This is a genomic window from Trinickia acidisoli, from assembly GCF_017315725.1.
In the GTDB taxonomy this organism is placed as follows: Bacteria; Pseudomonadota; Gammaproteobacteria; order Burkholderiales; family Burkholderiaceae; genus Trinickia; species Trinickia acidisoli.
Genome location: NZ_JAFLRG010000001.1, coordinates 801,031 through 916,373, shown reverse-complemented (window position 1 = coordinate 916,373; position 115,343 = coordinate 801,031). Strand labels below are relative to the sequence as shown.

Sequence of the window (115,343 nt, the reverse complement as noted above, 5' to 3'; positions counted from 1 at the left end):
ACTTCGTATTGCATGTGCCGTGGCGCTCGTGGGCGCGTTGGCAGCGTGCCATTCGGGCACGAAGCTGAACGAAAACCCGACGCAAGGCGCGGTCAGCACGCAGCCGAACCCGAATGCGGTCGCACCGGTGTCGGTCGACGAGCTGAACAACCCGAACAGCCCGCTCGCGAAGCGCAGCGTCTACTTCGACTTCGACCAATACACGGTGAAGGACGACTACCAGTCGCTGCTGCAAGCACACGCCAACTACCTGCGCTCGCATCCGAATCAGCATATTCTGATCCAAGGCAACACCGACGAACGCGGTACGGCCGAGTACAACCTCGCGCTGGGCCAAAAGCGCGCGCAAGCGGTGCTCGACGTGCTGAAGAACGACGGCGTGAACAGCTCGCAAATGGAAGCCGTGAGCCTCGGCAAGGAAAAGCCGGTGGCACTCGGTCATGATGAAGCCTCGTGGGCGCAAAACCGCCGCTCGGACATCCTCTATCAGCCGGCGCAGTAATTCGTAACGGGTGACAACGCGTATGACGCACCGTTTCTCCTGGCTGCGCGCAACCGCAGCCGCATGCGTGGCCGCCTCGGCGCTCGTCGCCGTGCCGGCTCACGCCGGCCTGTTCGACGACGATCAGGCCCGCCAAGCCATCCTCGACTTACGTGCGAAGACGGATAACCTCACGAGTCAATTGTCGGCGGCACAGCGCGCGCTGAACGATCAGCAGTCGCGCATGGATCAGCTCAACCAGCAGATCGCGACGCTGCGCGGACAAAACGAGGATCTGGCGAACCAGGTCGCCACCTTGCAGAAGCAGCAGAAGGACTACTACACCGATCTCGACGGTCGGCTCAAGAAGCTCGAGCCGCAGACCGAAACGGTCGATGGAGTCCAAGGCACGGTGCAGCCTGGCGAGACGGATGCGTTCAACGCGGCGTCGCAGCAGTTTCGCAGCGGCGATTTCAAAGGCGCCGCGGCGTCGTTCCGCAGCTTCATCGCCAAGTACCCGCAGAGCCCCTATCAGCCGACGGCGCAATACTGGCTCGGCAACGCGCTGTATGCGCTGCACGACTACAAGGGTTCGACGGCCACCTGGCAAGGCATCGTGAAGAACTATCCGCAGCACCCGCGTGCACCCGAGGCGCTGCTGGCGATCGCGAACAACCAACTGGAGCAAGGCCAAAAAGCCGCCGCTCGCAGGACGTTGCAAGAGATCATCTCGCAGTACGGCGGGTCGGACGTGGCGCAGACGGCGCAGCAAAAGCTCGCGCAAACGAAGTAGCGAGAGGCGACGCCCGCGGGCCCAAAGTTGACGGGCCCTGGTGCGGCCGCTATAATCGCGCCTCTTTGGGTCGTTAGCTCAGTTGGTAGAGCAGCGGACTTTTAATCCGTTGGTCACGTGTTCGAGTCACGTACGGCCTACCAAAGAAATCAAGGGGTTGCGTGTGAGCGCAACCCCTTTTTCTTTTCCGACTGTCAACGAAGTGTCAACGGATCTGTTGCGTTGCGCCGCTGTTTGTCGTCGCCTCAATTTCGGCGGTATCCCACTTCCCACGACGCATGGCTTCAGCCAGCATGCCCAACGTTAAAGGCACGAGCTCCGGCCGGCGAAAACGCTTCGCAAACAGCCCCAGGAACGACGAGAGCAGTTGCTGACCTTCCGGGCCGAAGTAACGCCTGTACGGAAAGCCCTTCGCCTGCACGTTGAACGTCTCCGCCCATCTATCGATGAATTCGACAGCGTCGAGCCCTGTAAGGCCGAGGTCCTCCTCAAGGCGTGACGTAGGCTGCAAGTTCAGTTGGCCTCCAAATAGAGGCCGGCCGAGTTCTTCTCGTGCGAACGCCTCTAGGCGCTCCCAAGTTGTATCGCTCATAGGGACAGCCGATCATCCGGTTTCGCGAGGCGGTTGTAGGTCACCACTGTATTGCGCATGATCATGAACGCGTCTCGTGCCAAGAACAGTTCGCCGACGACCGGTACTGCTCTGCCGACGAACGCGCCGAGATTGCGCGTAAACGCGATTCGGACGCCGCTAAGTCCGACCTTAGTGATCATCGGCAATCGTACGCGCACCTTAAAAGGCAACAGCTTACGAGCAGTTAGCGAAGCGACCGATGTGCCCGCGGTCGCACCTGCAACTTTGCCTGGTACGGGCACGTCGGCCTGACCGAGCAACACAGCGGATGCCGCAGCTAAGTCATCTAGGCCGAGCTGCTTTCGAGTCTCATCGATTGCCACATAGACAAACAGGTCAGCGGGCGTGAGATTTTGGTGGATGCCGTATGTGTACCGGTTATCGCTCATTCTTTTCTCCGTTCAGCTCGCGTGGGACGCTGCTCTCTCAGCGTTTGGAACCCCGCGCGAAGCCGGTACTTTACACGAGCGAGACATGCGCCCGCCTGGACGCGGACGCTAGTCGGACGAATCTTCTTCGTCGTCCTGTTCCTCTTTCCATGTGGTGATCTCTCTGTCGGTGAGAATTGTCTCGAGCGTGGCCTGGTTGTATTTGATATCGGTCTTCCGATGCACCTCTTCGAAAGCAAGCTCAATCCGGTATCGATTGACGTGCGCGTGAAACTCTTCCAATGGCACCTCGATCATCGCGGCCCGCTCGGGCAACTTCGCGTCGAGTATGTGAACGATAGGGGTGGCGAAATGAGCCGGCTTGCAGTTGTGCTTTGGTTCATTGCCGGCGTGAGCTGCGCTGCCGAGTCGACGGTGCCGACTCTGCCGCCGCTGCCTTCGGTGGCTGGCCTACCGACCGGGGTGGGGCCGGGTCTGCTGGCTGCGCCGTCGCTAGTGCCATTGAAGATGGGCAACGCGAAGTCGGTCGATCTGCGCTTCGTCAACGTCGCCCAGGTGATCGACTTGGTGTACGCGGACATGTTGCAGTCGCAGTATGTGCTTTCTCCCGACGTGCTTACCGACACGCGCTTGGTGTCGTTCCGTTTTGATCGCACCAAGGGAGACATCCGCGACGTGCTGGGCGATTTTCTGGCGTCGCTCGGCTTCGGCGTGACAACGAAGAACGGCGTCGATTATGTGTTTAAGCGCAAGGACGATGATCAGAAGGAAGCGGACAAACAGGTGTTCGTGTACTCGCCCAAGTACCGCACGGCGGACTATCTTTCGCGCTTAGTGCAGCCACTGTTCAGCGGACAGTTCACGATGAATCGCGCGGTGCCTGCTGCTGCGGAGTCGCGGGCCAAGGCCGATGCGCCGCCAACGTCAGCCGCGGCGATGGTTGACCAGTCATCGGATACGATGGTGTTTCTCGGTTCGGCGAAGGAAATCGCACTGCTGAAGTCGGTGCTGCCGCAGGTGGACACCAAGACGGGCCAGGTGGCTATCCGGGCGTGGGTGTATGAGGTATCGACGGAAAATGATCGCACCACGGGCTTCCAGCTCGCCGCGAGTATCTTGGGCGGAAAGCTGGGCGTGTCGCTGGGCGTAGGGACGGTTGATGACAGCGCAAACGCGTTGCGATTGCATGCCGGGTTTCTGGATGCGGCAATCGCGGCTCTCGATTCTGATAGCCGGTTTCATGTCATCACATCGCCGAATCTGCGCGTGGAGTCGGGCAAGCACGGTCGGCTGAACGTGGGGCAATCGGTACCTGTGATTAGCTCGGTCTCGTATCCGACTTCCAGTGGTGCGCAGGTGCAGTCGGTCACTTACGAGGACGCTGGCGTGATTTTCGACGTGATGCCGACGGTGAAAGAGGCCGTAATCGATACCGACGTGACGATTGAGATTTCTGACTTCCAAAAAACCAGTACTGGTGTCAATAACTCGCCGACAAAAAACACGCGTAAGTCCGAAACCACCATGACGCTTCACGACGGCGAAGTAGTCGTGATGGGTGGGCTGAGCCAGGACAAGGATACGAACGTAACGAGCGGGATTCGTTGGCTACCGTCGTTCATGGATGGCCGCAGCGTCTCCGGGTCAAGGTCTGATATTGTGTTGGTCTTGCAGGTGACAAAAATTTAGGGCGACTGCATCTATAAAGTTTTCGTGCATGCGGTCGTTACTGCGGCTTTCGACAAGGAGGACTAGCATGCACCCGATTATCACCCGCTCGTTTGGTGGGCTAACCCGAGCCTACTACATCCGCAATTTCCTTTTCGGCCTGATCTTCCCCGCGATGCTGCTCTTCGTGTTCAGTCACGGCAAAGCACACATGGCGATGAGTGTTGAGGCGTTTCTCACCGTCTTTGTCGCGGCAAACTGTTTTCTCTATCCGTACTCTCGGTTCGTTTATGAGAGCGTTGTTGACTATATCGTCGGACGCAACCTCTTCTTCGTCAACGCGATCCTGATGCTGTTTGTCAAGCTTATGACCATGCTTTTTTGCTGGTATCTGGCTATCGTCATCGCGCCCATCGGCTTGGCGTATCTCTATTTTCGCAATCGCTCGCTGAACGTCGCCTGAAGACGGGGGCCGTAATGCGCGACGAAGATTCGTGGGACTCCCTGGCTTCCGAGCCGCTCGAGCAGGTTTCTGATCTCGTCGACGTGCTGTTGTGGGGATTCGCCGATCCACGTTTTTGGCTTTCCGAGAGTGAAGTACGGCACCTCGCAGAAGTCTTGCGAGGACGGCCGGACGCCGATGCTGAGCCGGTTCGAGAAGCGATTGCCAACTGCGCTGCATACCTTCGGGTCGCTTGCCACGATGCTCATCTGCGTTTGGCTGGCGGCACTTGAAGGTGCCCGCACCACAAGACGTTTCGGGTTTCGCGGATACTTTCTCGGGTTTCGCGGATGTTTGACCGGCCTTGGCCCATCCTCTGCCAGTTGCTCCGTCAAGGCTGGCCGTTAGGCCACGGCGTAGCCGCATGGCCTTGACGGCCACCGTAGAGATAAGCTGGCGAACGGGGTTGCGGTGCAGCCAAGCTGTGCCGCAACCCCGTGGAAGCAGCGTCAACCGGGTGTCAACAGCAATGCGGTTCAATGCGGCTTCAAAGCCCGAGCGTGCGGCCTCAAGTCTTTGATTTGATGGATAAAGCGGGCGCAAAGCGAGCGCATTAAAAGGACTTTTAATCCGTTGGTCACGTGTTCGAGTCACGTACGGCCTACCAAAGAATTCAAAGGGTTACAGCGCTTCTTGCCTGTAACCCTTTGTCGTTTCTGGCGTCGTGTAGGCACCGTGTAGGCATTTCGGGTCTGCTTCAATCAATGTCGATCCATGTCGATGAGCAATGGGCGCCGAATCTCCGAGTGTGTGCTTGGTGGACATCCACTCGGTGCCCCCATCAGCGATTTCGCAACCTTGCCAAGATTCGTTGATCGGGCACACACTCGAGACGGTCGATCCCTGGCGGGCATGGGGGCAACGGAGCAGCCGGGGTCGGTTGAGCCAAGCGCGCCGCCAGGGCCTGGTCATTGGCCTGCTGCGCGGCAATGAGCGCAGAGGACTCGCCGCTCTCTTCCTTGGCTCGCTCAATTCGTGCCCTGCGAGTCGCTTCGGTCACGGCATGGCGACGGAACGGCTCATGCGCACGGCGAGCCACTGACGCGACTTTTGGCGATGCGTTGTTCATGTGGTGTAACGAGGTCCAGGCACCAGCCAAGACCGGCAGCGCAATAACCGACAGAATCACAGCCCGCAATCTCGTTCGTCTTCGCGAATGTCGGCCGAGCACTGGCCGGACCGCCGGGGCAACGTGCAGATCCATCGCCCGCGGTATGGGGCCCTGCAACCCGCGGGGATTTGCCGTTTTGGACGGAACGTCCACATCCAGCATCCAACGGTACCGTTCATGCTGGCTAATGTAGATCGGGAAGTCGTCGGCAACCGCGATGTGCAACTGCTCGAATGCAAGACGGCGGGCGAGTTCGGTGCACGGCTGTGGCGCGACGGTGTGCCCGAGTACGCGCAGTTGCAGGTTCAGCACCAGCTCGCGGTCACGGGCAAGTCGTCTGCCGACGTGGCCGTGCTGATCTGCGGCCAGAAGCTCGAGGTGCATCGAATCGAGCGTGACGACGGACTCATTGCCCGCTTGATCGAACTCGAAGCCGCGTTCTGGCGGCACGTCGAGACCGATACGCCGCCGGCCGCCGACGGCTCGGAATCGGTCGATCGCGCGTTGCGCTGCCTGTATCCGGGCGGAGGTGGCACGGTCGATTTCACGGGCGACCGCCACCTGTCGTCCGTGTTCTCCGATCTGGTCGCCGTGCGCGCCGAAATTGAGGGCCGCCAAACCATCGAGGCGAAGCTGAAGCAGACGATCCAGCAGGCGATGGGCGAAGCCGGTCAGGCGCAGTTCGATACGGGTTCCGTTTCGTACAAGCGCAGCAAGGACGGCATCGGCATCGATCTGAAACGACTGCTGGCTGATCACCCCGAGCTTGCCGTGCGATACGCCATTACGAAACTCGGCTCGCGCCGGTTTCTGGTGAACACCTGAGCCCCCGCTGTTCCTGCTGCCCCCTCCCCCGCTTCACTTCCCCTCTGTTTACGTATACAGGAGAACTCTATGTTGAAAGGCTTGAGCATCACTCCGCCCGTTATAGGGCGCATCAGTATTGGGAGAGTTGTCGAGAAGAACGGCAAACGACTGCCCGAGAAGGACGACCAGTTCACTCTCACGACCCAGATCCAGAACCGCGACGGCTGGCTGCTGCATCCGCTCAACGAGTCGCTGCGCAAGGCCACTACCGGCAAGCTGCGCTCGATCCCTGTCCGGTTCTTGTTCAATGACCCCGACCTGAACCTGCGCGCCGAGTATTCGTGCTTCGACCGCGAGACCGGGCGGCCTATCTGCGTCGGTAACGGGGAGACCTGTCGCCGCGCGGGCGATGCCGGCATCGAGGAACTAGCATGCCCGTCGCCGAACCGCTGCGCGTTCGGCCAGAGCGGCGCCTGTAAGCCCTACGGCCGGCTGAACGTGCTCATCGGCGACGAGGACGGGGACGAGATGGGCTCGTTCATCTTCCGCACCACGTCGTACAACTCGATCCGCGCGCTCGCCGCACGACTGCACTACTTCGCTGCGGTATCGGGCAATCTGCTCGCCTGTCTGCCGCAGGAACTGAAGCTGCGCGGAAAGTCCACCACGCAAAGCTATCGCTCGGCGATCTACTACGTCGATCTCGGTATTCGCTCGGGCAGCACGCTCGAAGCGGCGATCACCCAGGCGCGCGAACTGGATGCGCGGCGCCGGGCGGCCGGGTTCGATCAGGCTGCGCTCGACGCCGCCGCGCGAGCCGGGTTCGCCAACGGCGCGTTTGAGGACAGTATCGAGGAGGGGGCGGCAGTCACGGACGAGTTCTATCTATCCGGCTCGGTCCGGTGACGGCGAGGGTCAAGGTGACGGTCACAAGGAATGGAAGCGGTGAGCGGTCAGGCACTAGGCCGTCGACGTGATCGGCGCAGATCCTTCGGAGCCACGGTAGTTGAGAATAAGCGGACATTGCAGCCGCCAGCAACACTGTCCTACGGGCCGCGAGCGTAATGGTATGCAGCGCCTGACACTTGCATTCGATGGATTCGGCTTTGCGCATGCCCGGGAAGCGCGAGCGCTTCCCGGGTCTCTCCGCGAGGCGCCGAGGTAAACGAGCGGCGGAGGTCAGAGCGCCAGCGTCAATGTCTCGCAGACTGGCTTGCTACAACAAGCCAAGAGGAAACCCCGCTGTCGCTCCGCGCCGGACAAGCCAATGTCCGATGTGGACACGACCTCGCCCTCCAGCAACTGGACGCTGCAGCGCCCGCAAATGCCCATCCGGCATTGACTCGGCACGTTTACACCGTTGCTTTCCAGCGTTTCCAGCAACGTCTTGTCATGAGACGCGCTAATAGATCGTCCGCTGTTTGCGAGTCGTAGCGTAGCGCGGTTCCCCCCTGCATCGCCGGCGTCAGGTCGAGCGCTATCCGCGGCCGCCAAATCGACGCTCGATCGGTGCTGGTCGAGAATGAACGCATCGGGAAAACTGGCGCGGATCTTCACTTCCCAGTCCGATACGAACTTCTCACTGCCACACAGCACGACCGCATCGGGCGCAGCAATGCTGTTTGCCAGTTCACGAGGATCCGGACGGCCCGAATGGAGATATGAAATGCCGGCACGTACGTGCTCGCGCGTAACGAATGTCGCGACCGATAGCCACGAATATTTCGCCTGCAGCGCGAGTAGCTCGGCGAAGTAAATCAGCGCGTCGAAATGCGGCACGCATACGATCAAATGAACGTTCGGCACCTCTGTGCCTCGCTCCGAGAGCGCTGCTAAGCCTCTAACCAAACCCAACGGCAGGGTGATCCCGACTCCCCCGCAGACCATCAAGAGCTGACGGTACCGCAATAGCGATCTGCTCGTCAGCGCCCCGGAGACTTCATCCACAATCAATATCGAATTTTTCGCGAGCGACTGGTGAATGGATGCGGAAACACCGTGGCCCGCCTGGCGCTTGACGGCGATTTCGATTAGGTCGTATTCGGGTCTGCCCGCTATCGAATAGTTTCTCGCCTGAATCTTGTTCGACGCATCCGGGTACTTTAACAGCAAGTGCTTTCCATAGTCGCACTCGTCGTAACGCTCGGAATTCAGCAAGCGCAGCCAGTATGCGTTGACCGAGTTCGACATCCGCACAACATGTTCACATTTGAAATGAAGTGGCCCTTTCATCTGCTTCTCTCAGGTTACCAAGACTATTTTTATCAATGCTTCCCATCATGCTGGCGAGTGAATGGAATCGAATCGAAGCCCCAACTTGTCCAACAACATCATGACGGAATCCTTGTAGACCGTGACCTTGCCCACCTGCTCCGAATCACGAATGATTTCCTTTCCGTGAGGAAATTGCAGCAGTTCGAAGGCGCTTGCCCACGCGCCCAACTCGTTGTCCGCGAACATCTCAACCGTTTGCTGCACGATATCGGCGAAGAAGGAACGCTCGCTTGCCCTGAGCGATCCCACGACATGTTCGGCAACGGTGCTGAATACGCCAGAATGCCCCCATTCATCAATCGCGTGGGATCTCGTCACTTCCCGGCACAATGGTTGGATGTCAGCATCGTCCGAGAGCGTTCTCAAATAGTCTGTGATCAACGTCTCGCTTGCCGCGGCGATCGCGAAGCGCGTAAGCCGGCGCTTGCCATCCGAACCGCACTGCGAAAGCAATCGGTCACGCCACGTCACGAGATTGAAAGCGGTGTAGTCCAGCGGAACCAAGTTGCGGTGTCGATAGACGTAGTTGCTGGCGTCGATCGACATCTTGGTGTGCAAAGCCTCGTCCAGCAACGCCTCGCTCATCGCCTGCTGCAATTCGTATCTCGCCGTCGCGTCCCCGATGGGGCACTTGATCAGGTCCTCGCATGCGGGCGTAACGACGTCACATTCGATATAGACCGTCTTCAGATTGTATATCGCCCACCCATACGACAACACCGCCGATCTCAGTTCGTGCGGCGCATCCTGCCATCTCGGATGCTCGCGGAACGGCACGAGAGTCTCCGCGAAATCCGCCTTCTCCGGCGCAAAGACGATTGACGTCTGATCCATCAGCCCTTGATTGACCATAGCTCGCTCGCGCCACAGTCCCGAGAGCTTTTTCAGCGTTTCTTTGACATGACTAGATTCAACGGAGTCTTCTGTAAGCATGCGGCCACTCTGCGAAAGGTAAAGATTCCGGCCGTGCACCGTAGCGCCGGCCGGTGTTATTGATTTGAACGATGCAGACTGCTGTGTTCGAAACGCTGTATCAGATCTTGGACGCGCTGACGGGAACTGTCCGCGAGATGACCGCGGCGCTCCCCCGGCCGAAAATCCCGATCGCGAGGCCCACGATGATCACCACGATTGACGCCATTTCCACCGGGTGAACACGTTCACCGATGAGGACGATCGAGGTCACGATCCCGAAGACCGGAATCATCAACGAGAGCGGAGCGACCGTCGACACGGGATACAGCTTCATCAGCGAGTTCCATCCCCAATACGAAAAGTGCGTTGCGAGATAAACTTGGAACACGAGCGAAAACACGGCAACGCTGCCGACGTTGTGCCAGGTCGTCACGAACGGCTGCCCGCCCTGGATCAGCCAAGTACCAGCTAACATCGGGATGGGAGGGAAGAGACTGGCCCAGACCATGAACGAGAAAATCTCCTTCACGCCGGACTTCTTGATGATGACGTTGCCGATGCTCCATGCCACCGCACTGAGTACGATCAGCGCAATACCGAATACCTGGTGCGCGCCTTTCTGCGCCAGGAAGATGCCAGCCAAGCCGATCAGCACAACAGTGGCACCGATCCATTGCGCCGGACGCAACCGTTCGCGAAACAACAGAGCACCCCAGAACATCGTGAAAAAGGCGCTCAATTGAATAATCAGGGAGGCGATTCCCGGCGCGACACCCACGGCAATACCATAGTTAATCGCACCCCACATGCCGACGCCGAATATCAATCCATAGGCTGCGACGTAGCCGAAATTAACGGAAGGCCGACGTATGAAAAAGACCAGCGGTATAGCCGCGAGCGCGAATCTGATTCCCGTGAGGACGAACGGATCCATCGAATCGAGACCTAGCTTGGTGATAGGGAAGTTGATGCCCCATACGAAAGTGACCAGCAACGCCAGGGCAAGGTGCTTTTTTTCCATGATGGCTCCAGTGCAAGAAATGCGGTTGGCGGGGCGCGATGGAGTCACTCCCACCGCGCAGTGGTGCGCCGTCAGGCACACCACTGCGGGTGCAGCAAAGCGCCCGCGTCTCGCTAGCGAAGTGCGAAGCGCTTTTGCAGCAAGCAAAGACCGGTGATTTCCATCAACACATGATCTGCCGCGGCGCGCTGTGCCTCGGGAAGCGTGCGCGCAAAGCCGAGGAAATCGCGTACGCTCGATGGCTCGAAGAACGGCAATTCGGCGAGTAATGGGCTAGACAACGTGTCGGCAACAAGTTGGAACATCTTAGACGCCGGATCGAGCGTCGAAGGTGGCGCGCGGAAGTACTGCTTCTTCCGATCGTAGATTTCCGTAGGCAGGTAGGGCCGCATGGCTTCACGCAACGCGTACTTCTCCACGCTGCCGCGAATCTTCATCCATACCGGCAAGCTCGCCGCCTCGTCCACCACACGATGATCGAGCAACGGCGGCCGGCCTTCCAGACTACCTGCCATTTCCAACCGATCTCCAAGGGTTGTCAGCACCAGGTTCGGCAGGCTCGATTTCGCAACAGCGTATAAGGACTTGTTGACCGGATCCCATTGATCGAATGCGGGACCGCCGAGCCTGTCGAAGAACTGCCGATACGGTGCAGCGTGCGCGTGCCGCTCACGGTATTCCTCGCGGAAGAGCTTGGTCAGCGGCCTGAACAACGCTGACTGCGTCTCGATCCAGGAGATGCTGTGCTCAAGATTGCGATTGACCCACTGGACGTCTTCTGTCTGTGCCTCTAGGTAACGGTCGCCCTGGGTTGCCATCCGCTCCGCAAGGCGACGAATCTCCTCGGGGTCCTGGCGATCATGGTTGAAACGAACCATATCGCGCCGGTAATGCGGATATCCCGCGAACACCTCGTCAGCGCCTTCACCAGTCAACACGGCGCGCATTCCCTTGCTTTGGATGAACTTGCAAAGCATATATTTGGCGATACTGTGTGCATTGGAAAACGGGGTTTCCGTGTGCCACAGTGCGTCTTCGAAGTGATCGGCAAGATCGTCCTGGCTCACAGACAACACATGCAATTGCGCATTATTATGCTTCGCGGCGATCTCCGCGTAGCGGCGTTCGTCGTATCCTTGCGCACCTTCGAACGACAAGTGAAACGCATTTAACGATTCGCCGGAGAGTGCGGTTGCAAGCCCCAGCATCGCCGACGAATCGAGACCACCACTCAACGAGACGCCAATGGGTACATCGGCATGGAGCCGCAGACGCACCGCGTCTTCGATTGCGCTGCGTACGCCTTCGATCATCGACGATTCCGTGCGCCCGTGATCGACCGCCGTTTGGGCCGGGAATTGCCAATCCCAATAGGTCTTTTCCTGAATGCCGGCACTGTCCACGAGCAGGAGCGTTCCCGGCTTCACGCTGCGAACGCCCTTGAACAACGTGCGATCGCGCAGGATGAAGCCGCGGCTCGCATACCCGTCGTGGTCCCATTGAGCAGGCACGCCCGCCGCCACGAGCGCCTTGATCTCGGAACCGAAGTACAGTGCGCCATCGTGCTCGGCGTAATACAACGGCTTGACACCGATGCGGTCGCGGACAGCGAGAAGCGTTTCGCGCAGGCGATCGTATATCAGAATCGCGAATTCGCCCCGCAGCTGCTGGAGACCGCGAACCCCGTCTCGCCGGTACAAATGCAGCGCGATTTCGCTGTCAGACGAGGTTTTGAACCGGCATCCTTGCGCCTCCAACTCCGAACGAATTCGAGCGTAGTCGTAAAATTCGCCGTTGACCATCATGACGAAATCGCCTTCGTCCGCGACGATCGGCTGAGTGCCGTTACTGAGTCCGACCAATCCGAGGCGGACATAACCCATTGCTACTTTTCCGTTGGGATCGAACCACGTGGAACAGCTGTCCGGCCCGCGATGATGGATGGCCGCCATCGACGCATCGAGCTGGTTGGCCTTGAATTCAATAGACTGCTTCGAGAGGATTGCGATGTATCCGCACATATGAGCTACCCGGATTTATGGGGTGGTTTTCAGAATTTGAGTTGTCTTCTTGCGATTGAAGAATGCGTCCATGCGCTGCGCCGTCTCGGCGCCGGACTGGGCAACAGCCGCAATCAATGCCTCTGTGAACAGCCCTTCATCGTGACCCTGCTCGACAATGCGCGGCAGTGCATGAATGATTGCGTGATTGGTAATGGGCAGATTCCGTGCTGCCGCAGCGGCGAGCTCGACGGCCTTGTCCACGGCAGTTCCTGGTGGCACGACATACTGAGCGACACCTCGCGCGAGGCACTCTTGCGCAGGAAGGAGACGCCCCGTGAGCATCATGTCCATCATCAACGCGGTGCCTGCCAGCCGAGGGAATCGCACCGACGCACCAAGCCCGACATAAAGACCTCGTGCGGCCTCCGGGAGCTGAAAATAGGCGCTTTCGTCCATTACCCGAATATGACAGGCGCTGGCCATTTCCAGCCCCGCACCGATAGCTGCGCCCGAAAGCGCCGCGACAACCGGTATATGACCAAATTGGATAAGTCGGAATGTTTCCTGCCACTGCCGAAAGAATTGAAAGCAATCGATAACGGTTTTATCTTTCACCTGCGTAAGATCGAGCCCGGAGCAGAAATGCTCCCCTGTGCTGTAAAGTACTGCTGCGCCAACATCTTTGGGGATATTTGAAAATACTTCGCGCAGCTCGAACATCATCGACTTCGGCATCGCGTTCCGCTTCTCGGGGCGGTTTAGCCCAACCATTAGAACGTCGTTTTGTCGAGACACCTTAACAAAGGATTGCTCTGTCAATTAAACCCTCGGATTTTTTTTGGAAAAACGATACTAACGTGTAATCGAGCATATCCGGTTGCAAAATCAGGTTTTCTTATTATAAAATTGGGCCAGCAGCACCGCATCGCGAAACTCACTAACGGCCGGGCGCGAAGCACCGACTGATCCAATGAAAATAGAGAGATTCGATTCGAACGATGGTCCCCATGCGACTGATGTCGCAGTGACGACTCGAACCTTCAAAGCAGGTGAGGTGTTTGCTCGCCACAGTCATGAGGAAGGACAATTCGCCTACGCAGCGACGGGCGGCATTTCGATGTTTACCGATGAGGGGAACTGGATCGTACCCACACAGCGTGCGATCTGGGTGCCCGCGAGCGTCGGTCACGAAATGCATATGCATGGCCCCGTGACGATGTTTAATACATTCATTGGACCGAGGGCGGCTCAACTTGCAGCTTTGCCATCTCATTGCCAGGTTTTCGGGGTTTCTGCATTTGTGCGGCATCTGTTCGACGCGATGTTGGAGCTGCCGGCAGATGCCTGTGCAAGACGCGCGCGGCTAGAAGCGGTGCTGCTCGACGAGATGAGCGAGATGCCGCGTCTTCCATTCAGCGTGCCGTTACCCCAGGATCCGCGGTTGTCACGTGCGTGTCGGCGCATGCTCGACGCGCCGACACAGACGATATCGATCGACGAAATGGCAAGGCTGGCGAATGTCAGCCGGCGAACGTTCACGCGGCGATTCCGCGAAGCGACGGGTCTCAGCCTTGTAGTGTGGAGGCAGCACGTATGCTTGCTCGAAGCCCTGTCTCGATTGAGTCAGGGAGCGAGCGTGAAAGATGTGGCGGTCGATCTGGGATATAGCAGTACCAGTGCTTTTTCTGCCGCGTTCAAGCAGCTTCTCGGGGAGCCACCCGTTCGGTACTGTTCTCGATATCGGACACTTGCGGTGGCGGCTCGTTGAGCGCAATCGATGGGTTGGCTAGAGAACGACAATTATCTTGGCCGGTAGCTCGTCGTCTTCGGCGGCTACGCCGCCTTCGACTCCTCACCACCGGCCAAGGTAACTGTCAACGGACCGACCAAGGTAATTGTCGCTCTCTAGCGACGCATACAGCGTCCCGATGTGGCGCCTCAGGGTCAAACCGCACGGGCGATTTTGCTCGCACCGACAACCGCTCTCTGGCAACGCGCGTCGGACAACGCTCTCCTTTTAGTCGAGGCGGACCATCAAGAGTCGACTGACATCGATTGTTGTGAAGCAACAAGTTTCGGCGGCGGATCGCACTTGCAGATGCAAAGATCGTCGCTCAAGGCCGCATGCCGGCCATCGGGCGCGGTCATCACTTGACGAGGACCGTCGCATTTGATTTTGCCAGTCGTATTACATGCCGGACATTGCACATCGTCGCCCTCGTGGGCGACGTCACGGCGTTCGAATCGGATCGTGGTTGGCTTGGCGACTACCGTTCCGTTCACAGTGGTCTTGTCGTCGTTAAGGATCAGGTAACGCCTCATGATTCGTCGCTCACCACAATGACGGGTTTGCCCTGTGTACGTTCCAGCATTCTTGGCAAACGCACCATCGCGATGTATTGACGCGTTGCGATGCCTGCAATCCATTGCGAAACTGGGAACAAAATCAAGGCACTCAGCAGAACCGGGCCGTGCACGCCAAACACCGGGCTCAGAATCCGCCCAATCACGAGTGACAGCGGCGCAATCAACAACACCAGGTACATGTGCAGCTTTCCAGAGGGACTGCGTGAACTCAGGACCGCCTCCAGCTTCGCGATGTTTTGCAGCCGATACAGCAAAGCACTGCCCGTATCCTCAAATGCATCCTGCACGAAGCGTGAAGTTGCTAACGCTTTGTTGACATCCCGGGCTGTGAATATCATCCAGTGACCGGTCATCACGATACCAAGCGCCAACCCACCCGCATGCATGTATGGAGGCATCGGTGCGAACAGAAAGTAGAAGAAGAAGGGGACGACACCGCAAAAGAAATAAAACGCCGTTACCATGAACAGGTTGGCAAGCCCGAGCGCGACAAGGCGCGACTGCCCGCCGTCCACTAGAACGATGATACCCGGCCCCAGAACAGCAAGTATCGACATGGCCGTAGTTAGCCAAAAAGGCAGCAGCGAAACATGAAACGTCATTTCATAAAAGCCATAGGCAATAGCCACCGAAACAGCGTTAACGAATAGAGTCAACGGAATTGACTTCTTCACCACATCCAATAGACAATTCCTTGAGCGCTTGATGATTGGGGTCATGATGACGTAAACATTAAGGAGTACCCGCTATAGTCCTTCGAGTGGCGTTTCTCTAAAGCCTGCGCTGCTTCACGCAAACTATCCGCCACCCGCTTGGTAATGTGAAATTCATTGTCCGCCACATTAATCAGATATCCGACGGCCACGGCCGCACCGAACACTAGGGCACCAACTGCCCATATGGGTGCCCCGGCAATCAACCCCGCCGCCAACAACCCTGTAGTCAACGCTCCCACCACCGCTGTCGAAACGACGGCGGCAATTCCCGCACCCACGAGATCGACGCCAACTTTTGCAAATAGATCGAACAGATCCTTCGAGTGCTCTCCGTTCTTGTCGACCTTCGAGTAGTCTCGATACCACTCTGCGGTGTCGAGTGCGATGGTAAAGACCAGCGCAACGCCCGTAGCACGCTTGAACGCGCCTTTACCGGCCTCCCACGCCGCCGCGGTCACTGATTCGAAGGTGCCTGCTCCAGCCGTAATCGCGAGAATTTTTGAATTCTTCGCAGCGTACCGTGTGCCGGTAATTACCTTTCGCAACGCCGCATTGCCGCGGAATACGACATAGGTCTTCGCACCAGCCTTCGGGTGAACGATCTGCATCAACCGAAAGCTGCGGTTCCAGAGATCCCGTAACTCCTCAACGTTGTCCTTGACAAATGATGTCCCGCCGGCAAGTTGCCCAATCAACCAATTGCGGGTGACAATTTTGTTTGTGTCGAGCGCCGTATCCTCGCCCCCATTCTCGACAAATGCAACAACCTCGGCCGGCGCATTGGTAAGGCTCACTTCGAAGACATGACCAACCGACTCTTCTTCCGCATGCGCATGCAAGGAAGCCGGCATCGTCGCAGCCGTGCTGGCACTCGTTTTCACCCCGAAGTCCAGCGGAATCATTCCTCCCCACCATGCATCACCGGGTAATTCACCGTTGGTATTGCGACAAACTAGGGGCGATGGTTTCGCAAAGAGACTAACGCTCTGTTGTGGCGCAGCCGTCGACTGAGCTTGCGCCCGTGAACCTGGCTGACTACCGAGCGTTAGAATCAGCGGCGCTGGCTTGACCTTGGGATCGCTACTTTCGCCTTGCAAATTTAAAGCCACAAGCGAATAGCGATGGAGCACCGAACCATTCATGCTCAGTACCAACTCACCCTTGAAATCTCGTCCCACCCACAGGTGGTACCGCTCACCGTCCTGGAACTGGCCCTTCTGGACGCGCTTCTTCTTTTTGACGTCATACATCCAGTCCTGCGTCGCTTCGACAGAATACGTTGCGCCCTTTTTCAACTCGATATCGAAAATCACGTCACGATGCTTGCGCAACAGCACAGTCAAGTCCGTTTCGGCCCAACAGTCGACAGGTTCCCCGGGAAGGTCGATACAGGCCGTATGCTGCACCAGTGGGCGATCACCACTCATATTTAATCTCCGACACGTTTCGGCTGCACTGCCGTTAAAGACCCAAAATTGATATTCTTCAACTCTGCCTTTCCTTCGCCATCAAGCGAGACGCCATGTGTTGTGCCGTCTTCCGCAGCCAGATGGAGTGATTCGCCAGTTGGCACGTTACCGTCGGCATCGACATAGCGGATGCGCATATCGGCCTTTTTCCCTTCGAGGTTGTACGTTTCGGCAAGGCTTGTCGGGCCGCCGAACGAATGCTGCGCGCCCTTGATATCAATCTTTCCCGGTGCATGAATCTCAATGTTGCCGTCCTTTATCCTGATGTACGCACCGCCCGCTGTAAGCAGTATCTCTTTCGCGGCCGCAGCCTCAATGTTCTCTGTCGCCGACAGGACCTTCACCGTCTTCTGTGCCGTCAGTTCGATATTGTCCGAATGCGCCTGAATCTCGACCTTGCCCTTCGCCGCAAAGAGCTTCATCCCTGCATTCTGGACGAACAAGCTGATCTTCTCTGCCGCGCTTGCTAAGAACGATTTGCCGGCAGTAACCGACACGTTGCGGCCCGCGGTGAGCGCCACATGCTCGCCACCACTAACGTGGACGGTCGCCGGCGTCGTTGCTTGCAGCCCGCCTGCTCCGGCAAGCAGCAGATGCGGTTCGTTCAGCTCGGGAAACGAACCATCGCCGCCACCAGCCGCGCCGCCCTTGATGCCGTCGACCTGCGTCTGCAACGCATCGGCCACGCTGCTTTGGTCGCCCCCGCTATCCTGCGCCCGATGCTGTTGGGCCAGTTTGCCCAGTTCGTCGTGCAGTTCCTGCGCATTTGCTAGACGCGATGCCGGCTCACTTACATCCGCGATGTGCGACTTACCTGACGCCCGAGCCTCGGTACTGACCAACATACCCTTGCCCGAGCGAATCGCCCCGACTGCATCAGTACGCAACTCAAAGCCCTCGCCGCGTGCGTCCTGCCGACCCTGCCAAGCCTCGATGCGCGTGATGCTCCCCAGCGATAACTGACTGACCGCATGATCACTTTTTAGCTGGGCCTGAATGGCGTTCGCCGTATCGTCCAGCACCAAGTGATTGCTGCGACCGGCTGCTCGGTTGCCTGCATCGCCCACGAGCTCGCGGCTGCGAATGCCCGTCAACGCGCGTTGATGCGGCAACCGCCACGCCGACAGGTTCGACGCGTTCTGCATGCGGCCCGTCACAATCGGATGGTCCGGATTGCCGTCGAGCCATTGCACAATGACCTCGGAGCCGATCCGAGGCAGCGCGCTCATGCCTTGATCTCCCCCCGCCCAGCCGCTCGATACACGCACCCACGTCGTGTATTTGTCCTCGCGGTCCCAGTGGAATTGCAAGAGCACTCGGCCGTACTCATCCGTGTACAGGCTCTCGTTCTCCGGTCCCACGACAGTCGCCGTCTGCGGCGCCAGGATGCGCGTGTCGACGCTGTTATACCCACGCGCCGGCCGCCACGGCGTGCGTTTGCTCACGCACGTAAAGCGGTTGCTGTATGTCGCCTTCGCACCGGCACCCTGAAGGTAGTTGTTCGTCGCGACGTGATGCGCGAAGGTAATCAGGTATTGGTCGTCGTAGTGGTTGCGGCTCAGCGCATCTCCGAAGTGGTCCGTCAGTTGAAACCACCGTCCCGGCATGACGAAGCGGTTGTTGCCGCTCGCCTCCCACTGCCGCGCAATCGCTTCGATCGCCTCGATCTGCCGGCTCGTTTTCTGCGACCCATCGTCCGTGTTGCGGTGTCCATATGCGCCGGCGTACCGATACCACTCCAGCTTCTGTCCGCCACGGGCCTTCCACGCATCGGTCCGCGCATCGACCAAGCCACCGGAGCGCGCGTTCAGCTCGGGCTCCTTGAAGTCGGTGCGCGACTCCGCAATGTGCGTAGACGTGACGTGCTCGATCGGCGACCATGACGCGATACCGTCCGCTTCCTGCGAGCCCGCCTCGCTCTGGTAGGCAATCTCGGGGCTCTCGCCGTCGATTGCCGGCTCCTGGCGCACCGGATCGGAGATGATCAGCTTATGCTCCGTCGCCGTATGCTCGTACCAGTAGCACCAACCCAAATGCTCCCAGCGGCGGTGCACGTAATTGTGGTCGTGCTCGTCGAACTGGCACGCCATCGACATCAAAGGGTCCTTCTCGCGGACCTTCCACTCCCATACCGGCAGCACGCCGTAATCTTGGAAAATGATGGCGGTTTGACCACGGATACCCTGATCCAAGAACAGCCGGTTGTTTTTGCGCAGTGACAGATAGCGCATCCACGGCCCCATCTCCGCTTCGTAAAATACGACGCCGCCATCGGTTCGCACGAGCCGAAACGAGAAGATGTAGCCGTTGAAATACCGAAAGCTGCCGTCGTTGCGCAGCAATTGCACCGAGATCAGCTTACCGACGAAATCTTTGGGATCGAGCTTGGCGTTATCGGACAATATCTCAATAACGAATCGGAAATCGCGCGATAGGGATTCTTCGCCTTCGAGGCGGTTCGCCAATAGGATCTCGTGCGGCGCATCGCCTTGCGGGAACGACAGCGTCAATAGCCGATTGTTCTGCATTCCGGTGGCAAGTTTCCGGAGATCTTGGACAGACAGGTTGGTATTCATTGGCAAGCCTGGCGGATAAGCCGGCATTCAGAGTCGGGCGATTTTACACAGGTTCGTCTTCAGCGCAAAACAAGCTAAAGCGCCGGTAGGATTGGCCAACGATCAGGAAGTAAATATTCCCAATTCATTTTTGAATTTACGGAAATTATTGCCAATTAATGGTTGCAGTCCTCACAGTAGCGCAGCGCCGCCCCGCACCGGCTCGCCTCGCCATAACACTGAGCCGCTAACGGATACAACGACCAATTGGACGAAACTGTTGGCACTCGCGTAGGGCGCAAAGAAACGCTCCATGACACCAGCGAACACAGCGACGCTATTCGAGACGAAGCGTTGCTCGTCGATTTCCAAGGTGACCTCGATCCCGCGCACCATCGCCGGCTGCGGCGCTCTCGCGACCAGCGTCATGACCGATCGATGGCGAAGGCCCGTAATCCCGTCAATGTGTCGCGCCTGTGGCGGCGAAAGTAGAGCGAATTGCAGGAGCATTTGCTTGAGGGCGGGCAAGCCGGCCTGATTCAGCAAGATGGCGTGCGTGCTCTGCTGAGCAATGAGCCGCCACAGCGCCCCGCTTGTACGAGAAAGCTGCGCGACGGCTGTCGGCGCATGCAGTAGCGCAATCTTGCTCGTCGCTCGCGCCTTGCCTTCCATGCGCATGTCGCCTTCCGGGACTCCGAAGGGTAACGAACGAGGTAGGTCACCATTGGAACACGTCACGTCGGCCAGCAGCGATTCAATGGCGGCGCTCGCTCCTATCGGGCCGTCAGCACCGTCAAGGCGAAGCGCATCAACTCGCTCGGTACCGGACGACGCGGGGCCCCTGCGTGGTATGAATGTCCACTTGGGGTGCGCGTTGCTCGCATGACTGACCATAAGCGCAGCCGATGAACGCAGCGCGGTCCCCTGCTCCGTGCAAACTCGATCGACCGACCAGACCTCGGTGAGCGCCTCGTTCTTGCCCTGCGCCTGAATCGGCCACGCGCCGCTTTGCAGATCGCACTTGAGCGACACCCCCTCCTTTCCGAACAAATTCACCACCGGCGTGCAGAACAGCTTCAGGTGATCCGCAGAAAGATGGGCGAGCTGCTGAGCGGTCCGCGAGTTCGGCGGCACGCCGGCCACCACCCAATGCAGCGTGAGTTGCTCGCCCGGGGCTGCAGCACACAGCGAGGCGAAATCGATATCGACGAAATGGAAACGTTGCCCAAACGCGAAGTACTCGCCGAGTAGCCCGAACGGCTGGCCGGCCTCCTTCGCGTCTGTAAAAAGCCAATCCTTTCGTTTATAGAAGGGCTTCTATAACCGCCGCTATCCACAGGTCTTGGTTATGGAAGGTCATGGCGACGTGGCTTCAAACGTCCCGCTTTTTCAGGGCCCATCTCTTCCGGGAGCCGTCGTTACCTTCCATAATTTGCGGTACTTTCCTCATGCTGTTCTGTGTTTTTTCGAGGAGAGCTACCATGCCCAAATACACACGCATCAGACCCGGCCATCTGCTCTGCGAGCATTGGTTCGAAGGCGCTGCGTTGCGAACGCATGCAGACGCTTACGTTCAATACCTGATCGATCGTGGTTATGCCCGGGAGACAGTGGAATGCTACTTCAGGTGTGTCGCCCACTTCATTCATTGGATGACGCAGCGCGACATCAATCTTTGCGATGTTAGCAAGCCGACGATCGTCCAGTTTCTCGAGCGGCACCTGCCGCATTGCCAATGCGCGTCTCGCTGTCGGCACACAAGCGCCGATGTTCGCGCCGGTTTGAAGCACTTCTTCGCGATGCTCGACGGCGCGCAACCGGAGCATTTGACTCTCAACGTGTTGACGCCTATCGGCACAGAGCTCGCAGAATTCAAGCGCCATCTGGCAGAGGTTCGCGGTCTGTCCGACAGCACATGCACAGTTCGAGTACGGCAGGCCCACGAGTTTCTTGTCGATCGTTTCGGTGCGGGGCCCGTACAGATTTCGAGGTTGACCCCGGGCGATATTGTACGTTTTGTTATGCGCCGAACGAACGGACTTGCTCCAGCGACGATCAAGGGTATCGGTATCTCGCTACGGAGCTACTTGTTATTCAAGAGCAGCCGGGGAACGCCAACCGAAACGCTCATCGCAGCGCTGCCGAGGGTTGCGCAATGGCGTCTCTCCGGATTGCCCGAGGTCCTCTCGTCTGTCGAAGTCAGGCAACTGCTCAAGGCGTTCGATCGTAGCAGTGCTACCGGCATGCGCGATTACGCCATGACGCGCTGTCTTCTAGATCTTGGCTTGCGGCGCGCGGAAGTGGCACGTCTGAGTCTCGATGATATCGACTGGCGAGATGGAACATTGACGATACACGGCAAGGGCAAACGGATCGACATCGTCCCGCTTCCAAGACTGACCGGCAACGCGATCTCCGAGTACCTGCAGCGTGGGCGTCCAAACACTGCACGGCGCGAGGTATTTGTTCGCCATCGACCACCGCTTGATGCCGCAGCCAATCTGGATATTGTCCGTAACGCAGTTCGTTATGCCGCTGCGCGTTGCGGTTTGCAGCAACGTGTGCGCGGCACCCATATTTTCCGGCACACCATGGCTTGCCGGATGGTGCAAGGCGGCGTTCCATTCAAGGAGATCGGCGATCTGTTGCGCCATCGTTCTCTCGATACCACGACGATTTATGCGAAGGTCAACCTTCCAGCCCTTCGTCGCGTGGCGCTTCCATGGCCAGGGAAGCGATCATGAGCGCGCACACATCTTTTTCCAACTGGATCGACGCTTACCTCAACGTCCGTCGTCGAGCCGGATTTGATCTCCGGATCGTGGGCAATCAACTCAGGGAATTCGCGCGCTTTGCCGAACGGATCGGCCACAACGGTGGGCTGACGATACAACTCGCCGCTCAGTGGGCCGGCAACTCCGGCACCGGACGGCGGTCAACGGCGGCCCGCAGAATCGAGGTGCTTCGCCCCTTTGCCGCGTACTGCCGGCAATTCGATCCGGCAACAGAGATCCCGCCGCGATATCTGTTCGGGCGTGCCCATCATCGACTGGCACCGCATATTTTCACCGATGATGAAGTCGTGGATCTGCTGGCAGCCTGCGACGGTCTCTATCCACCCGGTGGTCTGCGCAGTGCGAGCTGCAGGACGATTTTCGGACTGATCGCTGCGACCGGACTGCGTATCTCGGAAGCGACGGGGTTAACCCGTTCGGATGTAGATTTCGAGAAGCGGCTTCTGCATATCCGGAGTGCTAAGTTTGGCAAATCACGGTGGGTGCCGATACACCCTACGACTGCATCAGCGATGCGACGATATGCCTGCAAACGCGACCGCGATTCTTCAACTGCCAACACGAATGCTTTCTTTGTGTTCGACTACGGTCGACCAGCTTCAACAAGAAGCGTCGAGTACGCGTTCAAGATCCTGCGCACCGCATTGAAGTGGCGCGCTCGCGGCGACCATCCCGCACCGCGGATACATGATCTGCGACATTCGTTCGTCTGCCATCGATTGCAGGATTGGTACGCGCAAGGGGTGGACGTCGATCGCAACATTCTTGCGCTGTCGACTTACCTCGGGCATGCCAAAGTCACCGACACGTACTGGTACGAAACAGCCTCGCCCGAGCTCCTGGCAATCGCAGCCCAACGCTTTGTGCGCCATCGCGGAGGTTCATCATGAACATATCAGCAGCGCAGTCCTTTCCAGTCCTGTTGCAGAAATTCTTCACGGAACGTTTGCTTCAGCAACGACACGCAAGCCCATGCACTGTGGCGGCCTACCGTGACAGTTTCCGACTGCTGCTGGCTTTCGCGCATCAACGCTTACACAAGCGGCCCAGCGATATCACCGTCGAGGAACTGAATGCGCCATTCATCCTCGAGTTCCTTAAATACCTCGAACAGGACCGACACAATTCAATTCGTAGCCGGAATGCCAGGTTCGCCGCCATTCGATCGTTCATGGAGTACGTTTCGTTCGCAGAGCCGTCGGCCCTGTCCTTGGCACAATCCGTACTTGCGATTCCCATGAAGCGATTCGAGCAACCGCTCGTCGGATTTCTGTCTCGCGAGCACATTGAGGCTATCCTTGCCGCTCCCGATGTTAGCACCTGGACGGGGCAACGCGACCACGTCATGCTGGCTATGCTTTACAACACCGGAGCCCGCGTTTCTGAGCTGATCGGTATGCGTGTGTCCGACCTCATGCTTGGGCCCACTACATGGGTGCTCATTCACGGCAAAGGTCGCAAGGAGCGTTCTGTCCCGCTATGGCCCGACACCGCGAGAGAACTCAAGCGTTGGCTTCGGCAATATCCCCGAACATCCGAGGAGCCGTTATTTCCCGGGCGGGCCGGCGCTTCGCTTACGCGCATCGGCTTCACCGAGCGGCTTAAGCTTGCAGTTCAGGGCGCCTCGCGACAGTTTCCCGAACTTGCGCGGCACCGCGTCTTTCCACACCTGTTTCGACATTCCGTCGCGATGCATATGCTGCAATCTGGCGTTGATATTACGGTCATCGCGTTGTGGCTCGGTCACGAGAGCCCTGTCACTACGCATCGCTATGTCGAAGCCGATCTGCAAATGAAGGACCGGGCACTGAAGGCACTCCAATCACCGTCGAGCAAGCCACTTCGATATCGACCCAAGGATGATCTTCTTCGCTTTCTGCAAGCGCTGTAGTTATGGATAGTTCGCTATCGGTCACGTCGCCGAGAACACATTCGGCATTGATGCCGTCTCCCCGCAAATGCGAGGGCGCGACATCATTGCCACCCATGCAGCATGCCTAATTCATCCAAGCCTTCCATAACTAAGACCTGTGGATAGTGCGGCCCGAAGCCCACCGGGGTGACAGCAATCGTCGGCAGACGGGTCCAGCGCCCCTCGCGGTCTTCGACATAAGCTCTCGCCGTGCGTAGCAGCATCACATCGATCAGCGCGGCGACCACGTGCGGTTGGCCGGCAAGATGGACGCGTAGCGTGGCGGGTGCGGCAACATCGAGGCCGGCGCCGATCTTGTCCGAGCGGAAGGTCACGGACAGCATGCCGCTAGTATCCGGCGGCAGCTTCGCGCTGGGCGGGGCGGTTGGTGTGGATGCGTACTGCGCGCGCGTGATCCGCAACGGCGCAAGCACGACGTCATACGTGGTTCGAAAAGAGCACCGGCCGACCGCCGTCTCCAGCGGCGTACCGCGCGCAATCCGGACGGATTCGGTGCGGCTGTCGAACATACCTGCACTATCGAACTGCGCGACCGAACAGGACGGGAAGGGCCGAAGGTACTGCGGATACGACCGCTCTATCACCGCCTCGGACAACTCCGGATAGTCGTCGTCGATCTTCGCGCTATGGCGAGCGTGGAGCAATGCTGTCGACTGCGCCAGGCGTTCTACGCCCGCATCATCCGAGCGTCCATCGCTGTTGATCGATAGGCGCGCGGCTGCTTCGGGGTTCCGCTGGGCAAAGGCTCGCATGTCGCGGCGCAAGATCTCGAGTTCCCGCTCGTAGTAGTGCCGCAGCAGGTCGTCGTCGAACTCATCGTGGTTGGTCGTCATCGGCAAACGTCTCCTTCTTCGATTACCCGAGAATCAAGTCGCTGCTACGCGGCTTGCATCGCACGATCTGTTCGCCCGTATGCATCGAGACGACGATCAATTGCACAAAGCTATTGAGCTGAACGTAGTAACCGAGAAACGTATTGATCGCGCCCACGAACGTCGCGACGCTGGCCCCGACAAAATGCTTCTCGTCGAGGGTCATGCGCAATTCAATGCCCTGCACCGTCGTCATGAATGGATTGCCGGGCAACTCGAGCACGGCATCGCGTGCCTCGACGCCGACGATTGCTTCGATATGACGCGATGTCACGGCGGAGCGCCGCAGGTCGTACAACACCAGCACCGCCTTGAGCGCCGCGACCTGCATATCCGCAAGCGAGAGGTGATCGAGCGCCAGGTGCGAGGCGAACCGCACGAGCAACTCGTCGCTGCGCTCGAAGCGCAGCATCTGCGTCGGCCGGCGCAGCATTGCGATACTGACCGATGGGCCATTGTCGTCAGCGCCGTCCTGCACGAAGAGATCGCCGCCCTCGAGCCCGATCGCGAGTCTCGACGGCAAATCCCGGTTCGTGCATGTTAGCTTCAGACTCAACGTATCGGTCTGCGGAGCCATCGGATCGAAATCGGCGTCGATCACCGAAATCTCCGTTTCGTAGCCGGGGCTTATCGATGCCACCGCTTCGTCTCGGCGGGCAAACCAGTAATGCCCGGCCTGCTGTTCGTCGCCGTAGCGCTGCGAGAAAAATGGCCGCAACTCGATGACCTGGTCACGCTCTTGCGTTTGACGCACCAAGCGAACCGAATCGATCGAATAGACATCGTAAGAAGCCGCGTGGCTTGCGTCCGCAACGACCGGATACGATACCGCTCGGTGCGTCACGCGAACCGGTTCGCCGGGCTGCCGAAACAGGTTGACGACGGGCGTCGAGAAAAGGCGGAAGTGCGGGGTCGACAACGATTCCAGCAGTCGCGCAGCATGCGGGTTGCCATGGCCCTCCTTCAGAATCACATGGAGCGTCACGCGTCGGCACGACCCTGCCGTATCGAGCATCGCCCCGAGATCGACGTCGGCGAAATCGAATTTCTCTTGGAACCCGAAATATTCAGTCAGCGGCCGGTATGCTGGGTGCGACCGCATCGGATAGTCGAGCAACGCATCGTCCTCGCCGAAACCGGCCTGTGCGACGGGCACTGTCCGCAACGGTTTCCAGCGGCCATTGCCTTCGGCCTCCACATAGCTTGCCAAAGCATGAATAAAGAGCCCATCGGCGAGCGCGGCAATGAACGAGGACTCGCCATTCAAATGCATGCGGACCGTACGCATGCCGAGTTTGAGCAAATCGAACTGTGGCGCTGTCGATTCGAACGTAATAGACGCGATGCCCGCTGCGTTCACAGGCAGAACGACAGGAGCCGCAGCCGCCGGCAAATAGCGCGCTTCAACGATCGCCAGCGGTGCAAGCGTCACGTCGTACGCGGTCTTGAATCGGCATTGGACACCGTTGATCGAACGACTGACCAATTGCGTGCCCCGTGCAAGCGTATAGGAGTGCGGCTTACCGTCTGTGGCCGTAACCGAGAACTGGGCGATCGAGCATGCCGGGAACGGTCGCAGATAGTGCGGATGCAGCACGTCGAATAACGCCTCGATACCGTGCGGAGAATCATCCTTGAGCTTCTTGCCGATCCGCGCATCGAGCATCGCGATCGCCTGAATCATCTGCTCGATATGCGGATCGTCACCGTGCTCGCCCACCGGCAAAAGGTGTCCCGCAATCTTAGGGTAGCGCTGTGCGAAGTCCCCGGAATATTGGCGCAAATACGATAGTTCGCGCTCGTAGTACGGCAGCAGTTCTTCCATCAATCTCTCAGCCTGCGTGTCTTATAGTGTTCAAGCCGCTACCGTGTGTGCGGCCTTCTCTCAGAGTCTTTTTGCGCGTGCGCGCGTCACCGAATATTGCAGCGTGGACGGTTGCAGCATGGCGTCGAAGTCGATCGGCTCCGCAGCCGGGTGCACCCCCAGCAACGCTTTGATGGCGAAGCACAGTACATTCGTAGATTGCGCATTCACTTCGAGTTTCACATCGACCTGCTTGAGCCTGCGCTCATGGCGTTCGATCGCGCGTCGAATGGACTTGCAGATGGTCGTTCGGTCGTCGTGACTCGCGAGACTGAGCCCAGCGAAATCGTTCAGCCCGTAGGTCAGCACCGACCGCTGGCATTCGGTTAGCCCGGCCAGGCGTTCGTCAGTGAATGTGATTCGGGCGTTCAGGAGCGACTCGATATGGCGGGCGACCGTGCCTTTCAGTTCGTCCAGCGATAACTGTCGCACGACAGCAGACATCGGCTGGTTCGGGCCATCGCCGAACAATTTATCGAGCAAACCGGGTTCGAAACGGTTCATCAAGCGGCCAGTATTATCTATTTTGGGGAGAAACTGGAGTAACGCACCCTCTCAAGTGCGCGGCGTATGATACAGGGCTATCATCCTCGACTCAATTTCCACCCGAAACGCTACCGCTGAAGCAACGCGGAAATCCGGAGGATTTTTCCGAACATCGTCACCGCGCTTTGTCGTTTCCGGCGATGCGTAGGCTCAGCGGTTGCGCTCCGCGCTACTATCGCGATCGTTCGGCGCCGACGGCGATGTCGGAGAATCTCGCTGCAATGCACGCTCGATTTCTTCGAGAAAGGTCCCTACGCTGATCGGCTTGGTGATGTATCCATCGAAGCCGCTCGCTAAGATCTTCTCTCGGTCGCCTTTCATCGCTAAGCCGGTGAAGGCATAAATCTGAATGTCGGACGTTCTCGCACCGGATTTCAGGCGGCCGGCAGCCGCCAGCCCGTCCATCCCGGGCAACTGGATATCGAGGAGGATCAAATCGGGGCGCGCGTCATAGGCCAGCGCAATTCCCGCCTCGGCACGGTCCGCTTCCAGAACGGCATGTCCAGCGTTGACCAACAGGAAGCGCGCGAGCTTCATGTTGGCCGGGTTGTCCTCGATGACCAGTATCGTCGCCATCCTTACGTTGCCCGGATCGGCAGCCACACGGTGAATTCAGACCCTTGGCCGACGCAACTGTCGACCGCCAACGCGCCGCCATGCAGTTCCACCAATTGCTTGACGAGCGCGAGCCCGAGACCCGTGCCGTCATAGCGACGCGCCAAGCTGCTGTCGAGTTGAACGAAAGATTGGAACAGCCGCGGTAGTTCTTTCGCATCGATGCCGATGCCCGTGTCGATCACGGAGATTTCCACGAAGCGTAGCGCATCGGATGCCAAAGCCGCGTCGCTGCCAACGAGTCGCGCCTGCCCCAGTCGAGAACGATCCACTTGTTTTGCACGCAACGTGACCGTCCCCGCGTCGGGGGTGAACTTCACCGCGTTCGACAGCAGGTTGTAGACGATTTGCTTCGTCTTGCGTCGATCGACGCGGATGGTGCCGATATCGTCGATCTCGGTCTTGAGCATGAGTCGATTTGCCATCGCTCTTTCCTTGATGACGACCAAGCTGCCCTGCAACAGCGAACCCATATCGGTCGGCTCGAGTTCGAGCGTCATCCTGCCGGCCTCGATCTTCGATAAGTCGAGAATATCGTTGATCATCGAAAGCAGGTGTTTGCCGCTCTCGCAGATGTCGCCGGCGAACTCCACTTGTTGAGCGGTCATCGGCCCAGCCATGCCGATCCGCATGACCTCGGAAAAACCAATGATGGCATTGAGCGGCGTACGCAACTCATGCGACATGTTGGCGAGAAATTCCGACTTGAGACGGCTGGCGGCTTCCAACTGCCGGTTCTTTTCAGCAATGTGGCGCTGGCTCTCTTGCAACGTCTCGTTGGCCGCCGCAAGGTCGCGGTTCTTCTGCTCCAGGATCGACAGCAGTTCGGCGCGGCTTTCCGCCAGTGCGCGCGCAGCACGCGCTTCGGCCGCTTCCAGCTCCTTGCTCATCAACTCGGACCGAATCGCACGATTCTGATCTTCCAACTGTTTGCGCCGCAATTGAACCCGGACGCGCGCCTTTAGCACTTCGATCTCGCTCGATTTGAGCACGTAGTCGTCAGCGCCGCTGCTCAAGCCCTCGATCATGGCGGCTTGGTCTTCGGATGCCGTCAGCATGATGACCGGAACGTCTCGCAATTGCGCCGATGCCTTGATGCGGCGACAAGTTTCGACGCCGCCCAAACCCGGCATCACGCGGTCGAGCAGGATGCAGTCGATCGCCTGCGCGCAAGCCATCTCCAACGCCTCTTCGCCGGAGCGGGTCAAGATCGTGTCGTAGCCTTCGGCGCGCAGCGTTTCACCGAGCGCTTCGAGGTAAGTCGAGCTGTCGTCGGCTGCTAGCACTCTCTTCGGACTCAGCAGACTTGCCGTGCGCCTTTCGATGTCTTCGCCCGAAACGTTGCGCAGCACCGCGCTCACGCGGGCGAGCACCATGTCGAATGCTTCCGACTTGAGCATGTATGCGTCGGCGCCGGCTTCAAGCGCCACCAATTCGCTGCGACGGTCGCTCGATCCGGTTAGCAGGATGCAGGGCATGTTGCGCAAAGCGGCGTCCAGACGCAGCTTACGGATGAGCGTCGGTCCGTCGATGTCGGGCAGCACGCCATCGACGATCGCGACACTGGGGCGATGCAGCGCGACGCTGCGCAAACCTTCTTCACCGGTCGCGGCGTGGAGCACGTCGAAGTTCTGGGCGCGCAGCAACTCGCCCAGGTGCTCGCGAAAGGTGACGCTGTCGTCGACGATCAAGACGCTCGGCTTGCGTGGCGTACTCTCGCGCCCAGGCCGCAGCAGATCGCGCACCCGCGCTGCGAGGTAGTCGCGGTTATAAGGCTTGCCGACGTAATCGTTCGAGCCCATCGTCAAGCCGCGAATGCGATCGCTGACCTCGGTTTCGGTGGAGAGGATCAGCACCGGGACGTCGGCGCCAACCGGCGTGGCTCGGATTTCGTGCAGCCATTCGATGCCGTCGCCGTCGGGCAGCAAGACATCGAGCACGATCAGATCGACCGGCTGGTGCGCAAGGACCGCGCGGGCGCGCGCCAGATCGGAGCATGCGTGCAACGTATAGCCGTCGCTCGCCAGCGCCTCGCACAAGTCGGAGCGCACGGTCAGGCTGTCGTCGACGATCAGGATCGAATCGCTCATGGCTGATTCCGGGAACCGCACCGGCTCGCTAAGCGAGCCAGCGCCGGGCCGATTTCGGAGAGCGGCAGCACATGTTGCGCGGCGCCGAGCAAGGCGGCCTCGCGCGGCATGCCGTATACGGCCGAAGTGGCTTCGTCCTGGGCAATCGTCACGCACCCGGCTCGGCGCATCGCGAGCAGCCCACTGCCGCCGTCCTGTCCCATTCCGGTGAGCAGGCAACCGGCCGCCGCATTGCCACACTCCTCGGCAACCGACTCGAACAGCACATCGACCGACGGCCGGCATGAATGGCGTTCGGGGGCGTCGGACAATGCCAGCCGGCCCTTGCGCACCAGCAGGTGACGCCCCGACGGGGCAAGGACGACGCCGCGCGCCGGAACCGGATCGCCATCCCGGGCGACGCGCACTCGATGTGCGCTTTGTCCGTCCAGCCACTGCGCGAAAGTATCGCCGAACGGGTCTCCGATATGCACGACCACCAGCAGGGGGAGCGAGAAATCCGCCGGCAGGCTGCGCAAAATGTCGACCAGCGCGCGCGGCCCTCCCGTGGAGGCACCGATTGCGGCAATCCGAACGTTGCGCAAATCTACCGGCACCTCCGAAGTGGCGAGGGGTACGGGCTGTGCGGCCAACGTGTATCTCTTGCGCAACCGGCCGCGCAGGTGCGTGATCGGCTTGATGCGCGCCACCAACTTGACCATTGCGACGAAGCGCGACTCCCACTCGTCAGCCATGCGGTCGGCCGATGGCTTTTCCATGACCTCGACCACGCCCGCTACCAATGCGTCGTAGGTCTTATACAGCTCCCCCCGATTGAACGACGAGGACACTACGAGAATAGGCGTCGGGCAATACGCCATGATGTACTCGGCGGCGGCAAGCCCGCTCATCACCGGCATCATCATGTCGAGCGTCATGACGTCGGGCCGCAAAGCCTGGCAGAGCTCGATGGCTTGGCTGCCGTCCTCGGCCTCGCCCACCACTTCGACATCGGGATCGGCGCTCAAGATTTCGCAGAGGCGCTTGCGCACCGTCAGCGAATCCTCGGCGATCAGGACGCGCAGTTTCATTTGTCCGTCAGCCCATCGACGCGTTGTAGGAATTCAGTCTGATCGAATTTGCTCTTGACGATGTAAGCGGCCGCGCCGGCGACCTCGGCGCGCCGCTTGTCTTCGGCCGAATCGCGCGAGCTGACGAGAATGCAGGGCACTTCGCGCAAGGCCACGTCGCCACGGCTCAATTCGACGAATTCAAAACCGTCCATGCCGGGCATTTCGATGTCGACCAGAAACAGCGCGTAATCCTTGAATCTCGCCATCTCCAACCCCTCCTCGGCGGACGCCGCCGATTCCACGGTGAAGCCGGCCGATTCGAGAATGCTGGTCTCCAGCATCCGGGTCGTCAGCGAATCGTCGATGATCAGGATCGGCCGCGGCGCGTCCGATGCCGGCAGATCGTCCGTGGGGCGTACGGCCGGCGCCGCGATCAGCGCTTCGGGTGCGAGCACGGCGCGCGGTACGCCGTCTCGATCGAGGAACGTCCCCGCGACCGTGGCATCGGCCGCGGCCAGTGCCGGCAGCGGTCGCAGCAAGATACTTTCCGCGCCGTATAAGCGGTCCACCTTCACGGCGGCCGTGACACCGGCGCTGGTCAAGATGGCGGCGGTCTTGGCACGCGCCTGCGCGCCCTCGCCCGCGTCGCGTGCCGGCGTAGCCGTTCTCCCGAGCACCGGCGATATCAGCCTGATCAACACGCCTTCATCGAGAATGCCGTCGCCCTCGGGCGCATGGACGATCTCCGCGGGGCTGACTCGTCGCACGCCACGTACGGCGTCGAGCGGAATCGCGACTGTCTGGTTGCAGATCTCGACGACCAGCACCTCGATCGAGGCCAACGAAACAGGCACGCGCAGTTCGATGGCGGTTCCCTCGCCCCGTGCGGTCCGGCCGCTGATCTTGCCGTTCAGGCGCTGCATGGCCTCGCGCACCACATCGAGCCCTACGCCGCGGCCGGCGAGCGCAGTGACGGTACGGGTCGTGGAAATGCCGCCTTTGAGTAGCACGGAGAGCCATTCGCCGGCGTCGAAGTCGCCGGCGTGCGTGGCGGTCGCCCCCTTGCTGCGCGCGGCGTGCTCGACGGCGTCCAGGTCAACGCCGGCGCCGTCGTCGATACAGCGGAACAAGACATGACAGCCTTGCTGCTCCATCTGCAGCGTGATGCGTCCGGCCGCCGGTTTTCCGGCAATCAACCGTTCGGCGGCCGTTTCTATGCCGTGCGCAACCGCATTGCGCACGAGTTGAACCAAGGCGTCTTGAACGATGTCGAGGACCTGGCCGTCGAGCCTGACCTCGCCGCCGCCGGCCACGAACTGGACTTGCTTTCCGACGCTATGAGCGGCGTCGCGGGCCACACGCTCCAACGTGGTGAACACGTTGGAAACCGGCGTCAAGCGAAGCCGATCGGCGGTGTCGCGCAACTGATGCAACTCGCGCCCCATCCGCTCGACGCCGGACGTCAGGTTGCGCTCGGCGCTGGCCGGAAGCATCCATTCGCGGCCGACCTTGGCCATGACGCGCCGCATGTTGGCCAACTCGCTGCTCAACTCGTTCAGGCCTTCGAGCAAGGCATCGACCATCGCGACGTCCGTGCGCGCGGCGCGCGCCGGCGGCTCCGGCGCCTCGCTCTTCGCTGGGACGGCCGGCGTGGGGGTATCGGACGAGGGTAGGTCGCTTAGGTGGCCCTCGATCGCATCGAGCCGCTTGAGCATGCCGTCGATCGCGTTCCGCTCGGGCGCTTCGCCATCGCCTCGGTAGGGTGCGAGATCTTCCTCGAGCGTATGCGTGAGTTCGGCAATTTCGCCGAGCTTGACGACGTGCGCTGCCCCCTTGAGGGTGTGGGCGAGTCGCAGCAGACGCGCAACGAGATCGGCATCGTGGTGGCCTTTTTCCAGTTCCAGGACACCGGCGCAGATCTGGTCGAGCAGCTCGCGTGCCTCGACCCGGAAATAGCGGTACGGATCCTTACCCATCTAGTTCGCCTGCGACAAAATCAGGCGCCGCAATTCCGCCGACAACCCGGCAAGCTGCGAAGCCGTTTGCAACGTTTGACTGGTACTCGTCTCGGTTTCCTTCGAGGCTTGCGAGACATCCGTCACGGCGATTCGGACCTGTTCTGCGGCCGTCACCTGTTGTTTGGTGGATAGCTCGATTTCGCGTGCCGCGTCGGTCGTCGTGCTGACGAGTTCGGAGATTCGCTTCAAGGCGACGGTGACGTCCGTGAACTGACGTGCGCCCGCGTCGACGGCTTTGGCGCTGCTCTCGGTCGCCATCACGGTCGTGTTGACCGCTCCGCGTATATCGTCGATTTGCGTGCGGATTTCCTTGGTGGAGTTGGCGACGCGGTCCGCCAATTTGCGGATCTCGTCCGCCACGACCGCGAAGCGCTTGCCGCTCTCGCCCGCGCCCGTAGCTTCGATGGTGGCGTTGATCGACAGGATGTTGGTTTGTTCCGCCAGTTCGGCCACGATATCGAGCACCGCCCCGATTTCCTGCGATTTGCGCCCGAGATCCAGCATGTGACCGACGACGACGTCGACTTGCTTGCGCATGACGACCATCGATTCCTGACCTGTTTCCACTTTGGTGTCGCCGGTTCGCGCCGCTGCCGCGGTTTGCTCCGCGACCTGGGCGACGCGTTGCGCGCTTTCGGCGATTTGCCGAGAGGTGGCGACGAGTTCGCTGATGGTGGTCGTGATCTCGGTCATGGCCGTGGCCTGCTCTTTGGCGCCGGATGCCTGTTGCGTGGCGGCAGCTTGCAGTTCCGCCGACGAGCTTTGGACATGGCCGACGGCCGCGCCGATCTGCCGGCTCAGCGTGCGGGTCAACAGATAGGCCACCGCAATCGCGAAGGCCAGCGCGGCCGCCGCGAGCGTGAGGACCAGGTTGACGGCACTGGATGCGGTGTTCGCCGCCATACGATTGGCGTCGGTCAAGTTGCGCTCCTCCAGTGCGACCAAGCCGCGCAACTGCTCGTCGAGTTGTTGCCTCGACGGCAGGATCTTCTCGTCGAATTCGCGCACGATCTCGTCGGTTTTCACGTGATTGCGTACCTGCACGGCCAGCGCGTCCGTGTCCTGATGATACTCAGCGGATGCGCGTTCGATCGCGTCGATCTGGCGGCGCGATTCGTCGGTATCGGCGATCTCCTTCAAGTGTGCGAGGATGCCCACGAACGCTTCGCGCGAGGCGTTCAGTTGCGTCGCAAAGCGATCGTCCTGCGTCAGCATATAGCCGCGCAATGCCGAGACGCGCTGCTCCGAGGCGGTGTTCAGCTTTTCCACCTCGATCAAAATCCGCGCATTGACGTTGATCACATGATCCTTGCTCGCGATCGTGCCTAGCAGCGCGTAGATCGCGACGGCGGAAATTGCCGCGGCAAGGACGACTAGGACGGCATAGCCGGCCGCCAGCTTCTGTGCGAATGTCCAATTCTTGTTCATTGTTCGTCGCTCCTTTCGTTGAAGGATGGACCGCAAAATCCTTGAATGACGGACAGCGTGGATTGCAACTGGATGATCGGGCGTATCGCGGTGCCGTCGTGCGCGACGTCGCGCAGATGGGGGCGGTCAGGTTGTCCCGCTCGTTCAGCGTCCGCGGAGCGGGCAACGTGTTGCGCCTCGACCGTGAACAGGTGGTCGAACGCATCGAAGGCGAAGGCGATGGGCTCGCCGTGGCGCAGCGACACCATCCACCGCGGCATCGCAGGTCGGGCGCGCGTGTAACCCAGCATCGCCGCGAGGTCATACACGGGCGCAATCTGCCCTCGAAAGCCGGCAACGCCCAAGAATTCACGACGTGCGGAAGGCAGCGCCACGACGTGGCGATCGACATGCAAACCCAAGATGTCCGCGATGCGAATGGCGTAAGGATCCCCGCCGACGCGTACGGCGAGCAAGCTCTCTCGCGGCGGATCTTCCACGAGCCGTCGAGCAAAGGACTGGTCGAAGTCTTCGCGCATCGCGAGCGCTGTGCCACGTGTGCCCGGTTTCGCGTGGGTCATACTTGAACTCCCATCGCATCGCAATGCGCGCGACACATGGCGACCAGCGCCTCACGCTTGAATCCGCCGCCAAAGAGCAGCACGCGTGAAGGGTCCTCCCGTTGCAACAGATGGGCGGCCTGCGACAGCTCGCGCACGGCCGCCACGCTGTCGCCCTGGCGTCGCGCGAGCAAGCCCAAGTGCAAGCGCGGCATGGCGAAACCGGGGTCCAGATAACAGGCCGCCTGATCGTGCTCGACGGCACCGCTCACGTCGCCCACCGCTTCCCGGCACACCGCGAGGACATACTGAGCGCCGGTATTGAGGCCGTCGCGCGCCAGCAATTCGCGACAGACGGATTCAGCTTGCTCGAGTGCGCCGCTGTGACTCAACGAGACGGCCTTCAGCAGCAACACATCGGCGTCGTTTGCATGCTCCCTCGGCAAATCCGCGATGTGCCGCAGCGCTTCCCCATAGCGCTCGCCACGCACGCATTCGAGCGCCGAGGTGAGATCGAGCGGTACTGCTTCCGTCCGCTCGGGCAAGCCCGGTACGCGGGAATCTCTCGTCAGCGTGGAAATGCGCTCCGACGCGCGTCGGATGACGTCGACCCAGCTCGTGTCGTTCGACATCGCCGAAGCGTCTCGGCGAAGGACCTCGGATCGCTCGTCCGCGATCGTCGCGTCGGACCGTTCGGCCTTGCGGCGATAGTAGAAGGTGCCGTGCGTATGGCATAGCTGATAGTCATTGGACAGGCCGCGCAACGTCTCGGCATGGCCGAGAAAGAGATAGCCGCCGGGCGTGAGCACGCGCGTGATTCTGTCGATTGCCTCGCGCGCTTGCTCGGGGCAAAAATACATCAGGACGTTGCGGCAGAACACCACGTCGAAGCGGCTGGGCTGCCAGAACGTCCGGTCCTCGCGCGCCAGATTGCCGGCGGTGAAACGTACCGCGCGGCGCACGCCGGCGTCGAGCACGTAGTCGCTGCCGTCGGTGGTGAACCATTTGTCCTTGATCGACTTCGGCGTGTCGCGCAGCGACCAGTTCGAGTATCGGCCTTGCGCCGCCTTGCCGAGCGCGATCGGATTGATGTCGACCGCCGTGATTTCAACGAGATCCGAGTCCTCGGGAAAACCTTCGCGCGCCGCGATCGCCAAAGAATAGGGTTCCTCGCCCGAAGCGCAGCCAGCGGACAGGATACGGCACCCGGTGCCTCTTGCAGCCAGCACGCGTGGCAGGACGAGCGCCGAGAAGGCCGCGAATTGGTCCGTGTTGCGAAAGAAATAGGTTTCGGTGACCGTGAGTTCGCGAGCCAAAAGAGGCAATTCGGATTGCAACCAAGCCTCGTCGGCGAAACGGTCGAAATACCGTGTCACGCTACCGCATAAAGCGGAACGAGTGCGCAGCAGGCGCGCGAGCAGATCCTGATACGCATCGTCGATTTGCAACCCGAGGTGGATTGCAATCAGTGCACGGAAATGCGCGATGTCCTGCGCATCAGGAGGGATCGTCATCACCTGCCGCCTCCGCGGAGTGGTTGATAGCGCGCCAGAGTTCATCGGAAATCAAGTGAGCGCTCTGTAGGACGACCAAGAGCTCCGCATCGAGCGTTCCGATCGCGGCCAAGATTTCCGAATTGGATTGATGCAGCAAGCGCGGGACATCGACGCGTAGCGCGGGGGGAACGTGCCGAATGCCGATCACCTCGTCTACCGCCAGACAGGCCGTGCGCGCGTTGATCTTGATCGTGACGTAGCGTGCGGGCCGGGTGCCGGCCGAGGCGCTGACCAATAAGGCCGTATCGAGAACCGGGACGCCTTCCCCCCGGACGATCGAGATACCCAGCACAAATGCCGGCATATCCGCGACTTGCTTGACCGGCAAGGGCCGCATGGTCTCGATCACCTGAGCGAGCGGGATGGCATACAGCAGCGAATCGCTGCGGCAAATCAGGAAATAATCGATGCCGACGCTCAGGCTCATCATCCATGCTCCGCTCTGGCTTCGACCGCCGCGAGCGGCAAGATGGCGGTTAGCGCGAAACCCGAGCCGGGGGCCGTGCGGATGTCGATTTCGCCGCCCAGAAGCACCGCGCGCTCGCTGATCCCGAGCAGACCGAACGAATGCCGATCCGAGCGAGCATCTCGCTGCGCGCCGCGACCGTTGTCGATGATACGCACGATGCAATGCGGATCGTCGCGTACGATGTCGAGCACGACTTCGGTCGCACCGGAGTGGCGTGCGACGTTCGTCAGCGCCTCCTGCACCATGCGAAATACTTCGATTCTGCTTTGCTCGTTGAAGGTGATCGCATCCGCGTCGACGTGGCTGATCACGCGAATTCGATAGCGCGACGAAAACTCCCTCGTCATCCACTCGATCGCGTCGGTAAGGCCCAGATCGTCGAGCATGACGGGCCGCAGATCCCCCGCGATTCGCCGCACCGAGTCGACCAATTGATCGATCGATTCGTACATGCCGTACAGATCGTCCCGCGATACCGAGGGTTTTGCAGCCGCGTCGTTTTTACGTTCGATGAGCGTGACCGCCATCTTTAGGGCCGTCAACTGCTGACCGAGGTCGTCGTGCAACTCGCGCGCGATGCGCGTCTTTTCCTCTTCCCGCATTTTTTGATTGTGCGCGGACAAACGCCGCAGCTCTTCGCGCGAAATCCGCAACGCCTCCTCGCTTGAGGCCAGGCTTGCGAACGCGTGCGAAAGACCGAGTGCTTGGCCGATCTGAGCGCCTAGCACGCGAGCGAAGGCGAGCGCGTCTTCGTGGGAAATGTCGTCGGCGGGACGCGTGCCAAGGATGACAGCGCCGTAAATCGTGTCCGCCCACACGACCGGTACGACCAGGAGCGGGCTTGCCTGCGTTCCGGCGCTAAGCGTCTGCGCGCAATCCGCAGCGACGGCAGGGGACGGGACCGGCGTCACGTTTCCGCGCCTTGCGATGTCACGAATGACGTCCTCGCAGTCGAATACGCGGCGTACGGTTGGCATTTCGGTTTCGGAGAATCCGGTCTGATGCTTGAATGCAAGACGCCCGTCGTTTTCCGTCAGGTACAGGACGCCTTTCGAAATTCCCGCCATGTCCAGGCACGATGCGAGAACCTCGCCGAGCACGCCGTCGAGCGTGCGGTTGCTCGCCAACGCCTCGGATACGCTGGCGAGCACCGCGAGTCGCGCGGCCTGCAAGTTGGAGCGGTGTACGAGGTGAGCGTTCTGCCGAACCTGGCGCTCGAGTTGCCAAACGGTGCGCTTTGCGTGCTCATCGTTGATCGTGTCGAGCGAGTCGCGCGGCGACGGAGGCGGCAGCACGCGCAGCGCGGTACTGATGGCTTGCACCAACGCGTCTAGCCCCTCTGTCTTCGCCACGAGCACGCTTGCGCCAACACGCTCGGCAAGTGCACGGTCCGACTCTTCGATATACGACGAGGAGGTGAGCACGACCGGAATGCTTTCAGTTTCCTTGGTATGACGCACGGCGAGACATAAGGCGAACCCGTCGGTACCCGGCATGAGTATGTCGCTGACGATGGCATCCGGCCGATGTCGACGCGCCTCTTCCTGCGCAGAGGCGCCGTCGGTCGCGGTCAGCACGTCGAATCCGGAGTTCGCGAGCCAGACGTGGGTTAGCTTGAGTTGCAGCGGGTCGTCGTCGACTAGGAGAATGCGTTGACCGCGAATCGACGCGTCGGGGGCCGCCGACATTGCGACTAGGTGACCTCTTACGAGCTCGATGAGATGGATCGGGTCGACAGGCTTGAAGAGGACGACGGTGAAACCTTCATCTTCCGCGCGCGCTTCGTTGCGTTTGGACAAGAAGCCCGACACGCAGAAGATAGGTATCGATGCGCCGCCAGGTTGCTTACGAAATGCGTGCAATAAGTCCAGACCATCCATGTCCGGGAGTGCGAGATCCTGAACGATGAGATCAGGCCGCCGGTGCGATGCAATGTCGAGTGCGGTCCTGGCGTCACCTGCTTCGACAACCTCATATCCCGCGCTCGTCAGCGCCACGCAGAACATCTTCCGTGTGGTTGAGTTGTCCTCCACGATCAGAATCGTTCCGGCGACTTTCGTAGGAGCAAGACCAAGAAAGTGCGACCCTTCCCCCTGCAGGCTATTCACACCCACGCCCCCCCGCGTTTTTAGGTAGGTGCTACGCGAATTCAGCGACTTTCCGAGTTGGATCTTAGGATGTTTCGGCGCCGAAGCCGCGATCTCACATTCTCGAGCAGCCCCTGGTCGTTGAACCAGGGGGACTCTCCGGGCCGACTGCGCACATGAACAGGCCCTTGGATCGCTAGCCAATGGTATTAAGTATAGTCAGACGTCGCCGCCATACAAGCCGGAAGACAAGCTGCCGATTCAGCGATGCGTTTCGGATGAATTGCCTCCGATTCGCCTCGCTCACCCTTTCGCCCATCCCTTGACCGTCTCGGCGACGAACTCACGATAGGAGCGCGGCTCGCGGCCCAGCAACTGCGCCAGCCGCGCGACCTCGGCCGTCGATGCCACGGCGCCGTCCTGCTGATAGCGCCGCATCATCAGTCGCATGTCATACGCGAGCCAAGCCGGCGCGACGGCCCTCAAGCGCTGCTCGAGCAGGTCGAGGTCATCGCCACCGTAGCGCACGGGACGGCCGAGCGCGGCGGCCCAAGCCGCGGTGATCGTCTCCGCCGTCATCGCATCGGGACCGACGAGTTCGTAGGCCACGCGCGGCAACGGGCCCTCAGCGCGCTCGCGACGAAGCAATTCGCGCGCCGCCGCGTCGCCGATGTCGCGCACGTCGACCATTGAAATGCCCTTGCTTCCGATCGGCATCGCATAGACGCCATGCGTGAGCAATGCGTCCTTTTGACGGACATCGTTCTGGATGAAGTAGGCGGGGCGCAATAGCGTGGCGGGCAAATCGAGCTGCTCGATCATGCGTTCGACCGTGTGCTTACTGGTGAAATGCGGTACGTCGGCATACTCGGCGCCCTGGAACACCGACAGATACACGATGCCCTTCACCGCACCTTCGCGGGCGATGTTCAGGACTTGAAGCGCCTGGGTCAGTTCGTCGGCAGCGTTCGGCGCAAGCAGAAACAGCGTGCTGACCCCATGCATCGCCTCGCGGATGGCGTCCACGTCGGACGGATCGCCCTTGATTGCGGTGATGCCGTCCGCGAACTGCGCCTTTTCGGGCGAGCGCGTCAGCGCCCGCACTTCTTCGCCGCTACCGTGCAAATGCGCGAGAACCTGCTTGCCTACGACACCTGTGCTTCCGGTTACGAGAATTGCCATGATCTTCTCCAAGGGTTAGTGAGCTGCGTCAGCCCGTGGACATACGATAGTCGTTCCACTTCTGCGTCGAAAGCCACATAATCCAGACATGTCGTCTCGTATATGGAACGAAAAAGGATTTGACGCGATGGATTTCACTTCGCTCGCCGATTTCAACGCCGTCGCCACGCATGGTGGCTTCGGCCCCGCCAGCCGCGCACTGGATCGCCCCAAGGCGACGCTGTCGCGGCGCGTGGCCGAACTGGAGGAAAGCCTCGGGGTCCGGTTGATCGAGCGCGGGGCCCGGCGGCTACGGTTGACGGAAGAAGGTCAGGCGCTGCACGAGCGCACCCGAGGGCTGATGGCCGAGATCCAAGAAGCGGGCGAAGCCGTTGCGTCGCGCGCGCCGGTGCCGCGGGGGCGTCTGCGAATCAGTGCCCCGATCGTGTTCGCGCACGTGCTCTTGTGCAAAATCGCTGCGCGCTTTGCCCTCGCCTATCCGCAGGTCGAACTTGAAATCATCGCGGAGGATCGCGTCGCGGACCCGGCCGAGGACGGCTTCGATCTTGTGATCCGGATCGATCCGCCGCGCGACGAACTGCTCGTGGGGCGATGCATCCTCGGTGACGTGAGGATGGTGGTCGCGTCGCCGTTGATGTCGGTACCGTCTCCATCCGCGCGTGGTACCGAAAGCGAAGACGATCGTCGCGCGAGCGCGCTGGTCGTTCCGGCTGTCGTTTCGTCAGCATCGGCGGCAGCGGCTGGGATGAGTGAGACTTGGACGATCGTGACGTCGACCGGTGAGACGAGGACGCTGATACCCACGCCGGTGCTGCGGCTGTCGTCGTTGCTGATGATTCGCGACGCAACGGTGGCCGGGGCCGGCGCGGCACGCCTGCCGCGCTTGCTGGTCGAAGACGACGTCGCGCAAGGCAGGCTGGCGTGTTTGGGCACGGAAGCCGGCCCACCCGTCGAAATCTGGGCGCTCTACAGTTCGCGTCGCCTGTTGAGCGCAAAAGTGCGCGCGTTCCTCGATATGTTGCAGGACTTGCCGGGGCACACGTAGCAGACGCGGCACCTCGCGACTCGATCCAGCAACGATGCCATGCTCGCCCACATCGTTTCCCGCGGGGTCTCGCGCGTTTGGATCAGCGTGACGCAATCCGATCCGCATCGCACGATTCAGTGGTCCATGGATGGCACTTCGTCTGAAAAAGCGAACGGCGCGCCAACCTCTCATCCGGACGTATCACGCTGCTGGATCTGCCGGACAAGTCGCGTCCAGCATCGACGGGGCTACGATAACGCCCAAGAGGTATCGCTTCACGCGCCGCCCAGCTTCGTGAACGGACAGAGACGGAAAGCACCATGGACACGCAAAAGGTTGAAGCCGAGATCAACAAACTCTTCGCTGACAGTTGCAAGCTCCATGCGCAGACAATGAAACGCTCCGCCGAGACGGCAAAGCTGGTCGCTGAGACAAGCAAATTGAACCGCGAAGCGCACTGGCTCCCTATGATCCAGGCTGCGACGCTGGTCGGTACGGCACTCACGCTCGTCAAGCTCTTCTTCCGCTGAACCGAACCGCCCCCGCCGCGAGGCGGGAACCCTTCTTCGCGCTATCCCACCTCGCTTCGCCCCACGCAAAAAACGCGGTTTTCGGACAATAAACATTCATTTTAGGTACGCGCGTTTTCTTTCGATCATTGCCTCGATAGCCTTCCAGCCGAGCAATCGGCGGCAACCGCAATCCCTTCGCCGCGCTTGCAGCACGTTTCTACGATCATTCGCAACGCGGAGTCTATTCATGCGGTTCACTCGGTTGATTGCCGCGGTCGCGGCTTGCGCGACGTTATCGCTTTGTACGCTGGCCTCCGCGGCACCGGCCTCGGTACGCTCGTTCGTCGATCTCGGCGGCACCCCGGGCGTCGCGACTTCGGCCGCCGCGCAACGCACCCAGCAGCCGGGCATACCGGCGTCATGCAGCGGCCCCGCCTACGTCGCCGACGCCTCCCGGCCGATCACGCTCGACGCCGGCTATTCGTCCTATCGCCTCTACAACCCATCGACGAACGCCTACGATCCGGTCGAGGTGCGGGCCTACAACGGCTGCCCGACAGGGCCCACGATCAACGTGGATCCGGGACAAACGCTCAAGGTGCGAGTCAACAACACGTTGCCGCCCGAATCGTCCGCCACCTGCCCGCCCAATGCCGCCCACGACGCGCCGCATTGCTTCAACACCGTGAATCTGCATCTGCATGGCATGCACGTCTCGCCGTCGGGCAATAGCGACAACGTGTTCATGAGCATCCCGCCCGGCACCTCGGCCAACTACGTCTATCAGATCCCCGCCAATCACCCGGCCGGCACGTTCTGGTATCACTCGCATCATCATGGCTCGGCGGCCATCGACGTCACGAGCGGCATGGAAGGCGTGCTGATCGTTCGCGGTCATCGCACGGCGGCGCGGCGATGGGCCAACGGCGGCATGGCCGATATCGACACGATCCTTCACGATCGCGCCGGCACGCCGTTTCCCGAGCACGTCTTTCTGTTCCAACAAATCGAATACGGCTGTTTCGCCAACGCGAGCGCCGCGGCACCGCTTGCCGATCCCACTACCTACGCGTGGATCTGCCCGACCGGCGACGTCGGCGAGCTACGCAACTACACGAACCAACTGAGCTTCGTTGCCGACCCGCGCCCAGGCTACGCGGGGCAGTTCAATTCGACGTGGACGATCTCGGGCCGCTACACGCAAATCAACGGCGTGGTGCAGCCGATGTTTCCGTCCGCGCACGGCTTCTTGCCGGCTGGGCAAATCCAGCGCTGGCGCCTCGTCCACGGCGGCGATCGCGACACCATCAACCTGAAAGTCGTCCGGGTGAACCTTGCCGCGCTGGGCCGCGCCGCCAGCGCCGAGCCAAGCCCGCAAGACGTCGACGCCGCGGCCGATGCCGCCAACGCCCTCTTGGCCGGCCAGCCCAATCGTGCGCAACGCGTGACGACGCTCGACCAAATCTGCAGCGGCGAAGTCGTCAAGCAGATCGACATCGCCAACGATGGCCTGACACGCAGCGCCATGGTCGAGCAAGACGTCAACACGCTCGATCCGGGCTATCGCCGCGACGTGCTGATGGCGTTTCCGACACCCGGCCTCTACTGCGTGCTCGACGAAGCCGCCGAAGCCGCCTCGACGATCAGCTACCGCCCCGGCTCGAGCAAGGTGAAAGACCGGCGCCTGCTTGCCCTCGTCCGCGTCGGCCCCGGCACGAACATCCCCGACTACACGCCGGACGGACTCGGGCATTCGAAGTATTGGCAATACGTGCGCAACCGGCTCGTCGACGCAAATGCCGATCTGCCGCCCGACGTGCTCGCGGATCTGCGCACGCTCGACACGCATGTGTTCGCGCCGGAGAAGCCGCTCGACGGGCCGATCCACAAACAAGTGCCGATGCTGCTCGACGTCGGCTTCTCGAACGGTGCGCCTAGCTTCACGATGAACGGCGAGTCCTACGATCCTTCGCGGATCGATTACACGGCGGTGCTGGGCACGACGGATGAATGGCATCTGACGGCCGGCGCCAATGGCGGCCATGTGTTTCATATCCACATTAATCCATTCGAGATCGTCGATATCCTCAATGCGCAGGGTGTCTCGATCTACGATTCGAGCGGCCATTGCACCGCCGCGGAAATTGCCACGGGCGATCAGGAATACTGCACGCTGCACGACGTGTTTCTCGACACGATCTTCATCAAGCCCGGCTATACGGTCGTCATGCGCACGCATTACCGCGATTTCACCGGCGAATTCGTCATGCACTGCCATATCCTCGATCACGAGGACGCGGGGATGATGCAGAACGTCGAAGTCGTCACGCCGACAACGGCCCTCATCTCGCGTATCACGGCGCCGCTCGTGCGCGCGAAGGACGGCATCGACACGTTCGTCGACGATCTGCGCTACGGCAGGCAGCGCTCGAACCCGTTCGCTTTCACCGCGCCGATCTGCAGCGCCGGCAACGTCGAAGCGATCGCGTCGAAATGACGAAGGCCCTTTCGTCGATCAGCCCGCCTGAAACACGCCGGCTTCCCACGCGAAGGGCTTCGCGAGACGGTTCCACGTGTTGATCTGCGCGACGATCAGTGTCAGCTTCGCTAGTTCGTCGCGCTCGAAGTGCTCGTACGTTGCGCGCACGAGTGCGTCGCTGATTTCATTCTCGCTGATCAGCGTGAGCGCCTCGGCCCAGCGCAGCGCGGCCTGCTCTTTCGGGCTGTAGAAGTGCGGCGTCTCGTGCCATACCGGCAGCAGGCTGTAGCGCAGCGGGTCTTCGCCCGCATGAATCCCTTCTTTGATGTGGCGATCGAGACAGTACGCGCAGCCGTTCAACTGCGAGACGCGCGCGCGGACCAACTCGACGAGCTTCACGTCGAAGCCGACGCTGTTCACGTACTGCTCGACGTTGATTACGACCTCGAGCAGCTTGGCCGGCAGTTGTCCAAACGAGATACGTTCTGGCATGGCTGAATGATTCCTTGGATGGGTAAAGCGCTGGCGCGGACTGTGTTGTTGGCGAAGCCGCTGCGTGCGCCGCAAGCTTAAGCGAACGGCATGGCGCGTACACCTGTCCTTTGGTGCAGTATCGGTTTTCCGAATGCGCATGAACGCTGGGGCCCAGCGGCGCAAGACGATTTCTACATGCCGACGAGCATGGTCAATCGCACATGTCCTGCATGCGAACTCCACGATGGCGCGCGCGATGCTTGCCGCTATATGCTGTTTGCCGAGCCGGCAACGTTCCCGCGTGCAAAGAAATGGAGGGCGTATGAGTAATTCCAACGAGCCATGCCGCGAAGTCTCGCGAGCTCTACACGATGTGACGCTCGGTGTCGCGATGGGGCAGAGTCGGTCAGCCGCTTTTACCGAACTGACCGAACGCGAATTCACGGTGCTCGATTGGTTGAAGGAAGGCAAAACCAATTGGGAGATTGCCGCGATCCTGGAGATCAGCGAGCGCACCGTCAAATTCCATGTGGCGAACATTCGCGAGAAATTGAGCGCATCCAGCCGCAGTCATGCGGTCGCGCTCGCGTATTCGCACAATTTGATCAAGCGCTGAGCGGGGGGATGCTGCCTGCTTCTTCTTATGTCTCGTCGATCGCCGCCATGAAATGCCGCACCCCCGCCGTTTGCGCATGCGTGCGCCACAACAAATGAATGTCCACAGCGAGCGGCAACCAATCGATTCGCTTGAAGACAACGCCGGGCGGACTCATCCGTTGCATGCTCGCCTGCATGATCGCCGCACCTAGCCGCGCGCTGACGAGCCCGAGTGTCGTCGAGACTTGCGCGACTTCGTATTGAATATCGGGCGTAAAACCGGATGACGCGCATGCCGCGAGAAAGCGCTCGCGCGCGGCGGGATTGATCGACTTGGGCAACGCGATCCACGGCATGCCGTCGAGATCACGCGGCGCAATCGTGCGCCGTGCCGCAAGCGGATGATCGTCGGCAAGCGCCAGCACGAACGACTCGCTCGTCAACAAGCGGCTCGTCAACGATTCACTCGGCGTCGGCAAGTTGTAGACGAACGCGATGTCGATCAGCGAACGCTCGAGGGCGTCGATCTGCTCGCCCGAGCGCATCGCGGCCAACTTCAGGCTCACGCGCGGATGCGCCGAACGAAAACGCCGCAACGCAGCCGGCAACCGCCCGTTGTGGATGATGCCCTCGCAATAGCCGATCGATAGCGCGCACGCCTCGCCCTTGCCCACTTGCCGTGCCCGCTCTTCGATGCGCTCGGCGCGGTTCAGCAGATCACGCGCTTGCTCCAGAAATTCACGCCCCGCAGGCGTGAGGCGCACGCGCTGCTTGATGCGCTCGAACAGTTGCAGCCCGAGATGATCCTCGAGTTGGCAAATTTGTCGCGAAAGCGGCGACTGCGAAATGTGCAGCCGCTCGGCAGCACGCGCGACGTGCTCGGTTTCGGCCACCGCCACGAAGTACCGCAGTTGCTGAAGTTCCACGGTTATGTCCTTTCTTGCATCAACTCGGATTGATTAAGTCTTGGACGGCATTATATCCAGCCATTACGCTAAGCCGTGTCGTCAATGCATCCGGCCCGCGGTCTCGACGAAGGGCCAATCCGGACATGCAAAAAATAAAGGAACAACCGCTATGAATCAGCCTCGTTTTGCCCTTCCGCAGGGCGTGCTGCTCGTCACGCTCGTGCTGCTCAGCGCGAGCGGACTGGTCGCCTCCGACATCAACCTGCCCGGCATGCCGCTCGCCGCGCAAGCATTCGGCACGCCGATCTCGGCGCTGCAGCATACGTTCAGCATCTACGTGATCGGGCTCGCGCTCGCGCAGGCGCTGTACGGCCCGCTCTCCGATGCCTACGGCCGGCGGCGCCTCGTCATCGGCGGCATGCTGCTCTATGCGATCGCGTCGATCGGCTGCTCGCTCGCGCCGAGCGTCGCGGCGTTCGGGCTCGCTCGCATTTTCCAAGCGTTCGGTGCGGGCGCCGGCATGGTCATCGGCCGCGCGATCGTCAGCGACATCTTCGACGCCAAGACGGCCGCACGCACGTTCACGACGATCATGCCGATCGTCGGTGCCTCCCCTGCGCTCTCGCCGCTCGTCGGGGGCTACATCACGAGCTATGTGTCGTGGCGCGCGCCGTTCTGGTTCACGGCGGCGCTCGGCGTCGTCGCAATCGTATTGCTGGCCGTCTACATCCCCGAGACGGTGCCGAAGTCCAGTCGCCATAGCAACGTCGCGCGCACGTTCCGCAGCTATCCGATGCTGCTCGCCGCGCCTCGGTTCTGGTCCTACGCGCTCAATCTGTGCGTCGGCTATGCGGCCTATCTCGGCTACCTGGCCGCCTCGCCCGTGATTCTCGTCAACATGGGGCTCTCGACGAAGACGATCAGTTATTGCTACATGAGCCTCTCGGTCACCTACATCGCAGGCAATCTGACCTCGCGCCATTTCGCGAAGACGTACGGCATCGATCGCTTGATCGGCGTGGGCTTCACGATTCTTGCAGCCGGCGCGGCGTGTCTGCTCGCGGCCGGCTGGCTCGGCGGCACCGCGCCGCTGCCGATGATTCTCGCGATCTCGGTGGTCACGCTCGCGAACGGCTTTCTGTTGCCGCTCTCGTTCGCGGGCGGCGTCACGAGCTTCCCGAACAACGCCGGCGCCGCCTCCGGCCTCATGGGTGCGATGCATTTGAGCGCGGGCGCACTGGCGATCTATGTGGTCGCGGCGTTGCCCGGCACCGTGGCGGCACTCGCGGCATTCGTCACCGTTGTCGCGGCGATCGGCTGCATCGCATTCCCCATCTTGCTGCGATGGTCCAATCTGCCGCGCGGCATCGCTCCGGTCGTTTGCTCGTCGAAGACGACTGCTTGAGCGCGTCGACCACGATCCGCCTCTTCGCAACATGCCCGGCCGTCATCGCGGCCGGGCTCTCGCAGTTGCACGAACGTCTTCGTAAAACGCGGGGGATACGGCCGATCGAGATCGAACGTCTCCCGCTTTCGCTCAATGTTGAGCGCCTTCGCCATCGCTCAATACGACCGTGCATTGCAGCCCCTGCGCACTGCCCGCACGATCGATCGCCGCTTCCAACCGTGCGAACGCGTATGTCGTTACGTCCACGGCGTCGAGCGACAACTGCCCCGAGGCGACGAGCGCAACGAGCGTCAGATAATCGGCACGCGTATACATGAAGTGGCCGATCAGCTCCCAGTTGTTGATCAACATCTCGCCGTAGGGAATCGGCAACTCCACTTGCATGCTGCCCATCAGCACGAGCCGGCCGTTGCGGCGCAAGCTGCGCAGCGCCGCGAGCGTCGCGTTCGCATCGGTCGCATGGCCCACCATGTCGAATGCCAAATCGACGCCCCCACCCGCTGCTTCGCGAATCGCCGCGACGTCGCGCGCGCCATCGCCCGTCAGCACGACCGGCGACACCCTGCCCTGGCCCGACTCGACGAGCGCAGCGAGCGCCTGCGCGCGCCGGCCCAGCGCGACGACGCGGCGCGCGCCGAGCGCCAGCGCGGCGAGCACCGCGGCCGAACCGAAGTAACCCGTCGCGCCATTGACGACGACGGTCTCGCCGGCCGCGAGCCGTCCGCGCCGCAAGCCTCCGAATGGCACCAACAGCTTGCCGAGCGCGGCCAGGCGCGATGACGGCATTGCGTCGAGGCCGTCGAGCGCGACGATCGTCGAAGCCGGAAACTCGGCGAACTCGCGCCACGTGCCATGCGGAAAATCGGCCAGCATCGGCGCGCCGCCGGCGCTGATGCCGGTCAACCCGATCAGGATCTGCTCGGGCTCGTTCACCGTTTCGTCGGCCAGCCAGTAGGGGTTCACTGCCACACGCTGCCCTTTGCGAAAGCCGAACACGCCTTCGCCGAGCGCTTCGATGCGGCCAATGCCGTTCGTCCCCGGCGAAAACGGTCCGGGCGGAAACGCGTACGGCAGCTTGCCTTCGACATAGGCGCGCGTATAGCTGAGCAGCGGCACCGCCTCCATGCGCAGCAATACGGCGCCGCGGCGCGGTTGCGGCATCGGTTCGTCGCGCAGCGCCAAAGGCTTACCGGGTTCGTCGAGCATCCAGGCTTTCATGATGGTTTCCTTCGTAGAGTTCGAGAGATTGAATGAGACCGAATGAGATCGGACGATTGAACTCTAGGGTCGCCGCACGTATTCTTGAAATCAATTATTGGCATTGGACCCATCAACATGATTGATCTCAGAGGCATCGATCTCAATCTGCTCGTCTCGCTCGACGCGCTGCTTGAAGAGTCGAACGTGACGCGGGCGGCCACGCGGCTGCATTTGACGCAGCCGGCCGTCTCCACTCAATTGGCGCGACTGCGGCAAATTTTCGGCGATCCGCTCTTGATCCCCGCGCCGAGCGGGCGCGGCATGACGCGCAGCGCGCGCGGGACCGAACTCATGGCCCCGCTCAAGGCCGCGCTCGCGCAACTCGAAGCGGTCGTGCGCCGGCAGCCCTCGTTCGACCCATTTGCCGATCAGCGACGGTTCACGGTGGCCGGGAGCGATCAGGCGGTGGCGGTGCTTGGTTTTCGGCTGATGCAGTCTTGGGCGGGGCGCGCCGGGCCGAACGTGCAGCTTGCGTTCGTCGCGGTCGAGCAATCGACGAGCGTCGAGCGTTTCGAGCGTGGCGAAATCGATCTGCTGGTCGGTTCGGAGCGGATGGTCCCGGCATGGGCGAAGGCGCGCAAGCTTTACGACGAACGGTTCGTCTTCGCGCAGCGCAAGGGGCATCCGCGCGGGGCGTCGCCTTTGGACCTCGATGCCTATTGCGCGCTCGATCACGTACTGGTATCGACGAGCGGCGGCAGCTTCTTCGGCTTCATGGACGAGCATCTGCAAGCGCTCGGGCGGGCGCGCCGCGTTGCGCTGTCGGTGCAGCACTTCACGGTCGTACCCGAGTTGCTCGCGATGACCGACTATGTCTCGACACTACCGTCACGGCTCGTCACGCGCCATCGCGACACGCTCGACGTATTCGACCTGCCGTTCGATGCGCGCGGTTTCACGATGTTCGCGGCGTGGCATCCGCGCAGTCAGCTCGATCCCGCAAGCGTTTGGTTGAGGGAGACGCTGGCCGATGTGGCGGAGCATTGGCCGAGTTGATGTGAGGCTGGGGCCGGTACCGGCTGGCCGAATTCCCGTTCTAGCGCTTACGCCCCGCTCTCACGCTCGAACACCGACGCGAGCCATTTCAGCCCACGCCAAGCGAAGCTTTGCCGTGTACCGCCGATCGTCGCTTCTCCAACGAGCTCGCGCGGCCACGCCTCCTGCGCCGGACACTCGCCGATCCGCACACGATAGATCGCTGCCAGCGGCACGAGCTGGCGCGTGCCGGGCTGAAGCTGAACCGGCAGCGGGCCGCCGTATACGCTCGCGAGCGAGGGGACGTCGAGCGTGGCGGAGTTGACGCGATCAACAGCCGTCACGACGCACGAAAGCGCGCCGAGTTCGGGCAGCTTGGAGACGAACGTCACGCGGTCCCCAGGCGCAACGCGCGCCGCATCGTTCTCGCCAACGAACGCCTCCCCCTTCACGCCCGTCGGCCCAACGACATCGAACAAGTGCTCGCCGCGCGGCAGCCACGTGCCGGGGGCCAGCGCTTCGTCGGTCTGCACGAGACCGTCGAACGGCGCGCGCAACGTCAATTGCGCGACTTGCGCCGTGAGCCCCGCGACCGTTTGCTTCGCCGCATCCCAGTGGCGCTGCAGCGCCACGCCCTGTTCGAGCAACCGCTCGTCGAACGATTGCTGCTCGACCTGCCAGCGCAGCAGCGCTTCGTCGGCTTGCGCCGCTTGCAGCTTGTGCGTGAGATCGGGCGACGCCAGCACGGCCAATACATCGCCCGCGTGTACGCGCTGGCCGTCGCGTGCGATCGGCGCCGCGTCGGTCACGTAGGCGGCTTCGGGGACGTAGAGGCCTTGCGCACGCTGCGGCCCCAGCACGGCCGGCGCGCCGACGCCGCCATGCCACGGCAACACGACGAAAGCGAACAGCACGGCCGCCGCGATCGACGTGCGCCGTGTCGCGCGGCACCACCGCAGCGCGGCGCGACGATGCCAGCAAGCGGTTATCTCACGCACGACGGGCCGCGCGATAAACCAACCGAACTCGACGCAGAACAGCGCCACGCCCAGCGCCCTGAAAAACGTGTGATAGACAACGAGCGCGATCGAGAAAAACACCGCGAGCCGATAAAGCCAAGTCACGAACGAAAACGCGATCAAGAAACGGCGGCGCCGCGGCGCACACGGCTCGGGCTGCGGATCGCGGAGGCCGAACAGCCGCTCTCTTATCCACCAGCGGCCGAACGCGAACGCGCGGTCGTGCAGGTTCGGCATGTCGAGCCAATCGGACAGCAAGAAGTAGCCGTCGAAGCGCATGAACGGGCTGGCGTTGATCGTCAGCGTGCCGATCCACGTCGTCGTCGCGAGCAGGAACGCGCCCGCGCGCATCGGCCCATCGGGCAGAAGGCTCCAGGCCAGCGTGGCGAAGGCGGCCAACGCAAGCTCCGTCAGCATGCCGGCCGCACCGATGCGCAATCGTTCGGCCCGCCCCGGCACCTTCCACGCTTCTGTCGTATCGGTGTAGAGCACCGGCACCATCACGAGCAGCGCCACGCCCATTGTCGGCACACGGCACCCATAGCGGTGCGCCGTGAACGCATGCCCGAACTCATGCAGCACCTTCGCAAAACCGAGCGCGAGGCCGAGCGCAAGGAGCCCGCGCAGATCGGCATAGCCGTGGAACGTATGAACGAACTCGTCCCAGCGGCGCGATACGAGCACGAGCCCGGTCAGCGCCACAAGCGCGACCACGGCCCAGAACCCGGGCCGATAGGCGATCTCGGCGTAGCGCGCGAAGCGCCGCAGGAACGGCATCGGCCGCCACAGCGGCACGCGGATCATCAGGTAGTGCTTGAGCAGCCACATCGCGTGCGAGAGCTTGCTCGCCGTGGCCGCGCTGTGGAGCCGCCCGGTATCGGCCGGGCTCGAGGCCACGAGCAAATGCTGATGACGCAGCATCCGCACGAGCGACTCGAAATCGTCCATCGTCAGCGTCAGTGCGGTGTCGGCGTTCACCGACGCGACGATCGCCTCGGCGTCGTCGAGCGGCCAGCGCGAGAGCATCTCGAACGCTGGCCAGCCGATCTGAAAGAAGCGGTTCCCCGCCGGATCGTGGAGCATCCACGTCGGTGCGCCGTCCGGCGTGGCGGCGCCGGGCGTCAAGCTCAGTTCTTGGCGAAGGGGCGGTAGGCGGGACATCGAATGGCTAGGTCACATGAAAGCGCAGGCCGCGCATGGCCTACCAGCCGAGCCACTGCCGCACCGTTGCAAGCGGTCGGCGCAGCAGGTAGTAGGCGAGCGGCACCCAGCGGCCATGAATGCGCGCGGTACCCATCACGCCGAGCGGCGGCTTGACGGCGCCTGTGAACGTCGCCTTCACGCGGTAGGCGACCACGCCGTCCGGCGTCGGCTCCGCGCGGTAGGCGACCGTGTCGATGCGCGCATCGTAGGAGGCCAGCGGCGAGCTCTTCGGGTATAGCGTGAGCGTCGCGCCCGGCACGACGTCGACGTTGTCGGCCACCGGCACATAGGCCGTCAGCTCGACGCTGGCCGGATCGGCGAGCAGCATGACTTTTTCGCCGACGGACACCGCTTTGCCGTTCCAATCGTTCGGATCGGAGAAGACGGCCACGCCTGCGCGCGGCGCATTCACGCGCACGCGCGCAAGCTCGCGCGCCGTGTAGTCGAGCTCGACCGCGCTCTCGTCGAGCTTGCCCTTGCGCAGCGCCATGTCGAGCCGATCTTTGTCGTCGGTCACCGCGAGCTGCGCGGTTTGCCGATATTCCTCCTGCGCCGTCGCGTAGTCCTTGTTCGCGAGCGCGTAGCGCGAGGCGAGCGTCGTCGAATCGAGCGCGAACAGCGGCGCGCCGGCCGCCACGCGCTGGTTCGGCTGCGCGAACAGGTGGTCGATGACGCCGTCGAGCGGCGCGCGCACGACGAACGGGTCCTTGGCCGTCACCTCGGCCGGCGCGAGCACGGTCAGCGGCACGGGCAGGATGAGCGCGCAGGCGATCGCCGCGAGCGCACGGCGCCGATGCTTGCCGGCGCGCAGCGTGAGCTTGGCGCGCTCGATCCACGACGTGCGCGGCGAAAACGCCGCAAGCGCGTGCGACCAGACACGCGCGAGTTCCGCGAGCAGCGCTTCGTCAATGGGCGACCACGGCTGCTCGCGCGCAAAGACCACGCCGCCGAGCGAGCGGCCCGTGCGATCGACGAGCGGCAACCAGAGCGCATGCGTGGGCCACCAGGCATCCCAATCGGCGGCGAGCGCATCGGGCAGGTCGTCGGCGGTCAACGCGCGCGGCCGTGCGCGCTCCGCGGGGTCGACCGGCTGCGCCTCGGCGGCGGCCACTGTCGCCGCTCCTGCGTCGGAACCATCGTGCACTCGTGCTTGCGCTTGCTGCGACGGCGCGGCTGCCGGATGCGCCGCATGCTCCGGGTGCGCCGAACGCCGTTCGAGCACGCGGCACACCTCGCCGAGCCACTGCACGTAGGGTGCGCCCGGATCGCTCTGCGGCAGCCCCGAGACGGCGGCAACCGCCCCCGGCACAGGCGCGGGCGCGCGCCACCATGCCGCTTGGCGGTACGGCACGAGCGAGAGCGATTCGTTGACGATGACGAAGCCGAGCGTTTCCTCGCTCGGCGCTTCGCGCGCGCGCGCCGACAATTGCCAGAGCACGGCGAGCGCACTCGCCTCGATACGCAGCGGGGCGTTCATGGCGGCTAGTGGCCGGCGCCGAAGCTCGCCCACCCGCTCATGCCGGGCAGGAGTTCGGGGGTATGACCCGCGAGCGCGGCCGTCACGTCGACGGTCTGCGTCACGGGATCCACGCGTGCGCCGATGCGCGCCACCGTCGCCGGATACGTCTTACCGACCTCATCGACGTTCACCGTCAGCGGATGGCCAGGCTTGAGCCAGGCGAGCCATTTCGACGGCACGATCATCTTGAGTTCGAGATGACTCGTATCGACAATCGTGAGCAGGGTCTTGCCGGGCTCGGCGAACTGCTGCGCCGCCGCGCTGCGCTTGACCACCCGCCCGTCGAACGGCGCGGCGATGCTGCACTTGTGCACGGTGGCCTGCATATAGGCCACCTCGGCCGCACCCTCTTTCGCCTTGGCGTCGGCTTCTTCCACGTCGATCTCGCCAATCGAATGCAGTTGCGAGAGCCGGTCGTTGACATGCTTCAGTTGCACGGCCGCATCAGCTTCGGCTTGCGCCTTGTGCAATTGCGCCGCGTAGAGCGAGCAATCGAGCGAGATCAGTGTCTGCCCCGCGTGGAATGCGTCGCCGTCGCGAAACGGCATCGACGCGATCTTCGCGCTGATTTCGCTCGACAGATCGACTTGATCGCGCGCAACGAGTTGAATGCGAATCCGCCCGTCGTCGTCGGCATGTCCTGCAACCGGTGCGGCCGGCGCTGCGGGCAGCGCTGCCACCGGGGGCGGCATATGCGCCGGCGCCGCTTGCGGGCCCGCGGCCCATGCACTCTGTACCACCATCATCAGGGCCGCACTGCGCAGCCCTGCCTTGCACCATCGATTCATTGCGTCTTGGCTCCATCCGCGCCGCCGAACGAGGCCCAGCGCGCTTGCTCCTTGTCGATCGATTGCTCGATCGACTTCAAATCACTGTTGCTGACGTTCGTCGGCAGCGGGTCGAGCCCGAGCGTCGCGAGCAGTTGCCCGTATGCGCTCTCGAGTTCGCCGTAGCTCTGATAGAGACGCAGCTCCGACATCATCGCCGAAGTCGCCGCGCGAATCTCTTCGAGCTTGCCTTGCGCATTGGCGATCGTTGCGTTGTGCGTGTGCTGCAGAATCTGCGCGTCGACGTCGTTGAGTTGCTTGAACAGATCGAACTGACGCTGCTTGGCGGCAAGGTCGGCGCTTGCCACGTGCACTTGCGTCAGCACGGCCATCGACAGCGCGAGCCGCTGCGCGTGTGCCACCTCGCGCTGGGCATCGGCTTGGCCGCGAATGTTCTTCTCGTTCAGCAGGTTGAGCAGGTTCCAGCTCACGTTGACGCCGGCCGCGCGCCAGAAGTGATAGTAAAGGAAGCTGTTGCTGTCGTAGTGCCCGCCCAATTGGAACTCGATACCGGGCAGCAGCTTGGCGATTGCCTTGTGCGCCTCGTTCACGCTGATGCGTTCGTTGTAGTCGGCCTCGACGAGCTCGGGCCGGCGCTCGAGCGCCGTTTCCTCCATCTGGTTCATCGGCATGCCGAACGTCGGCACGGCGAAACCCTGGGGCGGCGCAAGCGTGAAGTCGGTACCGGGTGCGATGTTCATCAACGACGCAAGCCGCGGCTTGGCTTCTTCGAGTTGGTCGCGCACGGCTTCGAGCTGCCGCATGATGTCGAGCAGCGCGTGTTGATAGCCGAGCGTGTCGAGCGGCGAGCGCAGGCCTTCGAGTTGCGATTGCCGCGATTCCTCGAGCGCTTGCTTGGCTTGTGTGAGCAGCGGGCCGATTTGGCCCTCGAGCCGCTGTGCCCCGGCGGCTTCCCAATAGGCCTCGCGCACTTGCTGCATCATCAACTGCACCACTTTGCGCCGGCGCTGTTCGACCACGAGCACGCGGTCGGCCTGCTCCTTCGCCTCGAAGTAGCTGACGCCGAAGTCGAGCACGTTCCAGGAGAACGTCAGATCGGCCGTGCGATCGTTTTCATCGGTCGAGAACGCGGGCGGCACGACCTGGGTATTCGTCAGGAGCCCCTCGGACGACGACGCGAGCGGATTGCTGCGATTCGTGTAGCCGGCCTGCGCGGTCAGCTTCGGCAGCATGTCGAAGTTCGCGAGATCGAGTTGCTTCTGCGCAAGCGCCTCTTCCATCATCTTCAACCGATGGTCGAGGTTGTAGCGAATCGCGCGCGCCATCGCGTCGTCGAGCGTCACAGGGCCAGTGAGCGGCGGCTGGCCCGCGAACATGTCCGTGCGATCGGCATGTGCGCTTTGCGCGAGTTCGGCATCGGTCAACGGCGTCGGGTGGATGGCGCAACCCGATAGCCACAACGCCGCAATGGCGACGGCGATCAGCGACGGACGCAGCGCGCGCGTCGAGCGGGCCGCCGGCGTCGAATCAGACGCAACGGCAGAGAAGGATGCGACTTCGGCAGTGGTCGTTTGTGGGCTCATTGGTCTTGGAAGATAACGGAAGTTCATGTGCGACGGGCGGCAACGCTGACGGGACGCGACACGTGCAGCGCCGCGCGCGCCTGCGCGAATTGCTGATCGAGCGACGGCTTGCCTACGACGGGGCGCCCCGCGCGCGCGGCGAGCGGCTGCGTGAGATCGCGGGCCGCATGGCCGTTCGCTTTCGGGTGCAACTGCGAATGCTGATGATGCGGATGCGTGACCTCATGCGCCGTGCGGTGAGTATGCGGTGCAAGCACGACTTCGCGACGCGCGACGTGGCCGGATGCATCGCGTACCTCGACGACGATGTGCACGTCTTCCACGCCGGGCGGCACCTTGCCGCGCAGTACCCCGTTCGCCGCATCGTAATGCAGCCAACCGGGCAGCGAGCGGCCATCGGCGAGACGAACGGTGAGGTCCCCGCCTTGCATGGCCGCCGACGGCGGCAGGAGCGTCGCCACTTCGATGGAGAACGGATCGTGTTCCGGCACGGAAACGTCAATGTCGGACAGCGAGCTGGGCATGTCGGACGACGGCGTCACGGCGAGCGTCGCATCCAACGCGGTGGCATCGAAGCGCGACACCGTCGCGCGGTCGAGCGAGAAGCCGCTGGACGACACGTCCGGGTCCGAGAACGTCATCGTCGAAACGATGGGCACCAAGCCGATCGGCAGCGTGTTCCCGAGTTCGGTGAGCACGTCGGGCGGCGCGGTGTTGTCGGAACCCGTCGGATAAAAGGACGACGGCTGCGGAAAATCAGGCACATCGATCGTGGGTGGCGGCGGCAGCGGCAACGACGCGGTCGGCGGCCCGCCCGAGGGCCCCTTGAGAATCGTAACCGTATTCGATGCGACGGCGCTCGTCTTCACGCCGTCGGTAATCGTGAACGTCACGGTACGGGTGCCGCTCGCGCCTTGCGCCGAATTCGAATACGTGACCGATTCCAGCGCGGCTTGCCACTTCGAGAGCGAAGCCGAGCCGGTGCCCGTCCATGTCAACGTCAGCACACCGGTACTGGCGTCGTAGGTGCCGGTGAATCCGCTCCCCGCGCCGCCGGCAAATGCGAGCGTATCGTGCAGCGCATCGAAACCACTGCTGATCGTCACTTGCGCCGAAGTCAGCACCGCGTTGGGGTCGCGATCGCCAACCGCGACGTCCGGCGCCACGACCACCGGTGCCGAGCCGACCAGTTGCGACGTGAACGTCGCGCTGCCGCCCACTGTGAGCGTCGGCGTCTGATCGGTGTCGGTCACCGTCACGCTGCGCGTTTGCGCGAGGCTCGCCGTGCCGTCGCTGTCCGACACCATGAAGCTGATCGTGCGCGTCGTGTTGTTGGGCACGACCGCGGTATCCGTGTAGGTGATCGACGCGAGCGCCGCTTGCCAATCCGACATCGAAGCACTGTTGCTCGCCGAGGTCAGCGTGAGTACGCCCGTGCTCGCGTCGTAGCTGGCCTGGATGTTGCCCATCGTCGAGCCGTCGTTCGTGAACGCGAGCACGTCTTGCCCGGCATGGAAGCCGCCCGTGACCGTGACCGTCGCCGACGACAGCGCCGTGGTGTGCGCTGTCACGCTCGCATCGGTCAGCGTCAAACCCGGCGATACGACGATCGGCGTCGAGGTCGTATTGTCGCCGGCGACGAACGAAGCGGAGCCCGAATCGGTCGTCACATGCGGCGCATCGAGCACGGAGACGGTCGCGGTGGCCGCGGCGCTGTTTTCCGTGCCGTCATTCGTCGTGAACGAAATGGTGCGATCACCGAAGTTCCCGCCGCTGCTCGAGAACGTCACCGCGCTCAATGCACTCGCCCACTGCGCGTCGGTCGCCGAGCTGTCGGACGAGGTCAGCGTGAGCACGCCCGTCGTCGAGTCGTACGATGCCGAAATGTTGCCCATCGTCGAGCCGTTGTTCGTGAATGCGAGCACGTCGCCGCTGTGGAAATCGCTCGTGATCGACACCGTGCCCGACGATTGCGCCGAGTTGTCGAGGTCGGTCACGGTCACGTTCGGATTGACGATCGTCGCCGTCGCGCCGTTGACGTAGTTCGTCGTGCCGCCCGTCGTCGTCACGATCGGCGTTTGGTCGGTGTCGGTCACGGTGACGGTGCGCGTGGCTGTGTTGCTCGTCGTGGCGCCTGTGTCTATTACCGAGAAGCTGATCGTACGCGTCGCGTCGTTCGGCGTCACGGCCGTATCGGTGTAGGTCACCGCTTCAAGCGCCGCCTGCCATTGCGAGATCGTCGCCGAGACACCGGAGGATGTCAGCCTGAGCACCCCCGTCGACGCGTTGTACGAATCGACGGCGATGTTGCCGTACGTCGCCGAACTGGTGTTCGTGAACGCGAGCACGTCCTCGCCGCTGTGGAAGTTGCCCGTGATCGCGACCGTGGCCGACGCCAACGTCGACGCGCTGCCGTCCGTCACGCTCACGTCCAAATCGACCGTCACCGGCGTCGAGATCGAATTGTCGCCCGCGACGAATGAGGCCGAGCCCGAATCGGTCGTGATCGTCGGCGGCCCGAGCACGTCCACCGTGTCGGTCGCCACGGCGCTGTTTTTCTCGCCGTCGTTCGTCAAGAACGAAATCGTGCGATTGCCCGGCGTGGCGCTCGCACTCGTCGAGAACGTCACGGCGGAGAACGCGTCGGCCCACTGAGCATCGGAGGAAGTCGCGCCCTCGGACGTCAGCGTCAGCACGCCCGTGCTTGCGTCGTAGGAACCCTGAATATTGCCGAACTGCGTCGAACTCGTGTTCGTGAACGAAAGCGTGTCGCCGCTGTTGAAGCCCGTGGTGATCGAGACGGTGCCCGACGATTGCGTCGTGTTGTCGCGATCGGTGACCGTGACACTGCCGTCGATCGTGGCAGCCGACGTCCCACCCACGTAGCTCAACGTCGTGCCGCTCGTCGTCGTTACCACCGGCGTTTGATCGGTGTCGGTCACCGTCACCGTGCGCGTGGCCGTGTTGCTTGTCGTGCTGCCTATGTCGGTCACCGAGAAGCTGACCGTGCGCGTCGCGTTGTTCGGCGTGATCGCCGTATCGGTGTAGGTCACCGCGTCCAATGCCGCCTGCCACTGCGCGAGCGTGGCACTGTTGCCCGACGAACTCAGCGCGAGTACGCCCGTCCCTGAGCTGTACGACGCAGAGATATTGCCGTAGGTCGTCGCGTTCGTGTTCGTGAACGCAAGCTGATCCTCGCCGCTGTGGAAGTTGCCCGTGATCGAGACCGTCGCCGATGCCAACGTCGATGCGCTGCCGTCCGTCACCGTCAAGCCCGAATCGACTGCCACCGGCGCCGATGTCGCGTTGTCGCCCGCAACGAACGAAGCCGAGCCCGAGTCGGTCGTGATCGTCGGCGGAGCCGTGATATTGATTGTGTCGGTCGCCGCGGCGCTGTTTTCCGTGCCGTCGTTCGTCACGAACGAAACCGTGCGATTGCCGTACGTCGTGCTCGTGCTCGAGAACGTCACCGCGCTCAAGGCACTGGCCCACTGCGCGTCGGTCGCCGAGTTGCTGGACGAAGTCAGCGTCAGCACCCCCGTCGACGCGTCATACGACTGCACGGCGATGTTGCCGAACTGCACCGAACTCGTATTCGTGAACGAAAGCGTATCGCCGCTGCTAAAGCCCGAGGTGATCGAGACGGTACCCGACGATTGCGTCGTGTTGTCTCGGTCGCTGACGGAAACGCTGCCGTCGATCGTGGCAGCCGACGTACCGCCCACGTAACTCAACGTCGTGCCACCCGTCGTCGTCACGATCGGCGTTTGGTCCGTATCGGTCACCGTAACGGTGCGCGTAGCCGTATTGCTTGTCGTGGCGCCTGTGTCGGTCGCCGAGAAGCTGATCGTACGCGTCGTGTTGTTCGGCGTGATCGCCGTATCGGTGTAGGTCACCGCGTCCAATGCCGCCTGCCACTGCGCGAGCGTGGCGCTATTGCTCGACGACGTGAGCGTGAGCACGCCCGTCCCCGCGCTGTACGAGGCGGCGATATTGCCGTAGGTCGTCGCGTTCGTGTTCGTGAACGCGAGCTGATCCTCGCCGCTGTGGAAGTTGCCCGTGATCGAGACCGTCGCCGATGCCAACGTCGATGCGCTGCCGTCCGTCACCGTCAAGCCCGAATCGACTGCCACCGGCGCCGATGTCGCGTTGTCGCCCGCAACGAACGAAGCCGAGCCCGAGTCGGTCGTGATCGTCGGCGGCCCCAGCACGTCCACCGTGTCGGTCACCGCGGCGCTGTTTTCCGTGCCGTCGTTCGTCACGAACGAAACCGTGCGGTTGCCGTACGTCGTGCTCGTGCTCGAGAACGTCACCGCGCTCAAGGCACTGGCCCACTGCGCGTCGGTCGCCGAGTTGCTGGACGAAGTCAGCGTCAGCACCCCCGTCGACGCGTCATACGACTGCACGGCGATGTTGCCGAACTGCACCGAACTCGTATTCGTGAACGAAAGCGTATCGCCGCTGCTAAAGCCCGAGGTGATCGAAACGGTACCCGACGATTGCGTCGTGTTGTCTCGGTCGCTGACGGAAACGCTGCCGTCGATCGTGGCGGCCGACGTACCGCCCACGTAACTCAACGTCGTGCCACCCGTCGTCGTCACGATCGGCGTTTGGTCCGTGTCGGTCACCGTAACGGTGCGCGTAGCCGTATTGCTTGTCGTGGCGCCTGTGTCGGTCGCCGAGAAGCTGATCGTACGCGTCGCGTTGTTCGGCGTGATCGCCGTATCGGTGTAGGTCACCGCGTCCAATGCCGCCTGCCACTGCGCGAGCGTGGCGCTATTGCTCGACGACGTGAGCGTGAGCACGCCCGTCCCCGCGCTGTACGAGGCGGCGATATTGCCGTAGGTCGTCGCGTTCGTGTTCGTGAACGCGAGCTGATCCTCGCCGCTGTGGAAGTTGCCCGTGATCGAGACCGTCGCCGATGCCAACGTCGATGCGCTGCCGTCCGTCACCGTCAAGCCCGAATCGACTGCCACCGGCGCCGATGTCGCGTTGTCGCCCGCAACGAACGAAGCCGAGCCCGAGTCGGCCGTGATCGTCGGCGGAGCCGTGATATTGATTGTGTCGGTCACCGCGGCGCTGTTTTCCGTGCCGTCGTTCGTCACGAACGAAACCGTGCGATTGCCGTACGTCGTGCTCGTGCTCGAGAACGTCACCGCGCTCAAGGCACTGGCCCACTGCGCGTCGGTCGCCGAGTTGCTGGACGAAGTCAGCGTCAGCACCCCCGTCGACGCGTCGTACGACTGCACGGCGATGTTGCCGAACTGCACCGAACTCGTATTCGTGAACGAAAGCGTATCGCCGCTGCTAAAGCCCGAGGTGATCGAGACGGTGCCCGACGATTGCGTCGTGTTGTCTCGGTCGCTGACGGAAACGCTGCCGTCGATCGTGGCGGCCGACGTACCGCCCACGTAGCTCAACGTCGTGCCGCCCGTCGTCGTCACCACCGGCGTTTGATCGGTGTCGGTCACCGTGACCGTGCGCGTAGCCGTGGCGCTCGTGTTGCCCAAGCTGTCGGTCGCCGAGAAGCTGATCGTACGCGTCGTGTTGTTCGGCGTGATCGCCGTATCGGTATAGGTCACCGCGTCCAATGCCGCCTGCCACTGCGCCACCGTGGCCGAGGAGCTCGACGACGTGAGCGTCAGCACACCCGTCCCCGCGCTGTACGAGGCGGCGATATTGCCGTAGGTCGTCGCGTTCGTGTTCGTGAACGCGAGCCTATCCTCGCCGCTCGCGAAGTTGCCCGTGATCGCAACCGTCGCCGAGGTGAGGTTGTTCGTGGCCGTATCGCTCACGGTCAGCCCCGAATCGACGGCGACAGGCGTCGACGTCGCGTTGTCGCCGGCCACGAACGCCGCCGAGCCCGAATCGGCCGTCACGTTGATGGGGTTCACGACGTTGACGAAATCGGTGGCGGCCGTGCTGGTTTTCGTGCCGTCGCTCGTCGCGAACGAGATCGTACGATCGCCGGTCGTCGTGCTCGTGGTCGAGAACTTCACTGCCGACAAGGCAGCCGACCATTGCGCGTCAGTTGCCGTCGCATCCGAGGACGTCAACGTCAACACGCCCGTCGCCGCGTCGTACGACTGAACGGAAATGTTGCCGTAGGTCGTCGCGCTCGTGTTCGTGAACGCGAGCGTGTCGCCGCTCTGAAAGTCGTTGCTGATCGAAACCGTGCCCGACGATTGCGTCGTGTTGTCGCGATCGGTGACGGAGATACTGCCGTCGATCGACGTGGCGGACGTGCCGAGGTCATACGTCGTCGTGCCACCCGTCGTCGTGACGACCGGCGTTTGATCGGTATCGGCAACGGTCACCGTCTTCGTCACGGTGTTGCCGGCCGTGTAGCCATCGCTCGTGATCTCGAAACTGATCGTGCGCGTCGCCGTATTCGGCGTGACCGCGGTGTCGGTATACGTGACAGCCTCCAACGCGGCTTGCCATTGCGCAGTCGTTGCGCTGCCCGCCGACGACGTCAGCGTCAACACGCCCGTGATCGAGTTGTACGAACTCGAGATGTTGCCGTAGGTCGTCGCGTTCGTGTTCGTGAACGCGAGCTGATCCTCGCCGCTATGGAAGTTGCCCGTGACCGAAACGGTAGCACTCGTGGCCGTCGACGAATCGCCATCGGTCAGCGTAATGCCCGAATCGACGGTAACCGGTGTCGACGTTGCGTTGTCGGCCGCCGTGAACGCCGAACTGCCGCCAGAGGCCGTCAAGGCGGGCGGAGACGACAGATCGACATAGGTGAAGTTGTTCAGTGACGGCGTGAAATAACCTGTGTCGCCCACGTCGAGAATCTCGATCGAGCTGACGTCCTTGAACTGGCTGTACGACGACAAATCGATGTGCCCACTCAACTGCGAGCCACTGAGCGTGATCTCTCCCGTCGCGCTGCCATTCGGCAAAAGCTCGATCGTGCCGTTGCTCAGGCCCTCGTCGAAATCGAAGCTCGTCACGGCCATCGGATCGCCGTTCGCGAGCGTGATCGTCACTTCCGTCATCGGGGTGTCGCCGGGCTGATTGATCATCAGCACGCCGTCGGATGAGGATGTGCTGAGCGGCGCGCCTTGGTTGCTGGTAAAGACACCGGTCAGCACTGCGCCGTCGGTCGTATAGGTGAGGCCGTCCAGCGTGAAGGAAGTCACATAGCTGGCGATCGTCTCGCCGTTGCCGCCGTTCGCGTACGCGTCGTACGTCTCGACGGTCTGCCCGAGCAAGTCGGCGTACTTCGCCTCACTCGCCTGCGAAAAGATGACGGACGTGGTGACGTCGCCGACGTCGTAGTCGAGCGACCAACTGCCGCCGAGCGAGGCAGCGCCGACCGCGGTCGTCGAGGCCGCGACGTTCAAATGCGTGATCGATGCGATCTGCTGCACGAGCAATTGGCCATCGGCCTCTTGGGCCACATCGCAGCCGTAAATCAGAAAATCGCCGCCGGGCTTCATCGCCGCGCCGATCTGCGCGAGCTCGGCGCTGTACGCCGACAAGTCGCCTTCGTTGAGCCACGTGCTGCCGACCTGGATTTCGCCGTCCGCCCCGTGCGATACGAGATGGATCGAGCTCACGCCCGGATGCTGCTCGAGATACTGTGCGATCTGCGCGAGCCCGTCCGTCGACGAACTGAGCACGACGTATTGCGTCCCCGCAGGCAGCCCCGCGATCAGCGTTTGGTAATCGGTGACGTTCGAATCGATGAAGACGACCTGCGTGTCCGTCGACGCAGTCACCGCATCGGTGAAGCCATGCACCGTGCGCATCGTGGCCGCGGAAACCGACCCGTCGTTCGACGACGCAACCGTGTAGCCGTGCCGCGGCGTGGCAACGATGCCCTGCGTGCCGTCCCCGTTCGTGCCCTGCGTATGGCCCGCCGTCGTAAAGCCGTACACCGCGCGCATCGAGGCGGCCGAACCGGAGGTCCCCGCAGCGGCTGCGGCCGCTGTCCCCGCCGACGTCGCGACGCTCGTCGCCGAGACGTTTTGCGCCGCGGCGGGCGTGGTCGCGGCGTGCGTCTGCGCATGCGTCTCGGCGTGCATCGGATGATGCTGAGCCGCGGCGGCGGCGGCACCAATGGACGCGGCCGATGCGTCGTAGACGATGCGCGGCTCGAGCGCGACGATCAGCGGCGCGGGCACGGCGGCGCCTTCAGTGCGCGCGTTCGTGTCGGAGGCGCGCAACGCGGCGAGAAGCTTCGAGAGGCTGGCGGCGAATTTCATCGCTTGTGTCCCTAAAGGCGTGCCGCTCGCGCGGCACGCAGGCATTACGTAAGCATGACGTAATGCATTACGCAGGCATTACCCGCGCGACGGAAAAACGCCCGTCAGCGCGATGATGAAGTTGATGCCTAGATACGGATTACGCAGCGAGAACGGCAAGCTGGAGCCGGTCACGCTGTTTTGAATCGTCGGCGCCGTACCTTGCAGATTCACGTTGAAAGGCGCAAGCGTCGTGTTCGACGCCGCCGTGCTGTACAGCTCGCCCTGGTGACCGCTAACGCTGATCGGCCCCAGCACGGTGCTGGTCCCCGGCACCGCACCCTCGCTTTGCGCCGTGGTGCTCGTCGTGGCGGGAATCGCGATCGACCCCGTCACGGCGCCGCCGCCCGTTACCGACGCCGTATGCGTATGCGCCGGCAAGTTCTGCATCGTCAGCGTGACGTTCTCCGTCCCGGCGACCTCGCCGATGAGGATGTTCGTCAGCCCCAAGCCCTGGCCTTGGCCCACCGGGGAGCGGCCGCGCATATCCGGCAATTGGAACGTCTGCACGCCGTTGCCGCCGTAGGTCACACCGAGCAGCGCAAACAACGCGTTGTTCTGCGAAATCGCGACCGTTTGGCCCTGGCAGAACGCCCAGCCTGCAGGCGCATAGGTAAAGCCCACCATGCGGATTTCACCGAGAAACGGATCACTCATCGAAGGTCTCCTGTCGAGAATTGAAAAAATGCCTACATTACGTCCCGCGAGCCGGCGGCATGGGTCGGCTCATCGGTGCGACAGTGCACGACGACAGAGAGCCTCGATCACCCGTCCTCGGTAAAGCGTGTCGGCATGGCGAGCGGATTGCACGCGCGCGCAGCCGGCGAGCCGATGCGATGGATGTCCTACGCAATGAGAAAGGATGGACGACAAGCAAGCCCCCGGTTGGTATCTATATGTCTACTTTTGTCGCTATGCGCGCGGCCGGCTGCGCCGCCCATGGTCTATCGTTTTGCTGCTATTTCCAACGCGCCACCCGAAGGTGAACGGCTAAACACGAACCGCCGCTGCGTAACCGTCGCCTCTGCGCGTGTCACACCACGACGTCGAGCGCGAGCCCATTCACAGGTGTTACGCACTCGTCGACCAAAGGCACGGCGGGGCGCCGCATCTGCAGGTACACCCCGCTCTCGCCAATCGTCTCGAACCCGAGCCTGCGATACAGCGCCTGCACCCGGTTGTCCACCTCGACGTACAGCACGATACTCAGCCCCCTGCTCACCGCTTGCGCTACGAACGCGCGCAACAGCCGCGTTCCGAGCCCCGCCCCGCGATGCACGGGCAACAGCGCGATGTCGATCAAGCGCGCCTCGCTGCCATGCCAATCGTGATAAAGACGGCCGACCGCAGTCTCGCCGAGCATGATCACATCGAATCGCCCGTGCGGATAATGGCGGCGGTAATACGTGTCCTGCATGGAGAATTGTTCGGCAAGCAGCGCCGCGACGCGCTCGGGGCCCCACCCCGTTTTCGCGAATTCTTCCGCGCGCGTGCTTTCGAAAACGCCGTATAGGAACGCACGGTCACTGTCGTTCGCAGGCCGTAAGCACAAACAACCGCTTGCATCGTCTGCACAACGCTGCCCCGATTCCGCGTTTGCGCCGATGCGATCGGTCATCTGAGATCTCATTCGTTTTCACAAGCGAAGATAGCCGATCGAAAAATGCTGTATCGATCGGCCCATGAAACAACAATGGCGAAGTCGATATTAGTCTAGAGAAAGTTCTCTAGCAATCGCGCCGCGCGCGTCGTCGCTACGGGGTTACCCGTATCGACATCGCCCTCGCTCAACGCCGCCAAAGGACCGGCGGGGGCCGGAGAGAAGCCGCCGTTCGATCGGATATGCACAAATTTTTTTTATAAAACGGGGCACATATAAGGCGCGAGACAGGCGCAAACGTTAGCGCGATATACCCCTCGTTTGTATCGGGCGACGCAAGCGCGAGCGAGCCGCTCACCAAAAAGCCGAGATGCCCGCAATGCCATGCGCGCCGTGCTCGCGTGCCGTCGCGACCGATTCGCGCGTCATGCCGCCAAGCGCGTAAATCGGCACCGTGACCGACGCAGCCAGCGCCGCGAACGAGGTCCAACCGAGCGTGGGCTCGCCGGGGTGGCTCGTCGTCGGCAACACGGGAGAAAGCGTGACGAAGTCCACGCCGATACGCTTGGCATGCAACAGTTGCTCACGCGAATGGCATGCCGCCGAGAGCAGCTTCGATGGGCCGAACGGCCGCGCGCTCGATTGCATGAGGCGTGCGCTCGGCAAATGAAGACCGTCGGCATCGAGTTCGTCCAAGCTGTCGAGCGGCCCGTTCAATACGACTCGCGCGCCGTACCGATGACAGACCGCGCAGACTTGCTCGGCCAGACGCCGATACGCGAGTGCATCGCGTTGCTTCGCGCGCAATTGCACGAGCGCGATGCCGCCCGCCACGGCGTGGCGCAGGTGATCGAAAAAAACGTCCATGCTCGCCGCCTCGGGCGGCTCGGGCGTAATCAGAAGCAGATCGGGAAGGGGCGGATCGAGCGGCATGCCCCGACGCTATCAAAAGACGCGCGCCGCGCCAACTGGGCGACGCGTGCTTGTCGATGCTCGTCCACGAACGCGCGAGACGATTGCGCATATGCGGCGCGCCCGCGATGTGCTCGCGATGCACCCGCTCGTTGGCGCGTCGTCAGTGTGCTGGGGCCGGCGACGGCGAGCCCGTGCTCGGGCACGCTGGGTCCTTGCCCCAATGATCGGAGCAAACGCGCCAGCGGCAGATCTGCGCTTCGAAGAAGTTGGACTTGTCGCATTGCTTGATCCGCTCGGCAATGCTGATCGGTCGCGCCTTGGCGATCGCCCCTTTAGCCGCGGCATCGCCGTCCTTCGGCGCACGGGCATCGTACGGCTTCGTGCGCGCAACGAGCGCCGCGAGCAGATCGGCATCGGGATCGTCGCGTACCGAAGACCCTTTCGCGTGCTTGCCCGCGTGCGCGGCCGCCCATTTTTCATGGCGGCTCCTCGCGCTTTCGCGCTCGTCACGTGCGGCGATCGCTTTGCTCGTCGCCCGCTTCTCGCCGGACGTGGTCGCCGCCGAAGCAGCCTTGCCCACCGCTTGCGCAACGACACCCTGCGCCGGCGAAACGCCGTCCGTCAGCGCGCGCGATAACCGATCGGCATCGGTCTCGTTCGGCGACGATGCGCCGGGCGACGACACGCCGGACGCCGAGGCGTCGGCCACGATGACGGCCGTCTGCGGCGCCGATGCTGCGCCCTGCCCGACTTGCGTCGCGCGCATTGAACCGGCCGCGCCGCTCGCGTTCACGGCAGCCGCGGCCGCACCGCTGGCGCCGGCCGCGCCCTGCGCTTTGCCGGCTCCAGCCGCGACCGCCGCGATCGGATGCACGCTGCCCTGCGAGCGCTGCCATTGCCAAGCGCCGAACGCACCGAAACCGACGATGGCCAGCGCGACGGCGGCCCAAGGCTTTTTCGAGCGACGGCGCAGCGCCTGTTGCGCGACTATGCGCCCTTCGAGGCTAGCGAGAATGCGGGAACTGCTGTCGGGGGCACCGGGCGCCGTCTCGGAAAGCAGGCTCGGCCGCCCTTTGGAAGTGGAACTTTCCGGCACACTCATTCAGTGTCTCGTTGAATCCATCTTTAATTCGCCGTGATAATAGAATCCGGCCTCCCTTTGCAAGCAGGCCAGATTCTAAGAGCAAGCATTACAAAATACAATTTATTTCCCGCCCGGGGCTCATCTTGATTGCCGTCGCACTCGCCGCTTATTTCGCCGTCGCTGTCACCATCGCGGCATTGTTCCTATTGCCTCCAGCGCGTGCCGCGCTAATGTCGGCCGCACTCGCATTACATCGACGCATGTCGCTTCGTACTACGCGTGGGATCTCACATGTTCGTATCGGAATCGATAAATCAGTAAGAATTTCTCATGGCGCGCTTATTGATACGAAAAAAATACTGATTCGCCGACGCTTGCTGATTTTGATTACGGCGGGTATCCTTGCGGCGCCGCCATTGATTGCAATTGCATTGCGCGGCCGCCAATTGTTTCAGTTCGATGGCACTGCTCGCGTACCGGACGAAAAAATCGCTGCTTTGCTCAATGGCGAGCAGCTCGTTCCGCCGCCGCCGTTGCCGCCCGAGGTCTTCGAGACGAAGGAAGTCGAACAGGTCCGTCCGGCATTGCGTGACGCCAGCCGCGATTGGAATTTGCTGGATGCCGATTTCAGAACCCGCCTATTGCTCGTCTACAAGATCATGCGTGAGCAGTACGGATACGAATTGGTGTTGTTGGAAGGTTATCGGAGCCCGGAGAGGCAAAACCGGCTCGCGAAACTGGGAGGCGTGACCAATGCAGCCGCCTATCAGAGCTATCACCAATACGGGCTTGCCGCCGACAACGCCTTTTTGCGCGACGGCAAAGTCGTCATTTCCGAGAAAGATCCCTATGCCATGCGCGGCTACGAACTCTATGGTCAAACGGCCGAACAAGTCGGCTTGACATGGGGCGGACGGTGGAAATTGAGAGATTTCGGACACGTTGAATATCACAAACCCGGATTCGTCCTAGGACGCAAGCCAATCGGCACGGTCGCCGGGGAATAGACGAACATCGACCGCCGAGTATCGCCACGCAATGCCTCGCGCCGCCGCGCGCCGGGCCATTCGTCAAGAGCCAAGACTTAGACCGTTAGAGCCTTATGCAACGCTTCCTGAATGCGCTGACCAGCAAACGCACGATGACCGTCGTCGGGGTGGTCGTCATCGCGGCAGTCCTGTTCGGCGCCGCCCTCTATTTCGACCTTCCGCTCCTATGGCCCGCGCTGGCGATGGCGGCCTTGCTCGCGCTCATCTTCGTCGTTTGGCTATGGCGGCGCCTGGCCGCGCGGCGCGCAAGCCGCAAACTCGGCGACATGCTCGAGCAGCAGGCCGAAACGGGCAAGGCACCGCAACCGAGCGGCGCCAAGCCGGGCGACCTCGACGTGCTGCGCACGCGGCTGACCGAAGCGGTGCGCACGATCAAAACCTCGAAGATCGGCCAAGTGTCGGGCGGCGCGGCGCTCTACGAACTGCCGTGGTACATCGTCATCGGCAATCCCGCGGCCGGCAAGAGCAGCGCGGTGCTCAATTCGGGGCTGCAGTTCCCGTTCGCCGAAAAGAGCGACGCGATCGTGCACGGCATCGGCGGCACGCGCAATTGCGACTGGTTCTTCACGACCGAAGGCATCCTGCTCGATACGGCCGGCCGCTATTCGGTCCACGAGGAAGACCGTACCGAATGGATCGGTTTTCTGAATCTGCTCAAGCGCTATCGGCCGAAGGCGCCGATCAACGGCATCATCGTGACGGCCAGCATCGCCGAGCTGACGAGCAGCCGTCCCGACGCCACGATCAATCTCGCCCGCAGCCTGCGCCAGCGCGTGCAGGAACTGACCGAGAAGCTCGAAGTGTTCGCGCCCGTCTATGTGATGTTTACGAAGGCCGACCTCATCACGGGCTTCGCCGAGTTCTTCAGCGGCGGCGAGCGCCACGAGTACGACCGGGTCTGGGGCGCCACGCTGCCCTATGAACGCGACGAGAAGCGTGACGTCGTCGCACAGTTCGACGAACGCTTCGAGGAACTCTACGAGGGCCTTAAGGAAATCAGCGTCGCGCAGATGTCGATCAACCGCGGCAACCTGCTCTCGCCGGGGCAACTCAGCTTCCCGCTCGAATTTCTCGCGATCAAGCCCGCGCTGCGCGTCTTTCTCGCGACGCTGTTCGAAAACAACCCGTTCCAATACAAGCCGATTCTGCGCGGCTTCTACTTCACGAGCGCCCTGCAAGAGGGCGAGACGAGCAGCGCCGCCGCGCAGCGGATCGGCCAGCGCTTCGGCTTGACCGTCGACAACCTGCCCAAGCCGCAGGCCGCCTCGTCCAAGAACGGCTTCTTCTTGCGCGATCTGTTCTCGAAGGTCATCTTCGCCGATCGCCAAACCGTGCGTCAGTTCGCAAGCCCCGCAAAAACCCGCCTGCGCTACGGCACGTTCTTCGCGTTCGTCGCCGCGCTCGCGCTCGCGCTCGGTGGCTGGACCTGGTCGACGATCGGCAACGAGCAACTCGCCTCCAACGTGCAGGCCGATCTCGACAACATCGTCCGCCTGCAGCAGAACCGCAACGATCTCCAGTCGCGCCTGCAAGCGATGGACATCCTCGAGGACCGTATCGAGCAGCTCGAGCAGTTCCGGCGCCAGCGACCGCTCTCGGTCTCGCTCGGGCTCTATCAGGGCGAGCGCATCGAGCAGCGTCTGCTAGCCGAGTACTACCTCGGCGTGAAGCAACTCATGCTCGACCCGGTCTCGCAAAACCTGGTGTCGTTCCTCAAGGAAGTCAACGCGCATCCCGACCAGCTCGCGCCGCTTTCGCAACCGCCGGAGTCGGGCGCGGTGCCCGTGTCGGCGCACGCGAACAATGCGAGCGCCCAGGGCGGGCTCTACAGCGACGCCTCGCCGACCAACGTCGAGGACGCCTACAACGCGCTCAAGACGTACTTGATGCTCTCGGACAAGCGTCACGTCGAAGCCGCGCATCTGACCGACCAGCTCGCGCGGTTCTGGCGCGGCTGGCTCGAAACCAATCGCGGCAACATGTCGCGCGACGAGATGATCCGAAGCGCCGAGCGCATGATCACCTTCTATCTCTCGCGCGTATCCGACGACGACTGGCCGATGATCGACGCCAATCTCTCGCTGATCGATCAGACGCGCGAGAACCTGCGTCACGTCGTGCGCGGCATGCCGGCCCGTCAGCGCGTGTACGAAGAGATCAAAGCGCGCGCGTCGACGCGCTATGCGCCGATGACGGTGGCCCGTATCGTCGGCGAAACCAATGGAAATCTCGTCGGCGGCAGCTACGCGATTCCCGGCACGTTCACGCGCGAGGCGTGGTTCGGCTACGTGAAGGGCGCGATCCGCGACGCCGCCACGAAGGAGTTGCAAGCGAAGGATTGGGTGCTCGGCACGTCGTCGCAAGACGACCTCACGCTCGAAGGCAGCCCCGAGCAGATTCAAAAGGCGCTCGTGGGCATGTACAAGAACGAGTACGCCCAGCATTGGCAGCGCTTCATGCAAGGCATTGCCGTGCGCGATTTCGGCACGTTCGGGCAAGCCGTCGATGCGATGAACCGGCTTGGCGATCCGCAAGACTCGCCGATCCGCAAGATCCTCGAAACGGCCTACGACCAAACGTCGTGGGACAACCCGGCGCTCGCGTCGAGCCCGCTGCAGAAAGCGCAAAACGGCGTGACGGGCTGGTTCAAGCGGCTGTTCTCGTCCAAGCAGCAAGCGGCGCAGAATGCCGGCGTGGACGTCGACCTCAGTCTCGACGGCACGGCCGCCGGCCCGGTCGGCGTCGCCTTCAGCGGCCTCGCACGGATCGTCGCGAAGCAGGACAGCGCGTCGCTGCTCGGCGGCTACATGGATACGCTCTCGAAGGTCCGCACGCGCTTCAACATCCTCAAGAACCAAGGCGATCCGGGTCCCGGCGCGCGCGAGCTCATGCAGCAGACGCTCGACGGCAACGGCTCCGAACTCGCCGATTCGCTGAAGTTCGTCGACGAGCAAATGTTGACGGGCCTGACCGACGATCAGCGCAAGGCGCTGCGTCCGCTGCTCGTGCGGCCGCTGATGCAGGCGTTCGCCGTCGTCATCGAGCCGGCCAGCAACGAAGTCAACAAGGTATGGAACGCACAGGTCTATCAGACGTTCCAAGCCGCGCTCGCGAACAAGTACCCGTTCTCGAGCAGCGCCAAGGTCGAAGCGGGCGCGAGCGAGATCGCCCAGGTGTTCGGCCCCGACGGCGCCGTCTCGAAGTTCGTCGGCACGACGCTCGGTCCGCTTGCCGTGCGGCGCGGCGATACGCTGTCGCCGCGCACGTGGGGCGGCATGGGCCTCGCGCTCTCGCCCGAGTTCACGAACGGCTTCGCGCGCTGGGTCGCTCCGCTCTCGGGCGCGGCGGCGGCCAGCGGTGGCGGCGCGACGGAACCGCAAACCGTGTTCCAAATCATGCCGCAGCCGGGCCAAGGCACGACCGAGTACACGATCGACATCGACGGCCAACAACTGCGCTATCGCAATACGCCGCCGCAATGGGCGAACTTCGTCTGGCCGAATCCGCAGGGTTCGCCCGGCGCGACGCTGACGGCCACCTCGTTCGACGGCCGCACGATCCAGCTCGTCAACGAGCCCGGCCGCTACGGTCTCGAAAAGCTGATCAACTCGGCCAAGCGCACGCGCAACCCAGACGGCACGTTCGCACTGTCGTGGACGCAAGGCAGCGTGACCGTCGCGCTCAGCATGCGCATCATCAGCACGTCGCAGCCCTCGAGCGGCGGTGGCGACGCCGCCCCGCAGCAAGCGAGCCTCGCCGGCGTGCATCTGCCCGAATCGGTCGTCGATGCCGCGGCGGCGCGCACGGCTGCCGCGGCGGCAACCGGTTCGGCCCCGGCCAGCGTGGCCGCATCGGGCGCGCTGGCCGCCCCCGCCGTGTCGGGGATGAGCGCGCCGTCGAACACCCCCTCCCCCTCGGCCGCCGATGCGGCGATCTCGAACCCAGGAACAGGAGCCGCGCAATGACGCAATCCGTGCAGGCGCAACTCGCCTACTTCGGCAAGATTCCTTCGCGCGGGGACTTCGTCAAAAGCACGCATAATCCGCAATTGCTCCAGACGCTCGACCGCTGGGTCGCGCAGGCGACGGAGCTGCTGGCCGAAGACCCGCGCTGGAAGATCGTCTACGACAACGCGAAGCCGATGCATTTCGCGTTCCTCGGCTCGCAAAGCCGGCTCGCGATCGCGGGCCACTTGATGTCGAGCCACGATGTTTCTTCGCGCCGTTTCCCGTTGCTCGCCGCCACCGCGCTCGAAGTCGAGCGGCCGCTCGCCTTCCTCGCGCGCAGCCCGCTCGCATTCGCGCGGCTGTGGTCGCGCGCCGCCACGCAAATGCGCACGCTCTACGATTGCGAAGAGCCCGGTGCCGCGCTCCAGGCGCTCGGCGATACGCAGGTGCCGATCGACGTCGGCGTCGCCAATTCACACGAGGGCACGTTCTCCGATTTCGTCGAGCATCAAACACTCGCCGGCCTCGAGCAGATGTTGCTCGCCAGCGGCCACCCCGTGCGGCTGCGCGGTGCGATGCTCGCGCTCGGCTCGCTGCTCAAGCCCGTCATGCTGAGCCATGCGCCCAATCTCGAACGCGGGCTCACGTTGCCGCTGCCGAACGATACGTTCTACCGCAGCCTCGTCGCGACGTTCTGGCTCGAGCTGATCGCGCCGTTCCTCGCGCAGGCCGACTTCGAAATCGCCATCTTCATCGGCAACATCGCCGAGCGCGAACGCCTCGTCATCGGCTTCAACGGCGCGTCGGCCAAAACGCTGCACAGCGTCGTCGATCCACAGGCCTATGCGACGCACAACATCGACATCGACGATCCCGAATGGATCGACGACCACGCCCAGAACGAACATGGAATCAGCAAGCTCGTCAGCTATCTCGACCAACCGCAATTGTCGCTGCGCATCGCCCTCGATACGTTCCGCGAAGCGTTCGTCGGGGCATGAGGCGATGATGGGTACTGTGCATCCTCATCCGCAGTCGAACTGGCTTTCGCCACGCAAGGGATGGCGCGCCGCCGCGGCGGCGCTTGCCGTTGCCGGCTGTTTCTCCGCCGGTGCCGCGCATGCCGACGAGTCGTCCGCCGCCACGGTCACGCCTGTCGACACCAGCGGCATTCGCGTGCATGTGACGACCCTGCCCGCGCCGTTGCAGATGGCGGCGGCCAATACGGGAAACGCGGCGGGCACGGGAGGCACGATGAGCGCTGCGACGCGCATGCCTGCGCCGGCCGATGCCGCGCCGGGGCAAGTCGTCGTGAGCGGCAAGGTGCCCGACGAAGCGACGCACGGCGCCGTACTCGCGCGGCTGCGCGAGACCTACGGCGCCGGCAACGTCGTCGATCAGATCGAAGTGGGCAGCGTGTCGACGCCGCCGAACTGGAGCGCGAACGTGCAGAAGTTGCTCGGATCGCAGCTCAAGCAGATCAGCAAGGGACAGCTCAAGATCGACGGCACGCAGATCGACGTGAAGGGCGAAGTCGCGAACGAATCGCAACGTCAGCAAATCGCGAGCGACATGGCAACGGCGCTGAACCCGACCTACACGATCCACAACGGATTGCGCGTGAGCGCATCCGAGCAAGGCTTGCTCGATTCGACACTCGCGAACCGTACGATCGAATTCGAGACGGGCAGCGCCACGCTCGCGCCGGAAGGCCGTGCGATCCTCGATCAAATGGCGTCCGCGCTCGCCAAGATGTCGGGCAAGACGGTGGAAATCATCGGCCACACCGACAATTCCGGCAGCCGCGCATCGAACATCGCGCTGAGCCAGGCGCGCGCCGATGCCGTCAAAGGCTACCTCGTCACGAAGGGAGTCGCGCCACGATCGATGGAGACGATGGGCGTCGGCCCCGACCAGCCCATCGCATCGAACGACACCGACGACGGCCGCGCCCGCAATCGACGCATCGAGTTCCGCGTCGGTCAATGAGCGCGCAACGCACGCATCAGTTCGACTCGTCGGGCTTCACGCCCAGCAACTCCCGGATATGCGCCAGCGAGGCGCCGTCCTTCACGACGGTGCCCAGCCATTCGTGCAAGGGCATGTCGGCCCATTCCGCGGCCTTGTCGGCAAGATAGGCGGCCGGGCTGTGCGGCTCGGTTGCGCGCAGAAAGCGGGCGATGGCGCGCAATTGCGCGACGGCGTCGGCACGGGTTTGAAGCGCGCCCACATGGCGCACGGCGGCAAGAGCGGCAGCGTTGGCGGGCATCGAAGTCTCGAGAGAAGGAACGGTCTTGAACGTCGGCTCCGCGCGCTCGGCGGGGCTCGGCTGCGGCTGGGCCGGCGCGGGATCGACTTTCGCGCCGACATCGCGCGCAAAACGTTCAGCGAGCCCGAAGACGAACTCATAAGCCTCTTTGGCCTGCCGAAAGCTCGGCGCCGACGTCCCGGCGCGCGCGTCGAGCGCTTGCTCGAGCGCCTGCATCGCCGCTTCAAAGGCCTTCAGGTCCGTCAACAAGGTTCGGTAGAACGCGGGCGGCGTCGCGCGCTTGGCCGCTTCGATCTGTTCGATCGACGGCTTGCCGTGCGAGATCTCGTCGGCACGGTCGGGATCGCGACGCACGGCTTGGGCGACGTTCGTCCCCACGTCCCAATCGAGCCCGCTGAACGCGCCCCCGGACGACTGCGTGAGCGGTACCTCGCGCAGCAACTGCACGGTGCGGCCAGCGAGCCAGCTCACGTTACCGAGCCGATATTCGACGTCGTCGTCTTCGGGCAGCGGGTGCACCGTGTCCCAATAGCGTTCGGCAAGCGCCGCGAGCAACGCATAGCCTTGGGACAGCCCCGCCACGCCCTGCTTCATCGCGAGCGCTTCCGCGAGCCAAGCGGCGAGCCGCAGGTCTTTCGTCTGCGTCTTGAGCAACAGCGAGCAGCGCTCGATGACGAAGCCCCAGTCGGCTTCCTTGATTTCGGTCACCCACTCGCCTTGATCGAGCGATGGGTCGTCGAAGCGGCGCGCGTGCTGGATCGCGTCGAAATCGGAGGAGAACAGCAAGTCCTCGCCGCACGGCGATGCGCCTTCGAGCGGCGCGACGAGGGGTGCGAGGTCGATTGGCATCAGCTCACCTTGTATTCGAAATCGCCCGAATCGAGCGCGCGCACGGCAATGCGCTCGATGCGCTCGCCCTGGGCGATATGGCCCAGCACGTGCTGCGCGAGCTCGGGCAGCAGCGTTCCGTTGAGAATATGATCCACCGCGCGCGCGCCCGAATCGACTTCCGTGCACCGCGCGAACACCGCATCCACGAGCGATTCGTCCCACGCAAAAGCCGCGCGATGATTCTCGGCGATGCGCGCGCGAATGCGCTCGAGCTTGAGTTCGATGATCTGTTCGAGGACATCGTCCGAGATCGGGTAATACGGCACGACCTTGACACGGCCGAGAAACGCCGGCTTGAACGCCTTGTACAGTTGTGGCCGCAGCAGCTCGGTCAGCGCCTGCGTATCGGGTAGCGCCTCGGGCGCCTGATTCAAACAAGCCTGCATCACGGCGACCGAGCCGACGTTCGACGTGAGGATGATCAGCGCGTGCCGAAAATCGATCTCGCGCCCTTCGGCGTCGTCCAGCGTACCTTTGTCGAATACCTGAAAGAACATTTCGAGAACGTCGGGGTGCGCCTTTTCGATTTCGTCGAGCAACACGACCGAATACGGATTGCGGCGCACGGCCTCGGTCAGCACCCCGCCCTCGCCGTAACCGACATAGCCGGGCGGCGAGCCCTTCAGGCCCGAGACGCTGTGCGCTTCCTGATACTCGCTCATGTTGATCGTGACGAGCTTGCGCTCACCGCCGTAAAGAATGTCCGCGAGCGCGAGCGCCGTCTCGGTCTTGCCGACGCCCGACGGCCCGACGAACAGAAAGACGCCGCGCGGCTTGTGCGGATCCTCCAGGTTCGCGCTGGCCGTGCGCACGCGCTGCGCGATCGCATCGAGCGCATGATCCTGGCCGATCACGCGCGCGGCCAGCAGATCCGGCAGGTTCATCACCGTGCCGATTTCGTCCTTGACCATGCGTCCGAGCGGGATACCTGTCCAAGCGGCGACGATTTCGGCGATCACGTGCCCGTCCACTTGCAGCGGCACCATCGGGCTCGCCTGCTGCAGCGTCTCGAGCTTCGACACGTGTTGTGCAAGCTCCTCCCGCAACGCGGCCGTATCGGCGTTCGGCGTCTGGGTCTGCGTCCCGGAGGCCGCCCCCGTGCTAGACAAATCGCGACGCAATGCCTCGATCCGCTGAGCGAGCGCGCGCTCCTGCTCGTAGCGCGCTTCATCGGCTGCAAGCGCGGCGCCGTCGGCCTCGCGCGCTGCATGCAATTGCGTGAGCCGCTCGTCGTGGGCGGCCCCCGCCGTCCCCGTCGCGCGCTCGCGCTCGAGCGCCGCGATCTCGACCTCGATGCGCTCGATCCGCTTGCGCGCGTCGTCGATGACGGCCGGCGTCGAGCCTTGGGCAAGCGCGACCTTTGCGCAGGCGGTATCGAGCACGCCGATCGCCTTGTCGGGCAGTTGCCGCCCCGTGATGTAGCGATGCGACAAGCGCACGGCTTCGGTCACCGCCTCGTCGAGAATACGCACGCCGAAATGCGCTTCCATGCGCGACGCCAATCCACGCACCATCGCGCAAGCGAGCGCTTCGCTCGGCTCTTCGACCTTCACCACTTGGAAACGCCGTGCCAGCGCGACGTCCTTCTCGAAATACTTTCGATATTCGCTCCAGGTCGTCGCGGCAATCGTGCGCAGCTCGCCGCGCGCAAGCGCCGGCTTGAGCAGGTTCGCCGCATCGTTTTGGCCCGCTTGCCCGCCCGCGCCGATGATCGTATGCGCTTCGTCGATGAAAAGGATGATCGGAACGACGCTCTTCTTGACCTCGTCGATGACGCTCTTCAACCGATTTTCGAATTCGCCCTTCACGCTCGCGCCGGCTTGCAGCAGCCCCATGTCGAGCACGTGCAGCGCCACGCCGACGAGCGGCGGCGGCACGTCGCCGGCGGCGATGCGCAGCGCGAGCCCTTCGACGACGGCCGTCTTGCCGACGCCGGCTTCACCCGTCAGGATCGGATTGTTTTGGCGGCGACGCATGAGGATGTCGATCACCTGCCGAATCTCGGCTTCGCGGCCGATCACGGGATCGATCTGGCCTTCGCGGGCGCGCTGCGTGAGATTCGTCGTGTAGGTGTCGAGCGCCGGCGTCTTCGACGGCGCGGCCGGCCGCGCCGGATCGAGCGCCGCATCGTCGGCTTCGGAGGCGCCAGCGACGCCCGCCGCCGACGCATCGCCCATGCGCCCGGCCTCGTGCGAGCCGGCCGTCGCTTCGTCGAAGCGGTGTTTGAGTTGCTCGACGGGAACGCGGGCGAAGATCGGCGACATCCGCTCGGCGTATTGCGCGAGCTCAGGCGAGGTCGACAACGCCAGCAGCAGATGGCCGGAACGAATGCGCGCCGCATGCGAATCGAGCGAGGCGATCAACCACGCCTGCTCGAACAACGAGATCAAGCGCGGCGAAAACACCGGCGTACGCATGTTGCCCGTCTTCAACCGTTCGAGCTCGCGCTCGAGATCGGTGCGCAACACTTCGATGCTGAGCCCGTTCGCACGCAGCACGACCGCCAGATCGCTCGCGCGCTCCTCGATGAGCGCAAGAAACAGATGCTCGAGATCGACTTCGTAATGGCCGCGAGCAAGACAAAGGCTCGCGGCACGCGTCGCGGCGTTCAGGCATAGCGCATTGAGCTTGGCGATGAGGGTCTTCAGGGGAGTACTCATGTCGGATCGATTCTCGCTTGTCGGATCAATGAATGACGTTCAGTTCGTAACGCGCGTCGTCGCGGTCGCGCTCGGCCGCGCGGGTGCAAAGGAAAGCGTCGTAGCCGAGCCGCGCGCCGGCGCCAAGCTGGCTCGCGCCCACTTCCTCGCGCGCGAGCACGAGCGACACTTCGTATTCGACCGTGATGCCCGCGAGCAACGTCAGCATACGTTCGAGCGCTATCGCCCGCGCTTCGCCGGGCAGGAACGCTTCGTAATCGCGTTTGCTGAGCGGGCCGACGACGATTTGCACGCGCATGTCGCGCTGCCAGACGCGCTCGCCCGCGAGCGCCGTCGCCCCGAGCGTCGCGTTCGATTGCCCCAGCACCGTCAGCCGCTCGGGCGGCACGGCATACCACTTGCCGGCGAACTGCTCGACGCGCACCGGCGCACGAAAGTAGTCCGTGAGCGCTAGCGCGAGGTACGCGGCAGACATGGGCCGATGCCGAGCCGGCAGCGCATACCCGGCGATCGCTTCGTCGATCAGCGCGCCGGGTCCTTGCTGCAAGTGCGCGCGCGTCGGTGCATCTTGCACGCCGGCCAGCGCGAGCAACAGCGGCAAATAGCGCTCGTCGCGATCGAGTTCGTAATGAAACGGCAGCCGGTACTTCTTCCATGCCGCATAGAAAAGCGCCGTCACGCGATTCGAAAAAACGTCGAAGAACTCGCGCGCCGCATGGTCTCGCTGCAATTGCGCGCGCGCGATCAACTGCTCCGTGTAGTGCAGCGGCAGCGAGCCCTGGCCGCCGAGCAGCCCGAAAAACGCCGGTGTCAGTTCGATGCGGCCGATCGTGCCCTGAGCGAGCGCGACGCGCACAGCCTCGAGCCCCGCGAATGCTTCGCCGGCCTCGTCGTACGATACCGCGCATTCGAGCTCGCTCGGCGGGAATGTCAGCGCAAGGCTGTTGCGGAACGCGACGCCCGGAGCCCCGCGCTCGTCGAGTGCGTCTTGCTTCGAGAACCAGGTCTCGAGTACGCGAACCGCTTGAAAGAATTGGAATCGATAAGGCGTGTCGAGCAGCCGCTCGACTACGCCAGCGTCGATTCCGCGCTGCGCGGCTTGCATCGCATGATCTCCTCGCCTGTGCGGCTTGCCACGGCCACGAGTTGGACGAAACTGTTCAACCGTACGAACAGGCCGAAGAAGGTATCGAGCATGCGCACGAACGTGGCGAGGCTCGTGCCGACGTAGTGCGCTTCGTCGAACGTCAAGCGGATTTCGACGCCGCGAACGAACGTCGCAAAGGGTCGACCCGGCAGCCATTGCACTGCGGGCCTTTGTTCGATGCCGACGATGCCCGCGATGTGCCGCGCCGAGACGGCCGTGCGACGCGCGTCGTAGAGTGCGAGCAATTCTTTGAGCGGAGCAAGGCCGTGCGCCGATAGCGAGACGTGATTGAGCGCGAGATGCGAGACAAGTCGCCAGCCCATCGACGCACCGCGCGCAACGCGCACGCTCGCGCTCGGCCGCGACAGCAGGCTGATCGTGCCCACCTCTAGATCGGACGGTGCGAACAAATCGCCGCCCTCGAGACCGATCGCGAGCCGTGCGGGCAGATCGCGATTCGTGCAGGTCAGCGCCAAGCTCAGCGTGTCGGTGCGCGCGGCGAGCGGCTCGAAGTCAGCATCGACGATCGAAATCTCCGTTTCGTATCCGGGGCTGTGCCGCGCGACCCAATCGTTGCGGCGTGCGAACCAGTAGCGACCCGCGCGTGCCGCTTCGTCGTGATGAAGTGCGTAGAACGGCCGAAACTCGGTGATCGTTTGCCCGTCCGCCCGCGTCTCGACGCGACGCACGTCGTCGATCGAGTAGACCTCGTAATCGCCGGCATGGCGTGCGTCGGCCACGACCGGATAGGCCACCGCTTCGTGGCTCACGTGAATCGGCTCGCCGCGCTGCGCGAACAAATTGACGACGGGCGTGCAGAAAAGCCGGACGTGGTTGACGCTCAACGACTCCACCAGACGCTCGATGTGCGGTTCGTCGCGCAGCTCGCCGAGCGCGACGTGCAACGTCAGGCGCCGGCATCGTCCCGCGACGCCGATCATCGCCGCCAGATCGAAATCGATGAAATCGAACTTCTCGGGAAACGCGAAATACTCCGTGAGCACACGGTACGCGGGATGCGATTTGGCGGGATAGTCGATCAACGCGTCGGCGTGCGCGAAACCCGCCGGCTCGATCGGCATCGCCGCGAGTGAGCGCCACAGCCGGCTCTCCGGCGTTTCGACATAGGCACCGACCGTCTTCATGAAGAGGCAATCGGTGAGCGCCGCGATGAACGATTGCTCGCCGTGGAGATAGGCCCGCAGCGTCGTCAGGTTCAACGCGTCGAGCGTGCCCTCGGGTAGCGTCGTCTCGAACGTGAACGACAGCAGCGCGGAAGCATCGCCGGGCAGCGTGACGGCCGACGGCGGCACCTCGGCGAGCGGCGTGTGCCGCGCGCGCGCCAAGCGTAGCGGCGCGAGCGCGACGTCATAAGCCGTGCGAAATTGGCAGCGCACGCCGCGGATTTCACGCGAGGCCAACGCGGTGCCGCGCGCGATCGTCAGCGCGCGCGCGAGCGCGCCGTCGTGGGGCAAGCCGAATTGCGCGATCGAGCAAGAAGGAAACGGGCGCAGATAGTGCGGATACAGCACCTCGAGCAGCGCCTCGGTCAATTCGGGGCGATCGTCGTCGAGCTTCTTGTTGACGCGCGCCGTCAGCAGTGCGAACGATTCGATCATGCGCTCGACGTGCGGGTCGTCACCCTGCTCGCCCGTCGACGCCAGGCGCGCGGCGATCTTGGGGTACCGGTCGGCAAAATCGCGCGAATAGCGGCGCAAAAACGCCAGCTCACGCTCGTAGTAAGGCAGCAACGCTTCCATGATGATCCCCGAGCGCGGGCGCTTCGCTCTTCTTATGAACTAGCCGAGTCCCAGTTCGCGCGTGCGCGAACGCGTCGCGTCCGTGCCTCGCCGCGATCGCGTGACCGAATATTGCAGCGTGGAGGCTTGCAGCATCGCGTCGAAGCTGACCGGCTCTTCGGCCGGATGAACGACGAGCTTCGCCCGAATCACGAAATACAGCGCGTTCGTCGATTGCTCATTGACTTCGAGCGACACGCGTACGTCCCGCAGGCGCGGCTCGTGCCGGGCAATCGCCTGCTCAATGGATTCGCAGATGAACTTACGATCGTAGTGGCTTGCCAAGCTCAAGCCCGCGAAATCGTTCAGCCCGTAGGTCAGGACCGAACGCTGGCATTCAGGCAGCTTTTCGAGTTCATCCTCGGTCAGTACGATCCGCGTGTTGAGCAGCGCCTCGACATCGCGCGCCACGCGCCCTTTCAATTCGTCGAGCGACCACTGGCGCATCGCCGCGGGCGCGGGGGAGCGAGGATCGTCGTCGAAGAGCTTATCGAGCAAGCTCGGTTCGAAGCGCTTCATCGGGCAGCATGCTCAAGAGAATCGGGCAAAACGAACGCACCGCCCGCCTCGTAGAGAAGCAAGCGGCGCATCGGTCACGATCTTAGACCGCGTAGGTCTTGTCGTTCTTCGTCAGGCTCCACGCGCCTTGCGCGTTACCGCCTTGGCCGCCGCCGACCTTCTGCTGCGTGTACTTCCATTGCACGGCCGCGTACTTCAACGAGAACTGCTCCGTCGGCAGGCCTTCGCCGACCACGCTCGGGCTGACGCTCGAAATGATGACGTACTTCATCTTGACTTCGAGGTACTTCACGCGGTTGCCCTCACCGTCCGAACGCATGAAGTCGACCGTCACTTCGTCGAACGTCGTGCCGCCCGAAGCGTGTTGATAGAGCAGCGGGCTCACGACGTCGATGTCCTTCGTGAACGCCATGTCGGCATGTTCGCAGCGTTCAGCCGTGGCGCCGCCGGACGTCGACGACGTGGCCGAGCGCGGCTGCACGATCGAGTGATTCCACGAACTGATTTCGATCCAGTCTTTGTGGTCCTTGTCGGCCGACTCGCCCTTGATGGCGGGATTGCCAAATTTCAAATAGATATCTCTCATGACTTCGCGACTCCCAGGTAGCGGTTTATACGCGGTCACGGGTGTCACGCCCGGACCGCACTCGGAATGATTGTTCGGTTATGCGCCGGCGGCCTTCGGCAGGTCTGCGACGAGCCGCAGCGAGATCGACAGCTCGTCGAGCTGGAAATGCGGGCGCAGGAAGGCAACGGACCGGTACGAACCCGGCTTGCCGGGGATCTCGGACACTTGAATCGACGCCTCGCGCAGCGGGAACTGCGCCTTCTGCTCCTGCGTCGCGTTGTCGTCGAGCAGAACGTACTGCGCGACCCAACGGTTCAGGAATTGCTCGACGTTTTGCGCCGAAGCGAAGCTGCCGATCTTGTCGCGCATCATCGCCTTCAGATAGTGGGCAACACGCGACACCGAGAAGATGTACTGCAACTGCGCCGACAACACGGCATTCGCATTCGCGCTGTCGGTGTTGTACTTCTTGGGCTTTTGCACCGACTGCGCCGCAAAGAACGCCGCGTAATCGGAGTTCTTGCAGTGCACGAGCGGGATGAAGCCGAGATCGCTGAGTTCCTTCTCGCGCCGATCGGTAATGGCGATTTCGGTCGGGCACTTGAGCGCGATTTCGCCGTCGTCGGTCTTGAACGTGTGCGTCGGCAGGTCTTCCACGAGCCCGCCGCCTTCCACGCCGCGGATCGCCGCACACCAGCCGAAATCGTCGAACGCGGCCGTCAGCCGCGCGGCGAACGCCCACGCGGCATTGCACCAGAGGTACTTGCTGTGATCGGAGCCGTCGACGCTCTCGACGAAGTTGAACGTCTCGGCAATCAGGCCGTCCTTCGGGTGAAACGGCAGCCGGCCGAGATAGCGCGGCAGCGTCAAGCCGACGTAGCGTGAATCCTCCGCGTCGCGGAACGACTTCCACTTCGCATATTCGACCGTATCGAACACCTTGCCCAGATCGCGCGGCTTGCCGAGATCGGAGAACGACTCGAGGCCCAGGATCTCGGGCGAGGCCGATGTGATGAACGGCGCATGGGCTGCCGCGGCGACGTGCGACATCTGTTCGATGAAGTACATGTCCTCGGGCTGGCGCGTGAGTTCGAAATCGCCGATCAACGTGCCGAACGGCGCGCCGCCGAACGTGCCGAATTCTTCTTCATAGACCTTCTTGAACAGCGCGCTCTGATCGAACTCGGAGGCTGCCTTGAAATCGCGGACGATCTCACGCTTGCCTGCGTTCAGCACCTTGATCTTGATCGTCGAACCGGTGTTGCTTTCCTTGCACAAATAATTGAGCCCGCGCCACGTGCTTTCCATGCGCTGGAACTCGGGCGCATGCATGACTTCGCTCAACTGCGCCGACAGCAGGCGATCGAGCTCGGCAATGCGCGCATCGATCGTCGCCGACAGGTTGTCCGAGACGACGACCGTGCCGTCCATCACCTGGTGCACGAGCTCGCCGATCAGATCCTTCGCGCGTGCGTGCTCCGAATCGGATTTGGCAACCTTGCTCTTTTCGACGATGTCGTCGAGCAGCGATGTGGCGCCCGCTTGCGCGGCGCCGCCGGGGGCCGTGGCCGTTTGCTGATTCATCCTGACACCCCTTCGGTTATTCGCCTTGCTTGTCTTCACCGTCGCCGCGCACGCCTGTCTCGCCGGCGAGTGCCTGCAACTGCTGCGTATTCGCGAGCACCTCGCTGAGCAGGCTTTCGAGCTTGTCGTTGCTGGCCAGCTTGTTGCGCAGATCGGCCAGCTTCGAGCGCGCATCGAGCAAGCGGCGCAGCGGCTCGATCTGCTCGACCACCGCGTCGGGCCCGAAGTCTTCCATCGAGCGGAAGCGCAGATCGACGCCGAACGTGCCGCCGGCTTCCGTCAATTCGTTCTTGACCTGAAAAGCGGCGCGCGGCTCGAGCCCCTTCATGACGTCGTCGAAGTTGTCGCGATCGATGCTGACGAACTTGCGGTCGCGCAGCTTCGGCTGCTCGATCTCGGATTGCCCCGCCAGATCCGCGACGACGCCCACGACGAACGGCAGTTCCTTGACTTCGATCGCGTCCCCGCGCTCGACCTCATAGGTCAACTGCACGCGGGGCGGCCGCACCTTTTGCAGGCGTTTTTGAATGCTTTCTTTCTTCGCCATCGATGGCTCCCGAAGACAACTGGATCAAATCGGCCGATCAGCGAAGGGCACTGAAGGGATCGGATGCGCCGCCGCTCTTCGCGGGCTGCGGCGCCGGTTGGACCGGCGCAGCCGGCTCGGCGCTCTTGGCCGGTGCCGGAGCGGCCGCCCCTTCATCGGCCAATTTCTCGGCGGGTTTTTGCGCGGCCGCCACGGGACGACGCACGTAGCGGCGCTTTTTCGCGACGGGCTTTTTCTCCGCGGCTTCTTCCGGGAACAACGTGTTCTCACCGAGCGTTTCGCGCAGTTGATGCGCGAGCACCTGCGCGTCCGACTTGGCGTCGCCGGCGAGCGCCGAATCCTGCCGCAGTTGGCCGAGCGATTCCGTTGCCACGCGCAAGCCGCTGACGGCCAGCACGCTCTTCGCGTCGCGATCGGTTTGATCGCGCGAGAGCGCTTCCTGCGCGGCGACGATGGCCTGCCCGTAGTGAGACTGCTGGAACTGGATCTGCGCGATGCGCGACCACGGCTCCTCGCGCGTCGGGTCCATCTTCGTCAATTGATCGTACAGCGCGAGTGCGCGCGCTTGATCACCGCCCTTGGCGACGGTATCGGCGTCGGCCAGCGCTTTATTGAACGCTTCGGGAGTGGTTTGCGTCGTGGCGTTTTGCGTCGCGCAACCAGCCATAGCGGCGCATACGAGCACCGCCGCGGAAAATAGAGAAAGTCGTCGTTTCATCATTCTTACTTACTGGCAGGCGGCTTATTAATTCGCTGGAGGGAAACCGCAACTTTGCTTTGCGGCGAGTGCGCGCGTATAGTACCGGCCAATTTTCGATAATTCAACTGCATCGCTTCGAATCAGATTCATCCGCTTTTGAATTCGATCTGATATCCCAGATAGACACTGAAGGGAGCACTGAAGGCAATGCCGAAATAATTTCCGAATCAATGCGAAATGAATTTATTAGTGGAAAATTTTTCCTATTACCCAAACTAGACAAACTTGTACGCTGCGTGTCGTCATCGCTGCGCGGCGTGTCAATCGGACATCAATGAGCCATGTTTCAACTTTGGATGGGGTGCCGGCGTGAGTCGTAAAGCTTTCGGTTATCGGATCGTGTCGCGCCTCGTGTGGCCGCTCGCCCTATGCGCACTTCTGGGCGGCTGCGCCGCCGGCGTCTCGGTGCTCGGCGCCGCGGCTTCCACGGCGCTGCAGGCCGCCGGCATCGGCAAGCCCCCCGTGCCCGATTCGCAGAAGCCGCCGCGCAACGTCCCGCTCACGCTCGCGGCCGCGCCCAACCTGAACGCGGCCACCGACAACCATCCGCTCGCGCTCGTCGTGCGGCTCTATGCACTGAAAGACCCGACTTCTTTCCAGCAAGCACCATTCGATACGTTCACCGATCCCGCGAAAGAAAAGAGCGCGCTCGGCGCCGATTTGCTCAGCGTGCGCGAGGTGACGCTGATCCCCGGCCAGCATTATGAAATGACCGAGAAGGTCACGCGCGAGGCGCAAGCGTTCGGTGTCGTGGCATTGTTTCGCGACCCGGCGCTACAGCGTTGGAAATTCGCCTTCGATCCGGCTAAATCGGAGAAATCCGGCATAATGATCGGCCTTCATAACTGTGCCATGACCGTCACGAGCGGGGCCGTCATCTCGCCCGATCCGCAATTGCCGTTGCAGGGGCTCAATATGCTCTCATCCGTCAGTTGCGGCTAGCGCGCCGGCCAATGGATCGACGCGCGCACCGGCATCGCCGGCCACGGTAGCCGTGCGCACGATACACAAAAAACCTGACAGTGAAATTGAGATGAGTTATTCGGCGAAATTGCTTTGGGGCGAGGGGCTCTTTCTGCGGCCCCAGCATTTTCAACAACAAGACGCCTATCACGAGGCGCGGCTGTTCGAATCGATCCGCGCGATCCAGCCGTTCAATTGGGGCGTGCGCAGCGTACGCTTCGACGCCGACTCGCTCGCGAACAATCTGCTGCGGCTGTCCGAGCTCTCGCTCGTGTTTCCCGACGGCACCCTCTATGCCGCGCCGCTCGCCGACGAACTGCCGCAGTCGGTCGCGCTCGATACGCTGCCCGAGGGCGTCTCCGAGTTCGTCTTCTACCTCGCGCTGCATCCGCTGCGCGAGACGGGCGGCAACAGCGCGAACGAATCGACCGAAACCTTCGCCTCGCGCTACGCGCCCAAGCAATCGAGTGTCGCCGATCAATTCACCGATGCGGCCGTCGCGAACCTGACGTTTCTCAAAACACGCGTCAAGCTGATCAGCCACGCCGAGCCACGCGCGCAATTGCTGGCCGTGCCGCTCGCCCGCTTGCGGCGCACGGCCACCTCGGGGTTCGAGTTCGACGACACGTTCGTGCCGCCGTGCCTCGCCGTCGAGGCGTCACCGATCCTGCATCAGCGGCTGCGCCAACTCATCGACGCGCTGCAGGCCAAAGTCAGCGCGCTTTATGGCTTTCACCGCGAGCCGACGAAGAACATCATCGAGTTTCGCTCGGGCGACATCGCCTCGTTTTGGCTGTTGCATACGGCGAACGGCGCGGTCGCCTCGCTCGTGCACTTGCTGCAGCAGCCCACACTGCACCCCGAACGGCTCTTCCAAGAGCTTTTGCGGCTTGCCGGGCAACTGATGACGTTCTCCAAACGCCACGCGCTTGCCGATTTGCCGGCTTATCGTCACGACGATCCGGGCGCCGGCTTCGCGCTGCTCGACACGATCGTGCGCGATCTGCTCGAAACGGTCATTTCGACGCGCTACTTCGCGATCGCGCTCGATGAAGTGCGCCCCTCGTTCCACGTCGGCCGGCTCGATTCGGGCAAGATCGACGAGAAGACGACGTTCTTCCTCGCCGTCTCGGCCGACATGCCCGCGGTCGAGCTCGTCGAGGCGGTGCCCGCGCGCTTCAAGGTCGGCGCGCCCGACGACGTCGACAAACTCGTGCTGTCGGCCATGCCGGGCGTGCGTCTCGTCTATACGCCGCAAGTGCCGCCGGCCGTGCCGGTGCGTCCCGGCGCCTGCTATTTCGCGTTCGAATCGCGCAGCAGTCTCTATGACCGAATGCTGCAAGCGCAATCGGCCATGATCTACGCGCCGTCCGGCATCAACGATCTCAAACTCGAACTCATCGCGGTCACGTCATGACTCAAATGCCTTCGCTGTTCGGCGCCAATGCGCCCTCGTCCGCGCCGCCCTCGGCCTCCTCGGCCGAGGCAAGCTTTCAGGCCCGTTCGCTGCGCGATCTGCTCTACGACGGCTTTTTCATGGTGTTTCTGCTCAAGCAGGGGCGCGAGCCCGACGATGCCGGCGAGTTCGGTGCCCGTGTCCAAGCGTTTCTCGCCGAGTTCGAGCGCGGCGCGAAGAAGCTCAACGCGCCGGCCGACGACGTCTACGCCTCGAAGTTCGCGTTCTGTGCGGCGATCGACGAAGCGGTGTTGGCGTCCTCGTTCAAGATCCGCGCCGAATGGGAGCGCCGACCGTTGCAGCTCACGCTGTTCGGCGAACAGCTAGCCGGAGAGAAATTCTTCGAGCACCTCGAAGCGTGTCGTGCGCAAGGCGTCGCACGGCTGCAATCGCTCGAAGTGTTCCATATGTGTCTGCTGCTCGGCTTTCAAGGCAAATACCTGCTCGAAGGGCCCGAGAAGCTCTCCTATCTCACCGGGCGGCTCGGCGACGAAATCGCGCAGATGAAAGGCAAGCGCGCACCGTTCGCACCGCACTGGCCGCTGCCCGATCAAATCGCGCATCGGCTCAAGCACGAGTTGCCGCTGTGGACGATCGGCGCCGTCTTCGCGCTCGTCGGGCTTGGGGCGTACTTCGGCCTGAACACCTACCTGCGCGACTCGACGATGCACACCCTCGCACCGTACTCGCAGCTCGTGCAGCCCGAGGCGGAATCGGCCAATCTCACGATTTCGTTGCCTTAAGCGAAAACGCGAAAGGGGGATGGATTCACCCGCGCAACGCTCGCCACGCACGGCCGCGTCAGTAGCGCGCGTCCGCCGGTTTGCCGCCTTGGGGCCAGTCGTTCGACTTGCCGGGGAAGTCCGGACGCGGTTGATGCGTCACATAAGCCGCGACGTCGAGCGCCTCTTGATCGCTGAGCGTCGCATTGCCGAGCGGCATGTTGTGCTTGATGAATGCGGCGGCCGGTCCCGTGCGCGCCATGCTCGCACCGATATTGAACGACGCATTGCCCCAAAGCGGTGGGAACACATAACGCCCGCCGCTTTGCACGCCCTGCCCGTCCGCACCGTGACAAGAAGCACAACGCGCGGCGAAGACGGCCTTGCCGTGCACGGGGTCAGGCGTCATGTGCGCGGCGTTCGCGATCGAACCGATGCCGCGGCCGGGGCCGAATGCGCCGCTTTGCACGCCTTTCGAGACGAACGTCATGTAGGCGAGCAAAGCGTTCATCTCGCGCGAATCGAACGCGAGCGGCACGCCGTTTTCCGAACGAAGGAAGCAATTGTTGATGCGCTGCGCAAGCGACTCGACTTTAGCACTGCGAGCCGTATAAGAAGGCGTGACGCCAGTCATCCCATACCACGGCGATGCATGCGGCGTCGTGCCCGCGCCGATGTGGCAGCTCGCGCACGACATGGCGCCGCCCGGCACGTGGCCCGGCGCGTAATGCGGCGTATCGACTGACAAACGGTAGCCGAGCATGACAGCATCCTTGTCGGGCCCTGCAGGCAAAGCAGCGAGCCGCGCCTCCAGCGTGTCGGCGGTGACGACGCCGCTTGCCGCGGGCGCGCCTGCCGGCGCGCTTTCTTGCGCCGCCTGCGCAGGCGCTGCGGAGCCGGCGAACACCACGGCCATCGAGCACGCGAGCGCGGCAAGACGAATGACGAGCGGCTGAGCGGGCAGAAAGTGCGCACGGCCCTCGGGCCGGCCATCAGGCAATTGGCGTTTCATGGTTCGACTGTCTCCTCGGTTCTATCGGGCCGTGCATGTCGGCGGCGAGCGTCAATCCACGATGAATAGCGTCGCGCCGACGGGCGTGCTCGAACGGTGCGGCTCCGCCCCATCGGCAACCTGGTAGCTTTGGCCTGCCTTCAATACGAAGCGGCGGCCGTCTTCGAGTTCGGTATGCAGTTCGCCTTCGAGCACATAGAGAATGTGCCCTTTCACACACCAATGGTCAGCCAGATAGCCGGGCGTGTATTCGACGCGACGCACACGGATGTCGCCGAATTGGCGCGTGCGCCACAGGGCCGTGCCTGAATCGCCCGGATGCGTTTCGGATTCGACGTCGGACCAGTCGGTCACACCGAATGGAATATCGCTCATCTTCATCGGGAAGCGTTCCTCGTGGGCAGGGTGCACGGGCAACAACGGGCGATGCGAGCATCAGCTCGCCTGCGTCGGCGATTGCGTCGTGTTCTGTGATGGTGCGAGCACCGATTGTACGCATTCATCGACGCTGAGCTCGCGCAAGGCATCGAGCGGCAGCGTGTCGTCGGCGGCCCGTCTGAGCGCCTCGAGCGCGCGTTGCTTCAGGCGCACGAGCAACAGCCGCTGACCATGCGCACGCAGCTCGGCGGCAAAGATGCGCAGCGCCTCGATCGCCGTGCCGTCGAGGTCGGGCGTCTCCTCCAGGCTCAGCATGATCGTATTGGGCGCGCTTGCCTGCGCGGCGATCAGCTTACGTGCTGCGCTGAGCACCCGGTCGGCATTCGCGAAGAACAGCGGCGCCTCGGGACGCACGATCATGATGCCGTCGACGGGCCGGGCATCGGCATGCGCCGACAGATCGACGAAGTCGTGGCTGTCGCGCAAGCGGCCGAGCACGCTCACCTTCGGCTCGGAGAAATTGCGCAGCGTCAGCAGCAGGCTCACGCCGATCGCGACGATGAGGCCATGCAGCACGCCGAGCACGAGCACGCCCACGAGCGCCGCGACCGAGACGAGGCGATCGCGCCGCCAGGCCCAGTACGGCCGAAACACGTCCGGATGCAGCGAATGGCTGACGGCATAGATGACGATAGCCGCCAGCACGGGCTCCGGAATGCGCGCGAGCTGCGACCGCAGAAAGAAGACGAGCAGCCCGACGACAACGGCGGCAACAAGGCCCGCCCAACGCGTCTGCGCCCCGGCCGCTTCGTTGGCCGACGTCGCCGAATACCCCGCGCCGACAGGCATGCCTTGCAGCATCGCCGAAACGAGGTTCGCACCGCCCAGGGCAACGAGATCGCGATTGGCCGACATCGCGTCGCCGTGCTTGAGCGCGAAGCTGCGAATCGAGCCGTACGACTCGGCGTAGAGGATCAGCATCAGCGCGAAGGCGAGCTCGACCGTCTGCAGCCATTGCGGCCGCGCGAACGCGGGCAGTGCGAAGCGCACGTCCTGCACGTCGATCGCCCCGACAACGGCAATGCCCCAGCGGTGCCAGTCGATGAAGTACCCCGCGCCGATACCGAGGACGATGACGACGAGCGTCGCCGGAATGCGTGCGCGCCGGCCGAGCACGAAAAGGATCGCGAGCGCGATGCCGCCCAGCGCGGTGCTGTACCTGTTCCATGCATCGAACTGCCGTGCGAGATCGAACGCCATGCGCGGCACGTCGCTGTAATGCGACGACACGCCGAGAATGCTCGGCAACTGCTTGACGGCGATCGTCAGCGCAAGGCCGAAGGCGAACCCGCGCAACACGGGTTTGGCGACGAAATCGGACATACCGCCGAAGCGCGCGAAGCCCGCGAGTGCGAACAGCACGCCGGTGGCCGCGACGAGCGCGGCCGCGTAAGCGAGCTGTGCCCCGCCGCCGGCTTGCGCGCTGACGGTGGCCGCGAGTACGGCCGCCGACGATGAGGTCGAGGAAACGATCGCGAAGCGGCTGCTGCCGAGCAGCGCGTAGACGACGAGCCCCACCAACAGCGCGACGAGCCCCGCTTGCGGCGGCAGATTGGCGATGCTCGCGTAAGCCACGGCCTCCGGCAATAGCAGCCCCGCGATCGACATGCCTGCGAGTGCGTCCTTGAGCGCGCGCTGCGCAGGCGGCTTCGGCGCGCTGGGCCGCGCATACTGAGACGGGTCTTGCAGATGCGCCGCGGCGGCGTGCCCCGTGTCGATCGTCATGGCATGAAACGCCGGGTCAATGGGCCGGGGCGGCCATCGCGCCCGACCAGCCCGGCAGATAGCGGGCGTCGGGATCGTGCGCGCAGGCAAGCGCCGCCTTGAGCGCCTTGTCGAAATCCTTGCGGATGCGCTTTTCGGAGATCTTCGGCCGCAGATAGTCGGCCCAGAGAAATTCGCTGAACGGCGTCGTGTCCTTCGCAAAGCCGCCGATGCGGCGCAACTCGCCCGCCAAGCTGCGATAGGGATCGTCGACGAGTTCGGTCAAGGTCGTGGGCAAACGGCCGTAGTCGTGCCGCGTACCGTCGGGACCGAACGGATGCACCCACTGAAAGTGCTCCATCATGCGCCAGAAGATCGCGGGTTCGAGCCACGAAAGATCGCGCAACATCATCATCGGAACCCGGCTCTCGCCTTCTTCGATGAGCGCAAGCCCGAGGTGGTGATGATCGACGATGAAGTGCTGCTCGCCGGGGCCGAGAACCGCCGGGAACCAATGCGTAGAAATGGCCTGCGCGCGCGCTTTCTTGTCGAGCGACTTCCAATGCGCGCGCTTGACCTCGACCTCGTGATAGCCCACCGTGATCTGCGTGGGCCGAAGCGTATCGAGCGGTACCGATATCAGGCGAACGTCGGTGGTCGGACCTTGCATGATGATCTTCCCTCCTTGTTATACGTCACATCGTGCGCAAAACGCCGAGCCCGGCGTCGATGCTCAGCGGCCGCCGCGGTTCGGCGCGACGTGCGCCGACGATTTCTTCCGCATGAGCTTGTACAGCGCGGCCAGCACGACCGGCACGACCGCCGCGCCCACGCCGACGAGCACGATCAAGTTCAAGTACTGACGAATGAACGGAATATTGCCGAAGAAGTAGCCGGCCAGCACGAGCAACAATACCCACAGCGCGGCGCCGGTCACATTGAAGAACTGGAAGCGCCCCATGCGCATGTCCGACACGCCGGCCACGAACGGGGCGAACGTGCGCACGACGGGAATGAAGCGGGCGAGCACGATCGTCTTGCCGCCGTGCCGTTCATAGAAATTGTGCGTTTTTCGCAGCGCGGCCCGGTCGAGGAAGCGCTCCAGCAACGGAATATGCGTATTGAAGACCTTCGGCCCGATGGCCCTGCCGATCAGGTAGTTGACGCTGTTGCCCCCCACCGAGGCGACGAGCAGTAGCGCGATCAGCGACGGCAGATTCATCTCCCCCGTCGCGCAAAACGCCCCGCCGATGAACAACAGCGAATCGCCAGGCAAAAACGGCAAGACCACGAGACCGGTCTCGCAAAAGACGATCAGAAAGAGCACGGCATAGACCCACGCGCCGTATTGATGGACGAAATCGCCGAGAAATTTGTCGATATGCAGAACCAGGGCGACGAAATGGAGCAGCGTGTCCAAAGGCATTCCTTGCTAAAAATCGAAACGAGCGAAGCGCCACGGGGCGGTGCAGCGAGGCCGCACCGTCGTCCGGCGTCATCGCGCCATGATACCGAAACTACATGACCGATCTCGAAACGGCGCGGCACACGGCGCCGGCCACGGAAATCGGCGGGCGGCGAATCGCTATAATCGCCCCATGTCCGAATTCCCCGAATCGCCGGCCGATGCCGAGCGCGCCGCGCAGCCGATGACGCCGACGCGCCGCGCGATCGCGCCGCTGCCCGATCAGCTCATCAGCCAAATCGCCGCCGGCGAGGTCGTCGAACGCCCGGCCTCGGTCGTCAAGGAACTGCTCGAGAACGCGCTCGATGCGGGCGCCAAGACGCTGCGCATCACGCTCGACGCGGGCGGCGTCAAGCGCATCTCAATCGCCGACGACGGCTGCGGCATGCCCCCCGGCGAGTTGCCGCTCGCGCTGATGCGCCATGCGACGAGCAAGATCCGCTCGCTCGCCGAGCTCGAGGCCGTCGCCACGCTCGGGTTTCGCGGCGAGGCGCTCGCTTCGATCGCGTCCGTGGCCGAAATGTTCATCACGAGCCGCACGCTCGACGCCGCGCACGCAACGCGCATCGACGCGCAAACGGGCGCGTTGACGCCGGCCGCGGGCGGCGTGGGCACGACGATCGAAGTGCGCGAGCTTTACTTCAACACGCCCGCGCGCCGAAAGTTCCTCAAAAGCGAACAAACGGAGCTCGGCCATTGCGTCGAGATGATCCGGCGCGCCGCGCTCGCGCGGCCCGACGTCGCGATTTCGGTCATGCACAACGGCCGCGCGCTCGAGCACTGGAACGCGAGCGAGCCGCCCGCGCGCGTCGCCAAGATACTCGGCGAAGCGTTCGCGAGCGCTCACCTGCCGCTCGAGGAAGTCGCCGCAGACATTGCGCTCTATGGCTGCGCAGGGCTGCCGACGGCGAGCCGCGGCCGCGCGGACCAGCAATATTTTTTCGTCAACGGCCGCTTCGTGCGCGACAAGCTGCTGACGCATGCCGTCCGCGCGGCCTATGAAGACGTGCTGCACGGCGACCGCTATCCGTCGTACGTGCTGTTCCTCGACCTGCCGCCCGAGGGGGTCGACGTCAACGTGCATCCGTCGAAGATCGAAGTGCGTTTCCGCGACTCGCGCGCGGTCCATCAGTTCGTATTCCATGCGCTGCAGCGCGCGCTGGCCCGTCACGCCGGCGCTTCGCCCGAGACAACGGCACTCGGTCATGCGGCGCAGATCGAGCCGCGTGCGGATTCAGGGCTAGGCGGCGGCGCGGCCGGGGCCACGGGTACGGGCGCGATGCCTGGGGGCGTCTCGATCACGGCGGCGAGCCGCGGCGCAACGACATGGATGCGCGATGCGCGCATGACGCAGGGCACGCTGCCCGTTGCGCAACCGCTGGCGCTCTACGATGCGCTGTTCGGGCGCAAGGATGCCACACGCACGAGCGGCGCAGGCGAAAGCGAAGGCGGAATCGCACCTTGGTTTGCGTCAACGACGTCGTCGGCTTTTGAGGCGCGCGACGGCGCCGCGCAAGAGGCCGAAGCGGCCCAAGCAGGCCGCTCGTTCGGCGCCTCGCACGCCCCGATGGCGGCCGATCTCGATCATCCGCTCGGGTTCGCGATCGGCCAGATCCATGGCGTCTACGTGCTGGCGCAGAACGCGCGCGGGCTCGTGATCATCGATATGCACGCGGCGCACGAGCGCATCCTCTACGAGCAATTCAAGCTCGCGCTGGCCGAACGAACGGTGGCCGTGCAGCCCCTGTTGATTCCGGTTTCGATGACGGCCGACGCCGTCGAAATCGGCACGGCGGAAGAAGAGCGCGAAGCGCTCGACGCGCTCGGCTTCGATCTCGCTCCGCTCTCGCCGACAACGCTCGCCATCCGCGCCGTGCCGGCGCTGCTCAAAGACGCCGATCTACCTGCGCTCGCGCGGGCGGTGCTGGCCGATTTGCATGCCTTCGGCGGCTCGCGCGTGCTGACCGAGCGCCAGCACGAACTGCTCGGCACGCTCGCATGCCATCACGCCGTGCGGGCGAACCGGCGCTTGACGCTCGACGAGATAAACGCGCTGCTGCGCCAGATGGAAGCGACCGAACGCGCCGACCAGTGCAATCACGGCCGGCCGACCTGGTATCAGCTCACGCTCGCCGATCTCGACCGGCTTTTCCTGCGCGGACAGTAAGCGCATGAACGAGCCGAACAAGCCGCCTCGCGTCGCGATCGCTTGCCTGCTGGGCCCGACGGCGTCGGGCAAGACCGCGGCAGCGCTCGCGTTCGCGGCCAAGTATCCGACGGAAATCGTCAGCGTCGATTCGGCGCTCGTCTATCGGGGCATGGACATCGGCACCGCGAAGCCCACGCTGGATGAGCGTGCAAGCGTACCCCACCATCTGATCGACATCCGCGAGCCGACGCAAGCCTACTCGGCGGCGGATTTTCGTGCCGATGCGCGGCAAGCGATCGGAGAAGTGCTCGCGCGAGGCCGCGTGCCGCTGCTCGTCGGCGGAACGATGCTCTACTACAAGGCGCTGACGCAGGGCTTGAACGACTTACCGTCCGCCCACCCTGACGTGCGCGCGGCGCTGGAAGCCGATGCCGCGCGCGACGGCTGGCCCGCGCTGCACGCACGGCTCGCAGGCGTGGACCCGGCCACGGCGGCACGCCTCGCGCCGAACGACGCACAGCGTATCCAACGCGCGCTCGAAGTCTTCCTGCTGACGGGCCAGCCGATGTCGATGCTATTGGCAAACGCTGAGCGCCGCGAAGAAACACCCTACCGCTTCGTCCCGATCGCGCTCGAGCCGAGCGACCGCGCCGTCCTGCACGCGCGCATCGCAGAGCGTTTCGACGCCATGCTCGCAGCCGGCTTTATCGACGAGGTGCGGCGGCTGCGCGCACGTGGAGACTTGAACCCGGAGTTGCCGTCGATGCGCTGTGTCGGCTATCGGCAGGCATGGGAGCACCTCGATGCGGCGATCGACCACGCGACGATGCGCGACAAGGGCATCTTCGCCACACGCCAGCTCTGCAAGCGGCAGTTGACTTGGCTGCGCTCGATGCCCGAGCGTATCGTCGTCGATTGTTGCGCGCCGAATGCGACGAGCGATGCGGTGAGCGCGGTCGAAGCGGTTGTCTCGGGCAACGCGCTCGACATGTCCGCATAAATCGGATCGAGCGCGGCACCATAACTTGCCCAGCGCGCTGTCGATTAAAAAAGCCGCTTGGCTCAAACCCAAGCGGCTTCTCTTCGACAACGAGCGCGACGCAAACCTGCGACGCCGGCACCTGAACGGCGTGGACCGTTCAACGACTCGTCGCGAACGTCTCGCTCAAACGACCACCGTCTGCGCCTCGCCTTCCTTGCTCGCCCGCACGACGCCGATCTTCCACACCTGCTCGCCGGCGGCCGTCAGGTCGCGCAGCGCGGCGTCGGCATCGGATGCCGCGACGATGACCGCCATCCCGATCCCGCAGTTGAAGACGCGATGCATCTCGGCATCGGCAACGCCCCCATGCTGCTGCAGCCACGTAAAAAGCGGCGGCATCGGCCAGGCCGACTGCCGCAGCTCAACCGTGAGTCCTTCGCGCAGCACGCGCGGAATGTTTTCGACGAGGCCCCCGCCCGTGATATGCGCCATCCCCTTCACGGCGATCTTCTGCATCAGCGCGAGCAGCGGCTTGACGTAGATGCGCGTGGGCGCCATCAGCGTGTCGGCGAGCGAGCGGCCATGGAAATCGGCCGACAAATCGGGGTTCGCGCGCTCGATGATCTTGCGCACGAGCGAGAAGCCGTTCGAATGGATGCCGCTCGAAGCCACGCCCAGCACGACGTCGCCGGAGGCGATCGTGCCGCCGTCGATGATCTTGCTCTTTTCGACGGCGCCGACCGCAAAGCCCGCGAGGTCGTATTCGCCGTCGGGATACATGCCCGGCATTTCGGCCGTCTCGCCGCCGATCAGCGCGCAACCGGCCAGCTCGCAGCCCTGCGCGATGCCTTTGACGACCGTGGCGGCCGTGCCGACGTCGAGCTTGCCGCAGGCGAAGTAGTCGAGGAAGAACAGCGGCTCGGCGCCTTGCACGAGGATGTCGTTGACGCTCATCGCCACGAGATCCTGGCCGACCGTATCGTGTTTGTTCAGATGGAAGGCCAGCTTCAGCTTCGTGCCGACACCGTCGGTGCCGGAGACGAGCACGGGCTCGCGATACTTCTTCGGCACCTCGAACAGCGCGCCGAACCCGCCGATACCGGCTAGCACGCCTTCGCGCAGCGTCTTCTTCGCGAAGGGTTTGATGGCATCGACGAGCGCATCGCCGGCGTCGATGTCGACGCCCACGTCACGATACGACAGACCCTGGGCGTCCGGAGCGGATTTCGGTTGATTCATGGGGAGGAGCGAGAAGGTCGGTAAAATGCGATTTTAACCGATGCCGACTGGGATACGCCTTTGTCGCAGAATTCACCGATTCTCACGCCCTACCAACGCCAGGCCCTGTTCTGGGGCGCCGTCGCGCTCGGCCTCGGCATCCTGCTCTGGGCGCTGAGCCCCGTGCTGACGCCGTTCCTGCTCGGCGCGATCCTCGCCTACATCCTGCAGCCCGGCGTCGGATGGCTCGTGCGCCACCGCGTGCCTCGCGGCATCGCGGCGCTCTTGATGATGCTCGTGTTCGCGCTGCTCGTCTCGCTGCTCGCCCTGCTCGTCTTCGCGGTCGTGCAAAAGGAAGGGCCGGAATTGAAGGCGCAGATTCCGGGGCTGATCTCGCATCTGCACGACTGGCTGCAGCCCAAGCTCGCGCTGCTCGGCTACGGCGACGTCTTCGACTTCTCGAGCCTGCGCGACATGCTGACGACCCAGCTCGAGGGCAGCGCGCAAACGGTCGCGCTCGCGGCCTGGAAATCGCTGCGCACGAGCAGCAACGTCATGATCACCGTGATCGGTGACGTGGTGATGGTGCCGCTCGTGCTCTACTACCTGCTCTACGATTGGAACACGATGCTCGCGCGCCTTGCGGGCATCGTGCCGCGGCGCTGGCTGCCCAAGACACTCGAGCTCGCCGTCGAGATGGACCGCACACTGTCGCAGTATTTGCGCGGCCAGTTGCTCGTGATGGGCGTGCTCGCCGCGTTCTACGGCCTTGCGCTCACGATCGCCGGCTTCGAAATCGCGCTGCCGATCGGCATCTTCACGGGGCTCGCCGTCTTCATCCCGTACGTCGGCTTCGCAACGGGCCTGGCGCTCGCGCTGCTCGCGGCGCTGCTGCAGTTCGGCAGCCTCTACGGCTTCGTCGCCATCGCGATCGTCTACGGCATCGGGCAAATCCTCGAGAGCATGTTCCTCACGCCGCGCCTCGTCGGCGAGCGGATCGGCCTGCATCCGCTCGCGGTCATCTTCGCGTTGCTCGCGTTCGGCCAACTGTTCGGCTTCTTCGGGATACTGCTCGCGCTACCCGTGAGCGCGATACTGTCCACCGCACTGCGCGAAGTGCGGCGCGGCTACCTCGCGAGCGCGCTTTATAAGAATTGATCGTTTGTGATTGTTTGCGTTCCTCCCATCGTGACTGTGCATCGCCAACTGACGCTCGACCTCGGCACGCCGCCACCGTCGACGTTCGACAACTTTTTCGCCGGCGCCAACGCGGAACTCGTCGCGCGGCTCGCCGAGCTCGACAGCGCGCTCGCGGCGGGCCCGCTCGCCGACCGTACGTTCTATGTCTGGGGCGAGAGCGGCAGCGGGCGCAGCCATCTGCTCTCGGCGCTCGTGCACAGCGCGGCGCCGGGCCGAGCGTCGTTTCTCGGTCCGCAAAGCGCGCTGACGGCGTTCGCGTTCGATCCGCGTGTCGCGATCTACGCGGTCGACGACTGCGATAGGCTCTCGAGCGCGCAGCAAATCGCGCTGTTCAACCTCTTCAACGAGGTGCGCGCGCATCCGACGAGCGCACTTGTCGCCACCGGCAACGCCGCGCCGATCGGGCTCGCCGTGCGCGAGGATCTGCGCACGCGCCTGGGCTGGGGTCTCGTGTTCCACCTCGCCCCGCTACCCGACGAACGCAAGAGCGCCGTCCTCAAGCACGCCGCCAAGGAACGCGGCATCGCGCTTGCCGACGACGTGCCGGCCTACCTGCTTACCCACTTTCGACGCGACATGCCGAGCCTAATGGCACTGCTCGACGCGCTCGACCGTTTCTCGCTCGAGCAAAAGCGCGCAATCACGCTACCGCTCTTGCGCGCGATGCTCTCCTTGCCGGCCTTTGATGCCGCCCCCGAGGGCTCGCCGGCTACGGCGAGCCGCTTCAAGTAAAATGCGCACTCATGACGAATCTCGCACTCTTCGACCTCGATCACACGCTCATCCCGACCGACAGCGACCACGAATGGGGCCGCTTCATGGTGAAGCTCGGCATCGTCGATGCCGAAACGTATCTGCGCGACATCGATCGCTTCTACGCCGACTACAAGCGCGGCCAACTCGACATCCACGCGTATCTCGAGACGATCCTCGCGCCGCTCGCGCATCGCTCGCGCGCGGAACTCGCCGCCTGGCACGCGCAGTTCATGCATGAAGTCATCACGCCCGCCCTCACGCCTGTCGCACTCGAACTCGTGCGCGAGCATCAGGACAAGGGCGATCTGTGCTGCATCGTGACGGCGACCAACGAATTCATCACGCGTCCGATCGCCGATGCCTTCGGCGTCGAAACGCTGATCGCCTGCGAGGTCGAGACCGTCGACGGCCAGCCGCATTCGTCGTTCACGGGACGCGGCACGGGCACCCCCAGCTATCGCGAGGGCAAAATCGTACGCGTGGAATCGTGGCTCGCCTCGCTCGGTAAAACGTGGGCCGACTTCGAACACAGCTACTTCTACAGCGATTCGCACAACGACATTCCGCTGCTCGAGAAAGTCACCGAGCCGATCGCGACCAATCCCGACGCCACGCTGCGCGCGCACGCGCAAGCGAAGGGCTGGCGCATCCTCGATCTTTTCCAACCGTCGTGATCAAGAAACTCATCCGCAAGCTGTTCGGCCAAGATACGGATACGGCCGCGCCCGCGAGGGACGACTCCCTCGCCGAAGAAGCGACCTGGGCCGACGCGGCCACGGCCACGGACGAAGCCGCCGGGCAACCCGCGGCCAAGCCGCGCCGCAAGAAGGCCCGCGCCGATAAACCCGCGAGCGCGCCGGGGCCCGACGCGCCGGTCATCCTGTCGTCCGATATCCACGGCATCGATCCCTCGCTGCTCTCGCGCAATGCCGTGCGCGTGACCGACACCCTGCAGCAAGCCGGTTTCCGTGCGTTCATCGTCGGCGGCGCCGTACGCGATTTGCTGCTCAGCATCGCCCCCAAGGATTTCGACGTCGCCACCGACGCAACGCCCGAGCAGGTGCAGCGCCAGTTTCGCCGCGCGCGGCTGATCGGCCGGCGCTTCCAGATCGTGCACGTGCAGTTCGGGCAAGAGATCATCGAAGTGTCGACGTTCCGCGCACTCGTGGACGCCCCGAAGGAAGCCCCCTCGGGGGGTGCCCAGCAGGAAGCGTCCGCTGCCGAAGCACCGCCCAGGCGGCTGCGCCGCGACGAGCTCGATCGCCGCACGCACGCCGTCGACGCGAGCGGCCGTGTGTTGCGCGACAACGTCTGGGGCGAGCAGCACGAAGACGCGACGCGGCGCGACTTCACGGTCAACGCGATGTATTACGACCCGGCCACGCAAACGGTGCTCGATTACCACAACGGCATGGCCGACATCCGCGCGCGCCTGCTGCGCATGATCGGCGATCCGGCCACGCGCTACCGCGAAGATCCGGTGCGGATGCTGCGCGTCGTCCGCTTCGCGGCCAAGCTCGGCTTCGAGATCGACGATGCCTCGCGCGAGCCGATCCAGCCGCTCGCCGAGCTGATCCACAACGTGCCGGCCGCGCGGCTGTTCGACGAGATGCTCAAGCTGCTGCTGTCGGGCCACGCTTTGGCCTGCCTGAAGCAGCTTCGCAAGGAAGGCCTCCACCACGGCCTGCTGCCGCTACTCGACGTCGTGCTCGAGCAGCCGCACGGCGAATCATTCATCACGCTCGCGTTGAACAGCACCGACGCGCGCGTGAGGGCCGGCAAGCCCGTGTCGCCGGGGTTCCTGTTCGCGACGCTGCTCTGGCACGACATGCAGCAGCGTGCGCAGCAATACGAAGCCAATGGCGAATTCCCGGTCCCGGCGCTCCATCGCGCGATGGACGACGTGCTCGACATGCAGACCGAAAAACTCGCGATCCACAAGCGCTTTTCGGCCGACATGCGCGAGATTTGGGGTCTGCAGGCCCGCCTCGAAAAACGCTCGGGCCGCAGCGCGCTCAAGCTCGTCGAACACCAAAGATTTAGAGCGGGTTATGATTTCCTCCTATTACGGTGCGAATCGGGCGAGCTCGATCCCGAAATCGGCGCATGGTGGACGTCCTTCCTCGAAGGCAGCGCCGCCGAGCGCGAAGCGCTGCTGTCGCAGGGCGGCCGCGAGCGCGCCCCGCGCAAGCGGCGCCGCCGAGGCGGCCGCAGCCGCAAGGGCGACGACGCCGAATCGGCGGGCGCAACCAGCGCACAGGGCTCGCAAGAGGACTGAAACGGTCGCCCTGTGCCGTCGAACGGATGTCATGAAGTCGTAGGAAGCCAAGCCATGACGGTTGCTTATCTCGGTCTAGGCGCGAACCTCGGGGACGCTCGTCAATCCCTGAAGGATGCGGTCGTCTGCCTCGCCCAGCAGCACGCCATCACCGTACTCGCGAAGTCGAGCCTGTACCGCAGCGCACCGATCGATGCGGGCGGCGACGATTACTACAACCTCGTCGTCAAGCTCGAAACGCCGCTGAGCGCGCCGGCGCTGCTCGCGCTATGCCATCGAATCGAGCATCACTTCGGCCGCGAGCGGCCCTTTCACAACGCGCCTCGCACGCTCGATCTGGACATCGTCCTCTACGGTGACGCACGCATCGACGAGCCCAATCTCGTGATCCCGCATCCGCGCGCGTTCGAGCGCGCCTTCGTACTGGTGCCGCTCGTCGAGATCGATCCCGACATTTCGATTCCGGGCCACGGCCGCGCCGACGCGCTCTTGCCCAGCGTCGCCCATCAGCGCATCGAAAAGGTGAAGACTTGCCGCTGCGCCCTGGCCGACGCCTTCACGAGCGGAGCGACGCAAGCGGCCAGCCGGGAACGCGCGTCGGCCAGCTCCGACAAGACCGAAGCCGCCGCGGCCCCCGCCGCAACGAGCGGCGGTAAAACCGGATGTCGATGAACGCCCCGCCCGTAACGGTGACGGCACCCGATCTGCGCGCCCCGCATCGCCATATCGCGATCGAAGGGCCGATCGGTGCGGGCAAGACGTCGCTGGCCCAGCGGCTCGCCGAACGCTGGCCGATGCGCGTGCTGCTCGAGCGGCCCGAAGCCAATCCGTTTCTCGAGCGCTTCTACGAAGACATGGCGCGCTACGCGTTGCCGACCGAGCTGCAATTTGCGCTGCAGCGGGTCGAAGAGAGTCGCCAGAGCGCCGATCTGCTGGCGCAAGGCAGTGCCGTCGTCACCGATTTCATCCCGCAGAAGAACGCGATCTTTGCGCGCCTGACGCTCGACGGCGACGAGTGGCGGCTTTACCGGATGCTCACCGAGCACCTCGACGCCACGGAAGCGCCCGTCCCCGATCTCGTCATTCACCTGCAGGCGAGCCCACCGACCCTGCTCGCGCGCGTTCAGAAACGCGCCCGGGCAGAGGAAGCACGCATCTCCGAGGCCTACCTGCGCCAGCTCAGCGACGCCTACGATCAGTTTTTCTACCACTACGACGACAGCCCCGTACTGACCGTCAACACCGAGCACCTGAATCTGCTTGAATCGGATACGGACTTCGCGCTGCTGATCGAGCACATCGAGACGATGCGCGGGCGCAAGGCGAGCTTCGTCAAAGCCGGTTAAGATCCGGCTCCACGGCGCACTCGCGCTGATTTTTCCTTTCCGAATGCGAGTTTTCCGATGACTTATTTGCAGGAATCCAATCGGCCGAAGATCACCGTGCCGAAGCTGCAAGCGATGCGCGAGGCCGGCGAAAAAATCGCAGTGCTGACTTGCTACGACGCGAGCTTCGCGTCGCTGCTCGACCGCTCCGGCGTCGACGTGCTGTTGATCGGCGATTCGCTCGGCAACGTCGTACAAGGTCAAACGACGACGCTGCCCGTCACGCTTGCCGAGATCGTCTATCACACCGCCTGCGTAGCACGTGCGCAGCCGCGCGGACTCGTCGTCGCCGATCTGCCGTTCGGCACCTACGGCACGCCGGCGCAAGCGTTCGCGAGTGCCGTCGAGGTGATGCGCGCCGGCGCTCAAATGGTGAAACTCGAAGGTGGCGAGTGGCTGGCCGAGACGGTCCGTTTTCTCGTCGAACGCTCTGTGCCCGTCTGCGCACATCTGGGCCTCACGCCGCAATCGGTGCATGCGTTCGGCGGGTTCAAGGTGCAAGGCAGGACGGAGGAAGGCGCGAAGCAACTGCTGCGCGATGCGCTGGCGGTGCAGAACGCGGGCGCTCAACTGGTCGTGCTCGAGGCCGTGCCGCCGGCCGTCGCCGCGAACGTGACGAATGCCATCGCGATTCCAACGATCGGCATCGGCGCGGGCGTCGACTGTTCGGGCCAAGTGCTCGTGCTGCACGACATGCTCGGCATCTTCCCCGGCAAGCCGGCACGCTTCGTGAAAAATTTCATGAGTGGCGCGCCGAGCATCGGGGCTGCCATCGAAGCCTATGTGAAAGCCGTGAAGGACGGCACGTTCCCCGGGCCTGAGCACGTCTTTTGAATGAGCGCGGGCAAAGCACCGCGCAACGCATTGCAAACGACGAGCGCTTCGGCGCGCAGCACGTCGTCGCGCGTCAGCGTGCGCTCTCGCGCCTGCATGACCGGGTCTTCGAGCAGCACTTGCCGCATCACGCCCGGCAGCAACCCGGCCGACAGCGGCGGCGTGTACCAGTGGCCGTCCAGCTTGACGAAGACGCTCGAGCGTCCGCCCTCGGTCAACTCCCCGCGCTCGTTGAAGAACAGCATGTCGAAACCGCCCTTGGCTTCGGCCAGGCGCCACGCGCGATCGTATTCGGCGCGCGACGTGCTCTTATGCCGAAGCAGAAAGTCGTTCGATCGCGTCGGCGCGAAGCCGTGCTCCGGTGCGAGCAGCACGCCGACGGGTGCATCGGATGTAGCGGACGGATTGGGCACATCGGCCAACCGCGCCACCGCTCCAAGCGGGCCGCCCGTGAGCTCGGTCTTGCCGTCCTTGCCTAGCGCGAGCCGTACCCGATGCGCGGCGCCGGGCGACAGTTGCGCGCAATGTGCAGCAAGACGCTCGCGCAGTGCCGGCCCATCGAAAAGAAAATCGAGTTCTGCCGCGCTCCGGCACAGACGGGCGAGATGCCGCTCGACGTGACGCACGCCATCCTCATGCGTGGCGTACATCGTCTCGAACAATTGGAAGCCGGGGTCGGCGCCCGTCAAGAACTTCGCCTTGAGCCTGCATTCGGCATATTCGTCCGCCGCTACGCTGTCGAGCACGATGCCGCCGCCGACGCCCATCGTCCCGCGCCGCGTGCCGGTATCGCCGCCGGGTTCGGCTGCACCGAGCGTCAGCGTACGAATCGCAACCGATAGGCAGAAGTCACCGCAACCCGCGTCGTCATCGGATAACGACGAAGGCGCATCGACCCAGCCGATCGTGCCCGTATACAGCCCGCGCGGCGTCGTTTCGATTTCGTCGATGAGCTGCATCGTCCGATGCTTGGGCGCCCCCGTAATCGACCCGCACGGAAACAGCGCGCGCAACACGTCGGCAAACGACGTGCGTTCGCGCAAGTCGGCTTCGATCGTCGACGTCATCGCCCAGATTGACGGGTACGCCTCGACGGTAAACAGCGCCGGCACGCAAACCGAACCCGTCTTCGCAACGCGCGACAGGTCGTTGCGCAGCAAATCGACGATCATCAAGTTTTCAGCGCGGTTCTTCGGATCGCTGCGCAGAAACGCCACGGCACGCGCATCGGCGTCGGGCGATGCGCCCCGCGCCGTCGTTCCCTTCATCGGCCGGGTACGCAGCCGCTCGCCTGCCTTTTCAACGAAGAGTTCGGGCGAGCACGAGAGCACCCACTCGTCCCCTGGCAGCGCGATGAGCGCGCCATAGCGCACCGGTTGCCTTGCACGCAAGCGCCGATAGAGGCCCGCAGGCGAACCGAACGCGTCGAAGGCTAGACGATAGGTGTAGTTGATCTGATAAGACTCGCCGGCGCACAGCGCGTCGTGCACAGCCGCGATCGCCGCCGCGAACGCTTCCGGCGTCACGCTTTCGGCGACGTTCGCCGCACCGGCGACCGACGGCGGCGCCTCGCCCTGAGCCGGCGAAGCCGATGCGCGGGTACTTTCGTCGCACACCGTGCCGTCCAGCGCAGCCAACCACGCATCGACCTCCGCACAAGCCTGCTTTTCGCACCGCTCGAACATCAAAAAGCGCAGCGAGGAAGCGCCACGCTGCGCGGAAATCGAAGAGGAAGCGCGTGCGCGCTTGCCGAATTCGAGCTCGCGACCGAATTCGTAATCGCCGAGCACGACCGCATGCAAGCCCGTATGCATATCACGCTCGGCCGCGACGCAAACGGCATCGAGCGTCGCGGCGTCCGTGCAAACGTGCTCGCGCACGAAACCGGTATAGAGGCGGCTGGTGGGTGCCGCGGCGCTCGCATCGCAATCGTCGAGCAACGCGAAGACCGCGCTGCGTTGTTCTGCCTTCATCTGCCCATCCGTCGGCGATACGCGCGGCGCCTCACGTCAGCGCGCAGCCTTAGCCGATTAGCCGATCGATCGCCGACCGATCAATCGAAAAAACTCTTCACGCGGTCGAACCAGCTCTTGCTCTGCGGGCTGTGACGCGGACCGCCTTCGACGAGCGACTTCTCGAATTGCTTGAGCAAATCGCGCTGCGTGTCGGTCAGCTTGACGGGCGTTTCGACTTGCACGTGCACGTACAGGTCGCCCGGCACGCTCGAGCGCAGGCCCTTGATGCCCTTGCCGCGCAGCCGGAACGTCTTGCTCGACTGCGTGCCCTCGGGCACCGTGAACGTCGCGCGACCCGCGAGCGTCGGCACCTCGATCTCGCCGCCGAGCGCCGCGGTTGTGAATGGGATCGGCATTTGGCAGTGCAGATCGTCACCGTCGCGCTCGAACACCGTATGCGCCTTGATGTGGATCTCGACGTAGAGATCGCCCGGCGGGCCGCCGTTCACGCCCGGCTCGCCGTTGCCCGACGAGCGAATGCGCATGCCGTCGTCGATGCCGGCCGGAATCTTCACCTCGAGCGTCTTCGTCTCCTTCACCTTGCCGGCGCCGTGGCAATGCACGCACGGATCGGGGATGTAGGTGCCGCTGCCATGGCACTTCGGACACGTCTGCTGAATGCTGAAGAAGCCCTGCGACATACGCACGGCGCCCGAGCCATTACAGGTCGGACACGTTTCGGGCTTCGTGCCCGGCTTGGCGCCCGAGCCGTGACAGATTTCGCACGAGACCCAGCTCGGCACGCGAATCTGCGTCTCGCAGCCGTGTGCCGCTTGCTCGAGCGTGATCTCCATGCTGTAGCGCAGATCCGCGCCGCGATAGACCTGCGGACCCGCGCGGCCGCGGGCCGCCCCCCCGCCGGCCGCCTGACCGAAGATGTCGCCGAAGATGTCCCCGAACGCGTCGGCAAAACCGCCGAAACCTTGCGCGCCGGCACCCGCCATGTTCGGATCGACGCCCGCATGGCCGTACTGATCGTACGCCCCGCGCTTTTGCGCGTCCGAGAGCATTTCATAGGCTTCCTTCACCTCTTTGAAACGCTCCTCGGCATTCTTGTTGTCCGGATTGCGGTCGGGGTGGTACTTCATCGCGAGCTTGCGATAGGCCTTCTTGATCTCGTCGTCGCTCGCGTTCTTGGCAACGCCCAGAACCTCGTAGTAATCCCGTTTCGCCATCGGTTCACCGCCGGTTCGCGCGTTGGCGCGCGACCGCTCCTTTCACATACTGTAGAGTCTCGCGACTCGTTAGGCAGGCGCCGCCCAGCCCTCTCGAACGGCCAAACGCCCCGCCCCCCATAAAACAAACGTGCCCGGAGAACCCGAAGGCCCGCCAGGCGTCGATTCGGCCGGCCGTTTCTCGCGAAACGCCGGCCGCCTCACGGCGCGATATCGCGACCGTCGATCAGTCCTTCTTCACTTCCTTGAACTCCGCGTCGACGACGTCGTCCTCGGGCTTGCCCGCGCCCTGATCCGCGCTCGCACCCGCACCGCCCGCCGACGCACCGCCGGCAGCCGCGCCCGCGGCACCTTGCGCCTGCATGTCGGCATACATCTTCTCGCCGAGCTTCTGCGACGCGGTGGCGACAACCTCGATCTTCGCTTCGATCGCGGCCTTGTCGGACGAGCCGCTCTTCAGCGTCTCTTCGAGATCCTTCAGCGCCGACTCGATCTTCTCCTTCTCGGAGCCGTCGATCTTATCGCCGTACTCGGTCAGCGCCTTCTTCGTGCTGTGCACGAGTGCGTCGCCTTGGTTGCGCGCATCGGCCAACTCGCGCAGACGGTGATCTTCCTCGGCGTTCGCCTCGGCATCCTTCACCATCTGCTCGATCTCCGCTTCGGACAAGCCCGAGTTCGCCTTGATGACGATCTTGTTTTCCTTGCCCGTCGCCTTGTCCTTCGCGCCGACATGCAAAATGCCGTTCGCGTCGATGTCGAACGTCACTTCGATCTGCGGCACGCCGCGCGGGGCGGGTGGAATCCCTTCGAGGTTGAATTCGCCGAGCAGCTTGTTGCCCGCGGCCATTTCGCGCTCGCCTTGGAACACCTTGATCGTCACGGCCGATTGACTGTCGTCGGCCGTCGAATACACCTGCGCGTGCTTCGTCGGAATCGTGGTGTTCTTGTTGATCATCTTCGTCATCACGCCGCCGAGCGTCTCGATACCGAGCGAGAGCGGCGTCACGTCGAGCAGCAGCACGTCCTTGCGCTCACCCGAGAGCACCTGCCCTTGGATCGCGGCGCCCACGGCCACGGCCTCGTCCGGGTTCACGTCGCGGCGCGGCTCCTTGCCGAAGAACTCCTTGACCGTCTCTTGCACCTTCGGCATACGCGTCATGCCGCCGACGAGAATGACGTCGTCGATGTCGCCAACCTTCACGCCGGCATCCTTGATCGCGATGCGGCACGGCTCGACCGTACGGGCGATCAGGTCCTCGACGAGCGCTTCGAGCTTGGCGCGCGTGATCTTCAGGTTCAAGTGCTTCGGACCCGACGCGTCGGCCGTGATGTACGGCAGATTAATTTCGGTCTGCTGGCTCGACGAGAGTTCGATCTTCGCCTTTTCGGCCGCTTCCTTCAGACGCTGCAGCGCGAGCACGTCCTTCGACAGGTCGACGCCTTGCTCTTTCTTGAACTCGCCGATGATGTAATCGATGATGCGTTGGTCGAAATCCTCGCCGCCGAGGAACGTGTCACCATTCGTCGAGAGCACTTCGAACTGCATTTCGCCGTCGACGTCGGCGATCTCGATGATCGAGACGTCGAAGGTGCCGCCGCCGAGGTCATACACGGCGATCTTGCGGTCGCCCTTCTCGGCCTTGTCGAGACCGAACGCGAGCGCGGCTGCCGTCGGCTCGTTGATGATCCGCTTGACTTCGAGGCCCGCGATGCGGCCCGCGTCCTTCGTGGCTTGACGCTGGCTGTCGTTGAAGTAGGCCGGCACCGTGATCACGGCTTCCGTGACCGGCTCGCCGAGGTAGTCCTCGGCCGTCTTCTTCATCTTGCGCAGCACTTCCGCCGAGATCTGCGGCGGCGCGAGCTTCTCGCCGTGCGCTTCGACCCAGGCGTCGCCGTTATCGGCCTTGGTGATCTTGTAGGGCATCAGGCCGATGTCCTTCTGCACTTCTTTTTCTTCGAAGCGGCGGCCAATCAAGCGCTTGACCGCGAACAGCGTGTTCCTCGGGTTCGTCACCGACTGACGCTTGGCCGGCGCGCCGACGAGAATTTCATTGTCGTCCATGTAGGCGATGATCGACGGGGTCGTGCGGGCACCCTCGGAGTTCTCGATCACCTTCACTTGGTTGCCTTCCATCAGCGCCACGCACGAGTTCGTCGTGCCGAGGTCGATACCGATAATCTTGCCCATTTTTCCTGCTCTCCTAGATATTCGATCGCTTCGACGAGACGGTGCTGCGTTCGCGCGACCGCCCGCTCAATTCAAACCTGCACTCAAGATGAGTGCCGCCGCACCGTTTTCAAGACCCTTGACCCGATGCGGTCATTCGCTTTTTTCAGATCGTCTCGACGAGCACTTCCCCGCATCCCGCCAACGGAAAAAACGGTGGCGTCGACACCGTTTGCGCTCACTTAGCCCCTCTTCGAGGAAGCGTGCGCCCGTTTGTTTACTTCGGCAGCGAGACCGTCACGAGCGCCGGACGCAGCACACGGTCGGCGATGACATAACCTTTTTGCAGCACGGAAACGACCGTGTTCGGCTCCTGCTCGGCCGGCACCATCGAAATGGCTTGATGGCGATGCGGATCGAATTTCTCGCCGACCGGATTGACGGCCGCGACACGCCCCTTTTCCATCGCGCTCGACAACTGGCGCAGCGTCAGCTCGACGCCCTCGCGCAGCTTCGTCGCATCGCCCGAGGTATCGGCCAGCGCGGCTTCGAGGCTGTCCAGCACAGGCAGCAGGTGCTCAGCGAAACTTTCGATCGCGAACTTGCGCGCCTTCGTCACGTCTTCGGCGGCGCGACGGCGTACGTTTTCGGTCTCGGCCTTCGCTCGCATGAAACTCTCGTTGAGCTCCGTGATCTTCGCCTGCGCTTCGACAAGCGCGGTGTCGGCCGCAGTGCCGGGTTCGCCCGACTGGCTCCGCGCAGCGGCGGTTTGCGCTGCGACGTTCTCGGTGGCGCTTTGCTGCGCGGCCCCTTCCGGAGACGGCGATTGCTGGCTAGCCGGATTGTCTTGCGTATGTTCCATGTCGCTGAAAATCGTCCAAAAAGTGAAATCGAAGCGGCGGCCGGCCGATGCGGCATTTCGCCCACCGAACCGAGCGGAGACGCCGGGCATACGACGCCCTTTGCCGAAGTACGACCATTGCCACCGCGCATCGCGGGGCAAGTGGGGGCGCCGCGAGACATTTCAAGCCCCCGGCGCCTCTTTTTCGCACCTTTTGCGCGACCTGCTCGAACCGGAAACGAACGGTAACACTGGTTACGGCACCAAAGCCAAAACCGCGTTGAGCACCATCCTGGTTTGCCCTAAACTGCTTTCATGCGTTTCACGTTCGGAACTGCTCGGCGGCGGAACGCCACAGTCTTGCCTTTCCGAAGCGTTTGCGTCCGTATCGCCTTTCTCCGTCGGGGAGTACCGTGAAACTGACCTTTGCAATCGCGGTGGTCGCGCTGGTGCTCGTCGCAGGAACCACCACCATCTGCCTGTCCGGTGCGCTGACCGCATGCACGACGGAGTACGGCGGCGCGCACGCGGCAATCGACTCGCTGTTCAGCCCTCACCTGCAAGCTTGTCGATGACGCGCCGGTCGCGCTTGGTCGGCCGCCCCTGCAGCGCGGCCGCCGGCTCCCGGTATGTGCGGCGCCGCTCGGCCTCCACGGCGCGCTTGGCTTGGCTGTCGGGCGTTTCCGCATAAAGCGTTTGCGCCACGCTCGCCGGCCCGCGCACCTCGCAAATCCCCAGTACTCGAACTTCCCAGACGATTCGCTCGATCTCGACTGCGACGAGATCGCCGACCCGCACGTCTTTCGCCGGCTTCACCGTCGCGCCGGCAATGCGCACGCGGCCTTTCTCGACGGCATCGGCAGCCAGCGAGCGGGTCTTGAAGAACCGCGCGGCCCAGAGCCATTTGTCGACACGCGTACGCGCATTGGGTTCGGTCGAAATCTTGTCTTTCATCGGAGCACCGGAAACGAAACGAAGGGAGCGCCGGCTCGTCGAGCCGAGCACGCAACGATCCCGCCCGCGCGGCAGCCGCCCTCGCTTCGCCACGTAACACGAACGCTCATGCGGGCACCCCCGCCGGCACGCCCTCGCGCACCGGCCAGCCTTGCAATTGCTGGACGACGATTTCGCCCAGCGCCGCAATCCAAGCCTCGGATGCATTGAGACAGCCGATACGATGAAACTCCTTCCCGCCGGCGTGCAGAAACTCGTCGTGCACCTCGAGACCGATTTCCTCGATCGTCTCGAGGCAATCCGCGGTGAAGCCCGGGCAGAACACGTCGGCACGGCGCACGCCCGCCGCGCCCAGCTCGCGCAACGTAGGCGCCGTATACGGCTGCAGCCACTCGGCGCGGCCGAAGCGCGACTGAAACGTCACACGACACTCGGTGGGCGTAAGCCCGAGCGCCGTCATCAAGAGCGCCGCCGTGGTGCGGCACTGATCGTGATAGGGGTCGCCGAGGTCGAGCGTGCGCTTGGGCACGCCGTGAAAACTCAGCACCAGCTTGTCCCCGCCCGCGAAATCGGGCTGGCCGCGCGCGGCCCAGTAGCGCCGCACTTGCTCGGCCAACGCCGCGATATAGGCCGGATGATCCGCATAGTGGCGAGTCGTACGCACTTCGAGCTGGTTGCGCATGCGCGCGAGCGCCGCGAAGGCCGCGTCGAAGGCCGTGGCCGTCGTCGACGACGAATATTGCGGATACATCGGCATCAACAGCACGCGCTCGGCGCCCGCGAGCTTCAACTGTCCCAGCATCGCACCGATGCCGGGCGTGCCGTAACGCATCGCGTGCTCGACGATGACGCGATAGCCGTTCGCGTGCAGCAACTGCCGCAACGCCTCGGCTTGCTTCTCCGTGTGCACGCGCAACGGCGAGCCTTCCGGCATCCAGACCGACGCGTATTTTTTAGCGGAGGAGCGGCCCCGCAGCGGCAGGATCAGCGCCCGCAGCAGCGGCTGCCAAACGAGTTGCGGAATTTCGACGACGCGCGGATCGGACAGAAATTGGGCGAGATAGCGACGCACGGCGCGCGGGGTCGGCGCGTCGGGCGTGCCGAGATTGATCAGCAGCACGGCGACGCGATGAGATAGGGCGGGCTGCGAAGGCAACTCGAGATCGAAACGCATGAGCGATAGGAAGCGCCCTAGGGCGAGGCTTAAGCGCAGCGCGAAGACGGCGCGGCTGAGGTTGACGTGAGGACCATTATAGCGACGCGATTGCGGCCGCCCATCGTCCATCCGGCCAATGGCGCGCAGGCCGGCATGCGGGCACGATAGCCATGTCCGCCACCGTGCGCACCGATTGCTCCGGATGCGCGCCGTGCGCCGACGGCTATTGCTGGCTGAGCGCGGTGGAAAGCAGGCGCGCGGTGATGTCCACGATCGGGATCACGCGGTTGTAGGCCATCCGCGTGGGGCCGATCACGCCGAGCGTGCCAACGATCTTGCCGTTCACCTCGTATGGCGCGGTCACGACGCTCATCTGCTCGATCGGCACGAGCATCGATTCGCCGCCGATGAAAATCTGCACGCCTTGCGCGTGGCTCGATACGTCGAGCAATTGAAGAAGGCTCGTCTTTTGATCGAACACGTCGAAAAGCTTGCGCAAGCGCGCCATGTCGGAGGACAAATCCGCCACTTCGAGGAGGTTGCGCTCGCCCGAAATCAGTACGGTGTCGCTCTCGTCGCTTTCCTCGGTGCTGGCCGTGACGGCGGCGTGCATCAGCGCCGTCATGTCGCCGCGCAGTTGGTCGATTTCCTCGCGCAGGCGCCGGCGCACCTCGTCGAACGAGAGCCCGCCGAAATGCGCATTGATGTAATTGGACGCTTCGATGAGCTGCGACGGCGAATAGTCGCGCTGGGTCGCCATCATGCGATTCTGAACGTCGCCTTCGGGCGTCACGATGATGAGCAAGATGCGCTTGGCCGAGAGGCGCATGAACTCGATCTGCTTGAACACGTGGCTGCGGCGCGGCGTCATCACCACGCCCGCGAACTGCGACAGGTTCGACAGCACGCTCGCCGCGGCCGCAACGACCTTCTGCGGCTCGCCGGGCTTCAAGGTCTTGCGAACGACGCGCTCGACGGCCTCGTCGTCCTGCACCGGCTCGACGGTCAGCATCGTGTCGACGAAGAGCCGATACCCGCGGGGCGTCGGAATCCGGCCGGCGGACGTGTGCGGACTCGCCACGAGCCCCAGCTCCTCCAGATCCGACATCACGTTGCGGATCGTCGCGGGGCTCAATTCGAGCCCCGAGTACCGCGACAAGGTGCGCGAGCCGACGGGCTGGCCTTCTGCGATATAGCGCTCGATCAGCGTTTTGAGGAGAGTTTGTGCGCGGGGTTCTAGCATGACGCAAAATTTTAGCCGAAGGCGTGCCCCCCGCGAGCGCGTAATGGCGCTCGAGCGTTCGCATGCGCACGGTGCAACACATAGGCCGGCAACACGCGACGCTGTGCCGGTGACGGGCGCGCCTGGCCGCCGGCGTCTTATCGGGACAACACCATTCTAGCGACAAATCGCTGCCGCGGGACGCCGCGCGCCGCCGCACCCGGTTCGGGCAAACCACGACGACGTTCTTTTCGACACACACCTATGGTGTAATGCCGGCATGGAAATTGGTAGCCAATTCAAGACAGTGGCGCTCGTTGGGCGCAGCAACACGCCAGGCATCGGTGAGCCGCTGACGGCGCTCGCCGCCTGTATCAAGAAGCGCGGCTTTGATGTCGTGTTCGAGGCCGAAACCGCTCTCGACATCGGCGTGTCGGGCTATCCGGCGCTGACGCCCGCCGAGATCGGTGCGCGCGCAGACGTCGCGATCGTACTCGGCGGCGACGGCACGATGCTCGGCATCGGCCGCCAACTCGCGCCTTACCGCACGCCGCTCATCGGGGTGAACCTGGGGCGCCTCGGCTTCATCACGGACATCCCGATCGCCGAGATGAGCCAGCGCGTGACCCAAATGCTGGCGGGCAGTTTCGAGCGCGAGGAGCGCACGCTGCTCGAAGCGCGTATCGTGCGCGACGGCGAGCCGATTTATCATGCGCTCGCGTTCAACGACGTCGTCGTCAACCGCAGCGGCTTTTCAGGCATGGCGGAACTGCGTGTGTCGGTCGACGGCCGCTTCATGTACATTCAGCGCTCGGACGGGCTCATCGTCGCCACCCCGACGGGCTCGACGGCCTATGCACTGTCCTCGCAAGGCCCGATTCTGCATCCGCAGCTCCAGGGGCTCGTGCTCGTGCCGATCGCCCCGCATGCGTTGTCGAACCGCCCGATCGTGCTGCCGGACGACAGCAACGTCAGTATCCAGATCATCGGCGGACGGGACGTGAACGTGAACTTCGACATGCAATCGTTTACCGCCGTGAAGCTCAACGACACGATCGAGGTGCGCCGCTCGCGGCACACGGTGCCCTTCCTCCATCCCGTCGGCTACAGCTATTACGCGACGCTGCGGCAAAAGCTCCATTGGAACGAGCACC

Annotated in this window: 91 protein-coding genes, 1 tRNA gene and 3 pseudogenes (2 of these 95 only partly in view); 36 read left to right on the top strand and 59 right to left on the bottom strand. The window is 63.2% G+C overall.

The window, feature by feature from the left end; all coding sequences use genetic code 11:
- The 3 genes from pal to J3485_RS04155 form a co-directional block, all read left to right on the top strand.
- On the top strand, window positions 1–502 hold the 3' portion of the coding sequence (gene pal / locus J3485_RS04165; RefSeq protein ID WP_206951302.1) for a peptidoglycan-associated lipoprotein Pal. The gene continues 11 nt to the left of window position 1, outside the view; only the last 502 of its 513 coding nucleotides appear in the window; its start codon lies off the left edge, out of view; its stop codon occupies window positions 500–502.
- Between the two features lie 22 nt (window positions 503–524).
- Window positions 525–1,274 carry a tol-pal system protein YbgF gene (ybgF, locus tag J3485_RS04160; RefSeq protein ID WP_206951301.1) on the top strand — a complete coding sequence of 250 codons (750 nt, stop codon included), beginning with the start codon at window positions 525–527 and terminating at the stop codon, window positions 1,272–1,274.
- A gap of 67 nt (window positions 1,275–1,341) precedes the next feature.
- Window positions 1,342–1,417: transfer RNA gene (locus J3485_RS04155), tRNA-Lys, on the top strand.
- 62 nt (window positions 1,418–1,479) lie between these two features.
- Here J3485_RS04155 and J3485_RS04150 read toward each other — a convergent pair.
- Entirely contained in the window at window positions 1,480–1,866 is a 387-nt protein-coding gene (locus J3485_RS04150; RefSeq protein ID WP_206951300.1) for a DUF1493 family protein, read from the bottom strand.
- The gene (locus J3485_RS04145) at window positions 1,863–2,297 is read right to left on the bottom strand and encodes an STM2901 family protein (RefSeq protein ID WP_206951299.1); all 435 of its coding nucleotides are present in this window, start codon (window positions 2,295–2,297) and stop codon (window positions 1,863–1,865) included. Before J3485_RS04145 ends, J3485_RS04150 begins: the two co-directional genes overlap by 4 nt.
- 219 nt (window positions 2,298–2,516) lie before the next feature.
- On the opposite strand from J3485_RS04145, the gene J3485_RS04140 reads away from it, so the two are divergent.
- The 5 genes and pseudogenes from J3485_RS04140 to J3485_RS04120 all read left to right on the top strand — a co-directional run.
- A complete protein-coding gene (locus tag J3485_RS04140; RefSeq protein WP_242538475.1) occupies window positions 2,517–3,986 on the top strand; it encodes a type II secretion system protein GspD in 1,470 nt (489 codons plus the stop codon).
- 67 nt (window positions 3,987–4,053) lie between these two features.
- Complete coding sequence (locus J3485_RS04135; protein ID WP_206951298.1) at window positions 4,054–4,428, top strand: hypothetical protein; 375 nt, start codon at window positions 4,054–4,056, stop codon at window positions 4,426–4,428.
- Window positions 4,429–4,442: 14 nt separating this feature from the next.
- On the top strand, window positions 4,443–4,700 hold the full coding sequence (locus J3485_RS04130) for a hypothetical protein (protein WP_206951297.1): 258 nt from the start codon (window positions 4,443–4,445) through the stop codon (window positions 4,698–4,700).
- Window positions 4,701–5,722: 1,022 nt separating this feature from the next.
- Window positions 5,723–6,403, top strand: a pseudogene (locus J3485_RS04125) (YqaJ viral recombinase family nuclease); the annotation flags it as partial.
- A gap of 69 nt (window positions 6,404–6,472) precedes the next feature.
- Window positions 6,473–7,270, top strand: a pseudogene (locus tag J3485_RS04120) (recombination directionality factor); the annotation flags it as partial.
- Window positions 7,271–7,564: 294 nt separating this feature from the next.
- Here J3485_RS04120 and J3485_RS04115 read toward each other — a convergent pair.
- From J3485_RS04115 to J3485_RS04095, 5 genes are all read right to left on the bottom strand, one after another.
- The gene (locus J3485_RS04115) at window positions 7,565–8,617 is read right to left on the bottom strand and encodes a 2Fe-2S iron-sulfur cluster-binding protein (protein WP_206951295.1); all 1,053 of its coding nucleotides are present in this window, start codon (window positions 8,615–8,617) and stop codon (window positions 7,565–7,567) included.
- A 45-nt stretch (window positions 8,618–8,662) separates the two neighbouring features.
- Entirely contained in the window at window positions 8,663–9,592 is a 930-nt protein-coding gene (locus tag J3485_RS04110; protein ID WP_206951294.1) for a diiron oxygenase, read from the bottom strand.
- Between the two features lie 100 nt (window positions 9,593–9,692).
- Entirely contained in the window at window positions 9,693–10,595 is a 903-nt protein-coding gene (locus tag J3485_RS04105) for an EamA family transporter (RefSeq protein ID WP_206951293.1), read from the bottom strand.
- Between the two features lie 113 nt (window positions 10,596–10,708).
- Window positions 10,709–12,616 (bottom strand): asparagine synthase (glutamine-hydrolyzing), encoded by a 1,908-nt coding sequence (gene asnB / locus J3485_RS04100; protein ID WP_206951292.1) that lies wholly within the window; start codon window positions 12,614–12,616, stop codon window positions 10,709–10,711.
- Between the two features lie 15 nt (window positions 12,617–12,631).
- The gene (locus J3485_RS04095) at window positions 12,632–13,417 is read right to left on the bottom strand and encodes a crotonase/enoyl-CoA hydratase family protein (RefSeq protein WP_242538473.1); all 786 of its coding nucleotides are present in this window, start codon (window positions 13,415–13,417) and stop codon (window positions 12,632–12,634) included.
- Window positions 13,418–13,568: 151 nt separating this feature from the next.
- On the opposite strand from J3485_RS04095, the gene J3485_RS04090 reads away from it, so the two are divergent.
- On the top strand, window positions 13,569–14,366 hold the full coding sequence (locus J3485_RS04090; protein WP_206951291.1) for an AraC family transcriptional regulator: 798 nt from the start codon (window positions 13,569–13,571) through the stop codon (window positions 14,364–14,366).
- Window positions 14,367–14,632: 266 nt separating this feature from the next.
- On the opposite strand, the gene J3485_RS04085 is transcribed toward J3485_RS04090, so the two are convergent.
- From J3485_RS04085 to J3485_RS04065, 5 genes and pseudogenes are all read right to left on the bottom strand, one after another.
- Window positions 14,633–14,920 (bottom strand): PAAR domain-containing protein, encoded by a 288-nt coding sequence (locus J3485_RS04085; protein ID WP_206951290.1) that lies wholly within the window; start codon window positions 14,918–14,920, stop codon window positions 14,633–14,635.
- The gene (locus J3485_RS04080) at window positions 14,917–15,648 is read right to left on the bottom strand and encodes a hypothetical protein (protein WP_206951289.1); all 732 of its coding nucleotides are present in this window, start codon (window positions 15,646–15,648) and stop codon (window positions 14,917–14,919) included. The genes J3485_RS04085 and J3485_RS04080 overlap by 4 nt, the downstream gene beginning before the upstream one ends.
- 32 nt (window positions 15,649–15,680) lie before the next feature.
- Complete coding sequence (locus J3485_RS04075; protein WP_206951288.1) at window positions 15,681–17,108, bottom strand: hypothetical protein; 1,428 nt, start codon at window positions 17,106–17,108, stop codon at window positions 15,681–15,683.
- Window positions 17,109–17,110: 2 nt separating this feature from the next.
- Window positions 17,111–19,678: a type VI secretion system Vgr family protein gene (locus J3485_RS04070; RefSeq protein WP_242538661.1), complete on the bottom strand. Its 2,568-nt coding sequence runs from the start codon at window positions 19,676–19,678 to the stop codon at window positions 17,111–17,113.
- Between the two features lie 219 nt (window positions 19,679–19,897).
- Window positions 19,898–20,986 (bottom strand): annotated as a pseudogene (locus J3485_RS04065) (type VI secretion system baseplate subunit TssF); the annotation flags it as partial.
- Window positions 20,987–21,186: 200 nt separating this feature from the next.
- Between J3485_RS04065 and J3485_RS04060 the strand changes: the two are divergent.
- From J3485_RS04060 to J3485_RS04050, 3 genes are read left to right on the top strand one after another with little or no spacing between them, the layout of a single operon-like run.
- Complete coding sequence (locus tag J3485_RS04060; RefSeq protein ID WP_206951286.1) at window positions 21,187–22,449, top strand: site-specific integrase; 1,263 nt, start codon at window positions 21,187–21,189, stop codon at window positions 22,447–22,449.
- Window positions 22,446–23,390 carry a tyrosine-type recombinase/integrase gene (locus J3485_RS04055; RefSeq protein ID WP_242538472.1) on the top strand — a complete coding sequence of 315 codons (945 nt, stop codon included), beginning with the start codon at window positions 22,446–22,448 and terminating at the stop codon, window positions 23,388–23,390. The genes J3485_RS04060 and J3485_RS04055 overlap by 4 nt, the downstream gene beginning before the upstream one ends.
- Window positions 23,387–24,391: a tyrosine-type recombinase/integrase gene (locus tag J3485_RS04050; RefSeq protein ID WP_206951284.1), complete on the top strand. Its 1,005-nt coding sequence runs from the start codon at window positions 23,387–23,389 to the stop codon at window positions 24,389–24,391. The genes J3485_RS04055 and J3485_RS04050 overlap by 4 nt, the downstream gene beginning before the upstream one ends.
- An 83-nt stretch (window positions 24,392–24,474) precedes the next feature.
- On the opposite strand, the gene J3485_RS04045 is transcribed toward J3485_RS04050, so the two are convergent.
- From J3485_RS04045 to J3485_RS03985, 13 genes are all read right to left on the bottom strand, one after another.
- Window positions 24,475–25,266: a type VI secretion system baseplate subunit TssF gene (locus J3485_RS04045; RefSeq protein ID WP_206951283.1), complete on the bottom strand. Its 792-nt coding sequence runs from the start codon at window positions 25,264–25,266 to the stop codon at window positions 24,475–24,477.
- 22 nt (window positions 25,267–25,288) lie between these two features.
- On the bottom strand, window positions 25,289–27,130 hold the full coding sequence (gene tssF / locus J3485_RS04040; RefSeq protein WP_206951282.1) for a type VI secretion system baseplate subunit TssF: 1,842 nt from the start codon (window positions 27,128–27,130) through the stop codon (window positions 25,289–25,291).
- Window positions 27,131–27,190: 60 nt separating this feature from the next.
- Window positions 27,191–27,673, bottom strand: a complete 483-nt coding sequence (gene tssE, locus J3485_RS04035) for a type VI secretion system baseplate subunit TssE (protein ID WP_206951281.1) — start codon at window positions 27,671–27,673, stop codon at window positions 27,191–27,193.
- A 192-nt stretch (window positions 27,674–27,865) separates the two neighbouring features.
- Complete coding sequence (locus tag J3485_RS04030; RefSeq protein ID WP_206951280.1) at window positions 27,866–28,291, bottom strand: response regulator; 426 nt, start codon at window positions 28,289–28,291, stop codon at window positions 27,866–27,868.
- Between the two features lie 2 nt (window positions 28,292–28,293).
- On the bottom strand, window positions 28,294–30,420 hold the full coding sequence (locus J3485_RS04025; RefSeq protein WP_206951279.1) for a response regulator: 2,127 nt from the start codon (window positions 30,418–30,420) through the stop codon (window positions 28,294–28,296).
- On the bottom strand, window positions 30,417–31,490 hold the full coding sequence (gene cheB / locus J3485_RS04020; protein WP_206951278.1) for a chemotaxis-specific protein-glutamate methyltransferase CheB: 1,074 nt from the start codon (window positions 31,488–31,490) through the stop codon (window positions 30,417–30,419). The genes J3485_RS04025 and cheB overlap by 4 nt, the downstream gene beginning before the upstream one ends.
- Entirely contained in the window at window positions 31,487–33,448 is a 1,962-nt protein-coding gene (locus J3485_RS04015; protein WP_206951277.1) for a response regulator, read from the bottom strand. Before J3485_RS04015 ends, cheB begins: the two co-directional genes overlap by 4 nt.
- Window positions 33,449–34,918 (bottom strand): HAMP domain-containing methyl-accepting chemotaxis protein, encoded by a 1,470-nt coding sequence (locus J3485_RS04010; RefSeq protein WP_206951276.1) that lies wholly within the window; start codon window positions 34,916–34,918, stop codon window positions 33,449–33,451.
- Window positions 34,915–35,478 (bottom strand): chemotaxis protein CheW, encoded by a 564-nt coding sequence (locus J3485_RS04005; protein WP_206951275.1) that lies wholly within the window; start codon window positions 35,476–35,478, stop codon window positions 34,915–34,917. Before J3485_RS04005 ends, J3485_RS04010 begins: the two co-directional genes overlap by 4 nt.
- Window positions 35,475–36,971 carry a CheR family methyltransferase gene (locus J3485_RS04000; protein WP_206951274.1) on the bottom strand — a complete coding sequence of 499 codons (1,497 nt, stop codon included), beginning with the start codon at window positions 36,969–36,971 and terminating at the stop codon, window positions 35,475–35,477. The genes J3485_RS04005 and J3485_RS04000 overlap by 4 nt, the downstream gene beginning before the upstream one ends.
- Window positions 36,955–37,440, bottom strand: a complete 486-nt coding sequence (locus J3485_RS03995) for a chemotaxis protein CheW (RefSeq protein ID WP_206951273.1) — start codon at window positions 37,438–37,440, stop codon at window positions 36,955–36,957. The genes J3485_RS04000 and J3485_RS03995 overlap by 17 nt, the downstream gene beginning before the upstream one ends.
- Complete coding sequence (locus J3485_RS29500; RefSeq protein WP_206951272.1) at window positions 37,440–39,515, bottom strand: response regulator; 2,076 nt, start codon at window positions 39,513–39,515, stop codon at window positions 37,440–37,442. Before J3485_RS29500 ends, J3485_RS03995 begins: the two co-directional genes overlap by 1 nt.
- 357 nt (window positions 39,516–39,872) lie before the next feature.
- Complete coding sequence (locus J3485_RS03985; protein WP_206951271.1) at window positions 39,873–40,751, bottom strand: NmrA family NAD(P)-binding protein; 879 nt, start codon at window positions 40,749–40,751, stop codon at window positions 39,873–39,875.
- Between the two features lie 127 nt (window positions 40,752–40,878).
- Here J3485_RS03985 and J3485_RS03980 point away from each other — a divergent pair, with 127 nt between their 5' ends.
- The 3 genes from J3485_RS03980 to J3485_RS03970 all read left to right on the top strand — a co-directional run bounded on the left by J3485_RS03980 (window position 40,879) and on the right by J3485_RS03970 (window position 44,787).
- A complete protein-coding gene (locus J3485_RS03980; protein ID WP_206951270.1) occupies window positions 40,879–41,796 on the top strand; it encodes a LysR family transcriptional regulator in 918 nt (305 codons plus the stop codon).
- Window positions 41,797–42,098: 302 nt separating this feature from the next.
- Window positions 42,099–42,308, top strand: a complete 210-nt coding sequence (locus J3485_RS03975) for a hypothetical protein (RefSeq protein ID WP_206951269.1) — start codon at window positions 42,099–42,101, stop codon at window positions 42,306–42,308.
- A 229-nt stretch (window positions 42,309–42,537) separates the two neighbouring features.
- Complete coding sequence (locus J3485_RS03970) at window positions 42,538–44,787, top strand: multicopper oxidase family protein (protein ID WP_206951268.1); 2,250 nt, start codon at window positions 42,538–42,540, stop codon at window positions 44,785–44,787.
- An 18-nt stretch (window positions 44,788–44,805) separates the two neighbouring features.
- On the opposite strand, the gene J3485_RS03965 is transcribed toward J3485_RS03970, so the two are convergent.
- Entirely contained in the window at window positions 44,806–45,261 is a 456-nt protein-coding gene (locus J3485_RS03965; RefSeq protein WP_206951267.1) for a carboxymuconolactone decarboxylase family protein, read from the bottom strand.
- A gap of 304 nt (window positions 45,262–45,565) precedes the next feature.
- On the opposite strand from J3485_RS03965, the gene J3485_RS28790 reads away from it, so the two are divergent.
- On the top strand, window positions 45,566–45,859 hold the full coding sequence (locus J3485_RS28790) for a response regulator transcription factor (RefSeq protein WP_242538471.1): 294 nt from the start codon (window positions 45,566–45,568) through the stop codon (window positions 45,857–45,859).
- Between the two features lie 25 nt (window positions 45,860–45,884).
- Here J3485_RS28790 and J3485_RS03955 read toward each other — a convergent pair whose 3' ends face one another.
- Window positions 45,885–46,766: a LysR substrate-binding domain-containing protein gene (locus J3485_RS03955; protein ID WP_206951266.1), complete on the bottom strand. Its 882-nt coding sequence runs from the start codon at window positions 46,764–46,766 to the stop codon at window positions 45,885–45,887.
- A 151-nt stretch (window positions 46,767–46,917) separates the two neighbouring features.
- Between J3485_RS03955 and J3485_RS03950 the strand changes: the two genes are divergently transcribed.
- Window positions 46,918–48,153, top strand: a complete 1,236-nt coding sequence (locus tag J3485_RS03950) for a multidrug effflux MFS transporter (protein WP_206951265.1) — start codon at window positions 46,918–46,920, stop codon at window positions 48,151–48,153.
- A gap of 132 nt (window positions 48,154–48,285) precedes the next feature.
- Here J3485_RS03950 and J3485_RS03945 read toward each other — a convergent pair whose 3' ends face one another.
- Window positions 48,286–49,374 carry a zinc-binding dehydrogenase gene (locus J3485_RS03945; RefSeq protein WP_206951264.1) on the bottom strand — a complete coding sequence of 363 codons (1,089 nt, stop codon included), beginning with the start codon at window positions 49,372–49,374 and terminating at the stop codon, window positions 48,286–48,288.
- A 117-nt stretch (window positions 49,375–49,491) separates the two neighbouring features.
- Between J3485_RS03945 and J3485_RS03940 the strand changes: the two genes are divergently transcribed.
- Window positions 49,492–50,412 carry a LysR family transcriptional regulator gene (locus tag J3485_RS03940; protein WP_206951263.1) on the top strand — a complete coding sequence of 307 codons (921 nt, stop codon included), beginning with the start codon at window positions 49,492–49,494 and terminating at the stop codon, window positions 50,410–50,412.
- 47 nt (window positions 50,413–50,459) lie between these two features.
- Here the strand turns inward: J3485_RS03940 and J3485_RS03935 are convergent, their stop codons facing one another.
- From J3485_RS03935 to J3485_RS03895, 9 genes are all read right to left on the bottom strand, one after another.
- On the bottom strand, window positions 50,460–52,571 hold the full coding sequence (locus J3485_RS03935) for a site-2 protease family protein (RefSeq protein ID WP_206951262.1): 2,112 nt from the start codon (window positions 52,569–52,571) through the stop codon (window positions 50,460–50,462).
- A 40-nt stretch (window positions 52,572–52,611) separates the two neighbouring features.
- Window positions 52,612–54,090 carry an efflux RND transporter periplasmic adaptor subunit gene (locus J3485_RS03930; RefSeq protein ID WP_206951261.1) on the bottom strand — a complete coding sequence of 493 codons (1,479 nt, stop codon included), beginning with the start codon at window positions 54,088–54,090 and terminating at the stop codon, window positions 52,612–52,614.
- A gap of 5 nt (window positions 54,091–54,095) precedes the next feature.
- On the bottom strand, window positions 54,096–54,920 hold the full coding sequence (locus tag J3485_RS03925) for an efflux RND transporter periplasmic adaptor subunit (protein WP_206951260.1): 825 nt from the start codon (window positions 54,918–54,920) through the stop codon (window positions 54,096–54,098).
- Window positions 54,917–56,503: a TolC family protein gene (locus tag J3485_RS03920; RefSeq protein ID WP_206951259.1), complete on the bottom strand. Its 1,587-nt coding sequence runs from the start codon at window positions 56,501–56,503 to the stop codon at window positions 54,917–54,919. The genes J3485_RS03925 and J3485_RS03920 overlap by 4 nt, the downstream gene beginning before the upstream one ends.
- Window positions 56,504–56,526: 23 nt before the next feature.
- Entirely contained in the window at window positions 56,527–64,719 is an 8,193-nt protein-coding gene (locus tag J3485_RS03915) for a DUF4347 domain-containing protein (RefSeq protein WP_206951258.1), read from the bottom strand.
- A gap of 78 nt (window positions 64,720–64,797) precedes the next feature.
- Entirely contained in the window at window positions 64,798–65,415 is a 618-nt protein-coding gene (locus J3485_RS03910; RefSeq protein WP_206951257.1) for a phage tail protein, read from the bottom strand.
- Window positions 65,416–65,791: 376 nt separating this feature from the next.
- Window positions 65,792–66,376 carry a GNAT family N-acetyltransferase gene (locus J3485_RS03905; protein WP_206951256.1) on the bottom strand — a complete coding sequence of 195 codons (585 nt, stop codon included), beginning with the start codon at window positions 66,374–66,376 and terminating at the stop codon, window positions 65,792–65,794.
- Window positions 66,377–66,712: 336 nt separating this feature from the next.
- Window positions 66,713–67,291 carry a thiamine phosphate synthase gene (locus tag J3485_RS03900; protein WP_206951255.1) on the bottom strand — a complete coding sequence of 193 codons (579 nt, stop codon included), beginning with the start codon at window positions 67,289–67,291 and terminating at the stop codon, window positions 66,713–66,715.
- Window positions 67,292–67,433: 142 nt separating this feature from the next.
- Window positions 67,434–68,375, bottom strand: coding sequence for a hypothetical protein (locus J3485_RS03895; RefSeq protein ID WP_206951254.1), 942 nt, complete (start codon window positions 68,373–68,375; stop codon window positions 67,434–67,436).
- 125 nt (window positions 68,376–68,500) lie between these two features.
- Between J3485_RS03895 and J3485_RS03890 the strand changes: the two genes are divergently transcribed.
- The 4 genes from J3485_RS03890 (at window position 68,501) to J3485_RS03875 (ending at window position 75,342) form a co-directional block, all read left to right on the top strand.
- Complete coding sequence (locus tag J3485_RS03890; RefSeq protein ID WP_206951253.1) at window positions 68,501–69,364, top strand: M15 family metallopeptidase; 864 nt, start codon at window positions 68,501–68,503, stop codon at window positions 69,362–69,364.
- Between the two features lie 95 nt (window positions 69,365–69,459).
- On the top strand, window positions 69,460–73,371 hold the full coding sequence (tssM, locus tag J3485_RS03885; protein WP_206951252.1) for a type VI secretion system membrane subunit TssM: 3,912 nt from the start codon (window positions 69,460–69,462) through the stop codon (window positions 73,369–73,371).
- Window positions 73,368–74,354 carry a type VI secretion system-associated protein TagF gene (tagF, locus tag J3485_RS03880; RefSeq protein ID WP_206951251.1) on the top strand — a complete coding sequence of 329 codons (987 nt, stop codon included), beginning with the start codon at window positions 73,368–73,370 and terminating at the stop codon, window positions 74,352–74,354. The genes tssM and tagF overlap by 4 nt, the downstream gene beginning before the upstream one ends.
- Before the next feature lie 7 nt (window positions 74,355–74,361).
- Complete coding sequence (locus tag J3485_RS03875) at window positions 74,362–75,342, top strand: OmpA family protein (RefSeq protein WP_206955628.1); 981 nt, start codon at window positions 74,362–74,364, stop codon at window positions 75,340–75,342.
- A gap of 16 nt (window positions 75,343–75,358) precedes the next feature.
- On the opposite strand, the gene tssA is transcribed toward J3485_RS03875, so the two are convergent.
- The 9 genes from tssA to J3485_RS03830 all read right to left on the bottom strand — a co-directional run bounded on the left by tssA (window position 75,359) and on the right by J3485_RS03830 (window position 86,058).
- Window positions 75,359–76,471, bottom strand: a complete 1,113-nt coding sequence (gene tssA, locus J3485_RS03870; protein WP_206951250.1) for a type VI secretion system protein TssA — start codon at window positions 76,469–76,471, stop codon at window positions 75,359–75,361.
- Window positions 76,471–79,173, bottom strand: coding sequence for a type VI secretion system ATPase TssH (gene tssH / locus J3485_RS03865; protein ID WP_206951249.1), 2,703 nt, complete (start codon window positions 79,171–79,173; stop codon window positions 76,471–76,473). Before tssH ends, tssA begins: the two co-directional genes overlap by 1 nt.
- Window positions 79,174–79,198: 25 nt before the next feature.
- Window positions 79,199–80,278, bottom strand: coding sequence for a type VI secretion system baseplate subunit TssG (gene tssG, locus J3485_RS03860; RefSeq protein ID WP_206951248.1), 1,080 nt, complete (start codon window positions 80,276–80,278; stop codon window positions 79,199–79,201).
- Window positions 80,242–82,080, bottom strand: a complete 1,839-nt coding sequence (gene tssF, locus J3485_RS03855) for a type VI secretion system baseplate subunit TssF (RefSeq protein WP_206951247.1) — start codon at window positions 82,078–82,080, stop codon at window positions 80,242–80,244. The genes tssG and tssF (J3485_RS03855) overlap by 37 nt, the downstream gene beginning before the upstream one ends.
- 39 nt (window positions 82,081–82,119) lie before the next feature.
- Window positions 82,120–82,638 (bottom strand): type VI secretion system baseplate subunit TssE, encoded by a 519-nt coding sequence (gene tssE, locus J3485_RS03850; protein WP_206951246.1) that lies wholly within the window; start codon window positions 82,636–82,638, stop codon window positions 82,120–82,122.
- Window positions 82,639–82,720: 82 nt separating this feature from the next.
- The gene (locus J3485_RS03845; protein ID WP_206951245.1) at window positions 82,721–83,224 is read right to left on the bottom strand and encodes an Hcp family type VI secretion system effector; all 504 of its coding nucleotides are present in this window, start codon (window positions 83,222–83,224) and stop codon (window positions 82,721–82,723) included.
- Window positions 83,225–83,302: 78 nt separating this feature from the next.
- The gene (gene tssC, locus J3485_RS03840) at window positions 83,303–84,790 is read right to left on the bottom strand and encodes a type VI secretion system contractile sheath large subunit (RefSeq protein ID WP_206951244.1); all 1,488 of its coding nucleotides are present in this window, start codon (window positions 84,788–84,790) and stop codon (window positions 83,303–83,305) included.
- A gap of 16 nt (window positions 84,791–84,806) precedes the next feature.
- Window positions 84,807–85,337: a type VI secretion system contractile sheath small subunit gene (tssB, locus tag J3485_RS03835; protein ID WP_206951243.1), complete on the bottom strand. Its 531-nt coding sequence runs from the start codon at window positions 85,335–85,337 to the stop codon at window positions 84,807–84,809.
- A gap of 37 nt (window positions 85,338–85,374) precedes the next feature.
- Window positions 85,375–86,058, bottom strand: a complete 684-nt coding sequence (locus J3485_RS03830; RefSeq protein ID WP_206951242.1) for a tetratricopeptide repeat protein — start codon at window positions 86,056–86,058, stop codon at window positions 85,375–85,377.
- Between the two features lie 378 nt (window positions 86,059–86,436).
- Between J3485_RS03830 and tssJ the strand changes: the two genes are divergently transcribed.
- The 3 genes from tssJ (at window position 86,437) to icmH (ending at window position 89,259) form a co-directional block, all read left to right on the top strand.
- A complete protein-coding gene (gene tssJ / locus J3485_RS03825) occupies window positions 86,437–87,039 on the top strand; it encodes a type VI secretion system lipoprotein TssJ (protein ID WP_206955627.1) in 603 nt (200 codons plus the stop codon).
- Between the two features lie 91 nt (window positions 87,040–87,130).
- A complete protein-coding gene (gene tssK / locus J3485_RS03820; RefSeq protein ID WP_206951241.1) occupies window positions 87,131–88,477 on the top strand; it encodes a type VI secretion system baseplate subunit TssK in 1,347 nt (448 codons plus the stop codon).
- Entirely contained in the window at window positions 88,474–89,259 is a 786-nt protein-coding gene (gene icmH / locus J3485_RS03815; protein ID WP_206951240.1) for a type IVB secretion system protein IcmH/DotU, read from the top strand. The genes tssK and icmH overlap by 4 nt, the downstream gene beginning before the upstream one ends.
- Window positions 89,260–89,317: 58 nt before the next feature.
- On the opposite strand, the gene J3485_RS03810 is transcribed toward icmH, so the two are convergent.
- The 5 genes from J3485_RS03810 to J3485_RS03790 form a co-directional block, all read right to left on the bottom strand.
- A complete protein-coding gene (locus tag J3485_RS03810; protein ID WP_242538469.1) occupies window positions 89,318–90,250 on the bottom strand; it encodes a c-type cytochrome in 933 nt (310 codons plus the stop codon).
- A 51-nt stretch (window positions 90,251–90,301) separates the two neighbouring features.
- Window positions 90,302–90,631, bottom strand: coding sequence for a DHCW motif cupin fold protein (locus J3485_RS03805; protein WP_206951239.1), 330 nt, complete (start codon window positions 90,629–90,631; stop codon window positions 90,302–90,304).
- 54 nt (window positions 90,632–90,685) lie between these two features.
- A complete protein-coding gene (locus J3485_RS03800; RefSeq protein WP_206951238.1) occupies window positions 90,686–92,413 on the bottom strand; it encodes a SulP family inorganic anion transporter in 1,728 nt (575 codons plus the stop codon).
- A gap of 16 nt (window positions 92,414–92,429) precedes the next feature.
- The gene (locus J3485_RS03795; RefSeq protein ID WP_206951237.1) at window positions 92,430–93,062 is read right to left on the bottom strand and encodes a ParB-like protein; all 633 of its coding nucleotides are present in this window, start codon (window positions 93,060–93,062) and stop codon (window positions 92,430–92,432) included.
- A gap of 63 nt (window positions 93,063–93,125) precedes the next feature.
- Window positions 93,126–93,812, bottom strand: coding sequence for a DedA family protein (locus J3485_RS03790; RefSeq protein WP_206951236.1), 687 nt, complete (start codon window positions 93,810–93,812; stop codon window positions 93,126–93,128).
- 178 nt (window positions 93,813–93,990) lie between these two features.
- Here J3485_RS03790 and mutL point away from each other — a divergent pair, with 178 nt between their 5' ends.
- Together mutL and miaA are read left to right on the top strand one after the other, a co-directional pair.
- Window positions 93,991–96,024 (top strand): DNA mismatch repair endonuclease MutL, encoded by a 2,034-nt coding sequence (gene mutL / locus J3485_RS03785; RefSeq protein ID WP_206951235.1) that lies wholly within the window; start codon window positions 93,991–93,993, stop codon window positions 96,022–96,024.
- Window positions 96,025–96,028: 4 nt separating this feature from the next.
- Window positions 96,029–97,006, top strand: a complete 978-nt coding sequence (gene miaA / locus J3485_RS03780) for a tRNA (adenosine(37)-N6)-dimethylallyltransferase MiaA (protein ID WP_206951234.1) — start codon at window positions 96,029–96,031, stop codon at window positions 97,004–97,006.
- 165 nt (window positions 97,007–97,171) lie between these two features.
- On the opposite strand, the gene purM is transcribed toward miaA, so the two are convergent.
- Complete coding sequence (purM, locus tag J3485_RS03775; protein ID WP_206951233.1) at window positions 97,172–98,227, bottom strand: phosphoribosylformylglycinamidine cyclo-ligase; 1,056 nt, start codon at window positions 98,225–98,227, stop codon at window positions 97,172–97,174.
- A gap of 60 nt (window positions 98,228–98,287) precedes the next feature.
- On the opposite strand from purM, the gene J3485_RS03770 reads away from it, so the two are divergent.
- Genes J3485_RS03770 through panB form a run of 7 tightly spaced genes read left to right on the top strand, consistent with a single transcriptional unit; the run spans window position 98,288 to window position 104,659 of the window.
- Entirely contained in the window at window positions 98,288–99,364 is a 1,077-nt protein-coding gene (locus J3485_RS03770; RefSeq protein ID WP_206951232.1) for an AI-2E family transporter, read from the top strand.
- Window positions 99,365–99,394: 30 nt separating this feature from the next.
- Complete coding sequence (hda, locus tag J3485_RS03765) at window positions 99,395–100,138, top strand: DnaA regulatory inactivator Hda (RefSeq protein WP_206951231.1); 744 nt, start codon at window positions 99,395–99,397, stop codon at window positions 100,136–100,138.
- A gap of 11 nt (window positions 100,139–100,149) precedes the next feature.
- Window positions 100,150–100,836, top strand: coding sequence for a histidinol-phosphatase (locus J3485_RS03760; RefSeq protein WP_206951230.1), 687 nt, complete (start codon window positions 100,150–100,152; stop codon window positions 100,834–100,836).
- On the top strand, window positions 100,833–102,440 hold the full coding sequence (gene pcnB / locus J3485_RS03755) for a polynucleotide adenylyltransferase PcnB (RefSeq protein WP_206951229.1): 1,608 nt from the start codon (window positions 100,833–100,835) through the stop codon (window positions 102,438–102,440). Before J3485_RS03760 ends, pcnB begins: the two co-directional genes overlap by 4 nt.
- Window positions 102,441–102,494: 54 nt before the next feature.
- Window positions 102,495–103,112, top strand: a complete 618-nt coding sequence (gene folK, locus J3485_RS03750) for a 2-amino-4-hydroxy-6-hydroxymethyldihydropteridine diphosphokinase (protein WP_206951228.1) — start codon at window positions 102,495–102,497, stop codon at window positions 103,110–103,112.
- Entirely contained in the window at window positions 103,109–103,786 is a 678-nt protein-coding gene (locus J3485_RS03745; protein ID WP_206951227.1) for a deoxynucleoside kinase, read from the top strand. The genes folK and J3485_RS03745 overlap by 4 nt, the downstream gene beginning before the upstream one ends.
- Before the next feature lie 57 nt (window positions 103,787–103,843).
- Window positions 103,844–104,659 carry a 3-methyl-2-oxobutanoate hydroxymethyltransferase gene (panB, locus tag J3485_RS03740; protein WP_206951226.1) on the top strand — a complete coding sequence of 272 codons (816 nt, stop codon included), beginning with the start codon at window positions 103,844–103,846 and terminating at the stop codon, window positions 104,657–104,659.
- On the opposite strand, the gene J3485_RS03735 is transcribed toward panB, so the two are convergent.
- The 4 genes from J3485_RS03735 to grpE all read right to left on the bottom strand — a co-directional run bounded on the left by J3485_RS03735 (window position 104,605) and on the right by grpE (window position 110,878).
- Window positions 104,605–106,632 carry a chorismate-binding protein gene (locus J3485_RS03735; RefSeq protein ID WP_206951225.1) on the bottom strand — a complete coding sequence of 676 codons (2,028 nt, stop codon included), beginning with the start codon at window positions 106,630–106,632 and terminating at the stop codon, window positions 104,605–104,607. The genes panB and J3485_RS03735 overlap by 55 nt on opposite strands.
- An 80-nt stretch (window positions 106,633–106,712) precedes the next feature.
- On the bottom strand, window positions 106,713–107,849 hold the full coding sequence (gene dnaJ / locus J3485_RS03730) for a molecular chaperone DnaJ (protein WP_206951224.1): 1,137 nt from the start codon (window positions 107,847–107,849) through the stop codon (window positions 106,713–106,715).
- Between the two features lie 226 nt (window positions 107,850–108,075).
- Entirely contained in the window at window positions 108,076–110,037 is a 1,962-nt protein-coding gene (dnaK, locus tag J3485_RS03725) for a molecular chaperone DnaK (protein WP_206951223.1), read from the bottom strand.
- A 256-nt stretch (window positions 110,038–110,293) separates the two neighbouring features.
- On the bottom strand, window positions 110,294–110,878 hold the full coding sequence (grpE, locus tag J3485_RS03720; protein WP_206951222.1) for a nucleotide exchange factor GrpE: 585 nt from the start codon (window positions 110,876–110,878) through the stop codon (window positions 110,294–110,296).
- A 392-nt stretch (window positions 110,879–111,270) separates the two neighbouring features.
- Here grpE and J3485_RS03715 point away from each other — a divergent pair, with 392 nt between their 5' ends.
- The gene (locus J3485_RS03715; RefSeq protein WP_206951221.1) at window positions 111,271–111,432 is read left to right on the top strand and encodes a hypothetical protein; all 162 of its coding nucleotides are present in this window, start codon (window positions 111,271–111,273) and stop codon (window positions 111,430–111,432) included.
- On the opposite strand, the gene J3485_RS03710 is transcribed toward J3485_RS03715, so the two are convergent.
- From J3485_RS03710 to hrcA, 3 genes are all read right to left on the bottom strand, one after another.
- On the bottom strand, window positions 111,404–111,811 hold the full coding sequence (locus J3485_RS03710; protein ID WP_206951220.1) for an RNA-binding S4 domain-containing protein: 408 nt from the start codon (window positions 111,809–111,811) through the stop codon (window positions 111,404–111,406). The genes J3485_RS03715 and J3485_RS03710 overlap by 29 nt on opposite strands.
- A gap of 106 nt (window positions 111,812–111,917) precedes the next feature.
- The gene (hemH, locus tag J3485_RS03705; RefSeq protein WP_206951219.1) at window positions 111,918–112,985 is read right to left on the bottom strand and encodes a ferrochelatase; all 1,068 of its coding nucleotides are present in this window, start codon (window positions 112,983–112,985) and stop codon (window positions 111,918–111,920) included.
- 205 nt (window positions 112,986–113,190) lie between these two features.
- On the bottom strand, window positions 113,191–114,210 hold the full coding sequence (gene hrcA / locus J3485_RS03700; RefSeq protein WP_242538468.1) for a heat-inducible transcriptional repressor HrcA: 1,020 nt from the start codon (window positions 114,208–114,210) through the stop codon (window positions 113,191–113,193).
- Between the two features lie 259 nt (window positions 114,211–114,469).
- On the opposite strand from hrcA, the gene J3485_RS03695 reads away from it, so the two are divergent.
- Window positions 114,470–115,343, top strand: the 5' portion of a protein-coding gene (locus tag J3485_RS03695) for an NAD kinase (RefSeq protein WP_206951218.1). The gene runs 35 nt beyond the window's last position; the window shows 874 of its 909 coding nt (coding positions 1–874); the start codon lies at window positions 114,470–114,472; its stop codon lies off the right edge, out of view.

What these genes read in the sequence shown, in the direction of transcription:
- J3485_RS04145 (WP_206951299.1), bottom strand. Translation starts at nt 2,297, where the DNA reads ATGAGCGATAACCGGTACACATACGGCATCCACCAAAATCTCACGCCC.
- J3485_RS04090 (WP_206951291.1), top strand. Translation starts at nt 13,569, where the DNA reads ATGAAAATAGAGAGATTCGATTCGAACGATGGTCCCCATGCGACTGAT.
- grpE (WP_206951222.1), bottom strand. Translation starts at nt 110,878, where the DNA reads ATGGAACATACGCAAGACAATCCGGCTAGCCAGCAATCGCCGTCTCCG.
- J3485_RS03710 (WP_206951220.1), bottom strand. Translation starts at nt 111,811, where the DNA reads ATGAAAGACAAGATTTCGACCGAACCCAATGCGCGTACGCGTGTCGAC.
- purM (WP_206951233.1), bottom strand. Translation starts at nt 98,227, where the DNA reads ATGAATCAACCGAAATCCGCTCCGGACGCCCAGGGTCTGTCGTATCGT.
- J3485_RS04135 (WP_206951298.1), top strand. Translation starts at nt 4,054, where the DNA reads ATGCACCCGATTATCACCCGCTCGTTTGGTGGGCTAACCCGAGCCTAC.
- J3485_RS04025 (WP_206951279.1), bottom strand. Translation starts at nt 30,420, where the DNA reads ATGAGCGATTCGATCCTGATCGTCGACGACAGCCTGACCGTGCGCTCC.
- tssH (WP_206951249.1), bottom strand. Translation starts at nt 79,173, where the DNA reads ATGAGTACTCCCCTGAAGACCCTCATCGCCAAGCTCAATGCGCTATGC.
- tagF (WP_206951251.1), top strand. Translation starts at nt 73,368, where the DNA reads ATGACGCAATCCGTGCAGGCGCAACTCGCCTACTTCGGCAAGATTCCT.
- icmH (WP_206951240.1), top strand. Translation starts at nt 88,474, where the DNA reads ATGACTCAAATGCCTTCGCTGTTCGGCGCCAATGCGCCCTCGTCCGCG.
- J3485_RS04010 (WP_206951276.1), bottom strand. Translation starts at nt 34,918, where the DNA reads ATGAACAAGAATTGGACATTCGCACAGAAGCTGGCGGCCGGCTATGCC.
- J3485_RS04005 (WP_206951275.1), bottom strand. Translation starts at nt 35,478, where the DNA reads ATGACCCACGCGAAACCGGGCACACGTGGCACAGCGCTCGCGATGCGC.
- tssC (WP_206951244.1), bottom strand. Translation starts at nt 84,790, where the DNA reads ATGAATCAGCAAACGGCCACGGCCCCCGGCGGCGCCGCGCAAGCGGGC.
- J3485_RS03950 (WP_206951265.1), top strand. Translation starts at nt 46,918, where the DNA reads ATGAATCAGCCTCGTTTTGCCCTTCCGCAGGGCGTGCTGCTCGTCACG.
- J3485_RS03975 (WP_206951269.1), top strand. Translation starts at nt 42,099, where the DNA reads ATGGACACGCAAAAGGTTGAAGCCGAGATCAACAAACTCTTCGCTGAC.
- J3485_RS03945 (WP_206951264.1), bottom strand. Translation starts at nt 49,374, where the DNA reads ATGAAAGCCTGGATGCTCGACGAACCCGGTAAGCCTTTGGCGCTGCGC.
- J3485_RS03980 (WP_206951270.1), top strand. Translation starts at nt 40,879, where the DNA reads ATGGATTTCACTTCGCTCGCCGATTTCAACGCCGTCGCCACGCATGGT.
- J3485_RS03845 (WP_206951245.1), bottom strand. Translation starts at nt 83,224, where the DNA reads ATGAGAGATATCTATTTGAAATTTGGCAATCCCGCCATCAAGGGCGAG.
- ybgF (WP_206951301.1), top strand. Translation starts at nt 525, where the DNA reads ATGACGCACCGTTTCTCCTGGCTGCGCGCAACCGCAGCCGCATGCGTG.
- J3485_RS03940 (WP_206951263.1), top strand. Translation starts at nt 49,492, where the DNA reads ATGATTGATCTCAGAGGCATCGATCTCAATCTGCTCGTCTCGCTCGAC.
- J3485_RS03930 (WP_206951261.1), bottom strand. Translation starts at nt 54,090, where the DNA reads ATGAACGCCCCGCTGCGTATCGAGGCGAGTGCGCTCGCCGTGCTCTGG.
- J3485_RS03965 (WP_206951267.1), bottom strand. Translation starts at nt 45,261, where the DNA reads ATGCCAGAACGTATCTCGTTTGGACAACTGCCGGCCAAGCTGCTCGAG.
- J3485_RS28790 (WP_242538471.1), top strand. Translation starts at nt 45,566, where the DNA reads ATGAGTAATTCCAACGAGCCATGCCGCGAAGTCTCGCGAGCTCTACAC.
- miaA (WP_206951234.1), top strand. Translation starts at nt 96,029, where the DNA reads ATGAACGAGCCGAACAAGCCGCCTCGCGTCGCGATCGCTTGCCTGCTG.
- dnaK (WP_206951223.1), bottom strand. Translation starts at nt 110,037, where the DNA reads ATGGGCAAGATTATCGGTATCGACCTCGGCACGACGAACTCGTGCGTG.
- J3485_RS04045 (WP_206951283.1), bottom strand. Translation starts at nt 25,266, where the DNA reads ATGACGACCAACCACGATGAGTTCGACGACGACCTGCTGCGGCACTAC.
- J3485_RS03995 (WP_206951273.1), bottom strand. Translation starts at nt 37,440, where the DNA reads ATGAGCCTGAGCGTCGGCATCGATTATTTCCTGATTTGCCGCAGCGAT.
- mutL (WP_206951235.1), top strand. Translation starts at nt 93,991, where the DNA reads ATGTCCGAATTCCCCGAATCGCCGGCCGATGCCGAGCGCGCCGCGCAG.
- J3485_RS03735 (WP_206951225.1), bottom strand. Translation starts at nt 106,632, where the DNA reads ATGAAGGCAGAACAACGCAGCGCGGTCTTCGCGTTGCTCGACGATTGC.
- J3485_RS03970 (WP_206951268.1), top strand. Translation starts at nt 42,538, where the DNA reads ATGCGGTTCACTCGGTTGATTGCCGCGGTCGCGGCTTGCGCGACGTTA.
- J3485_RS03830 (WP_206951242.1), bottom strand. Translation starts at nt 86,058, where the DNA reads ATGATGAAACGACGACTTTCTCTATTTTCCGCGGCGGTGCTCGTATGC.
- cheB (WP_206951278.1), bottom strand. Translation starts at nt 31,490, where the DNA reads ATGAAACTGCGCGTCCTGATCGCCGAGGATTCGCTGACGGTGCGCAAG.
- J3485_RS03895 (WP_206951254.1), bottom strand. Translation starts at nt 68,375, where the DNA reads ATGAGTGTGCCGGAAAGTTCCACTTCCAAAGGGCGGCCGAGCCTGCTT.
- tssF (WP_206951247.1), bottom strand. Translation starts at nt 82,080, where the DNA reads ATGGAAGCGTTGCTGCCTTACTACGAGCGTGAGCTGGCGTTTTTGCGC.
- J3485_RS03745 (WP_206951227.1), top strand. Translation starts at nt 103,109, where the DNA reads ATGAACGCCCCGCCCGTAACGGTGACGGCACCCGATCTGCGCGCCCCG.
- J3485_RS03935 (WP_206951262.1), bottom strand. Translation starts at nt 52,571, where the DNA reads ATGTCCCGCCTACCGCCCCTTCGCCAAGAACTGAGCTTGACGCCCGGC.
- J3485_RS03900 (WP_206951255.1), bottom strand. Translation starts at nt 67,291, where the DNA reads ATGCCGCTCGATCCGCCCCTTCCCGATCTGCTTCTGATTACGCCCGAG.
- J3485_RS03925 (WP_206951260.1), bottom strand. Translation starts at nt 54,920, where the DNA reads ATGAATCGATGGTGCAAGGCAGGGCTGCGCAGTGCGGCCCTGATGATG.
- J3485_RS04055 (WP_242538472.1), top strand. Translation starts at nt 22,446, where the DNA reads ATGAGCGCGCACACATCTTTTTCCAACTGGATCGACGCTTACCTCAAC.
- J3485_RS03905 (WP_206951256.1), bottom strand. Translation starts at nt 66,376, where the DNA reads ATGACCGATCGCATCGGCGCAAACGCGGAATCGGGGCAGCGTTGTGCA.
- J3485_RS04030 (WP_206951280.1), bottom strand. Translation starts at nt 28,291, where the DNA reads ATGGCGACGATACTGGTCATCGAGGACAACCCGGCCAACATGAAGCTC.
- J3485_RS03810 (WP_242538469.1), bottom strand. Translation starts at nt 90,250, where the DNA reads ATGAAACGCCAATTGCCTGATGGCCGGCCCGAGGGCCGTGCGCACTTT.
- J3485_RS04070 (WP_242538661.1), bottom strand. Translation starts at nt 19,678, where the DNA reads ATGCAGAACAATCGGCTATTGACGCTGTCGTTCCCGCAAGGCGATGCG.
- J3485_RS03915 (WP_206951258.1), bottom strand. Translation starts at nt 64,719, where the DNA reads ATGAAATTCGCCGCCAGCCTCTCGAAGCTTCTCGCCGCGTTGCGCGCC.
- J3485_RS04105 (WP_206951293.1), bottom strand. Translation starts at nt 10,595, where the DNA reads ATGGAAAAAAAGCACCTTGCCCTGGCGTTGCTGGTCACTTTCGTATGG.
- J3485_RS04015 (WP_206951277.1), bottom strand. Translation starts at nt 33,448, where the DNA reads ATGGGTAAGGATCCGTACCGCTATTTCCGGGTCGAGGCACGCGAGCTG.
- tssE (WP_206951281.1), bottom strand. Translation starts at nt 27,673, where the DNA reads ATGAACCGTTTCGAACCCGGTTTGCTCGATAAATTGTTCGGCGATGGC.
- panB (WP_206951226.1), top strand. Translation starts at nt 103,844, where the DNA reads ATGACTTATTTGCAGGAATCCAATCGGCCGAAGATCACCGTGCCGAAG.
- hemH (WP_206951219.1), bottom strand. Translation starts at nt 112,985, where the DNA reads ATGCGTTTCGATCTCGAGTTGCCTTCGCAGCCCGCCCTATCTCATCGC.
- J3485_RS03985 (WP_206951271.1), bottom strand. Translation starts at nt 40,751, where the DNA reads ATGGCAATTCTCGTAACCGGAAGCACAGGTGTCGTAGGCAAGCAGGTT.
- tssM (WP_206951252.1), top strand. Translation starts at nt 69,460, where the DNA reads ATGCAACGCTTCCTGAATGCGCTGACCAGCAAACGCACGATGACCGTC.
- J3485_RS03800 (WP_206951238.1), bottom strand. Translation starts at nt 92,413, where the DNA reads ATGACGATCGACACGGGGCACGCCGCCGCGGCGCATCTGCAAGACCCG.
- asnB (WP_206951292.1), bottom strand. Translation starts at nt 12,616, where the DNA reads ATGTGCGGATACATCGCAATCCTCTCGAAGCAGTCTATTGAATTCAAG.
- J3485_RS03760 (WP_206951230.1), top strand. Translation starts at nt 100,150, where the DNA reads ATGACGAATCTCGCACTCTTCGACCTCGATCACACGCTCATCCCGACC.
- J3485_RS04085 (WP_206951290.1), bottom strand. Translation starts at nt 14,920, where the DNA reads ATGAGGCGTTACCTGATCCTTAACGACGACAAGACCACTGTGAACGGA.
- hrcA (WP_242538468.1), bottom strand. Translation starts at nt 114,210, where the DNA reads ATGCTAGAACCCCGCGCACAAACTCTCCTCAAAACGCTGATCGAGCGC.
- J3485_RS04050 (WP_206951284.1), top strand. Translation starts at nt 23,387, where the DNA reads ATGAACATATCAGCAGCGCAGTCCTTTCCAGTCCTGTTGCAGAAATTC.
- tssB (WP_206951243.1), bottom strand. Translation starts at nt 85,337, where the DNA reads ATGGCGAAGAAAGAAAGCATTCAAAAACGCCTGCAAAAGGTGCGGCCG.
- J3485_RS04150 (WP_206951300.1), bottom strand. Translation starts at nt 1,866, where the DNA reads ATGAGCGATACAACTTGGGAGCGCCTAGAGGCGTTCGCACGAGAAGAA.
- J3485_RS04130 (WP_206951297.1), top strand. Translation starts at nt 4,443, where the DNA reads ATGCGCGACGAAGATTCGTGGGACTCCCTGGCTTCCGAGCCGCTCGAG.
- tssE (WP_206951246.1), bottom strand. Translation starts at nt 82,638, where the DNA reads ATGAAGCGCTTCGAACCGAGCTTGCTCGATAAGCTCTTCGACGACGAT.
- folK (WP_206951228.1), top strand. Translation starts at nt 102,495, where the DNA reads ATGACGGTTGCTTATCTCGGTCTAGGCGCGAACCTCGGGGACGCTCGT.
- J3485_RS03910 (WP_206951257.1), bottom strand. Translation starts at nt 65,415, where the DNA reads ATGAGTGATCCGTTTCTCGGTGAAATCCGCATGGTGGGCTTTACCTAT.
- J3485_RS04110 (WP_206951294.1), bottom strand. Translation starts at nt 9,592, where the DNA reads ATGCTTACAGAAGACTCCGTTGAATCTAGTCATGTCAAAGAAACGCTG.
- J3485_RS03920 (WP_206951259.1), bottom strand. Translation starts at nt 56,503, where the DNA reads ATGAGCCCACAAACGACCACTGCCGAAGTCGCATCCTTCTCTGCCGTT.
- tssF (WP_206951282.1), bottom strand. Translation starts at nt 27,130, where the DNA reads ATGGAAGAACTGCTGCCGTACTACGAGCGCGAACTATCGTATTTGCGC.
- J3485_RS03795 (WP_206951237.1), bottom strand. Translation starts at nt 93,062, where the DNA reads ATGCAAGGTCCGACCACCGACGTTCGCCTGATATCGGTACCGCTCGAT.
- J3485_RS03875 (WP_206955628.1), top strand. Translation starts at nt 74,362, where the DNA reads ATGGGTACTGTGCATCCTCATCCGCAGTCGAACTGGCTTTCGCCACGC.
- J3485_RS04000 (WP_206951274.1), bottom strand. Translation starts at nt 36,971, where the DNA reads ATGACGATCCCTCCTGATGCGCAGGACATCGCGCATTTCCGTGCACTG.
- tssA (WP_206951250.1), bottom strand. Translation starts at nt 76,471, where the DNA reads ATGCCAATCGACCTCGCACCCCTCGTCGCGCCGCTCGAAGGCGCATCG.
- J3485_RS04115 (WP_206951295.1), bottom strand. Translation starts at nt 8,617, where the DNA reads ATGAAAGGGCCACTTCATTTCAAATGTGAACATGTTGTGCGGATGTCG.
- J3485_RS04075 (WP_206951288.1), bottom strand. Translation starts at nt 17,108, where the DNA reads ATGAGTGGTGATCGCCCACTGGTGCAGCATACGGCCTGTATCGACCTT.
- tssK (WP_206951241.1), top strand. Translation starts at nt 87,131, where the DNA reads ATGAGTTATTCGGCGAAATTGCTTTGGGGCGAGGGGCTCTTTCTGCGG.
- tssG (WP_206951248.1), bottom strand. Translation starts at nt 80,278, where the DNA reads ATGCAAGCCGCGCAGCGCGGAATCGACGCTGGCGTAGTCGAGCGGCTG.
- J3485_RS04140 (WP_242538475.1), top strand. Translation starts at nt 2,517, where the DNA reads ATGCACCTCTTCGAAAGCAAGCTCAATCCGGTATCGATTGACGTGCGC.
- dnaJ (WP_206951224.1), bottom strand. Translation starts at nt 107,849, where the DNA reads ATGGCGAAACGGGATTACTACGAGGTTCTGGGCGTTGCCAAGAACGCG.
- J3485_RS04060 (WP_206951286.1), top strand. Translation starts at nt 21,187, where the DNA reads ATGCCCAAATACACACGCATCAGACCCGGCCATCTGCTCTGCGAGCAT.
- J3485_RS03805 (WP_206951239.1), bottom strand. Translation starts at nt 90,631, where the DNA reads ATGAAGATGAGCGATATTCCATTCGGTGTGACCGACTGGTCCGACGTC.